The organism is Emticicia sp. TH156 (assembly GCF_002855535.1).
Taxonomy (GTDB): Bacteria; Bacteroidota; Bacteroidia; order Cytophagales; family Spirosomataceae; genus Emticicia; species Emticicia fluvialis.
Genome location: NZ_PKRS01000005.1, coordinates 283,496 through 372,091 on the forward strand (window position 1 = coordinate 283,496; position 88,596 = coordinate 372,091).

Genomic DNA, 88,596 nt, shown 5'->3' on the forward strand with positions numbered 1-88,596 from the left:
GGCCATCAGATAACCCAGTGGGCAACTCAGTAAAAATGCCACCAGCGATATCTGAAAATTGTAGGTTCTAAAGCCATGATGTGCAAACAGGTATTGTGAGCACACAGCCTGATAATGAAAACTTGTAAAACCCGAGCAAAATGAAATGAATAGTAATGACAGAGATTTTCCGTGATTGACTTTTTTAGCCGAGTTCATATTTTATAGTGTTATGTAGAATTTGGGTTTTGCAAGGCCGGGCCAAAAGCGTTTAATGACGCCTCTGACAACAAAGCACCCAGCCGTGAAAAATTATTTTAAAAAAGGTTTAGTACGCTTTCAAAATTAGTAGTAACATCTTAAAGGACAAGGCTCATTTGCGCACTTGCAGGAACAATAATGAACTTTTAAGAATATTTTTCCCGCAATGGTATTGCATTTGTGAATGTGGGTGAACCTGGTATATATACGAACCCCGATATCGGTAATGAAAGCCTGAAAAGGCAGGTAGGAAGTGTCTGTAAACAAGAAACCCTTTACCGGCAACGGGGCTGGTAAAGGGTTTCTGAAACACGGTTGGCTGGTTATTACCAGATTCTTTTTTCTCTCAGCGTGATAGGTTCACTTGATTGTTTTTCCGGAATATCGTACAGGAACAGGAACTGGTTGTCGCCCACTTCGTCGGCAATGGTTTCCCATGCGTCTCTCAGGTAAGCGCCAATTTTTTCGGTGCCGTAGTGGTTCAGCCCACCGATAATAAACACCGAGATGTCGTCTCCGAGGGTTAGTTTGGCAATAATACCGTAGTCGGCACAATCGTCGTTCACCCATTTTTCTTCATACTCAACCCATTTATCAGCAAACTTGGCGTAGAAAATGTTTCTTTCGCTTTCGTCTTTGTATTCAATTTTCTTAGGTCTGGTAGATTTCCGCACCAGCTCAAACGGCAAGGAGTTGTCGGAGTTGATGATGTACTCAGCAACGGTTGGCGGGTTCTGGTCGCTGCCAAAAATACCGATGGCTACATATACGCCCGGTTTTCTGGTTTTTATGAGTTCTTTTACGTTTTTGTATTTTTCGCCTACGCCAATATACACCGGCAGCGGTATAATACCCAGGGTTTCGTAAAAGGCTTCTCTGATAGCCACCGCCGTTTTAATATCGGTTTTGGGTACGCCAGGGTAGAAATCGTCGTTGTCGGTATCAATAAATTTGTATTTAAGTATAGTAGCAATGTTGTTTCTGTTAATGGTGTTGGCATTAAACAGGTTACTGAACTTGGCACGTCTTTCTTTAATGGCGCGGGCGTCGTTATCGCGAGACTCCTGGCTTTTGCTGTACGCATTAAAGATATTTACCAGATTAGCCAGGGTTTTAGGGTCGGTGGTTTCGTAGCTGAAAATACCGCCGTTTTTGCCCAGGGCATCTATATTGGTAAGGGTTATTAAGGCTTTAGAAGGCGTAGTGCCTGTGATAGACTTGGTGAGCACAAACTGAAACGGTATGCTGTCAAACTCATGTATGTTTTCACGCAGGTAGCCCCAGTCAACCAGTTTGTCTATCTGGCTCAGGTTATTGGCATATAAAAACTCTTTCAGTTCTTCACGTTTTTCTTCAATGGTTTCGCCAAAGCCCAGATTAATACCCTTGGCAAATGCATAATACACGTTGCCGTCTTCTACGTTCAGGCTTACACTTCCGGTGCTGAGCGCCTCTTCGCCAAACTGGTCGTAGTAAATAATATCGGCTCTTTCCAATCCTTTTTCAAGGTATTTTTCGTACTGGCTAAACTCAATGTCGTCTTTTTTGGTGTTCAGAATCGCCATGTGTATCGAGTCTGACTTCTGGCGGTAGCGTGTTACGAGTTTCTCAATCAGGTCGTTTATTTCAGTATTTTGCTTGTCTATTTTTCTGTAATACTTGTGGTAGTCAAGCTGGCTTAATTTGCTGATATCAGTATTACCCTGCCCAAACGAGTTCAGCACTACCTCCATGTTATGGCTGGTCATGTAGTTGAGGTCGGCAGAGTAGCTCATGATATACAATTCGCTTTCTTCTTCGTTTTCAAGGCTCAGGGCCAGAATGCTTTTCAGCGAGTCTAGTCTTTCTCTCAGCGTATATTTAGGCTGTACAGCCGTAAAGTTCTTTACTATTGCGTTTGTTTTTTCAAGCAGATTATGGCTTTTGTCGTAAATGGTAGCAAAACTTGCTTCTTTTTCTTTGCGGTTTTCGCCGTCAACCATCAGCGCAATAATAATACCGAAAAGAATACCCAAAAACCCGATAATGATACCGGCGAGGTCCATGTGCAGCAGCAACTCATATAAGGCACCCGGCACAAATTGCTGCACATTACCGCCTGTGGTAGTAATGGTAGAGCTGTCAATAAACAACTGTTTGAAGAAAATGAACATGATTTTTAGCACAAACGCCGAGAAAAACAGATACAGCAGCGTATAGGTAATAATCATGATTCCTTTGAAATCCTTGTTCTCGTCTGAAGAGTATTTATCAAGCAGTTTGTTGAAATTGGCATTGCTGATTCTTTTAATGGGCCACGATAGCACCCTCAGCATGGCGTTTTTCTTGGTGAAAAATAGCAGTAAATAGAGCAGGAATAGGATAAAGAAAATGGAAAAATAGAGAAATGATGCGGAAATGGTGATTTCGCGGAAAATAGGTTGCATAAAGACTAATTGTTTGGTTAAATAAGTTTCAGTTTGATCGCTTTTATTTTTGTATGTTGAAAAAACTCACGAAACACAGGTTTGCTTTTGCCCGGCAAATGGTAACACGGGCGGGTACTTGTTATTAAATATCAAACTGAGGGTTGCCTTTTGCGCCTGAAAATAAAAAAAGCCAAAGTGCAAAGCGTCAAATCCATAGGAGTTTCAATAATTAAAAAACACGTAATCGGGTGCAAATATCGCTTTACACGGCGCCCGGGCAGTATTGGGGAGCCTGCCGGCGGGTAGATAATAGATTAGTACGGCCTGAGGCCTGGTAGTCAGCGGGTTTGGTTTTTATAGGTTGAATACCGGCGGCCCAAAAGGCCTGTTTCTTTTTTAAGTCTTAACTGCTTCGTTTGTTTCAACCCACAAAAGTAATTATTAAAGCGAAAAAATATGAACGATAAATAAAGTATTTCTATCAACAAAATGCTTCTAATTGTGTACAGAGACGCATTAAAGGCCGATTATCAATCTTTTATGGCTGGTGGTAAGGCTGGCTGGCACAAAAAAAAACAGGTATCCGCAGTTTGGCTGGCACTTTTGGCCGGCCATAAACGGTGGGCTGTTTTGCTGTGTGGCAAAGTGGCAGACTGTTATAAATGCCTATCCAAAGTTAAAGTGTGGTATTTGAAAAAGCAAGTCATATTTCTACTATTTTTAGAATTTATTGTAAACATTTTAGAATATCCGATTAAAATTGTAATCAGCAGTGCTTTTTTTTTGATTCTACGGTGCTTTGGTAGTAAAAATGGCAGGTTTACACCTGTCAGCATAAGGCAGCAGGGCTAAAAGCTGTGTAAAACCCGGCCAGAGGCCGTACCAAAAAGTGAGCCGGGACCTTTGCCCGGCTCTGGGTTTACGCTTTAAAATTACAGCAAACGGGCGGGGGAACGGAACGGGGCTCTGCATCCTACCCATGCAGTATGCCGCCGTCCCAGAACCAGTTGCCCTGTGCTGTCTGATACCATACCGGGTTATTATTGATGGCCTCGCCTTTTTCTGTTCTGGCCGTATAAGCCAGCACGGTGCGTGCGGCTACGGTTTCTACCACCGCGGCTCTTCTGTTGGGCTGGGTGCGTATGTTTAGCCGCACTGCCGTGGTAAGTTGCCCGGTTTCGGTAGGGGTGGTGTCGGCCTCTGGCTGGGTTTCTCCGGTGCATTCGCGGTATTCTTCCACTACGTCTTTCAGCAGTTGCTCGTAGGTGCGCCTGCTGTGGGCAAGGCCCGTGAGGGGGTCTGTCTTGCGGCCGGGGTCCAGAAAAAAGTGTCCCACAATGTCTTTGGCCGGGTCTAGCTGAAACTCATAACATAGCTTTGCCAGCACCCACACAAATTTGTTGTAGGCTTTGTCGGCATCTATTTTGTCGCCGTAGCAATATTCTACGCCAATGGCGGCATCGTTGGCGTTTACGCCAAAGAGTTCGTTATCTTTGGGGCGGTCATACAGCACATGCCAGGCTTTTTCGGGCGGGGCGGTCAGGGCGGGTATGCACTCCAGTATCTGGCGGTCGTCTACAAAAATATGGGCCGAGGCCGTTTTTTTGGGCGGTACCGTATGGGCGGTATTGGTATAATAGCTGATGTTGCCAGCCGCGGTTGAGTCCGGGTTGCCGGTGTCATGCGCCACCAGGAATCTGACCTTGGCTATGGCCAGACCCGACCGCCTGCGCGACGGCTTGGGCAGGTAGCTGGCGCCAATGCTGAATTTTTCTGTAAATGCCATTTGGTTATTGGTTTAGCCTACGGGTTGTTCTTCCAGATTGGGTTGCGTACCGGCTGTGCCGGCGCCTGCGGCCGTGCCTTTGTTTTCGGTAACTTTCAATGCTACATAAGTAGCCGAACTCACACCCAGCAGAATCAGGTTGTTGGGTTCAATGTCGGGTATTATCAGGTTGATGTTGTTTTGTGGAGGCGTGGCCAGGTTGTTAACCACCTTCAGAATAAACCAGATACCAAATGCCAGGTTAAAAACCACTGTCTGGAAGCGGTGGATGCTGACGCCTGTCTGGTCTGACAGGATATCTACCACAAAGTTGGTTCCGTTGGTATCCTGATGCCGCTGGATGTTCGGGTCGCTTTCATCGGCTGCATCAATAACCCGGGCCGATGCAATGGTGGCTGCACTGATGCCCAGCAGAATAACCGTTGACTCCCACAATTCGGGGGCATTGTTGTGGGTAATCATGATGGATGTGAAGGCCGACATGATGATGACCGTCCACCAGGCCAGTTGCACCCTCGACCAGCTATACGGCTGCTTTTCGGCCGTGCTCTGGTCTTTCAGCATACAATATTTGTGATTGCAATAGGCTACGCAGCACGTAAGCACCACGAAAATGAGCCAATACCATAGAACAGGTTTCATTTTATGTATGTTTAGTTTTTTGCCCAGATGGGTGATGTATAGATGCGGTCGCCGTCTTGCTGCACAATTTCAACATAGTAATAAAAGGCATTGCCCGGCGCCAGTGTTACGGTTTTGCTCAGGGTGTCGGTGGCGCTTCTGGCAAGCACGGTGGGCATTTGCCCGGTACCCGGCTTGCCATACAGCACCTTTATGCTTTTAATGGCATCGGTTGAGTCGGGGTCTGTTACGGTTACTGTTAGTTGGAGTGTCCCCTTGTTTTTGCTGTAACTACCCAGTGGCATGCCATTCAGGGTGAAGTCAACCTTTACGTTCCAGTCTTCAGTAGCATAAAACCGGTTGGCCTTATAGGCGGCAATGATGCTGTCGCGGTGCAGGGTCTGAGCCAGCACGGCTGTTCGTGTGGCCGACATCCGCCCGAAGGTGGTATTGTGGTTGTCGTGGTCTATGGTGGGGCCTACAATATAGCCTTTAGACAGCAGCGTTTTATAGTAGCTGTAAAACCGGGGCGAGGGTTTGTCTGAATAATCTGTTTTTTTAGAAAACGCCGGGCCGCTGCTAATGGCCACCCCACAAATGGCCTGGTCGGCCGTCAGGTTATAGCCCTGCGCGGCCAGATCTGAAAAATGAGTGGGCTCCGGGTGTGCCAGTGTGGCAAAAACATGGGGGTTGGCGGCCAGGATTCGGAACAATGAGGTGTAGTCTGACTTGGCCGAGTAAACGTCATAATTGTTGCGCTCCCAGCCAATGAGCTTGTCTGAGCCATAAATAACAATATGCCCGCCTTTGCTGATAACGCCGTACTCCATGCCATAGAGGCACACAAAGCGGCCGTTTTCGTTCAGTGCGTCGGCATCGGCCAGGCCTTTGGCGTAGCTGGCAAGCTGCATACCTGCCTGGCTGTGGTTATGCTCTGAGATACCGAGGAAATCGAGATGGGCAGATTCCCGCGCAAAGCGGAACGCATCTGCCGGGGTCTTCACGCCGGTTTCGGCGCTGTCTTTGCAGCCGTCAGAATAAGAAGTATGCGCATGAATATTGCCATAATAAACGTTGTAGCGTTGCGCTACAAGTGTTTGCCAGCCCAGCACAAGGCTGCACAGATACAGAAGTGTCAGTCGGGTAAGCATGGTATATTTGCAGGTTAGTTTAAGGCATTGGGTATAGCGCAAGCGCAACACAGCACGCCACTACAACCAGTGGTTTATGCTGGCCTATGGCTGCACAAAATGATAAAGAATCTGGCGGTAAAGCAAGATGAATTTATTTAATGGCAGCTCATATTTAAACCCCCCGGCGTCTAAAATAGGCTCTGTATTTTTTGCTGGGTACAGAGCAGAACATCAGGTGGTAGCTGATGCGGTTTTGGCTACCACTGCGTATTTTTACGTATCTGTACTACCGTTCAAACGCCTCAGAATTATATGTATATACATGATTTGCTACCTTTTGATAACTTATTGTTTTTTTTGCGCCTCGCTACTTTCTGAATCTTTAATTTTGTACTAATTAACCCGGTGAAACACACCACCCGATTCTAGTGACTTTTTAAATTTACACTACCTTATGAAACGTAGTCTGTTTTTATTTCTGCTGCTGGGGCCCCCGGTATTAGGGGGGTATGTAATGGGTTTTTTGAATATTGGATTCTCAAAACCTGTTATCCTTGGATTCTTAATCTACATAACCGTAGTTATTTTATTGCGGATTTTGTACAAGAAAAGTTCGTATGTTCAGAAGCTTTTTATGTCTAAAGAAAAGCTTGAAAGATTGAAAGCCGGTATTGATGACCAGTACTACGATTACCGCTAGGTAATTGCCACCTGCAGTTCATTTTTTGCCTTGCCACTAAAAGCCGCCTGTATGTGCGGCTTTTGGCGTTTATCAGCAAGCAGCGGCGCGGCTTTAAGGTTGGTCTGTTTGTTCTTCGGCTGTTTGGTCTGTTTGTTCTTCTTCTTCCGGTGCTGCTTCTGCTACATCAGCGGCGGCGGCTGCCGTGCAAACCTGCAGATATTGGGTAAGCGAGGTTTGGCTGCTGCCCACTACCAGGGTGGCTGTAAACTGGTGTATCAGGCCATCTTTGGGGGCATCAAAATCTACATCTAATGGGGTTGCCGTAACAGAGGGTACAGGTTTTACCTGTTTTGCGCTATTGCCTCTTACCAGCGTAATGGTGCCAGGCTGGCCGCTATTGTCGGTGTCGGCCACGGTTACAATCACCTTGCATTGAGCCGCTGAAAAGTTTATGTCTATGGTAAGTGCCATTGTTTTAGAATTTTGAATTGGCCTGGGCCGTTTGAAATGCTTTGAGGATGTCGCCGAAATAGTTGATATTGATAGATAAACCCAGGGTGTTGTATTTATCTTTACTGTTTAAAGCTACCCCATAGGTAAACTTAAACAGCTGATTAAACCGGAGCGTGCCGCCTGCGTAAATAATGGGCGTTAGTTTTACGTCTTTATTTCCCATTATACCCACGCCCACAGTGGGTTGAATCAGATAGGCCACTGCCCTGTGGAAACGCTGGAAGCTTTTGGCAGGCGCGGCTGTAACGTAATCTTTCAGCGAAACATCGGGTGGTATTCTGGCAAACAAATAGGGGCTTATGGTAAAGAACATACCAAAGTTTCTTTTAACGGAGTCTGGCCTTGAGTTGCCGAGAAACGTCATGGCTGGGGTAATGTCAAAAGAGGCGTAGTACATTACCTCACTTACAATGACTGATACATCCAGAACATTTGCAGCTACAATATCCATTGACCGCAAATTTTCAAGTCCTTTACTAAATACTTCTTTTGCAAGACTTTCAATTTTATCTTTTAATGATTTATCATCTGGACTATTAATTAATCTTTGATACACATTTATTAGATCTCTACATTTAACGGGATCTGCTGTTGGAGCAAAAATTTGTGCAAAATCAGCTTTCAGTTTTTTATTACCTACATAATAGATGTTTAGGGAATTGGGTAATGCATTCTGAAATGCAGTTAACACTAAAGACTTAAAGTCCTCAGGTGAAATACCTGGGTTGTTTTTAGAAAAATATGCCTTTAATGAATCGGAAGGTGCGTTTAGCTTCGCAGTTATTTCTTTTATTAACTTATTTTTCTCATTAGCGCCTTGTAGTTTTTCAACATAAATCTCCAGCCCTACGGTTTCCTTTGGTAAAAATGGGCCTATCAAAGCGCGGTAGCCGGAAGTGGTGGGTACGCCCTTAATCTGCACCGCCTGAGGCTGAGATGAGGCAAATACCTGTATTGAGATTTTATCAGGATTTTGCAGGGGCTTTTTCAGTTCGCCCTCAAGTAGTATTTTCTGATTGGGCAGCATCTGGCTGTTTTCTTCTTTGCCGTTTTTATCAACGGTTTGTCCGTTCTGATTCAGCCGGATATGGTTCTTCTGTGCATACAACAGACTACCGGAAAGTAGAAAAATGAGGAGGAGAATTTTTTTCATGTGTACAGCTTTTATAAGGGTAATGTAAATGTACCTCTAATATATAGCTGATGCGTATAGGCTTTATAGTTATTTTATTTACAGGCAATTAATTCTATTTATCGGTTGCTTTGCCTACCTGCCTTGTGCTGTTTTTGGGTAAAAAATTATTAAGCGGTAGTAAATGCGTAAAAATACGGTACCGTAAAATAAGTAAGTGTTCCTGTCAATAAAACTAATTGAAATTGCATTTACATTGCACATGGTTTTTTTTAACAACCTAAATCGATAGTCAAGAAAATGAAAAAATTACTGCTATTTACCTGCCTGTTATTGGCTGTTATGGCCATGAGCTGCACCAACAAAGGTGAGGATGGAAAAGACTCTACCATTGCCGGGCCAGATACCAAGAAGTATATCCGGAAAAACGCGTATTCGCCTGATGCAGCCAAAGACCTTGAAGCCCTGGATAAAGCCCTGGCCATTATGAGAAAAGCCGACTGCTCAGACCCCACCAGCTGGTATTACCAGGGTGCCATGCACTGGGTACCCGATACCATTACGGGCCAGAACAAGTTGTGTAACAGTTATCAGAATGTGTCGCAACTCAAAGCAGGCTGGGACAACTGTACGCACCTGGACCAGGGTGAACTGATACATTTTCTGGTTTGGCACCGCATGTACATTTACTATTTTGAAAAAATTGTGCGCAAATTGTCGGGCTATCAGGATTTCGCCCTGCCATACTGGGGCTATACCGATACCACCAACATTACCCAAAACCGCACTATGCCGCCTATCTGGCGTAATACCAGCAACAGCCTGTATACCGTTGAGCGGCTGGACAGCCTCAATAACGGCGACCCGATATCGGGTAAAACCGTACGCCGCCTTGACCTGACCAAGCTGAACCAATACCGTACCTATGCACTCTACAACGAAAACATGAACGCCGCACCGCACGGCGCCATGCATAATTACATAGGCTTTGGTAACGACTTAAAGGGTAAAGAACAGTATTCGGTTATTTATCAGAATACGTCTTTCGGTATGATGTCTGACGTTGCAACGGCTGCTTTCGACCCGATTTTCTGGGCGCATCACTCTAATATTGACCGCCTGTGGCAGCAATGGACTAACTCGCCCAACGGGCAGGATGTAATGCTTGAAGAACTGCAAAAAGTAGCCTGGCCGTATGTTTTCTTTAATGAAAACGGCGAAAAAATTACGTATACCATTGAAGAGGTGGTGAAGATTATCTATAACCTGGATTATGACTATGATGATGCCATTGTGAAACCTAAAAATGCACCTAAAGAGAATCTGAAAATGCTGGCTACCCCCGTTAGCAAGGAAGATACAATCGGTAATTCTAACAAGGTCGTAAAACTGGTTAACCCAATGACCAAACTGGTGATTGAACGTGACCCTCAGCAAAGGCTGAACTGGCTGCAAAAGAACGTAAAACCCAAGGATGTGCTGGTGATGTCGGTGAAGGTATCATTTACCAAAGCGCCTAAGTCTGACTATGAGATTTACCTGAATCTGCCGCCTAAAGAGACGCCTACCCCGGGTAATAAGTATTATGTGGGTTCTATGACGTTCTTCGGGGCAGACCACAAGCACTCTAAAAGTGCGGTGCATGGCCATAAGGCAGGTAACAAGATATACAAAACCTTTAATTATGAAATCACCAATGAATCGGCTCATACAAAGGCGCTTGATAAGCAAACTTTTGATTTGTCGATTCTTAAATTTAACGGCTCAAAGGCTGAAGACCTGCAGGTGGAGAGCGTTTCGGTGGTAAAACAATAAGAGAGGAAGCCTGATATTACAGACACAGCCACGGCATAAAAGGGCTGTGCCTGTAATATACCCGGCAATGAATGGCCGGTGGTTTATGCTGTATCTGCCATGTATTTTGCATAGGGCAGAACCATTTAATTGGTGTTTCTATTTCGTCAGACTGCTGTTACTTAAAAAAATGCTGCTGCTGTGGCGCAATTCACTTTCAACAACCGCCAATTACCCGTTTGAAATCGGGTAGCTGATTTATTTCCTGATACTGCCATTGTTTCAGTAGTTCGCCCTGTAAACCAAAAACGGGGTCGGTTTCAGGAAGCGGCACGCGGCTGATGTTTTCAAGCGCCTGTGCGCGTTCGTCGTCATTGCCAATGAGCAGGTCCCACGCCATGCCGTCCGGATACCCACCCACCACTGTATAATTGAGGTGTTCTGAAACCGCCGAATGCCCGGTGCCGGCAGGCAGAATAACCACGTCGCCGGCTTCCAGAGCCAGCGACAAGCCATTGCGGCCACCTATGCGCAGGGTAAGGGAGCCATCGCCTATGCCGAGTACCTCATGCGTAATGCTATGGAAATGATCATAACCATAAACGGTGTCGCGCCAGTTGTTGGTCCAGCCGTTGGTTTTAAAGGTTTCTTCCAGCCATTCGGTTTTGTTGGCGGCCTGTGTTACCTGGCGATACACAATAACGGGCAGCTCGCTGTTGGGCATGGTGCCGTCGTCAAGGAAATAGTATTTTTCAAACAGATAGTTCATTTTTGCTCTATTTTGTTTCAGGGCAATCAGTAAAATAATCGTGCCAGTTGTAGCCGGAATGAAAAAATAACAGATGCCCAGGCAACAAAAAAACTCTGCCTGTGGCTCTTATCAACAAGAGCTACAAACAGAGTTTTGATGGCTGGCTTTGAAACGGAGTTTCAGGCCATGCTATGGGTTAAATCAACCTTGTCCTTGGTCGTGGCATTTTTGGAAACCTGCAGTCAGGATAGTATTCAAACTTGCAAGTTGGGTATTGTAATTGTTGGTAATACCGGCTAAGTCAGCATCTCTTGCTGCAGCTGCTTTGGCAATGCTTGAAGTTACTAAAGTAGCACAGGCATTTAGTTCAGCTGCCTGCAAATTAGCAAGTGAACTGATTGTATTGGCATAAGCAACATAGTATAACACAACAATTAAATTGTAATTGGTCTCACCCAAAACATCTTTTGCTGCAGCCAGGGCGGCAAGATCTGTTGTCAGCTGGGTAGTGGCATTAGTTCTAAGCGTTGTATATTTACCAGGAATGCTCGAAGAACAGCTTGCACCAGATGCGTTAGCTTCTGTAACCGCAGTATTATAGGCAGTTGTTACTGTAGAAACCTGAGTGGCTCTGGCAGCGTCAAGCGTGCCTTTGGCAGTATTGTAAGCCGCCTGGGCAGCATCAGTACAAGGGCTGGTGATAGCCGCTACTGAGTAGTTCGGGAAAGTAATGAGCGGTTGGTTTTTGTCGAACGTTGATTCTTTAACCGCACCTGTTACAGGTTTTCCGTCTACTGAAGGAAGCGTAACTTTTGGCAGGTAGGCTGCAAAAGCCGGGTTGCTGGCAATAGCGTTCACTTTAATGCTCAAATCGGCAGGAAGAGTTCCTGTGGTCTGAAGGTTACTTACCACTGTAGGCGTAAAAGCTGCAGCAATAGAAGCGGCTTCAGTAGTAGAAACGATTTTCTGCATGTCTGTAGTTGCTGTAACAACTGCCGGAGATGAAGGACCGGCAGAAACGCCTGAAGTAAGGCTGGAAACCGCCGCTGATGTTTGAATGGCAGCAGGGGTTACGGTAGTAGCCGCCGGTTTGGTTACGGTTACATCAGGCAGTTTTACGCCCTTAAAGTCTTCTTCAAACTTCGGGATTTCCGGTTCTGAAGGTGTAGGCTTACAGTTATACAAGCCGACAGCTAGTGTCAGAATCAGGCTCAGGCTTAAAAATTTGAAATGGTTTCTTGGTTTCATTTTTTTTTACTTTGGATGCGTAATAATTTAACTATATCTGAATTGGTTTTTTGCAAAAATTAATTTTCTAGTTGGTTTGGATTTGAGTGGGGAGGGCGGCATACGCACAAGTTTATCAATCAGAGGGTTTTTACCCTCCCGCCTTTACCCGTTATATATCTTAATAGAGCAACCCGGCCTTTAATTTTTTCGGTATGCAATACATTCTAAAACGCCCGGTGAAAGCTGAAAACCCGTTCAAGCAAAAGACATACCAATGATAAAACGAGGTTCAGAAAGAATGCAGTAAATATTAGAATCCTGACATTATGAAATCTTCTATCTGATTTCAGGCACTAAAATATTGCAAAAAAAACTAATTATCAAGCGGTAACAGATTTATTTATGTAAAAAAACGCAAAAAATAACACAACTAACCATAATACCCGTTTGTTGATTGCTAACGTTATATTTTTCCTTATTTCAGTCCAATAATTTATTGGGCGGTATCTTTATAGATAGGGAGTGGCCAATGCTTTGTCGCTATTTTTTGGCTGTTTGTCTATCAGGATTTTGTCTGAAGGCCACCCAATTCAGGTCTAAAAAATTATCAGACGGATACATTTGGCGCGAATTAAATTTTTAGCCGTCAATGAAAAAAAATTATATGTTTCAACAGGTATCAATGGCATGAAATGTGCATCTTAAAGTAAATAACTATTTTATAACTGCTTGCCGGATTTAAACTGCTCCGGTATTTTGACTTTTTAAAACACAAAAATCTATGCGACGCCGTCAGTACTTCTTTTTATTGCTTGCACCTGTGGTGGCAGGGGTTTACATGGTAGGCTATTTTAACATTCCTGTTTCTAAACGCCTGTTTATTGGCCTGGCTGCTTACATGGTGTTTGTAACAATTTTAAGGATTCTTTTCAGACGAAGTTCACCTGTCAGGAAGTTCTTCGGCTCAAAAGAAAGTGAGAACTTATTTAAATAAGCATTTCTGAAACCCGGCTTTCTTATGGCCGGTGTATATGCGATTTACCAGACTGAGACTCGCTGAGGCGTTTTCATAAACGCCCACAGAAGGCTTTGTTGGCGTAGCTTTGCCCAAAATTGCTTCTGTTTTCAGGTTAAGTACATGGTGGTATTGGTATGAACCCAAGCAGAACGAACCCTGGCAGGCCTGGTGCGCGTGTTTAATGCCACCGCCAGGCGTATGCTGGGCCGATTTTAAAATCTGGTCTATTACCGGGCTACTGCAGGTTGGTGCCGTCTGACGGATGCAGGCGTCTGAAAACCAGGCTGGCCAGTATGCTGATGAGGCCCATCACTACAAACGTGTAGCGGAAAGCGTTATGGGCGTTGTGGTGGGTAAGGGCGGTGCCAAACTGAAAATATTTCAGTACCACTAATCCGGTTGAAATACCAAAACCAATGGCCAGTTGCTGATTAACCGCCAATAGCGAGTTGCCACTGCTGGTGTGATGCTGGCGGAGGTCGGCAAGGGCTATGCTGTTCATAGAAGTAAACTGAATAGAGTTGAAGAACCCCAAAGAAAAAATAATGGGTACAAACCAGTAAAGATTGGTATGTATGCCCGGTATAGCCAGGGCGCCTATCAACAGGCCTATAATGGTGGTGTTTACTACCAGTGTGTTGCGGTAGCCGAACCGGGACAGGATATTGATAACGCGCGACTTGGCAAAAATTGCCATGAGCGCCATAGGCGCCAGCATCCAGCCTGATACAATGGCCGACTGCCCGTAGATGGTTTGTATCATGAGCGGAAGCAACAGCGGAACCGCGCTGATACCCAGCCGCGTGGCAAAGTTACCCAGTATGCCTACCCTGAATGTGCGTACCATAAACAGGTTGAGCGGAAAGAGCGGATTGGCCGACCGCCGGGCGTAGGCAAAGTATAGCACCATCAGCAGTATGCCTACAATAAAGATAGTAAGCACCAGGGTAAGATTCCGGATGTCGCCCAGGAGTTCTATCGACAGTGAGAGCAGGAGCGAAGCCAGCGAGAAATAGAGGAAGCCGTGTAAATCGAACGTCGGAGATTCGGAGCGGTAGTCGGGCATATAATTGAGCGCCAGCACTATGCCCAGCACACCAATGGGTATATTAATGAGGAATATCCAGTGCCATGAAAGGTACACCGACACATACCCGCCTACCAGCGGCCCCATTACCGGGCCTATCAGCGCAGGTACAATGGCAAAGTTCATGGCCTGCACCATTTCTTTGCTCTTGAAGGTCTTGATAAGCGCCAGCTTGCCCACAGGCGTAAGCAAACTGCCACCCGCCCCCTGAATAATACGCGCAATAATAAGGTGCGTAAGCGTTTGCGACAAGGCACAAAGCAAAGACCCCACACTAAAAACCACCAGCGCCAGCAGAAATATTTTTCTGGTACCGAACCTGTCGGCCAGAAAACCGCTCACGGGCATCAGCACGGCCAGCGTCAGTACATAGCTGACAATGGCATAATGCATATTAATGGCCGACTGATGCAGGTCTTGTGCAATGGCCGGCAGGGCAGTGTTGAGAATGGTGGAGTCTAGCATTTGCATAAAAATAGCAATGGCCAGGGTAATGGGTAATCTTTCTTTCATAAGGCTATGGTTTGCCATCATGCAGTGGTTTGGATGCCGGTATTAAAAATACAGGTATTTGTGGCGGCTCACAAATATTATTATAATCAAAAGATTATGCCATGAGGTTGGGGTGTAGTGTTTGGCTTCGGCAGGGGTTTAATTTTTCTCAAACAAATAAACCTTGCCGTTGGCAGGGTTGTTGAATTTCTGTCCGGTAAAGCCTCTGGAAGTAAGTTTTTTTTGCAGCAGCATCATAATGAAGCCGTGGCTTACTATTAAGATTTCTTTTTCGGTGTTTTGTTCGACGTTATCAAGAAAAGCGTCCAGTTTTTTTTCTACTTCGGCTGTAATAACGTTGGCAGAAAGGGTTTTTCTTTTAATAAGTAAAGCCCAGATGAGTATGGGTAAACGCAGCCTTTTATTCAGCAGGTTAATTACATTTATTTCTCGTAGTTCGTCGTGCAGCGTAATAGCGCCAGTATAAATATGGCTGGCGGTTTTGGAGGCACGGCTCATAGAACTGGCATAGCAAAGTTTCCAGTCGATGCCGCCCATGTCAACCGGATTAATAATGAGGTCGGCCTTGTCATAGCCTTCAAACCATTCAGCCAGGGCGCCATGCCCAATTAGAAAACCACCGGGGAGTTTATGCCTGACTTTAAAATGGCGTACGAGTCCTATTTTCAATGTTGAAAGTTTTTAATCTTGCAAAGATAGTGCTTTCAGTGCATTCTGGTACAGACTGCATTCAGAAAACGGCCGACCTGCCGTCTGACTGGATAATCAGCCGGGCAGGGGGTAGGGTTCAGAATTTTGACCCCAGGGCAAGGTAATTAAAATCTGAAACAGAGGGGGTGTTGACACACCCACCCGTTAAAAATACACAGGCATCAGCTTTAGATGTGCGGCTAATGTTTATTTTTGTGCCATGCACAAGCAACTGATTGACATAATTATGGCACAGGTGGGGCTTACAGACACCGACAGGCAATTGTGCCTGCAATACTTTGAGCCCGTGCCGTATGCCAGAAATACCGTTCTGGAAGAGCAGGGCAAAATACCGGGGCATCTGTATTTTGTGGTGTCGGGCTTTGTGCGTTTGTATCATTATAATGATAAGGGCGACGACGTAACTACGCACATCAACTGTCCGCCCGGATTTATTACTTCTTATGCCCATTTTATTAATCAGACCATTGCCAGCGATACCCTGGAATGCATAACAGCCTGCGAGCTGCTGCGCATAACCAAAAAAGGGCTGGACCACCTCATTGACCAGAGCCGTGCTTTCCGGGATTTCAGCATTCAGGTGTTTCAGCAGTCGCTGGCCTATAACGAAAACCGCGCCAGAGACCTGGCCACCCTTAGCGCCGAGCAGCGGTATCTGAAGCTGATGGCCGGGCAGCCGGAGGTTATCCGCCATGTGCCGGTGCAGTACATTGCCTCTTTTCTGGGTATGAACCCCAAAAGCCTCAGCCGTATCCGGAAGCAGATCATTAGGTAACATTTGTGAAGTGGTTTTACCCGGGCCGGGCATAATTTTGCCCCATCATTTAAAATCAATATTCATGAAAAATAAAAATCTGGTGCTGGTGTCTGGGGCTAACGGGCATCTGGGCAATAATCTGGTAAGGTTACTATTAAAAGAAGGATATGCGGTGCGGGCTACGGTGCGCAACATAAACAACCGCGAGAGCTTTAAGGGGCTGGACTGCGAGGTAGTGCAGGCCGATATTACCGACAAGGCATCATTCATAGCCGCCTTGCAGGGGGTAGATACCTTCTATGCCGTGGGTGCCGCCTTTAAACTATGGGCCAAAGACCCTAAAAAAGAAATTTATGACGTAAACATGGCGGGTACCCGCAACACCATTGAGGCCGCCGCCGTGGCCGGGGTAAAAAAGATAGTATATGTGAGCTCGATAGCCGCGCTGGATTACAGCCGGCTGCCTACCCGGGAGAGCAACGGCTACAACCCGGACCGGCGCGATATGTATTATAACTCAAAGAATGATGGTGAAAAACTGGCTTTTGAACTGGCCAAAAACCTGGGTGTGCCGCTGGTGGCCGTTATGCCCGGCGCCATGATTGGCAGCGAGGCTTTTCTGCCCCTGAATGTGTCTTACGGCATACTGAGGCTGATACTGAATCGGCAGATACCGGTAGACACAGGCATTACCCTGAACTGGGTAGATGTAAAAGATGTAGCCGAAGGCTGCCTGCTGGCTGCGCTACATGGCAAACCCGGCGAACGATACATACTGGCCAACGAAAAAAGCATGACCATTACCGATACCACCCGGCTGGCGCAAAGGCTGTATCCGGAACTGAAAATCAAGATTCCGGGGGCGGTTCCGAAAATAGGGTTGTTTGCCATTGCCGGACTGATGGAGCTGTCGGCCAGACTGAGTGGTAAACCGCCTGTACTGACACGGAAAGACATTGCGATGTTTTCTGGTCTGCAACAGGATTTTGATATATCGAAGTCGAGAAACGAACTGGGCTTTAATCCCAAAAGTCCTGAGCAGGCCGTAACCGAAGCGCTGGCGTATCTGATGTCACACCGCAATTTGCTGTAAGCAACCTGTATCTTTACTGTTGGGCGCTGCTGCTGAGCCGGAGGCGCCCTCAGGCGGGTTTCTGAAACAAATAAAGCTTGCCGATGGTGATTTACACTGCCGTTCAGAGAACGGCTGACACAGCAACTGACTGGATAATCTGGCGGGCATAGTATTTTAACTGTTTATAACATGGAAGGTATCTATAACTATTTTAAGGCGCTGGTGGGTATTACGGATGACGACTGGCAGGTGTTTGCCTCTAAACTGGTGAAGAAACACTATAAAAAGAAGTCGGTTATTTTACAGAGTGGTAAAACAGAACAGTATTTATCTTTTATTGAAAAGGGAATTGTGCGTTTTAATATCCCCCGGCCCGACTACGACTTTACCTTTGCTTTTGCCTTTGAGGGTACCTTTGTGAGCGCCTATGATTCTTTTCTGTCGCGCCAGCCTGCCACCTATAATATGGAGGCCGTGGCCGACTGCACCCTGTGGGTAATCAGCCATGAACACCTGCAGGAGGTGTACCGCTGCACCGATATTGGCGAAAGGATAGGCCGCCTGATTGCAGAGGGTATCTATCTGAAAAAAATGAAAAGAGAGTTGTCGCTGCTGGAAGATACCGCCACGAAGCGGTATCTGGATATGGTGGCCGAACAACCGCAGCTCATTCAGGCTATTCCGCTTAAGTATCTGGCTTCTTACATTGGCATCAGGCCGCAGTCATTGAGCCGCATCAGGCGCGATTTATTAACAAATGTTCATTGATACGCCACCTGAAAGCCGCTAATTTTGCCAAAAAAAAACATGAAGCCACTATTTGTTTTACTAGGCACGTTTGCCGTTTCTTTGCTTGTTACACGTCTCGGCAGGTCTACTTTTGATGTAACGCTGGCGGGTAGAATAGCCCTTGCCGTCATGCTTGTTTTTACTGCCACAGGGCATTTTATTTTTACCCGGGGCATGACAGCCATGCTGCCTGCCTTTGTGCCTTTCAGGGCTTTTATGGTTTATTTAACAGGTGTTTTAGAGATACTGGCAGCCGTTGGCCTGTTTGTGCCGGGGCTGTGGGTATTAACGGGGTATCTGCTCGTTCTGTTTTTTATACTTATTCTGCCTGCTAATATTTATGCCGCTGCTAACCACCTGAATTACGAAACCGGAGCCACCAACGGCAAAGGGCTGGCTTATTTGTGGTTCAGGGTGCCGTTTCAGCTATTGCTTATGGGCTGGGCCTGGTATTTTGCAATTCGGTGAGGAGGTGGATTGTCGTGGGAGCCGCTTTTTTTACAGTTGTAACCTGGTTAGTTGATGGAGCTGCAAAAATGTGGTTGGTATTTAGGTGAATGCAATTAAACGAAAGAACGGACAGGCTGCCGGTTGATGGCCTGTCCGTTTTTTGTAATGTATTTATAGTAACCGCAATTGAATATTGGGGTTTGTGTTAAAAACTATTCAGTACAGAACCTTAATCAGGCAGTATAATAGAAACGTTTATTCAGAATGTCTGTCAATCAACCCTGGCCCTGGTCGTGGCAGGTCTGGAAACTTTTGGTTAGCGTAGCTTGTAACGTTGCCAGGGCTGCATTATAGTTATTTTCTATGGTTGCAAAGTTGGTATCTCTTGCCGTTTCGGCAGCCTTTAATTTTTCTGCTTTTTCGGTATCACAGGCAGTATTTGACACAACCGATAGCGTATTTATAGTGTTTATCTGGGTAGTAAAGTTTACTATAAATAATGTTTTAATCAATTGCGTTACCGGGTTCGCCAGGGTGTTGGCAGGGCTTTTTATGCGCGATGATGGATTTCTAATTGAGTTGATGAAAACCAATCGGCTATTAAACACGTTTAAAGACGTGGCAAGGGTACTATTAAGAACAGTCTGTATTGAGGACAAACATTCGGTATTACTTATTGAAGCTACGTTCTGATTGTAACTGTTGGTTACATTGGCACGCTGTTGAAGTCTGGCGTTGTCTAAATTGGTTTTAGCACGGTTAAAAGCTGCCTGAGCCGAGTCTGTGCATGGGCTGTTGATGGCTGCAATGGCGTAATCAGGAATGGTAAACAGCGGCTGATTATTTTTAAATGGTAGCTCTTTCACTATTCCGGTTACTGGTTTTCCGTTTACGGTGGGTAGGGTTAATGAAGGCAAATAGGCTGCAAATGCCGGATTAGCCGCAATAGCATCTATAGAAGCCTTTAAACTGGCAGGTATTGGCTCGCCTTTGGCCAGTTTATTGATAACGTCGTCAGTAAAGGCGGCGTTAATTTCAGCAGCTTTATCAGCCGAAACAATTTTCTCCATGTCGGTTGCTGCGGCTGTAAGAGCCGGAGTAACGGTGCCGGTAGTGAGTTCGGCAGATAATGAGGTTACAGCCTTTGGTTCTTCTACCTTACCTGGTACCAAAACTACCTCGGCGGGCTTAACGATGGTTATTTCGGGTAGTTTAACGTTTTTGTATTCTTCTTCAAATTTCGGTATTTCGGGTTCCGATTCTTTAGGTTTGCAGTTGTATAAACCTGTTGCCAGCAGCAAACAGGCACTCAGGCTTACAAATTTCAGGGCGTTTGTAGTTTTCATTTTTATCAGTTTGGTAAATTTAGAAAATATGTAAAAAAGCTATAATTCAATAAGGCTCAGCCCATTTTTTATGTTTTAATAAGTCCAGAGGTACATCAATTAAACGGTCCCGGGGTTTTTCATCTCAGGTTTTCGTTTTAAAATGGGGGGTGAGTATTATTAAAAAGTATTTGTCATGTTTTGCTGCAGGCAGTTGTGTTGTTCGGACAAAGCATCATTTGCACTAGGGCACTAGGGCAGTAGAAGCAGCCAATTAATTGAATCCCGACAGGTAGAAACCTGTCTGAGATTTCGGGTACAAATTTAAAGTTTATAATTTTTATTATCAAGCGGTAGCAAATATTACTTATTGAATGGTAAACCCCAGGTAACGAATGCTTAATAAGGTATAGAGATATGAACCACCCGATTGCGGTACGATTGGCTTTGCCGGGCATGAAAATGCTTACAGTGAATAACCAACGCACCGGCTGAATATTGGCACTTAGCCTCTGCTCATTGTGTTTCTTATTCGCGGCGTTGGCGGGGCTTGCATGGTTGAGGGAGTGGGAGTACTGAGAATTGGGGAAATCAGTATATCATTTGTACATTTGTTGTTCATTAGAGTTTAATAGTAACTCATAGTGTATTTAAGAAGAATAGACCTCAAATTAGCACTAATCAAAGATGGTTGAATTTAATCAGTTAACCTTCTATTCAAACGGAATCCCATAGGGATTGTATATCAGTAGACGTAGTTTTGGCTTATAGCTGTGTATCCCGTCAGGGATAATATATTCATTGTTGAGTACTTAATATATCGTCCCGATGGGACTTTATACGTGTATCAGCCATATTTTCTATCGATATATCATCCCTACGGGATACCCAATCTTTCAAAAAACGCAGAATCAATCTAAAAGCAATCCAAAGCAAGTGCAGATTCATTTCTGCATCAAAAAACTTGAAGATGTTGAACTGAATGTTTCAATCAAACCCTTTAGAATATTTATTGGCAGCTTATATTCTCCGATTCAAAATGCACTACGGGTTAATTTTAGTATTTTTACTGCGTTTTTTTTAAGCTGCTGTGCTTCGTACTTTGATGGCATAATAAAACGGAACGTAATCATGAAAACAAGAGAAGAACTACAAAGTACATGGGAGAATTTAGTGGATAAAGGTTTTAAGAATTATGAATCGTTATCAAGGGAAGAGCGAATTTGGTTCAATTTGGAACCGATTACTGTAGATGGTATTTTCGACCAATACACAAACTATGGTGCCGAACATATTGAAGACATAATCGAAGATTTGATTTATCTTGGATTCAATGATATTGCTGGATTAGTACAGCGAATGAATATGCTTTTCCCAGGCGGAAAACCTTCACGAGATATTAATGAACGAAATAAGGTGATTCAGGAGTGGACAACAGATCAGTCGAAAATGATGGAGTCTATTAATGATGAGTTTTGGTTGAATTATAGCGATTTAGAAGACGCCCTATTAAATTTTATCAACAAATCAGGTTTGTAATACTCAGATAATTTATAATTACATCAGGCTTACAAAATTATTACTCACCAAATTATAATGCTTTTTAGGACGAGTTACAGTAAACTTGTAGGGGTTCAAAATTTTGAACCCCTACAAGCAAATAATAAATTTACCCCACAGCCCCTACCGATTGCAATACCTCTGCTTACCATCCCATGCCTCCTACCCATTCCTACCCTTTTCCTTAATTCAATGTCTTTATTTTAGACTTTTTCAAAATTTGCCACAAAGTGTTATCTTCACACAATCATTCAACCCTTCACATGAAAAAGATTTTTAAAATCGTTCTATGGTCGGTGCTGGGTATTGTGGTGGTGCTTGGCGGATTGCTGGGCGTTTTTATCTACAAGGTAAAATATGGCTTTCCGGTTTCGTATGAGACCGAAGCCCCTGCCATCAACTTCCCGACCGGCAAACCTGCCATTCTTTTGTTCTCTAAAACGACCGGCTTCCGTCACGGCGAATCCATCGAGGCATCAAAACCCGTTATGGCAGGTCTGGCGGCTAAAAACAACTGGTTTTTGTATGTAACTGAAGAGGGCGGCGTGTTTAATGAAGCACAGCTGACCAAATTTAGTGCGGTCATTTTCAATAACTCAACCGGTGAGGTTATCAACGACGACCAGAAACGCGCCCTTGAAAAATACGTTGAAAACGGCGGCACGCTGATTGGGATTCATGGCGCGGGCGACGACTCGCATCGCTGGGACTGGTACGAGCAGAACCTGCTGGGTTTTAAATTTTCGCACCATCCTATCAATCCGCAGTTTCAGGAAACTGCCGTGCTGCTTGATGCGCAGGCTGATAGCCTGCTGACGGCGGGTATCCCCCCAAGCTGGCCCCACTCTGACGAATGGTATGTGTTCTTTGGTAATCCTCGCAGCAAAGGTTTTCAGGTTGAGCTGAGCATCAATGGCCAAAGCATTAACCCCAGCGGCAATATTCTGTTTGTAACCGATAAAAACTTTGGCATGGGCAAAGACCACCCCGTCGCCTGGAGCAAACAAACCGGCCAGGGTAAAACCTTTTATACCTCTATGGGCCACAGCGATGCCTCCTGGAAAAACGAGCACTTCCTGAAACTCATCGAAAACGCCATTCGTTGGGCGCAGGTTAAGAAATAAAATAAAAACAACCCCGACTTTGAAGATAACTTCCCTCCCTTCAGTTGTGGAGGCCCAGGGTGGGGTTCAATCATTAAACACCCATGAAAAAACTTCTTTTCCCTATCTTATTGTTTACCGTCGGGGCAGCCCTGCTGGTAGCTTTCAAAACGCACCCGCCCAAGAAAAACAAGCGGCCCAATATTGTTTTTATTATGTCTGACGACCACGCCTATCAGGCCATTTCGGCTTATGATACGCGCCTCACCAGCACACCCAACATAGACCGCATTGCCAGAGAAGGTATGCTTTTCAGCAATGCCTGTGTAACTAATTCTATCTGTGCGCCGTCGCGGGCGGTTATTCTTACGGGTAAGCACAGCCACATCAACGGCAAAATAGACAACTATTTTCCGTTTGATACCACCAATGTAACCTTCCCGCAGATTCTGCAGGCCAATGGGTATCAGACAGCCATGTTTGGCAAGCTGCACTTTGGCAATAACCCGAAAGGCTTTGATGAATTTAAGATTCTGCCAGACCAGGGGCATTATTATAACCCCGATTTTATTACCAAAAAAGAGGGCAAAACACAGGTGAAAGGCTATGTGACCGACATTATTACCGACATGACCCTGAACTGGCTGAAAAACGAGCGCGACGATGACAAGCCGTTTTTTCTGGCGTATCTGCACAAAGCCCCCCACCGCGAGTGGCTGCCTGCCGAGCGGCATTACCGCCAGTTTACGAAGAAGACTTTCCCGGAGCCTGCCACGCTTTTTGATAATTATGAGGGACGCGGCCGCGCTGCCAAAGAGCAGGAAATGACCCTGATGCACCACATGACCTGGGGCGGAGACTCGAAGATAAAGCCCGAAAACATGGATAAACTGGGGCTAAAAGAAAACCACTGGACCGACAAGGCGCTTTATAAGTCGAATCTGGCAAGGATGGATGCCGCTCAGCTGAAATCATGGAACGAGACTTATGACAAAATCAATGATGATTTTGTAAGCCGTTACCCAACCATGACCGAAAAAGACCAACTAAAATGGCGCTACCAACGCTATATGCAAGACTACCTCGGTAGCATTGCCTCGGTAGACGAAGGCGTAGGTAAGGTGCTGGATTTTCTGAAAGCCAACGGCCTGGACGAAAACACCATTGTAGTTTATACGTCAGACCAGGGCTTTTATCTGGGCGAACATGGTTGGTTCGACAAACGCTTTGTTTATGACGAATCGTTCAAGACTCCGTTGCTCATCAAATGGCCTGCCGTTATTAAAGCAGGCAGTAAAAACGCGCAAATGGTGCAGAATCTCGACTTCGCTCAGACATTTCTGGAGGCGGCAGGCATTAAACCTCCGGCCGATATGCAGGGCGAAAGCATGCTGCCCATCTTCAAAGGGCAGGGCAGGAAATTCCGCGATGCAGCCTATTATCATTACTACGAGTACCCGAGCATCCACATGGTAAAACGCCACTACGCCATTGTAACCGAAGCATTTAAACTGGTGCATTTTTACCATGACATTGACGAATGGGAGCTGTACGACCGCCGAAAAGACAAAAACGAACTAAGGAATGTGTACAATGACCCGGCTTACGCGGAAATCAGGGCACAGCTTCATAAAAAACTGGCTGCCCTGCGCATAAAATACAAAGACTCTGAACAGTTGGATAAAATGTATATTGAAAAATATAAAGAACTGGAGGCCAGGAAGGTGATATTTAGGTAAGGTTGTATCAGTTTTGATAAATGTTCCTTTCATCAAATTGAATAATTATTAGTTGGTAAACCTTCATTTTGATTTATATTAAATACATTTGTTTAGTTTTAATTTTTAAAACTACGTTTTTTGTTGAAAATATTAAAGATAGCAAAACTCACTTAATCCAAGCGAATGCTTACATACATTAAAATTGATGGGTTCAAATCATTCAATAACTTTGAAATGGAGTTTACTCCTTTCACAGTTATTGCTGGAGCTAACGCATCAGGTAAAAGTAACTTATTTGATGCTTTAAAATTATTAAGTCGATTGGCCGAAGCCGATAATCTAAAAAAGGCTTTTAAAGAGCAGCGGGGAGAATTTTCAGAACTATTCACTCAATACTCAGAAAATGATTATGCAGATACCATGTCTTTTACGGTTGAAATGCTAGTCAGCAATAAAATAAAAGATGCATGGGGAAATGTAGGAAATATAAAATATACCCGATTGAGGTATGAACTTAAAATAAAACGTTATACTAATTCATCAGGTATTGAGGATTTGGTAGTTGCTGAAGAAAAATTAGAAAACTTAAAACATCAACAAGACAAATGGATTAAGTTGATTCCGAGACCATTTCTTGAAAACTGGCGGCCAAAGGTTGAAACTGGCAAAAGGGCTCTTCCTTATATTCAAACAATAACTGAAAATGGAATTTCAACGGTACAAGTTCATCAAGACGGAACAGCTGGCAATAAAAGAAGATTTCCTTTGAATAATGCATCAAGAACGGTTTTAAGTAGTTTTGATGCTGTTGATTTTCCACATGTATTAGCAGTTAAAGAAGAAATGCGGAACTGGAAATTTTTAGAATTAAATCCGGAAGATTTACGACAGCCTACTTCTAAAAATAGCGGAGAAGATATTTTAACCCAAAGTGGTAAAAATCTTGCTGCGGTTTTGTACAGAATAAAACAAGATGATGAATATTCAATAATGGAAATTTCAAGAAAACTACAAACTTTTTTACCTAGTTTTATTGAAGTTGATGTAGTTGACGATACCGAAAATAAGCAATATGTTATCAATATCAAAGATAAGGATAAAAAGAATTACACATCAAGAGTACTATCAGAAGGCACGCTAAGGATATTAGCTTTATGTATTCTAGAGTATGATAATAAACACACCAGTTTGCTTTGTTTTGAAGAACCTGAAAATGGCGTACATCCACTTAGAATTGGTTCTATGGCAAAACTTTTAAAAGACTTGAGTTTAGATTTTTCAGATAAAGATGCCCCCTTGCGCCAGGTTATCGTAAACACACATTCACCGGTTTTAGTGGACCAGATTTACAAATGGCAAGATGACAAAAATGTCAGTATATGGTATGCAGAGATGGTAAATAGAGTTGATGAAATAAACCATAAACGAATAGCCCTAAGCGTTACAAGTATACTGCCTGTGAAAAAAGAAAATTCGATACCGTTTCAACTTAATCTTTCTGAGCAGGATAAAAAATTGACATTATCGAATGTTACAAAATATTTAGAAACTGCACCAAATACGTATTAGTCAATTTATGCCTCAAGTTTTCACTGGTTTATTTACTGAAGGATCTACCGACATCTCTTTTTTGGAAGGCATTGTTCAAAAAGCTTTGCAAAGCATAGCATTTGAATGTTCTGGTCAAATTGATATTTATGTTTCTTCTATTAGTATAAATAGAAGTGAACTAAGTTTTGTTGAACAGGTCATTGAAGCCTCAAAAAAAGGAGTAGCCGATTTTGGTATCCAAATTATTTGTGTTCACACTGACGCTGATGCCCAGACCTCATCAAATGCTTACCAAAATAAAATAAATGTTGCACAAGAATCACTTAGTACATTAAATCCTGATGACTATTGCCTAGTAATGGCGGCTATTGTTCCAATTCAGGAAACCGAAGCCTGGATGCTAGCTGATAAAGAACTTTTAAAACGTGTAATAGGAACAACTAAATCAGATGAAGAACTTGAAATAAATAGGAATCCAGAACAAATAGCAAGACCAAAAGAAGTGATTGAAAATGCAATTAGAATTGCCAGAGTGGATTTAACTAGAAGACGTAGAGGGGAGCTTACTATCTCTGACCTCTACTCGCCTTTAGGACAAAGTATAGATATTGAGAAACTCAGGCAACTTGAATCTTTTAGAGATTTTGAAAATAATGTAAGGCAAGCTTTTCGAAGTTTGAATTTGCTTCATTAATTTTCGTTTTCTGTAAAATTTAATCTTTATTGACTATTTATTCAATTTATCAAGGTAAATACTAATTGCTCAAAAACAAATAAGTATCTGATACTCAATTAAGTCTAAGTGCAAATAATCCAAGCCATTTACGAAGTATAATTCTGGTAATCTACAGCTTTAACATACAGAAAGATACCAGTCACATTCAATATATAGCTGGTAAAACTCAACCTTAAAATACAAATAAGCCAATCCTTTATCAATGCGCGCTCCTGTTTCTTAATTTAGGTAATTAATGGCCACCTAAACCCGGGCAGGCTGTCAGCAGGCAGTTTGCCCGGGTTTTTTGTCAAAATACCACTTCATCATTAAAGCAGCTACCACAATGCCCCGCATGGCTAAAGGTTGTTTATCGCCTTGCCCACGCTACCAAAGCAGCCAATGCGGCAAAGAAAATGTTGAAGCCTATCTGCGATGACTCACCACGGCTGATGTGAAACGCACTGGCCGCCAGCATTAGCAGGATGGTGCCATAAGCGGCATAAAGGGTCAGTATGGGTTTAATGCGGAGCGCCGTTGGCAGAATAATGCCGAGGCCGCCCATTAAATCTACCAAGCCTGCCACCCTGGTTAGCGTGGGGTTGTCGCCTGTCCATGGCCACATTTGGGCCAGTTGGTCAATGGGTTGGAAAAGCTTCAAATATGCTGCCCAAAGAAAGCCCGCCGACAGGAGTATCTGGCACAGCCAGGCGGCCAAGTTGCGTATTTTTGATGTGTTTTGGTTGTTCATGCAATCATTATTTTCGTTTATGGTGCAAGTTTATGTACTTTTACTATCTGATTGATAGTACTATCCTGTTAGATAGCGCTATCCGGTTGGATAGTAACGTAAAATATAAACCGATGCTAAACGGAGAACACTGCCCCATTAATATGCTTTCTATTAAAGATGCCCTGGAAGCGCTGGAAGGTAAATGGAAATTACTGATTCTGTTTTCGTTGTACGATGGCCCGAAACGCTTTAAGCAAATAGCCAAAGAGGTGAGCGGTATTACAGATAAAACGTTATCAAAAGAGCTAAAAAGTTTGGAGACCAACGCTTTGATCAAGCGCGAGGTGTTTGACACCTTCCCACCGACGGTGCAGTATTCTATAACCGAACATGGCCTGTCGCTTAACAATCTGGTTGAACAATTGCACCTTTGGGGAATGCTGCATAGGAAGAAGATGATGGGAGGGGAGTGAATGAATTAGTGAATGAGTGAATGAGTGATTGAGTGAATGAGCGGGCGGCGTTCCGCTGAATTAGTGCGTAACGTTTTCCTGTTCCACCAGCATCTCCCGATAGCCTGAGCCTTTAGCCATGCGAGGGGGAGCTGGTGCTGAGGGTTTTTATAATAAAGATTTGTATTAATGGTTTATATGTTAGAAACCCCTTTCTTTGCTTTAGGCTTGTGCGAACGGGGACGCCCAGTCGGGAGACTCCTTTAGATTTGCGATGTATTAAAAGACAAAGAATGATTGAAGAAAAAGAGTAATTAGGATAGATTTACGACGGTAAATTTCCTAAGTTGGGGAGCAGATGAAACCTATGGGAGACTCCAGAAACGAAACCACTGGCAGATTAAGCCATCTACTTCCCTTACTCAAATCTTAAGCCATTTAGCTATTGCAGAAACAGGCAGCCACCTGTCAATCTATTAAAGGACTTTGCTGATTTGAGTTTACTTAGGCGATTATTTTGTCCAACGTAAAACTATCAAAATCATGGAAGAAGCTCAAATTTCTTATCTATTTTTTGTGGGTATTGATTTATCAAAATCTTATTTTGATGCAAGTATAGTAAATGATTCAGGCAAGAAACTGGCCTACAAGCGTTTTAAGAATCAGAAAGAGGCATACTTTATGTTCCTGAAATGGGTGGTTAAAACCACGAAAGGTCAGCGGGATATTTTATTCTGCATGGAGCATACAGGTATCTATGGACGCTTACTGCAACATTTCTTGCAAGACCATCAGTTGTCACTTTGGATAGAGTCAGGCTTACAGATTAAGCGTTCACAAGGGATTCAAAGAGGCAAGAATGATAAAGTGGATTCTTTTCGGATTGCTGTCTATGCTCAGGAGAAAGGTAATAAAGCTGAAATTACCCCTGATTATGATAGTAATCTGGAACAAATGCATGATTTATTAACGACTCGCAATCGGATACTAAGTGCATACAACGCTTTGAGAACAGCTCAGGAGGAACTAAAACCATTTACAAAAGTATCGTATCAGATAGTTAAAAAAGTTCAAAGACAGGCTCTTAATGGTTTAAAAGCTTCTTTAAAAGAGGTAGAGAAAGCGATGGATGAGTTGATTAATCAGAATCCAGCATGGCATAAAAATCTGAATTTAGCTACTTCTGTCAAAGGTATTGGTAAAATCACAGCGCTTTGGATATTAATTTACACCAGAAACTTTGATAAGCAATTCAATGCCAGAAAACTGGCAGCTTTTGTGGGTGTGGCTCCCTATCAGCACTCCTCCGGAAGTTCTGTTGACAGAGGTACACATATTTCTAATTTAGCTCATATAAGTTTAAAGTCATTATTACATATGGCTGCCATGTCAGCAATACGTTACAACCCAATGATTAAAAAATATTATAAACGTAAAAAAGCCGAAGGTAAAAAAGGATTATTAGTAATGAATAACATCAAAAATAAACTCATTCATACAATGATGGCAGTTATTCGTTCAAATAATCCTTTTGACCCTCATTTTCAGCATCAATTGATAGCAGCTTAAAAAAAACACTTTTTTTATTGCTTTTATCTTAGCTATCTGGCAGGCCATTAAGAGTTAATACTTTAAACGCCAAAGACCCTGCTTTGCCTTTGGCTTTTGCGCACAGCGGCGCCCGGTGTAGAGACGCTGGAGGGATATTAGAATCCTCCTCAACCCTTCCACGCTAACAACTCCCCCTCTCTCCACAATTTTGTAGAAATAATTCCCCAATATTGCTTTGTCTGGTGCGTTATAAATCAGGCACGGAAATTTTATGGTTTCTTCTAATTGAAGTTAATTAATAAATCACGCAGTACAACTTTTCAACAATTATCTAAAATTACAGTCATGAAGAAATTAGTAGCAATTGCAGCAGTAGTGAGCCTTTTTACCATTAAAAGTTTTGGCCAGAGTGGCAGTACCGATGCTCGTGAGAACCTGGTTTTCGGTTTAAAAGCAGGTACCAACTTCTCGAACATCTACGATTCAAACAATGATGATTACACGGCCGACGGCAAGTTTGGTTTTGCAGGTGGGGCTTTTCTGGCTATTCCGTTGGGTAAGTATCTGGGTCTGCAACCCGAAGTGTTGTATTCGCAGCGGGGGTTCCGTCAGAGTGGCACTTTCTTTGGCAGTAATTATGAGCTGACACGCACTACGCATTCGGTTGATATTCCGCTATTGGTGTCTATCAAGCCCAGCAGTTTAATTACCATTCAGGTGGGGCCGCAGTATTCGTACCTGATGCGCCAGAACGATGTTTTCAAGAATTTTCTGGGTACATCGGCACAGGAGCAGGAGTTTACGAACGACAACATCCGCAAAAACACCCTGAGCGCCGTAGGTGGTATTGATTTCAACTTCGATAAATTTGTGATTGGCACCCGTGCGGGCTGGGATGTGCAGAATAACAACGGCGACGGCACGTCTACTAATCCGCGCTATAAAAATGCCTGGGTGCAGGCTACCATTGGTTTCAGATTCTGGTAAATAAAATGTTGGGGTGCGGTTGCATCCTGATAGCCGGAAGTTACGTCTTAACAGGGATTATTAGTACAAACAGCAAACACCAGAGTTATGTATTACGAATTTGAAATACTTTTGATTGTAGCCATGCTGATAGTCGGTTTTTTTGATGGCTCAGACCTGGCGGCGATTCGCAAATGGCTCACAGGGAAAGAGGTTAGCCTTAAAAAAAACAACCTGATTGAGGTAAAAGCTGAAGACAACAGCGATTGGAAGGCAGACCGGCCATAGCCATAAAATAATAGTAAAAACAGACGCCCGTTTTCGGTTTGGAAACGGGCGTCTGTTTTTTTGTTAGTCCCGCAGCCGTTCGGTGCGCGAAAGGTGGGCGGGTTTAAAAATAACGATAGTAGCTACACCCCAGACGGTAATGAGCATACCCATATAATTGATGATGTTTTTATCGGCAAAGTCGGCCAGAAAAGCGATGTCGACCGTTGCATGAAAAATAGCACAGGCCAGCAGGCTGCCCTTTGAACTGTTGTATAACCAGCTTAGCAGGATACTGCCCGTAAGGAGGCTGAACACCCAGCCGAAGATACCGGCGGCATCCATGCCGGTATAACCCGGCCTGTAAAAAAACAGCGGCAGGTGCCAGGCTGCCCACAGAACGGTGAGTATCAGGCTTGCCGAAAGGGCATTGAAGCGGCTCTGCAGGCGCGGCAGGGCAAAGCCTCGCCAGCCTACCTCTTCGCCAAAGCCAAAAAACAGCAGGTTGTAGAAGAAGAAACCGGCAAAACCCAATTCGGGGTACTCTTTGGCTACAAACAATCCGGCAAGTTGAAGCGGGGTGCCCGCTGCCCAATAATTAATAACTGCCGCTGCCACCGCCAGCACAAAAGGGCTGAACAGCGCAATAAGCATATACACCACAGGTTTGGTTTGAAGCATCTGTGCCACCAGCAGTTTTATGCCGTTGCGCTTGCCGAAAATGGCAGTGGTAATGAAAGAGGCTGCCAAAGGCCCCAGGCCACCCAAGGCATGATGATAGGGCAGAACGGGCAAGCCGGTAATGCCCCATACGTGGCTGTAAAGCGGAAACCATATCAACCAGCTGATAAGGTAAGCCAAAGTAAAATAAGCAAGAAGGAGTTTCATGGGGGGGATTGATTTGAATGAGTGTTTTCTAAAGATGCTAACTGGTAGCTGGTGCTTCTTCCGCCTCCTTCTTCTTTTTGCAAAATTTGTTGCTGCTCCAGATTCTGGATATCCCGAAGGGCGGTGTCTGATGAAACTTTTGTGATTTTAGCCCATTTTGAAGTGTTGAGTTTGCCCTCAAAGCCGTCGAGCAATTTATTGAGCATCATTTTCTGGCGGTCGTTCAGGGTTTTTTCTGCAAAAAATGCCCAATAGCGTGCTTTATTCAATACACTGCTCAGTACTTCATCTGCACCTGATAAGGCTTTGTCGAGACAGGTTAAAAACCAGACCAGCCATTCAGTAATGTCAAGATTACCCTTTTGCGTTTTTTCCAGCATGATGTAATAAGCTTTGCGTTCTTTCTGTATCTGCGCCGACATACTGTAAAAACGTTGTTCGTTCTTGTCGGCTCTGGCCAGTTGCAGGTCGGTTATGGCACGGGCAATGCGTCCGTTGCCATCATCAAAAGGGTGAATGGTAACAAACCACAAGTGGGCAATGGCCGCTTTAAGAACCGGGTCTTGCGAAGGTGCCTCATTGAACCAGTCTAAAAACGTACGCATTTCTGTGGGTACTCTTTCTGCCGATGGAGCCTCAAAGTGAACGGTTTCACGGCCCATCGCTCCTGAAACAACCTGCATGGGGCCTGCCTGTGGATTGCGCCAGTTGCCAACAGTTATTTTATACATGCCGCTGTAACCGGTAGGAAACATGGCCGCATGCCAACCAAAAAGGCGCGCTGCGGTGAGTGGCTGGGTGTAGTGACGGGTGGCGTCAAACAGCATCTCCACTACTCCGTCCACATGGCGGTCGGATGGGATAGTGGAACCTATATCCATGCCCAGTTTACGGGCAATTGATGACCGGACCTGCTCGTGGTTCAGTACTTCACCTTCTATTTCACTGGTTTTCAGTACATCTTGTGTAAGGGTTAGTAACTGGGCTTCTTCCTGAAGCCTAAAACCCAAAGCGCCCATCCGGCCGGAAAGCCTGCCCTGTTTATGGCTCACGGCAGCCAGGAGCGGCGTTATCTTTTCGATGTTCCACCCAAATGCAGGCCATTTATAATGCTGATAGATATACATATATTAGCCTTTATTTATGCGGTTATGCGGTGAATATAAGTCTTATTTACCGTATATGCAAATTATTCGCCGCATTTTATGCGGTGAATAGGGGGTGCATTCGCCGCAAACCATCTCCGGGTACGTAAATACTGTATGCGGTGCCTGGCCTTGAAACCGATTAACACGCCAGCATCCACCGTCTTTTGGGCTGTGCGTGGGGGGCTTTGGCAGGGGGTGTAAGGGGGGAATGCGTTGAGGCGTCAGCAATGCTGGGTGCCGGTAAAACAGCGAAAAGACGATAAATTAATTGAAAACCTGATTTAAAAAAGAACCTGCAAAATCAAATAAACACCGAAATATAAGTAACATCGGGGAAGGTGTTGGTGTTGCATTTGAGCTCCTGCTCCTGGATTAGCTTTACGAAGTTGCTCAACTGTGCCGGCTGAACTTCGGTATTGATTAAGACCGCAATACTGCTGAGGTCTTGATTATCAATGATTTCTTCTGAGTGGATGTTGCTTTTAAGTAATGCTTCTTCGACAGTCTGCCGCAGTGCATCTCTTTGTATAGCTATTTTCATAATGTATCTACCAAATAATAGGTTAGTGAGACAAATATAGAAATTGTTTAGATTTTTTCTGCATTAAAATTTAATAAATTGTTTAGACAACCGCCCGGCAATAAAGTTTAACGGGCATGAAATTTTTTTCTTCCGCAACGGTGCCTATATACGTAAATAAAGTTGTGTGAAAATAGTATTAAGTGTGTCTTTAAATTTAAACAAACTAATACCTTGTGTGGCATCGGTTTCGTTAAGGCTTACTTTGTTGCCTGCAAAAAGTTACAAACCCGGCTGGCTATTGCGTAGTTTTTTTTAATCTGCACTTAAAAAGGGGTGTGCCTAAAAATACTATTTAGACACACCCCACTAATGGTAATAAATGCCACAGTTAACGGTTAAATTCTTTGTTGGGCGCAATGTCGCCCGGACTGACGTGCTGGTCGGAGTCGCGGTTTGATTCCATATCCTTCTCATGGGCTTCTTCTTCGGCCGACTCCGTTTCGGGTGTTACCGTTTCAATTTCCGGCGCATCAGCCTGGCCGCTATAATCGGCTTGTTTGTTCACGGCATCGTCTGCGTCAACGTCGTACTCCTGCCCGCCTTGCCCGCGGTAGGTATTGGCCTGGTCTGGCTGCGGAGGCACGGCGCTTTCGCCGCCCTGCTGGTTACGGGTTTGGCTGGTAAGGCCTTGCGAGGCATCGTTCGGCTGGCCGTTTCCCTGGTCTGTTGCGGCAAGAGGTTGTCTGTTCTGGTTTTCCATTGTGTGAATATTTTGGTTTATATACAAGCAAAAAACTCTGTGCCAGCAGGGTGTCAGAATCTGATACCTTGTTTACGTATAGGTGTCAGCGTTTGATACCTAAGCTGACACCAAGTGCCAGGCAGCACGTGTGTTGGTGTCGGCCATTGACACCTAAACCATACCCTAAGCCGCACCCTAAACCATCACCTAAGCTGCTACCATTAAATAAACTAAACAAAACGAAACTAAACTTTTTAATATAGTTATATAATAATGGGTGGCAGGGCTTCTGGTTTTGATTTAAAAAAATGAAGCCGAAGGGCATGAAAGACGTGCAACAGGAATTTAAAAAACAAGGTTTTGTGCCGGAAATATTTTTCGCCAATGTGCTTACATTATAAGTATGAAATGGTTATATTTGTTGATATAAAAAATCCAACACAACAATTTCTGCAAGATGGCAAATCTACAATTTACGGCGTCAATTGATGCCGCCCAGTTTAATAAGACATTAGATGACATAGAGAAAAAGATTAAGGGTTTGAACAGCGGTGGGTCGGTTTTATCAAGCATTGTAGAAACCCACGATGCCATACAAGCCTTAACCGCAGTGGCTGATGCTATTGTGAAAGTAAGAGGTGAGTTCAGATCCTGGGAGGGCCAAATGGCTGGTGTTTTAAATAGCAGGGTAGAAGCCAATGCGCTAATGGCCGAGGTGATGACGATGGCCGGTCAGTCTCCGCTTAATGTTGAAGAAATAGCTCAAGGCGCGAACGCATTAATTGCGTTTGGCGCGGATGCCAAAACTGCCATGGCTGATTTACAAATGCTTGGCGATGTGTCGTTGAGTGTGGGTGTGCCACTTAATGAGCTTGCAGAATTATACGGAAAAATGCGGGAGAGTGGTGCTGCGTCATCAGATGAATTGACGAAAATGGCAGGGAAGAATATTCCGGTATATGAAGAATTAGCCAGGGTGTTGCATACCAATACCGATGGGGTGAAGACCTTTGCCAATGAAGGAAAGATTAGTTTTGGTCAGGTTCAGCAGGCTTTTATGAATATGACCAATGTTGGCGGCATTTTTCATGGGGTTATGCAAAAAGAGGCTGAGACGGTGGCGGGGCAGATTAACGCTTTGAAGAACGCTTTTGAAAGTATGTTGAATGAAATCGGGCAAAGCCAGAGCGGCTTGTTAAGTATGTCGGTAGATGGACTTTCTTTACTTGTAGAAAATTATGATAAAGTTGAAAAGATTTTAACAGTATTAATAGCAACTTATGGAACTTATAGAGCTGCTGTAATAACTATCGACATTGCTCATAAATTGATTAATTCAAGTAAGGTTGCTACGTTATATATTGAAATGGCAAGAGGTTTGGGAACACTTACAACTGCCACAAAATTACAAGCTGTAGCATTGGGGATACAAACTAAAGCACAAGCAGCATTAAATGCAGTTATGAATGTGAATCCTTATGTAGCTGCTGCAACGGCTATTGCTGCATTGGCTGCGACTATATGGGTCTTACACGATAACACTAATTCCGCAGTAAGAGCGCAAGAATTGTTGAATAAGCAGCAAGATGAGATACAGAAGAAACGTGAAGAATTGGTGTCTAAGACACAGTCTTTGATGAGTGTTATTAACAGCGAAACAAGTAGTAAATATCAACAAATTCAAGCCTATTTGGAGTTACAAGCACTATATCCCAATTTATTAGGAAATATAACACTTGAAACTTTTAAAAAGAAGGAAGCTACCAAGGCTCAGCTTGAATTAAATAAGGCAATTGACCAATTTGAAATTTCAAATTTGGAAGAGAACTATAAAAGCGCCAGTAAGAATGTATCTACTTTGCAGGATAGAATAAAAAACTTTAATGTGAAAGACCAAGCGTCGGCTGAAACCTTTAAAGTGCTTGAGAAAGAATTAGAGACGTTGCAAATTTTTGCTGAAAAATCATTGAAAGATTTAAATCATGCTAAGGAACTTCAGTACGAAGCGACAGTGCCTTTAAAAAAGCAGAAAGAAGATCAGGAAGCTATTAGACATAGTATTGTCGGAAGAATTAAACAAACGAAGGAAGTAATTGAATCAGAAGAAAAATTGGGGGTAAAAGGTAATTTCATTAAGTCAATAATGGAAAAGATTACTCTTCAAAACCTTATAGTTAGTTTAGAAAAAGCCGATGGCAAAATAAAAAATCTAACCGACAGAATTAATGATATTGACATAGATTTTGGCAAAAGTTTAGATACAGCTGTAACTGAGAAGAATGTACAGAAAATTTTAGATTTAAGCAAAAAGGCAAAAACTGAAAATCAAATTTCTGCACTTGCAAATGCTGCAAGGGAATTGAAAGGAAGCCTTGAATTAACTTCAAATGAATATAAAAAGCTTGATACTCTTTATAAGAGTTTAACTTCGAAAGGAAAAACTGAATTGCCCGTACAAAAAGGTTCAATAAATTACTGGCAAGAAGAGTCAAGAAAAGCTTCTAGTGCTAGAGATAGCTTAAATCCAGATATTTCTCCCAATGAATATGAAAAGTATACTAAGAGAAAACTTGAGGCGGATATAAAAATTGAGGAACTAAAAAAGAAATATGAGGTAAAAACGTTCGAACAAACTCTTGAAGAAAAGAAAAAGCAATATAGTGAATATAACCAGTGGGTAAATGAAATTGGCAAAGCTTCTGCCGATAAGCAATTTGAAGAGTTGCTTAAATCAGGAGAGAGCTATAAAGATTATCTCGATAAACAGATTGCTGCTTTAGAGACAAAGGTTAATAGTAAGGATGCCACTGAAGAAGATAAAGATAACCTCAAAAAAGCAAAAAGTGAATCACTAAAAGCTTATAAAAGCGAGCTTGATATTAAGAAAACCCAGTATGAATTATATAATAAATGGGTAGAAGCTTATGGCAAGGAAAGTGCAGATAGGCAATTTAAGACTCTTAAAGATGCAGGTAAAGGCTTCCAGAATTATCTAAAGAATGAAATAGCAATTCTTGAGGCCAGAATTAATAATAATACCGCCACTGCAGATGAAAGAGATAACCTGATAACTCTTAAAGCCAGAATTGAACCGGATACTTCGGCTTTAGATGAATTCAAGGAGCAAATTTCAAAGATGCTTCAGGATGTAGAGAATGAGACAGAGAAAATTTCTCGTCTCAATGATGAAAAGTTTGTAGTTAGCAGTACAGTTACAGATGATAAAGAGAAGGAAGCCAAGTTGAAAGAGCTTGATAAGCAGATTGTTGATGCAGAGAAACGGAGGATTGAATTGTTTAAAAATTTTAATGCTGAAAATAATGCTCAGGAAAGCAACCGACTAAGGATTCAGAAAAAGTATGCAGATTTACGAATTGCAGCAGAAAAGGAGTATCAGGATAAAACATCTGAGATTTATTTAGAGACCATTAAAAAGATAAATGAGAAAGAAAGAGAAGAAATTGCAGCTACTGATACAAAGCTGCAGTCGTTTGTTCAAAAAGTACAAAAAGAAATACAATCTATTGTTGAATCAGGTAAAAGAGAATCAATAGAGTCTTACATTTCAAAAGTAACACCTAAACTATCGGAGCTGGAGAATAAGTCTTCGGAAGGGAAGACGTTAGCTACTCCTGAATTGGAAGCGTACCAATCACTTCTCAAATCTATCACGGATGCAAAGGTAGCGTTGGTAGAATTAGACTTCAAAAATTATCAGACACTTGCCGGCCTTTTGGGACAAATCGGAACTTCATTTCAGGGGTTAAATGGAGATGTAGGAGAATTTGCAGGTGCTTTGCTTAAAGTCTCTTCTAAAAGTAAAGAGTTTTTTGAATACATTAAAGCAGCAAAAATCAGCAAAGAATTTGCAGCCGCTGCTAAGGCTGCCCAGAAAATGGCTGAACAGCAAAAGACCGAGAAGGCAGCATCAGCAGCAGAGGAGGCAGTAAACGGTGCACAAAAAGCCGCTAAAGCAGCACAATCTGGATTGATTGGTTTAGGAACTATGCTGGTCACCGAAGCAATTACTTCCTTTGTTGCGCAAAAGAAAATTAATGAAGAACTCGCCAAGAATACCATTAAACTACAGAAGGAATATAACCGGCTTTTAGCAGAAGAAATAAGATTAAATGCCTTTAGAAGTAGCAATAAATATGTTAAAGACTATAGAAATATTTTTACTGAAGCATCGAAGGGTTTACATGATAATCTAGGATTAATGAATAAGTTCTTCTATGATTTGGAAAACTCGCTTGGACTTATTGTGAAAAAATATAATGGTATTTTGGGTATAGGTAAGTTCAATATTGAAATACCAGTGTTGTTTAAATATCCGGAGATGATAAAAACGTTAGAGGATGGTACTCGAGTTTTGAATATTGAAATAGCACAGGCTGCTATTAATAGTGGGCTTTTAAGTGATAGTATGGTAGATCTCTTACAAGATGGTATAAACTTACAGAAGAGCATCAACGATTATGTTGCCGGAATTAATGATATGATAGATGAGCTGATAGGTGATTTAGGAAGCAACCTCAGGAACGCTTTAGTGCAGGCATTTAGAGATGGTACGGATGCCGCTCAGGCGTTTAACAAAGTGTTAGGTGATGTGATAGCTGATGTATCTTCGAAACTTTTGTTTTCTGCAATATTTAATTCCGCATTTGATGAATTGAGCAAAAGATTCAAAGATTCATTTGACATTGCAAATGGAGGAGACTTTAGTATTCAAGATGATTTAGATGAATGGAATAAAAAATATAAAGACTTAACTAAGCAATTTGAAGAAAGACAAAAGGAACTTGACAATTGGCTGATTGCAAGCGGATATGATAGTAATTTAAAAAACGATTCTTCCAACTCCCTATCAGGCTCAATAAAATCAATTTCTGAAGAGACCGCCGGGGTGTTGGCGGGGCAGATGAACGCCATTCGGATGACACAGGCCACTAATCTGGACGTAAACCGAAACCAACTGCTGGCACTGACCGAGATTGCCACCAACAGCCGATTCCTGAAACACCTGGAACGTTTGGAGTCCATAGAAAAGAAAATCAGCAATAATAACGGCGATATCCGTGCGGGTGGGGGGTATTAACCCATCAGTTGCAGCCTTCATTTTTAACCGTGAGGCCTGGTGTTTTCTTATATCCGGCGGCAAGTTTTTGGCCGCCGGGTACACAAAATACGCTTTGGTTCACGGTTTTTGGTTTGGTTTATATCTGTTTTTATAAAATGTGTGGCATTATCCATTAGTTTGTCTTAAAAATGTCGATATTCATACCAAAAAACAGCAAACATGGTTCAGAAACACTTGGTTACTATTTTTCTGGCGTTGGCTCTGGTCTTTCTGGGTGTAGCCGTATCGCTTTATCCGGGCGGCTCGCAGGCCAGTGCAACCTCTGTTGGTTATAGTTTTGCTGACAATTACCTGTGCAGCCTTTTTGGCGATACCGGTATCAATGGCATGGCTAATCCGGGTCAGCGCTGGGCCTTTGCCGGTATGTTTTGTATGTGTGTGGGGTTTGGGGCGTTTTATTATAGGGTAGCAGCCAAAATACCTCACCGGGGGGCGTCATTCATTATCCGTTATGGTGGTGTGGCTTCTTTTGTTTTTGCTTTCGGAGCCATTACGCAATACCACGACATCGCCGTTAGCATTGCCTGTGTGTTTGGTATGCTGGCCATGTTTTACCTCTTTGTTTTTGTGCTCAGGTCGCGCCTGCGGCTGCTAAAGCTCAATGCCATTATCTGTCTGTTTTTCCTATATCTGAATGCTTTTCTTTATTACGCCAGTATATGGCTGGTGGCGCTGCCCATAGCACAAAAGATAAGCTACGTTTTTCTGTTAACCTGGGTGCTGGGGCTTGAATATGTGGCCACACCGGAAGATTTTGAACCACCCAGGAAAGCCAGGAACTGACAGATGACACTACAATTGCTGAGGCCGGAGAACACACTCAATCCGGTTGAGCTGCTATGTTTGATTGGCGCATGGGCATGGGTGCGCTTGAAGTTGAGCCGTCTACCTTGCCTGCCAAAGCTCAATCCGTAATCCGGCCGGGGTGGTTTATGCCTTGCAGGTGCTTTTAACACGCTGGCCAGACTACCTTGCTTTGAAAGGCATTTCTGTTTCATTTCCAGCTTTTTTTACTGATTGTTGTTTCAAAACTATAATTTGGCAGGTTATTTGAGTGAGTATTGCTGACAAGTAACCTGATTGTCAAACAGCACCGTTTAATTGTATTTTAAGCGCTGAATAGCCATTTGAATCCCAAAAAAATTACTCCGGCCGTCGGCGCACGTATATTTTTATTAATTTTGAACCTACCCTAACCAGAAAAAACGCGCCTGATGTTGAGATTTTTTTATTTTATTTTGTTTTTCCTAGTTACTACTGTTGTTATTGGCCAGAACGATTTATCAAGCCTGCAAAGTCAGCTTAAAAAGAGCAGTTCCGACACCGACAGAGTGCGGCTGTATATGTCAATCAGCAGATATTTTGAAAACAAGCGGTCAGACTCCGCCATACATTATGCCATCAAGGGTCTGAAACTGTCCACCCACCTGCACAACAAGCCGGCTCAGGGTATGTTCCTTTATCAATTGGGGGTTATCAATATTCTTTACAACAAGTTGTCGGTAGCGCACCAGGATCTGGCGCTAGCGCTTGCGATTTTTACGAAGCTGAAAGACCGCAAAAACATGACGCTCACCTACGCCGAACTGGGCATTGCTGAAAGCAAAGGAGGCAACGGAGCCAAAGCAGAAGAGTATCTGCAAAAGGCCTTAGACCTGAGCATCAGTGCAAAAGACACCGCAGATATGATTCATAGCTACCTGAAGCTGGGTTCGGTTGAAGAAATGAACAATAACCCCGCCAAAGCCCTGGGGTATTACCGGCAGGCCGAGGCGCTGAACAAAGCGCTGCCTGTTGGCAGGCTGAATCCGGCTATTCTGGAACATATAGGCCGGGTGCATCTGAACGAAGGAGACCATGCCAATGCCATTGAACATTTTAAAAAGGGAATAGAGCAGAACAGTCATCCGGAGGGTGTAAGCAGCCATATTACGTACCTGACCCGCACCGGCGACGCCTTTAGCCGGCAAGGCAACGACGACAGCGCCCTGGCGTATCATAAAACCGCTCTTGATAAAGCTGAGGCGTTTTCAATGCCGGAAGAACAGGTGATGGCACTGCTAAAAATTGCCGAGATAGTTAAGAAATCTGATGCAGACAAGAGCCTTGGGCACCTGAACTATGCACTTGGAATAGCCAGAACGATGTCGCACCAGCGGTTGCAGGCCGAGGTCTATAAAGCAATGGCCGCAATATACAGGCAGGAGAAACGCTATAACGAAGCCCTGCATGCCCTTGAGCAACAACACGCCTTGCTAGACAGCCTGTTTATTATTAATAAAGAGCAGGAGTTGTCTGGTATGCATGCCAGAAATTTATTGATAACCACCACAGCAAGGCTGGAAAAGGAAGAGCATGAACTGATGCTGTGGTTTGGTGCCAGTAGCCTGGTGTTGCTGGCCCTGCTGGGTGTAACCGTTGTGGTTTGGCGTAATGCACGCGCAACCAAGGCAATGAATGCCCGCCTGGCAGAGTCTAATCTGGTAAAAGACCGTTTGTTTTCTATCATCGGGCATGACCTCCGCGGGCCCATCGGCAATATGACCCAACTGCTGACCATTATGGAACTGGACGACCTGGACCCCGCCGAACGCAAAGAGATTGTAGGCATTATGAAACAACAATGCGATGCGTCTTATGAAGTGCTTACGTCGTTGCTCAACTGGGGTAAAATACAGCTGCAGGGTGCTGCCGTAAGCATGACAAAGTTTAAGCCCGAAGCCATTGTAAGCAAAAACATCAATGTGCTTATGAACCAGGCAAGAGCCAAGGCTTTAAACCTGAGCAACCATGTGCCTGCCGGCCTGCAGGTGTATGCCGATGCCTCTCAGTTCGACTTCATCATCCGCAATTTGTTATCCAACGCCGTTAAGTTCAGCCACAAAGAGGGTAGCATTGAAGTTAACGCCGCCCCAGACGCCGATGAAGACTTCATGGTTTTTTCGGTCAAAGATAATGGTGTGGGTATAAGCGCCGAGCAGCAGCAGCAGTTTTTGCGCAGCAATATCAATGTGGCTTATGGCACCGATGGCGAAAAAGGTACCGGGCTGGGGCTATTGCTTATTAAAGAGTTTGTGCAGGCTAACGGCGGGAAAATCTGGCTGGAAAGCGAAGAAGGCAAAGGCAGTACGTTCTCATTTACGCTTAAAAAGGCGTAGGGCGCAGGGCATATTACTTATAAAGTAAAGGGCATCTGTAACGGCATTACAGAATAATGGTTTGTTTTACCCTCTGCTCTGATCCCTTCGCCCTCTGCCTTTTAGTAGCTGTAAACCGAAATGTTCATGACGCCTTTTCTGGCTGAGAAAGACGACACATACCGCAGGCGTTCTTTTTCAAGAAAATTCTTGAACTTCTTTAACGATACCATCGTCGATTCTCCATCAACCCTGATGCGTATCATTACAAAAAAATCGTTCCCTAATGTGTTTTGCGCAATCAGCCTGCTGAGCTGAAGGGCCTCTGACACCTTGTTACGGAGGTTAAATGCTGCTGCCATTTGTGTGTAGACGGACTTGTTTAATGAGGTTACTCGCAAAGTAAGAGCAGAAACTGCCACATAGAAGCACAGTTTCAAAAAACTGAAATGGCGGGAAGAATCCCGCCAAAACTAAAGCAGTCGGTCAGTAAGACAGAAGGCTTTTCATGGCTATAGGTATATCAAATTAAAATTAAAACTTCTCAATAACAATTCAAAACTTTTTTGTAGAAATTTTATTAATAATATGATTTTTTTTAGAAGCAATTGTCGGTATAGTTTTCAATAAACTTACGCCACAACTGATTAAATGGTTGCGTGGGTTTTTGATTTTTTTTTCGGCGAGCCTGTTTTCTTTTTAGCAGGCAGGCAAAAAGTAGAAAAAACAGGCAGGGCAAGATTATTTTTCGCCTAAAAACTTATATTTGTTTTCTGCAAACAAACCATTACCCAAATACTAACTGAATGAAAAAAAATCTGCTTTTTGTTCTGCTGGCGCTGGCTGCCTGTAAAAATCAACCCAAACCAACACAGGAAATAAAGGGTTTTAGCGAATACGCGGTTGATGTGCCGGGTGTGAAGACCTTCTACGACAAAAAAGGCGTACTGGCCGACAACGGCATGGTAGCTTCGGCGCATCCGGTTGCCTCGCAGGTTGGGGTAGATATACTGAAAGCCGGGGGCAATGCCATAGATGCGGCCGTGGCCACGCACTTTGCGCTGGCGGTGGTGTATCCGTGGGCGGGCAATCTGGGCGGAGGGGGTTTTCTGGTGTACCGCGATAAAAAAGGTGGCACTTTTACGCTCGATTTCCGCGAGAAAGCCCCTGCCAAAGCACACCGCGATATGTATCTGGATGCGAACGGGAACCCTGTTGCGGGGCTGAGTATTCTGGGACACCTGGCCAGTGGTGTGCCGGGCTCGGTTGATGGCATGGTAACCATGCACGAGCGGTTTGGCAAACTACCCTGGGATAAAGTGGTGGCTCCGGCCATTGCGCTGGCAAAAAGCGGTATTGTGCTAACCGAACGCGAAGCCGTAGGGCTGAATCGCGTGCGGGGCGAGGTGCTGAAAGTAAACGCGGCAGGGTCGGCGTATTATATAAGACCAGACAAACAAGACTGGAAAAAGGGCGACACCCTGGTGCAGGCTGACCTGGGCCGGATGCTGGGGCTTATACAGACACGTAAACGCGCCGGTTTTTATGAAGGCGAATGTGCCGACTTACTGGTGAAAGAAATGGAACGCGGCAAGGGCATAATAACGCACGACGACCTGAAAAACTACCACTCGGTATGGCGCGATGCCATTGTTGACAAATACAAAGACTTTAAGATAATTACCATGCCACCTACGTCGAGCGGGGGAGTAGCGCTGATGCAGCTGATGAAATTTGTGGAGCCATACCCCATTAAACGCTGGGGCTGGAACAGCGACTCGACCGTGCAGGTAATTATAGAGGCCGAACGCCGGGTGTATGCCGACCGCGCCAAATGGCTGGGCGACCCCGACTTTGTAAAGGTGCCGGTGAAACAACTGACCGACAAAGCCTATCTGAAAAACCGCATGGCTGATTTCTCTTTCGACAAAGCCACCGACAGCAAGGCCGTAAGCGGCGGCACGGTGCCGGGCTATGAAAGCAGCGAAACCACGCACTACTCGGTGGTTGATAAAGACGGTAATGCGGTGTCTATCACCACTACGCTCAACGGCGGTTTTGGCAGTAAGGTGGTTGTGCAGGGCGGTGGTTTTCTGATGAATAACGAAATGGACGACTTCAGCATTAAAGCCGGTGTGCCCAATATGTTTGGCCTGATTGGCAACAAAGCCAACGAAATAGCCCCGGGCAAACGGATGCTGTCTTCTATGACACCCACCATTGTTGAGAAAGACAATAAGCTGTTTATGGTAGTGGGTACGCCGGGTGGGTCTACTATTATCACGTCGGTTTTTCAGACCATCATCAACGTAATTGAACACGGTATGACCATGCAACAGGCCGTAAACGCCCTGAAATACCATCACCAATGGTTGCCGGATAACACCACTTACGAGAAAAACGCTTTCAGTGAGGCCACCCTCAACAACCTGAAAGCCAAAGGCTACAAAATGGTGCCAATGGTGGGTTCTCTCGGACGTATGGACTGCATCATGCTGCGCCCGGATGGCAGGCTGGAGGGCGGCTCAGACCCCCGGGGCGATAACACCAGTATAGGTTATTAATACTTCTGTTTAAAGATTTTACCAAGCACTTCTGCCTGCGGGTGGCGGTGCTTGGTGTTAATTTTGCCAGAATATTACCCCTGAGTTGTGAACTAAAAAATAAACTTATAAGTTGATTTTATGAAAATTGGTAGTATATTTGCTGTTGATAAATCAAAAAAACTCTACTCAGTTGCTTATGAAGACCAACCAAATGAATTTCAACGGCTGTTAAATTTGTGGATTCAGGATATTGAATTTCTAGCGCAGTTTTTTGAAACGCATGAAAGTGATTTATTGAGCGGTTTTTTTGGGAACATGAGCATGGAACAAGCCATAGAATTGACTCGCAGAGAAGCCGTAAAATTGAGAGATCAGTTTTACAGAATTCTAAACAGTAGCGATGCCGGTGCAGAGAACCTTCAACAAATTTTTAAGCCCTTAAGCAACACCGACTACCAACTGAAACCACTGGCTAAGGAGAAATCAAAAAGAGGGTGGCTCAGAATTTACGCTATCCGCATTAGTGCCGATGTATATGTGGTTTCAGGGGGAGCCATTAAGTTAACAGCCACCATGAATACCCGGCCTCATCTTTTGCTTGAACTTCAAAAGCTGGAGGCAACCAGACAGTTTTTAAAGGAAAACGGATTAATTGATGAATCTAATTTTGATTTTGTTGAGTTTGAAATTTAAGCAATATGGAAAAAGAAATACTGATTGAAAAACTTGATAAAATTGCCAATGTGGATACCTCATGGCAGGATGAACACCTTTACTATCAGGAGAATAAATCATGGCTTGACCGTTCGGCTAAAATAGCTATTCAGGTTTTAAGTGTTCTGCGGAAGAATCGTAAAGAAAGTAAACCTCCGGCCACGCAAAAAGAGCTGGCTGAGTTGTTGGGTATCAGCCCGCAGCAGGTAAACAAAATTGTGAAAGGCAATGAAAACCTGACGCTCGAGACCATCAGCAGGCTTGAAAACGCCTTGTCTGTGCAGTTGATAACGGTTGCCACACCTGCTGTTGCCGCAATTGATGCGCCTGTGGCTTGGGTTGCCGAGGATGAGGTTGGGTACACTGCTGGTTTGGATGCTGATACCATAGTGGGCGCTAAGGGAGCGCCGTCAAAAGAATAGTATTGCTACGGCTATGAGTATTTGTTTCACTAACCCCCAGAGAATCGAGAACGGCAGCAATTGTTTTGCCCTTCGTGTTTATTTTCTTACCATTAGGAAGATAAAATTGTCCAGAAGTAGTAACGGTTGCCAGCGCAAAAGACAGTATGAGTAGTATTTTTTTCACAGTCTGATTGTTAATTTTTTTAATGATTGTTGTTTCATTGCCAAAATAAGTAAAATCCTGGAAATTGATTATTATTTTTTTGTTTCCAATAAAGAATTTTAGAACTATCAATTTACTCAATGTAAAGGCTTAATTTTGCAGATACCTGGTGTGTTCTTTCATTCAGTAATATCCTCAAAATGAAAATCTTTCTTAACCTGCTTAAATGGGTATTGGTGCTGGCTTTGGTGCTGCAGTTTACGCTTACAATTGCTTTGTTTGGCAGTGGCTATGAGATTGCTACCAAGAGATTATGGCCCGACATCCGCAATATTGTGGTGCTGCTGGCTTTGCTGGGCGGGGTTATTTACTTGAAAAAGAAAAAGGCCTGATGGGCACCTGCTTTGGGCATCCTACACATTTATCTGCATATAATGTTTTTTTTATGGTGTCAGCCTGGCTGCCCTTGCCGGTACGCCCTCGCCGGTACGCCCTCGCCGGTACTCCCTTGCCGGTATGCCATTACGGCCTAAAACCTGCTTACAGGGGGCGCCAGGGCCGATTTCTGCTTGTCATGGGGCGGTAAATTCTGTTTTCTCATACCAAAAATGTATCCGCCTGAAAATTATATTTTCCGTTTAATAAATTTCTGATACAATAAAATAGAAATATTTCTACATTTATCTGTACAAAATCAATTTATTGTTAGGTATAAAATGCGTTTGTCTTTTCTACCAACCAATTGATTTTGGCTGAAAAACCCTGTATAGGTTTTTTTATAACGCCTTTTGCTAAACTTTTGCTATGATAACCCCCATTAGTTTTAAAAACGACCTCTCTTATGGGGTTAGTATCTATTTATCGACTGACGACACCAACGCAGGTCAGCCCAATTACATTGCCAGGCTCAGCTTTGTGGGGCATATTGAACCCGCAGCTACGCTGGCTATCAGTCAACAGTCAGACCTCACCTCGGTTTATATCTGCTACGACAACCAGAACAAACCCGTAAAGCGCATGGTATATGAGGGCGGCAGCAGCCAGCAGGGTTTTACCATTACTCAGGCCGATGCCGACGTAATAGCCAGTAATTATAGCTTCTTTGCTTTTATTGCCGCTAATCCTAACGACGCACTGTCGGTCAGCTTTGCAAAACTGACCGAAGGAGGCAACGCCACCCCCGACCAGATAGATGCTTTTTATGAAGGTACGGCCAATTATCAGGCCTGCACGTATGTATCGTACATACTGGTGCTGGCGGCTTTATCGGCCGATACAGGTACGTCTCCGGCCGATACCGCTTACAGCCTGAAAAGCCTGGTTGGTTATCTGGGTGTTAACTGGCCCGGTCTGGTGCCTGATTTCCCCGTCAGGAGTTTTACCTGCACCACCCTGAATGGCAACGGCAACCTGGTAAGCCTGAGCTGTGATGTAAACATGGAAGATATTTATTTTGGCAGCCAGATAGCCGCCAATATCTTTACCATTACGCCTTTTAACAGCGTAAAGGTGGTGCATGTCAATATCAGTTTCAGCTATACCTTAACGCCGGATCTGGTAACGGTTGACCTCACTTTCAGCCTTGATGCCATCAGGATACCCGTTGCGGCCAATACAGATATAACGCTCAGTAATCCGGCCATTACTTTTTCGTTGTCGCCGCAAAGTGGCGAGGTTAGCTTTATGGCACAGGCCACCATCCCCTTTAAGCTCTGGAGCAACCCGACTTTCTATGCCGATTTATCGATGGTAATCGGTGCAGATCAGGCCAATATCGGTGTGGTTATCAGAGGTGATAATTCTGTGCTGTTTACGCCGCCTATTATTCAGGGGGTTCATTTTACCTCATTCGGCGTGGGCATGGGTGTGTTTTTCCAGCCGATTATCGGGTATTCGCTGGGCGTGCAGGGGTCGTTTACCATTGGTAAGCCGGAAGACAACGTACTGGTAGAAGACAACAGCTTTGCGGTGGTTTGTGCGTTAATCGGCGATATCCCGAACCCGCTCTATATATCGTTTTATGTATCACAAATAAGCCTGAACGAACTGGTAACCATTTTTACCGATGTCGATTTCAATATTGATTTTCCGGTATCGGTAAAAAACCTGTCATTCGTATGGCAGGAGAACCCCACCCAGCCGGTGGTATTGCCAGACGGCTCTACTTCTAAATATGAGTTTGGTTTCAGCGGGTATCTTGATTTCTTCGGGCTCGGTTTCTATGGCGACCTCGACATCAACCCTGTTTCGGGTGTCAACGGCATCATCACCATGTCGCCGTACGAACTTGGGCCACTAAGCCTGAAAGGCAACGGGCAGGCCATCAGCATAAAAGTAAATGAAGCCGGAGACCCCATCAGCAACAATGTGGTGCCAGAAACTTCAGCCGAAGAATTGGCTATTGAAAACGCCGGCACCCAAGTAATTATACAAGCAGGTGGGCCGGTTATGGAGGTAAGCACGTTTGAATCGCCCTACTTTGTAGCCAGTATTGCCATTGCGTTTCTGGACTGCCGGCAATCGGTTGAGGCCTCGGTTACCAATAATGGGTTTAGTTTTGAGCTCGACTTTGAAGCAACGCTCACCTCAAGCATGGCTTGTGTGCTAAAAAACTACCAGTATTTTTCAGGCTCGTTTACTTATGGTGCCGATTTGATGATCCGGATTCCCGATTCGGTTGATGTGTTTAATCTGGGCAGCATTCATTTTGTATCAACCATTAGCAGCGAACTCACGATTGATACCAGCGCCGATGTCATACGCTTTACCTACGCAGGCAGTTTTGATTTCGCCGGGTACCATTACCATATCCCTGAACTGTCGCTGGATATCAACACCCAAAGCCTGCAAGACATCATCAATACGGCCAATCAATGGATTATCGATAACGTTTCTACGCTTTTCAAAAATCTGTATGCCGATGCCACCGCCTGGATAAACGCCATAACGCAGGGGGTAATTGTGCTGGCCACCAATACCGCCCAATATGTAATAGAAGGCTTTAAGGTAGTGTATGGTGTAAGTGCGGAAGCCGTTGGCGACCTGCTGAAAGGCACCAACTATGCCCTGAACGACGTAGCCAAAGGCATGAAAGACGTTTACAACGCTACGTCGACCCTCACAACCCAGACCCTCGTAACAGCCTACAATGCCGCAGAAGACAGCGCCGCCGCTGCCCTTCAATATGCGGGCTACACGGCCGACGAAATAGCCGATGCCCTTGTCAATGTATATGGCAGCACCATGGAGGTAGTGGGCGAGATACTGCTGGCCCTGGGCTACAGTGCCGATGTGGTGGCTCAGGCGCTTACTGATGCATTTAATGCCACAGAAGCAGAAGTAGCCGCTGTAATGGCAGAACTGGGCTACGCCATTGACACTGCTGGTAACTGGGTAGAAAAAACTGCCAAAGATGCCGCCGACGCCACCAAAAATGCCGCCGATGATGCCCTGAAACAAGCCACCGACAGCACCAAAGATGCCACCGACAGTGCAATAAAAGAAACCGAAGATGCCGCCAAAGATGCGGCAGACGAGGCAGAAAAGGCCGCCAAAGACGCAGCAGATGCTGCCAAAGATGCGGCAGACAGCGCATTGAAGGCATCGGAAGATGCGGCCAAAGATGCAGCCGATGCGGCCAAAGATGCTGCCGACGAAGCCGCGAAGGCAGCTAAAGATGCAGCCGATGCGGCCAAAAACGCTACCGACAGCGCCAAAAATGCCACCGACTCGGCATTGAAGTCGGCGGCGGATGCTATTATTCCGTAGTAATTTGATTTTTAAATTGCTAACAATAAAAACTTATATGAAAGCAACCGACAATGCCACCAATGCAGCCATGGAGGCAATAAATAATCTTGAGAAGGAAGCCAGAGATGTAGTAAAAACCGACCAGGACGAACCCCATACTGCGAACATGATCTCCATATCCGCCTTGAAAAGTACCCTAAGTGAAGAATTTAATGCCGGCATAAAAAGTTTAAGGGAAGAGGATAAAGCGAACATAAAAGCGGTTGCCAATGCCGATAATGCCACGAAAAAAGCAATGGCCGAAGCCGAAAATGCTGTTAAATTAATACCCGTTGGAGACAGTAAACCGGGTGAAGCAATGCATCCAAACAAAAATGCGACGGATGAAGCCGAAAATAGCCTGAGAACAGCCGAACAAGAGGCGGGCATACCTATGTCTATACCAGCGAATCTCAATAAAAACGCTACCGACGAAGCCCAAAAAGCAATGAATGATGCAAACGAATATTTAGAGACGGGCTTGAAAGAAGCACAAGATACGGTCAAAAATCTGGGGAAATAAGCCAGAAATGCTATTGGTGCAGCCATGGAGGCGGTAAACGCCCCTATTGTAGCATACCCGACAAAGAAACAAACGGTGGCGGATGCCCTTATTCTGTAATAACCCGGCCTGCCTGGCTTTATACAGGCAGGCGAATGACCAGCTGTGCAACAATACCCAAAAAACTAATATGAAAACAATTTTTGCTCTTGTCAATTGCTTTGCTGTGCCTTTAAATGGATCCCGTGAACCGAACAGTTCCTGAGGTTATCGTTCAAACACTGCTGTTAAATTTATTTCTGTTCAATTATTAAAATCTAAACATTACCCATTATGGCAATTGTTATTCAAGCTGCTTCTTTTTTTCCGACAAGCATCAGGGACTTCGCAGTAACCGATGCTGAGGTCTATTATCCGGGGCCATTGTTGATGGTTTCCTTTGGCCATGCTCAGGTTTATGTCAACGGCGAGGCCATTATTAAACCCACGTTTACCAGTGTTTATGATACTGCCGACTTAGTCTGGATTTCTGTAAGCTGGCAAGCTGCCGATGGCAACGGTTCGTCGGCTGCGCTGGAGTTTTATTTTATGGAAGGCTTGTCGGTTGTGGGCGGTAAATACGCTATAGGAGCCGCGTCATTGCCGGAAAAAGATAATATTTCGGGCGTAATTGCCAATCCTGAAACACCCTCTGGCCTGTGGGACGGCACCTACAATACTTTTATTGGCGCCGACTACAAGGCAGATGATGTGCTGGTGATAGAAGGCCAGGGCCTTGGATACAAGTCTAAGACCATCCATAATCATGTTTATCTGGTGCAGGTCATTACAGATGAAGTGGGCGTTACCACCACCACCTATCATACCTGGTGGTTTCAGTCGGGCGATAACAAGCAGAACGCCTATCTTTATTACGTGAGCTCTGAATACGGTAATTCATTTGTCGGGCAGACCTGGACAGGCCAGGTACAACCGCTGGAATACAACTTTTCGGGTTCAATTGCACTGGAACTTCCTTCCAACTGGATGAGCGACCTTATTCTTGAGGCTGAAAACGCCGCAAAAGAGGTAACAGACACCGCTGTTGATGCCTACAAAGATGCCAGGAATGCAGCCAAAGTGGCCACCGATACCGCCAAAAATGCGGCTGATGAAGCCGCCAAAGCCACCACCGATAGTGCCAAAGATGCCACCGATGCTGCCAAAGATGCTACTGACGCAGCCATAAAGGCAACGACAGATGCAGCTAAAGATTCTGTTGATGCAGCTGAAAAAGCAGCCAAAGATGCCGCCGATGCTGCCAAAAATGCTACTGACGATGCCAAGAACGCATCTGATAACGCCAAAAACGCAGCAGACAGCGCCGCAAAAAATTCGATAGACAGTATTCCGCCGCCGCCACCCATGCCTAAAGTACCCAAAATACCAAAAATTTAATTAGATAAAGGCCGATGCGCTGAAACGGGTATCGGCCTGATACCTCTTTAAAACCCATGAAAACAGCTGCCATTACAGGCAACAACCTGTGGTTTGAAAAGCCTGGCCGGTTATACCCAGCCAGTTTTGATTTAACAACCGAAAGCCCTGCGTACAAACATTATCAATTATTATAAACAATTAAACATTTAAAGCCATGGCAATTAATACCTCAATCAAAGCCAATTTTATTACTTATTTACAGAACCTGGAAACCGAGGTGTACTACGGTGGCCCTTACCTGATGGTTGATTTTGCCGCTTACAGCGTAGATGTAAACGGCGAAGCCATTAAAAATCCGGTGTTTACTACGGTGCTGTCTTATGACACTATCGTTCAGATTTCTGTAAGCTGGCAGGCCGCAGACGGCAACGCCTCTTCTGCTGCTCTTCAGTTTTATTTTCAGCCAGACAGCCTTATCAGCACCGGAAAATACATGGCCGGCACTGATGCCCTTACACCTGAAGACAATTTTACAGGCTTAGCCGCCGAGCAAAGTGCCGACCTTACGGCCTGGAACGGCAAGTATAACACCTATGTAGGCACCGACTACAAGGAAGATGACACCCTGACCATCAGCAGCCCATCTATTACCTATAAATCTAAAGCCATAAACAATTATGTGTATCTGGTGCAGACAACCACCCTTGAAGACGGCACCGTTACCCAGAACTGTCAGGTGTCGTGGTTTGAGTCGGGCGGGAACGACCAGAACGCCATTATTGGTTTCAGTATTTCTGAAGGCTACCTGATATTTATCGGCGACAAATGGAACGGAAGTACGCAGCCAACCGAATACAATTTTATGGGTACAACTGCGCCAACGCCGCCATCTAACTGGATGACAGACGCCATTATTGCCACCGAAGAGGCAGCCAAAGATGTGGCAGACACCGCTGTGGATATTTATAACGACGCCATGAATGCCGCCAAAGATGCCACCGATGCCAGCAAGGATGCCGCAGACGAAGCCATAAAGGCAACTACCGACACGGCCAAAGATGCCACCGACGATGCCAAAGATGTAACCGACGAAGCCGTTAAAGCCACAGAAGATGCGGCCAAAGATGCTACTGATGGCGCAAAAGACGCCGCCGATGAAGCAGAAAAAGCAGCCAAAGATGCGGCTGATGCAGCCAAAGACGCCACTGATGACGCCAAGAACTCGGCAGATAACGCGGCCAAAGATGCGGCTGATGCCTCAAAAAATGCCATAGACAGCATTTTTAAAATTTAATGTATTGCCGGTCGGTACTCAGCTTGGGTACCGGCCGGTTTTTTACCGCCAACCCATACAACATTAGGTGGCAATAACCCATCAAACCACAGTTAATAAAGATGAATGTATTGTTAATAAGGCGCAATGCCACCGATGGCATAGAGGTGAAGCAGGCTTTTGAGCAACTGGGGCTTAACTTTTATGATGTGCACCGGCACGAGCATATCAGTATTGTTGAACTGAACAGCCATGGTAAAACCGACATCCGGTTTTTCAACTGGAACATCAGCCGGTTCGACAGGATTTTTTTTATCAACACACCCGCGGTGCCGGAAATCGGCAATGCCGTAGCCAGCAACAAAACCCATACGTTTGAGTATTGCGAGATGGATGCCTCGGTGATATCTGCCCTGCAAAACTACCCCGATAAACTGATTAACGCCGGGGTGCTGAACATGAGCCTGAGCATTACCAACAGGTATTTTCTGGTGTTTCTGTTCAGAAGCCTGGGCTGGCCGTTGCACCCGTCGCTTTTTAATCTGCCGCAGGCCCTGCCAGATAAAAGCCTGTATCAGATTCACCTGCTGCTTACACGTACAGGGTACAGGGTTTATCCGGACAATGATGTTTTTAGCCCGGTTATCAGCCAAGCCGAGGAGCTTATTTTAAAAACCCGCAGAGCCATGTGGCAACGCGGGCTTGACATACTGACGGTAAGCTGTGTGGTAACAGACGGCAACCTGTGTGTATTGAATATCAGTGAAAGTTTTGAGCAGGTCGGCTCCGGAATATTGGCCGGGGCATTAAAGGAAATAATCTGATTATGTTTTTAATAATAGGGTATCATAACGAAAAAGCGATTGAGCATTTTGTAAAAGTGCTGGCCGAACAAAAACAGGCAGATGCAGATAAGTATCATTTTCTGAACTTGTCAGACGTTGAAACCGCCGCAGATGTGCAGGTGTCTTATGACGCCGATGACCTGCTGGTGAAAATTGACGACCGCCAATTTGACTTTACCAACTACCACGCCATTTATGCGCGGTGTTTGTACCAGGCGCCTGCCGACAAAGCTCATGTGCTGAAGATGGTCAATTTTATTTTTCTGATGCACAACTATCTTGAATTTTGCGACAAGGTGGTGGTTAACCGCCCTTGCGCGGGTAATTCAAACTATACCAAGCTGCACCATGTAACCAAGCTGCAGGCCTACGGTTTCTCTGTGCCTGAAACGTACATTTTCGGGTCTGGTACCCGGGCAAAGCAGGTAATGCAACCCAACGGCGACTGGATTTCGAAGGGTACGTCGTCTATCAGAACCAGAGCAGTAGAACTGGACGAAAAACTCTATGCAGAATTGTATCAGCTAACCCACGTGCCGTCGCTGTTTCAGCGGCACATCAGGGGGTATGATGTACGCCTGCATCTGCTGGGCAGCCAGCCACTGGCGCTTAAGATAGAGTCGCCCAATGTAGACTACCGTTACAATACCACGGGCAATCAATACCAAAGGGTAGATATTCCACCAGATTTACTGAAAAAATGTATTGATTACTGCCGCGAAGAAGAACTGCTCTTTGCAGGCATTGATTTTAAGGTAACACCCACCGGCGAATGGGTGATGCTGGAAATTAACAACACCCCCGGCTACAATTTTTTTGACACCAGGATGAACTACGCCATTTCAATGGCTTTGTTTGATTTCCTGAGCCAGACTCACGACCAGCTCGCGCCTTTCCGCCGCGAACCGGCCGCCACCAAAACCTTTATTCCGCCAGAAAGAAGAACCATGTCTTAACCCGGCGGGTCAATGGCAGCGAGGTTTTACTACGCCTGTAAAGCTGCAAACTGAAAGTTTGCGCCACAAGTTTCAATACCAAACTCGGTTTTCAGGCATTGAAGCAGGTCGTCGGTATTGTCGAAAGTTTCCATTTTGCGTTCGTTTCCGGCACGCTGCAAAAACCGATGGTTGAAGAGCGTTTTACGGCCTTGGGGCAGGGGCAGGGTGCAAATCAGGTTTTTTACAAAATGAGAGTCGGGCGAGGTCTGTTTCCGGAAGTTCTGCGCTTCAAATTCTTCCAGCCGCGCCGCTTGCAGGCTGAACCTGTATTTTTCTTCATAACTGATACCCGTGGCCGACATCCAGAGGCTGAATTCTCCATCCTCAACCCGGCGAATCATAAAATAACTGCTGCCGTCGGTCTGCACCACGTCTGGTTTTAGCTCCAGCGGTTCCAGAAACAAATCGCCATAGCCTACATCCAGCAGCCACCGGGTACCCAGATTGGCTACAAGGGCCATGTGGTCAAATGGCGGGCCGGGCTGCTTGTTATGCAAGATGCGCGCCGATATAAGCTGCGTGTCAAAGCCCAGTTTTTGCAGCAATTCGTTAAAGAGGGCGTTCAGCTCGTAGCAGTAGCCGCCGCGGAGGCCTGTTACTACTTTGTGGTAGATAGCCGGAAGGTCCAGGCGGATGGGTACACCCAGTTGCACGTCGAGGTTCTCGAAAGGAACATGAAACACGTGCGCCCGGTGCAGTTGCCTGAGCACGGATAGGCTGGCCGCAGGGGCCGCCCGGTAGTTGATGCGTTTCAGATAAGATTGTACGTTCATGTGTGCGATTTTTCAGCAATAGCGGCACGGGGCATCTGCCTGTTTGTTTGTAAAAAGCAAAGCAAAAATAAGCGTGCCATTATATGACCATAACGGAAACACAGCCGCAGATGCTGTATTAAAATGCTATGAAGACCTGCCGGTTATAAGCCGGCAGGCTGAGGAGATGTGCAGAGAAATACACGCGATTTGACCTGTTTAACCCTTATTTATGTCTGTTTTGCACCCCTGTTTTGGCTTAAAAGGGTATTAACTTTGTAGCATACTAACAAAATTGGCTATGATTGAAAACAATAACATGGCGTTCAGGCTGGTGGTAAACAAGCCGCCGCAGGAAACCTTCCGGGCTATTAATGAGGTGCGCAAGTGGTGGTCTGACGATTTCAGCGGAAGCTCGTCTCAGTTGGGTGATGAGTTCGAGGTGCGGTTTGTAGACGTGCATTATTCAAAACAAAAACTGGCAGAGCTGCTGCCGGGCCAAAAAATAGAATGGCTGATTACCGACAGCCACCTGAGTTTTCTGGAACAAAAAAATGAATGGACAGGCACAAAGGTAGTGTTCAGCCTTTCGGCCGAGGGCGACCATACCGTTATCAGCTTTACGCATGAGGGGCTAACGCCGCAAAGCGAGTGCTACACCGATTGCTACGGCGGCTGGCGGCAATACCTGCTGCATAGCCTGGTGCCTTACATCAACACCGGCAAAGGCAACCCGAATGTGCCTGAGAGCGCCATTGAAGAAAAAACAGCCAGACCCTGAACCCGCCGGGTGTTACACCTCCTGTTGGTTAGGTTTCATTTTCTACCTACCAGAAACCACGGCCATGCACCTGCGCCGGGTTTCTGGTTTTTTGCTATACAGCCTGCCGCCTAATGCTGCCGGGCGGGTCTGCCGGGCAGTTTTTGCAGGTTTTATCATAAAAAACGAAGCGTTTGAAGAAAAAACGCATCGGCTGCTTTTCAATGTGGCTATTTCTGCTTATTATTACGGTTAATTACAAAAAGTAAAGAATAACTGCTTTAGATTAAATCAAAAACTTTGTGTCTGACCTACTGAGAGAATATATTACCAGCCTCTCAATTACTGTTTCAATTAACAGTATTTTTTATTAGCCAACCTGAAAGGTGCGTTTGAAATTACCTTGTTTTCTTTGTTCAGATGCATTGGTCTTTCAGAAAAAACTTTGTATGCCCGGCATAATATCTTGTCTGATGTTTGCTGTATGCGGGGCATTATAAGATTAAAATTTTTCATTCTAAATAATAATGGAGAAACCTCGCGAGAATTACTATCTGGAGGCCAGAAAAATATGGAGCACCGTTGTAGACCAGGATTCAACTGATTTCAACGATTTAAGGGTACAGGTGGCCTTTCATAAGCAATTGCTGAATATCTTTCAGCCGGGCAATTACCACTATTTTGTGTTCAATATTTTTAAGGTTGAGGTAGAATTGTGGAGCGAGGGCATTATTGATGTGCTGGGCTATACGCCCGACGAAATGAGCCTGGAGTTTTATATGAGTATCATTCACCCGGATGATATGCCGTATTTCCTGAAGTTTGAAAAGCGTATAACCGAGTTTTTTCTGACACTGCCTTACGACAAAATCAAGAATTATAAAGTGCAGTATGACATCAGGCTGCGTGCCAAAGATAACCGCTACGTGCGGGTGTTGCATCAGGCCATACAGATAGATTATGACACGAGTAATTTCTACCGGACACTGGATGTGCAGTCGGACATTACGCATATCAAAAACGAGGGTGTGCCGTGTTTTTCGCTGATTGGGATGGACGGAGAGCCGTCTTATTATAATATCCAGAGCGATGCCCTGATACCGGGGTGCAATAATCCGTTTTCAGAGCGCGAACAGGAGATTCTGAAAATGATAGTGGAGGGTAAAAGCAGTAAAGAAATAGCCAGGGTGTTGTTTTTGAGTTTACATACCGTAAACACCCACCGCAAGAATATACTGAACAAAGCCCGCGTAAAAACACCTGTTGAACTGGTTACCAAGGTAATTAACCAGGGTTGGATATAGCGTTTCAGAATACCTGTGTACAGGTATTTTTTGCCTTCGGGCAATTATTTATGTTTGCTGAATTTGAACTGTTGCATTGAGTTAATTAAATCAAAAGCCGGGTGTTTGCTGACGCCCGCAATCAGGAAAAACTACTCCGAATTTCCCCATGAAGAAAAGTACTATTATTTTGCTGTTGGCAATGGCAGGCGCGCCGTTGCTACTCACCGCCCAGGACCTCATCATTAAAAAGAACAAAACCGAAACCAAAGCAAAAGTGATTGAGATAACCGACGATTACGTGAAGTATCGCGACTGGGACAACCTCTCCGGCCCTATTTATAACCTTGCGCGCAACAAGGTTTTTATGATTGTGTATCAGAACGGTAAAAGAGATTTTATTAATGCCAGAACTGAGGTAAAGGCCAGGGGCAGTATAAAAGACGAAACCCCCGCCCGGATGCCCGAAAAAAGCGAAGTGCAGGAAAAAACCGAAGCGGCAGAAAGCCCCTGGCTGCGCGGAAAAACCGAGGTGATGATTATCAAATCGGCCGATTCGGCGCAAGCAGACAAAGAACAGGAAGCCGACCACACCGCAAATGACCAGACAGCCGAGCCAGACACCAGCCGGGCGGGGGCATCAAGCCCTGAGGCCTCAAAGTATGCCTTTGCACCTGTTGAAGTAAGCAAACAAAAAGGATTTACCCAATTTGCCGACAACAGCCTGTATCTGGGGGTATCTGCCAATGCTATCAACCAGATGACCTTCCCGACGGTAATGATTATCAACGACTGGTTTTTGTCGCCGTCTATTGCCATTACCTATGGCGCAGGCGCTAACTACAATACCGCCGACGACATGGGCTATCAAATTAAAACCTGGGGTTTTCAGGGTATTCTTGGCGGGGCATATTATCTCAACAAAGCCTTTAGAATTAACAAAAAGCGGGCGGCTGTTTACGTAGGCGCCGCTGTAAAATATAGTTACGACTACACCACTTCTGACCTCTCAGACCGCCCCACGTCGGCATCAAGCCTGAGTGTTTTTGGCCGGGGTGGCGTAAAAATCAATATTACCAGACGGCTGGGTTTGTTTGCCGAAGCCCACATAACCAATGGCGACCCCGACATGTTAGGCGGGTTGTCGTTCAGCTTTGTAAAATAAGCGGCCTGCTGCCTGTTTCTAAGCTGCCAAGGCCTTAAAACTGGCAGTAAATACCTAGTGCTAGGTATTTACTGCCAGTAAGTAAATAATTAAGTTTGCCAGTATAATTCAATTGCCCGAAGGGGCTTGCTGCACACCTGTGCCATGCAACCTTACCAAATGTCCGCAAACCTTTAATCACATAAAACCAATCCCTTAAAACAGATAACGTATCCCTTATGAAAAGAAATCTACTAACACTTGCTTTTGCGCTTACCTTTTTGCCCTCGCTATTATTTGCCCAGGATATTATCATTAAAAACGACAAGTCTGAAATTAAAGCCAAAGTGGTTGAAATAACCGTTGATTTTATTAAATATAATGACTGGGACAACCTAACCGGCCCCATTTACAATATTGCTAAAAAAGATGTGTTTATGATAACCTACCAGAACGGCAAAAGAGAGTTTATTACTGCTGAAACCTCTGCTACGCCAACCAAAGCCAGGGCAACCGCCCAAACAAAGAAAGAAGCCCCGGCCGATGTGCAGGAAATTGATTTAACAGGCGGCACCCCGGCAGAGGGCTCACCGTTTGAGTACACCCCACGAGACAAAACCCAACCCAAAAGCGTTACCAACTATGCCGACAGGGTATCTTACACAGGTGTGGCGCTGAACTCAATCGGCAAGGCAACTATACCTACCATTCAGGCTTTGAACGACTGGTTTCTGGCCAATAATATAGCCTTGTCTTATGGGGTGCAAATAGGTTATAACAGCTTCAAGGAGTCGGGTATTGAATTGAAAACTTCTGCTTTTACGGGTATTCTGGGTGGCGCGTATTACCTGAACAAAGCCATGAAAATAGATAAAAGCAAAGCAGCGGCTTATGTGGGCGTGGCATTCTATTATGCTTATGCTTCAACCACGTCTAACTACAAAGAGTTTGAGGTTTCGGGTGGTAACTTTGGTGTTTTGGCGCGTGCCGGTGGCAAATACAACTTTGCCAAACGTTTGGGCGGCTTTGCCGAAGTGCAGGTAAGCAAAGGAGACCCGGCTATTATAGCTGGTTTATCAATCAGTATCAACAAATAAAATAGCTATGATACCATCTTTACTCAGGTCGGGTTTTATAATAATGGTTATGTGCCTGGCATTGGCCGGATGCACCACCAAAAAAGACGTGGCACCCGAAACCAAAGGCGAATTTGTTTTTAACAACATCAAGTATTCGGGCGCGTGCCAGGGCATAGCTTCCAAAACCTGTAAGGGTGGTTATGACGTGGCCGTTATGTCTACAGCCAATATTGTTATTTACAATATGCCTACTGCCGCAACCGGTACTTTTAACATAGCCAACGGATGGGCCACTAACCCGGGTTGCAATACCTATGTGCTGGTGCTGAAAGAAAACGGAAACCAGATTGCCAGCATTAACGGTACCCTGACCAAAACCGGAGACAACTCATTTATTTTACTGGTTAATGTAACCGAGTTTGCAACGGCTTCATCGGCTGCTACTATATCTGGCAGCGGTACGTACACTATTCTGAAATAAAACCTTTCATGAAGCGCTGTTTTCAGAAACATTAAACGGGCCAGCCACTTGTTATGCAACCAGCTAAAACGGTTACCTATGGCCGTTTTAGCTGGTTGAACCAAACGCCAGGCCATTGTTTTTACCCCTTTTACAGGTTCTTTCCACACCCAACACAGGCTTTGTTTTTTTTGCCTGTTTCTAAAATAAGTTTCCCGGCTATTCTGTACAGAAAGCCCGGCGAAATATATCAGAGCAACCACTTTTGCTACCTACCGTTACATCTGCTGAAAATTGACAATGAACGATTAAAAACTGAACTTTTACTTTATATCCCTTTTCAAAAAACATGAAAAAAAGTGGTTTTTTATTCCTCTTCGTGCTAGGCTTTTGTTATGAGCTATTGGCTCAGGGTACTGTTTATAGTAATAAAGGAGTTACGGTATCGTGGACATACGCGCTTATTAGTGGGTCCAATACTCCTTGTTCGGATTTAGACAGCTATCAGATCATTTTTAAAGCTGTAAACACCAATAACAGGCATATACGTTTCCGCATTACAGATGTCAGTTTTTATGATCACTCATGCAATGAAACCAAAAATGGTTTTAGTCTCATCAGAAGCCCTAAAAATGCTTGGATTGGTGTTGTGTGGAGTAACGGTGGAGCAGCTAAATCTTTAACGGCGGCCAGGCCTTATGATGTACCGGCAAATGATGAAAGTACGTCTAACGGAAACGTAATTACGGTAAAGCGCGGCCAGAAACCTGAGCTGGCGCAGGTAGTATTTCAAGGGTTTGACTTTGTCGATGATGATGCCCCTGAAGCTCCTTCCACAACTACTACCACCAGGGTATCGCCGCAGTGGTCAGACTGGAAGGGGTTCAGCAGTTGTGCCACCGGGCTGGAGTACCGCACCCTGAAAGACCAGGGTTATGCACTGAACTATCAGGTGCATTTGTATTTTCAGGTGAGGTCTTCTTATAACAGCCCTGTACGGTTTGAGTTTAACCTGCTTGATAAAAACGGAAAAGTGCATTTTGGTAACACGCACGACATAGCGGCAGGCGGTACGGTAGAGTTTAATCATAAGATGGATGCCGACAAGATTAAATCGATACAGGTAAAAAATGCGGTGTATATAAATAGCGGTCGGTCGGTTTGTGATGCCAATGCAAACACCCAACAGGCTGCCACCAGCCAAAGTAGCCCGGCTATAACCAAACAGCAGCAGGAGCAGATGAAAGCCGCCGATGCCCATAATAACTACATTAATGCCAAGATGCGTGAAACGGAAGCAGAAGAAAAGCGGCAGCTACAACAGCAGGAGGCATTGCGTAAGCAGCAGGAGGAAGAAAGAAAGCGCTATGAGGCCGAGCAGGAGCGCATCAGAAAAGAGAAAGAAGCCCGCTATGCCCGTTACAGCGCGGCTATTGAGAATGGCGATAATGCCCTGAAAAGCGGTAACTATGAAAACGCCATGACTTATTATAACCAGGCCAAAAGCCTGGCACAAGACCCCGACCAGGCCCGCATAGCCAACGAACGCTATACACAGGCTTTTGAAGCCAAAAAAACCGCCGAACGCAAAGTGCGGGTAGAAAAACAACAGAAAAAAGACAAAGAAGAAAACGCGCAGTTTGCAGGCATGGCAGCCGGAACGGCAGGCCTGATGGCTACGATGAAAGACCGCTATATTGAGCGGTTTTTTGCGGCCAAAGTGCAACTGGGGCTGGGCATTGAAAACCTGCCCATGTACACCAACAATACCAGCGCGTATGTAATGAACAAAACTTATATACAAAAGTTTGCCATGCCTACTTTTCATGTGGGGTTGAAGGCCACGCTGTTTAACAACAAGGGCGTATCATGGCATATTAATCCGCTGTTTAATCTGGCTTTTCCGGCTTTGTCGCCCGGGAAGAGTGGTGCGTACAGCGACTACGGCGGCACGAGTTCGTTAATGATAGGCCTGAAACATGATAGCAAATGGAAGCTGTTTGCCGAAGGTGGCTGGCTGCACAAAGACGGCTCGTTTACGTATGATGCCGACGCCGCCAACGGCGGTACTACCGCCACCGACGATGTTCGCAAAGGCACCCTGAAGTACGATGTGCTGAAATATGGCGGCGGCATAGCCTTTTACTCATTACTTGATGATGCCGAGACCGTCATCAGGCCAGCGGTGTATTTTGAGCGGCCGTCGTTCTTTGCGGCAGACCAAAAACCGGTAATGAGTTTTAACCTCTTTATGAACATTTTTAGCGCTTTTATGCTTGACATCAGTTATTCGCCCGATTATTTCATTGGCGGGCAGGTGAATTTTCCGGGTACGGTAACACCCGAAAAAACCAGCTATTTCAGTATTAAGGTAATCAGGCAGGGCCGGTTATATTAAGCGCAGGCAGATAAGTAAAAATTGCGAGATTTTGCGAGAATCTCGCAATTTTTAGTTTTTGAGGGTGTGTAGTTTATAATTGATAGCTTTTCAGTGTTTCATCAAATCGGGCTGACCTGATGAAATTCTGTTTCCTTTTGTTTACCTGTATGGTATCAACGAAGCCTAATTCAACCAGGGTTTTCAGGTCTGTTCTTGCCGTGAAATTAGAAATATTGAACCTTGATTCTATTTCTTTGGTGGTTAATATGCGTTCGCCGTCGTCATGCAGGATTTTCATAATCTGAGCCATGCGGTCGTTCACGCCCGGAATCTTCATGAACCTGGCTGCCTGATAAACTTCTTTCTGCTTTTTGTTGATATATTCTTTCAGGGCCTCAAAGGCTTTTTCCATGGTTTTAATGTGGTAGGTAATAAAGTACCCCAAATCGTTATCGTCGGCTTCGGTATACAAATACGCCTTTTCGTACTGCGTTTTTGAATCTTTTATGATTCTTGAAATCGACAGGTACTCGGTTAGCCAATAGCCTTTCTTTAGCATATACCAATAGAACAAAGCCCTGGCCGTGCGGCCGTTTCCGTCTACAAAGGGGTGAATCCAGCCAATCATGAAATGAATGATACAGCCCTTGATGATTGGATGGATGAAGTCTTGGGTGTCATGATTAAAGAAATGGCATAAATCATTCATTAAGCCTTCAATTTCTTCGGTAGGTGGAGGGCTATGAACAATTTCACTGTTTACATGGTCGATAACATACACCTCATCATTATCTCTGAAACGGCCAACATCATCCGGATTATCCAATGTCTTATCTGCTATCAGCCGATGTATGTTTAATATCTGCCCGGGGCTGATGTCTTCATTTTTATGCTGAACAATATGTTTCATGGTTACATAATTGTTCAGAATCATCTGGTCTGATTTGTTTCTGGGTTTTTTTTCCTGCTGAATCATTTCCTTAGCCTGCTTACGGGTAGTAATGGCTCCTTCCATCTGGCTGCTGGATATGGCTTCTTCCATGATAGAATTAATGATGAATTTGTTTTTATCGCTTTCTGCTATGCCGGTGTTGCTGCTTAGGTTTCCGCCAATGTGTAAATCAAATTGATGCAAGGCGCGCTGCACGTAGTCGGTTAGAAAGAAGGAAAATTCATATTTGCCGAAGTTCAGTTCTTTTTTATTAAACCATCTTTTAAACTTAACTGCCTGCCATAATTCTTCAGGCGTACAGCCTTTTGCCTTGTACTTTACTTTGTCCCAATACAAGTAATCGTCTTGGATTTTTTGGAAAGCTTTAAAATCATCTTCTTTTTCAAATAAGATAAAGTTAAGTGCATTAGTGGAGAATGCCGGAGCTGGTTCAAGCATAATTTTATAATTTGATACAATAAAGATAAGTAAAAATTGCGAGATTTTGCGAGAATCTCGCAATTTTTGGTTTTGGACTATCTTCTTTTATTGTGAAACATTGTGAACACCTGGTGTACATAGTGGCTTACAAAGCTATCAGACAGGATGCGGCGCACCGGCCACAATTAGAACTTGAACCAACTTGATACGCACTTGAACAAGGCCAAAACAATGGGTTTTTCTTTATTTGTGAAAATTAAAACCCGAACAAATCAATTATGAAAAAGCTAGTTTTGTTGCTGTTGGGCCTGTGTACAATGGCAGTTGCCCAAAAGAAAAAAAATGTTAGTCAGCCTGCGGCTCCTGCGGTGCCAGACTTTCACATCAGCATGAGTGCCGATAAATGGCAGTTCAAAGAAGGCAAGGTAACCTTTGTTGAGAAAAACGGAGCCATGGCCATGCGCATTGTGCAGGGTAACCAGGGGGCGGTGGTGCTAAAAGATGTGGTTTTTACAAACGGCACCATTGAGTTTGATTTTGAACCCGAAGCACCCATGTCGCTGGGGTCGTCGCCGACGGTTTATTTTCATGGCGATGCGCAGAGCAACGATGTAGAGATTCTGTACATCAGGGCAAGGCCGAAAACACCCACGGCCAACGATGGCGTGCAGTATTGCCCCATACTGAAGGGGGTAAATATGTGGGATATGTACCCCGATTATCAGGCACCGGCCATGTTTGAGGCAGGCAAGGCCAATCACCTGAAAATGGTGGTGTCTGGTAAGCAGATGAAGGTATATGTAAATGACATGAACCGCCCGACTCTTTATATACCCAAACTGGAAGGCAATGCCACTACCGGTATGCTTGCGCTTGACGGCGGCATGACGGTATGGAACATGCAGGTAAAGCCCGATATAACCGGGAACCTGCCACCAATGGAAGGCCACGACCTGACCGACCACGATGCGCAGTACATCAGAAACTGGGCTATGACTGCACCAGGTAATTTACCCGACAGGCAGGAGGTTACGATGGCTGATATTCCGAAGCCGGAAGCCTTTACAGCGTCTGTTTCAGCAGAAAGGCAGGGGCTTATTAACCTGACACGGAAATTGGGTGGCAACACAGCCCGCCGGGTGGTATGGTTGAAAGCTATTATTAAAACTACCGAGGCGCAGAAGAATATGCTGCAGCTGGGTTTCAGCGATGAGGTGTGGGTGTTTCTGAACGGGTCTTTGGCTTATGTAGACAAAAACCTGTATTTGCAGCCATCGATGCGGAAATATCCGGCAGGAAGGATATCGGTACAAAATGCACGTGCGGACCTGAACCTGAAAGCCGGAGCAAATGAACTGCTGATAGCGGTGGCTAATGATTTTTACGGCTGGGGAATTATAGCCCGGCTGGAAAACATGGAAGGAGTGGAGTTTGTGAAGTGAGAATCGGCTATTGAAGACAGCTCGCTACATTGATTGTGAAGTTTATAGATATGCTGTTCTAAAGGTATTTTTCTGCCTCGAAAAAGAGGTAGAAAAATACTGGTTTTAAAAATCAGGTGCCATTAAATAAATAGTTTACTGGTTTAACCTATTTATTTCTAATTTTGCCTGATTTTAAACCCAAAAAAACTACCCTCTATGTATTTAATAAACAAGGAAACCAACAAAATTGAGGAACTAAAAAAAGTGACATTTAATGAGCTTGGATTTAATGAGAGACAACATTTACAAGAGTGGCTTGAAAATACTCCAACGGCGTTAGGTGAGGATTTATTAATTATTCAGAAAGAATTTAGTGAATTTGCTCATACCAATGAAAGATTGGATTTGTTGGCGCTTGATAAATCGGGAAATCTGGTTTTAATAGAAAACAAACTGGATGATTCTGGCAGAGATGTAACCTGGCAGGCACTTAAATATGCCTCTTATTGTTCTACGCTTACCAGTGATGAGATAGAACAAATTTACCAGAAATATCTTAATTCCAAAGGTAACGGCGAAAATGCACAGAATAAATTAACTGAGTTTTACGGGCAAAGTGAATACAAAGCCAGCCTAAATACTTTGCAATCGCAAAGGATTATTTTGGTGGCACGGAAATTCAGAAAAGAAGTAACATCAACAGTTTTATGGTTATTGAATTTTCAGGTAAAGATTCAATGCTTCAAGGTTACTCCATACCCCTTAGGTGAACAGGTTATTCTGGATTTGGAGCAAATTATTCCACCCAAAGATGTGGAAGATTATACCATTAAAATGGCGGCTAAAGTGTACGATACTTTTACCGCTCAGGAAAAAGCAAAAGACAGAACCAGTTTAAATCTGGAGTTCTGGGCGAAGCTTCTTGCAAAAATTAAAGGGAAATCGGGTTTTTTCCAGACAATTAGCCCTAGCAAAGATCATTGGATTAATTCTGGGAGAACAGGTATTAGTGGAGTTGCTTACTGTTTTGCCATAACATCAGATAAAATCACCGTTGAATTATCAATCAATAATCGGAATAAGGAGGTCAATAAGCAAATTTTCGATGAATTAAAAAGCTCTTATGAAAACCAAATTAATGAAAGTTTTGGTGAAGTATTAAGCTGGGAGAGATTGGATAACAAATTAATGAGTAGAATTGCTTATTCGAAGTATGGTTCCGGAATACACGAAAAAGAACAATGGGATGAAATGATTGACTGGTTAATTGAACACTTAATAAAATTAGAAGGGGCGTTAAATGTGCCTTTACAAAAATTGAAAACTACAATTAACTAAAAATTTTTCATCCAAAAATGGTTTAATTCCTTGACTATCAGCGAGGTATTAAACCATTTTTTTTTGGCGCGGTAAGCTGTAAGTTCGTGCCACATTGAATTTTATCAGGCATGAAACCGGAGTGTGAAGGTGGTGCCTACGCCTTCGGCGCTTGCTACGCTGATGGTGCCTTGCAGGCTTTCCATCTGCGACTTGATCAGATACAGCCCCAGGCCTTTGCTATTGGGGCGGTCATGAAACCGCTGGTACAGGCCAAATATCTTGGCTTTGTGCCGTTCTACGTCAAAGCCAATGCCGTTGTCGGCAAAGGTCAGTTCAATGCCGTCGTCGGTTTTGCGGGTGGCAACTTCAATTTTCAGGGGGCGGTCATAAGACCTGTACTTGATGGCATTGGTGAGCAGGTTCATGAAGATGCTCTCCAGGTAAGTCTCGTTAAATATAACCGTCGGAGCATTTTGAAACTTCAGTTCTATTTGGGCGTTGGCCTCTTCCACCTGTGGGGCCAGTTGGCTGGCCACCTGCCTGAAAATATGCTCAAAGCCGATTTCTTTCTGCTCAATGTCTGAGGTGTCGCGGATTACCAGAATTTTCACCAGGTCGTTGACGGTATTGTTGAGCTGAATGGTTGAGGTCTTGAAACCATCCAGAATAGTGCTGAGGGTGGGGTCTTCGACAGGCATATCTGAAAGCAGGTCGAGGAAGCCCATCAGGTTTGAAAGTGGCGCTTTCAGGTTATGCGATGTAATGTAAGAGAAATTGCGGAGGTCTTTGTTGTTCTGGTTCAGGGTTTTAATGAGCTGTTCGCGCTCAATTTCCTGATTCTTGCGGTCGGTTATGTCGCGGTAGTTAACCACTACAGCACCCACGGCAGGTTCGTTCAGCAGATTCTGGAAGCTGGCTTCCAGCCATTTGTAATTTCCGCTTTTGGTCAGGCTGCGGTATTCAGCCCTTTTGGTAAGCGAGGGGTCTTCCAGAATACCCAAAAAAGCCTGCGACACCGTCTCCAGGTCTTCGGGGTGTATCAGGCTGGTCAGGTTGATGCCCAGTATTTCGTATTCCTCAAACTCGGTGATGCGCTTGCCTGCCGGGCTGATTTCTATCATAATGCCATCGGCTGTTACCAGGCTCAATCCGTCGCTACTGTTTTGCATCAGGCTTCTGAACCGTTTCTCGCTGTTGCGTATCAGTATTTCAGACTTCTTTCTGTCTGAAATATCGCGGGCTATTTTTGAGGCGCCGGTAATATTGCCGTTGAGGTCTTTAATGGGCGAAACCGTGAGCGATATTTCCAGCAGTTCTCCGGTTTTGCGCCTGCGCAGGGTTTCGTAGTGTTTGAGCGGGTAGCCGTTTTTGATGCGTTCCAGAATTTCCAGTTCTTCGTGCAGGCGGTCGTCAGGAATGATAACCGACGTGCTTTTTCCTATTACCTCTTCGGCAGTGAAGCCAAACATTTTTTCGGCGCTTTGGTTCCAGGTAAGGATGGTTCGGTTGAGGTCCATACTCATGATGGAGTCTTCAGACGAATTAACGATTGACACAAAGAGCGCCTGTTGTTCTTTAAAAAGGTGCTGCTCGGTTATGTCTTTAAAATTGGCCACAATTACCTTTACCTCGGGTTTATGCAGCATATTGGTAAAAGTGCCATCAATAATGATATAGCTGCCGTCTGCCGTTTGTTTGCGCAGGGTTACATCAATGGGTTGCTCGGGGTTGGCAAGGGCTTTGTCCAGGGTATCCTGGGCAGTCTGGCGGTCGTCCGGGTGCAGGTATTCTTGTATCAGTTCAATGTTGTCATGTTTTTTCAGAAACCCGAAGGCTTTCTGAAAAGACGGGCTCATAAATTCAATTTTGCCTTCGGCGTCAAAGAGCAGCAGCAGGTCATGGCTGTTTTCAAACACCGACCTGAACAGCGCTTCACGTTTCGTGATTTCTTCTTCGGCTTTTTTGCGGTCGGTAATTTCGCGGGCGGTCATGCAACTGCCAATAATCTGGCCGTCGGCATAAACCGGGTTCAGGGTATATTCAAACCAGCGGGTGTTGTTATCAGGAAACTCAAACGCACGGTCATACTTGATGGTTTCGCCTTTCATTGAGCGGGCAATCATTTCGGCGGCCAGTTGGGTATCCAGATTCACGGCCAATTCAAGCAGGTCAACGCCTACTTGCAATGGTTTATCGTCGTTCAGTTCAGCCACCTTCTGGGCGTTATGGTTAAAGGCCTTTACAATACGGCGGGTGTCCATCAGCAAAAAGGCCTCGGTGGTGTTTTCAAAGATGGTTTTCAGGTCTCGCTCCGAGTTCCGCAGGCGTTCTTCGGCTTCCAGCCTGGCCGTTATGTCCTGAAAATTAGCTACCAGCGCCTGAACGTTCTGGTCGTGCAGCAGATTGGTAACGTAGCCTTCTACCCAGATGTAGTGTCCGTCTTTGCATTTCAGGCGGTTGGTACGCCTGATAGTGCTGCCGGGGGTGGCCAGCAGGCCCTCAATAAGCGCCGGGCTTTCGGCGGCCTGTACAGGGTGCATAAACTCATGGTTGTAGCGGCCTGTTACCTCTTCGGCCTTAAAGCCCGTGTGTTTCTCAAACGCCGGGCTTACGTAGGTAATAAGCCCGTCTGGCTGTACCAGTATAATAATATCTTCGCCGGTTTCAACCAGCGCTTTAAACCTGCCTTCGGTGCGGGCCAGTTTTTCTTCTGTTTCTTTACGGATGGTGATGTCGCGGTAGTTGGCTACTATGGCGCCCACGTTGGGGTCATGCAGCAGGTTTACCATTACGCCCTTTAGCCAGATATAATGTCCGGTTTTATGTTTGAATCTGTATTGAACCGGTTTAGCAACGCCAGGATTAGCCATGATGTAATAAAAGGCTGCGGTAATCATCTCGAAGTCGTCCGGATGAATGGTGGCTTCCACCAGTTTGGGGTTGCTGTTTATTTCTTCGGGGGTATAGCCGGTTACGCGTTCAAAAGAAGGGCTTGAGTACACCACCTGTCCGTTATCGGTGGTGAGCATCACTATTTCTCCGGCGTTTTCAACCAGCGCTCTGAAACGGCGTTCGCTTTGTTCCAATAGTTTTTCGGCATTTTTACGGGCCGAAATATCATTTACAAAAGTGCTTGTTTTGATTTCGCCGTTAATGTCTTTATAAATAACTGTCGAGAACTCAATCGGAAACTGTTCGCCGTTTTTTCTCAGGCCGGTGGCAGTACCTTTCAGTTTGCCTTTTTTTAAGCCGCCCTGGCTGAACTGAGCGGCAAACTGGTCGAAGTCAACCAGCAGGTCGGCACTGTTCATGGCCAGAAGTTCGGGGCGGGAGTAGCCTAGCAGCTCTGTAGCGGCCTGATTAACCTCCAGTATTTGGCCTTCCAGGTTACTCAGAAAGAAAGCATCAATAGAGTTGTCAATCATGTGCTGGTAAACAATCTCGTTATGATGCTTCTCCAGCTCGGCTTTTTTCTGGCGGCTAAGATTGATTGATGAAACGTATGCGGCAATGATTTTCCTGTTGGCGTTATAAACAGGAATATAGCGCATAACAACGCAGAAAAACTGGTTTTTGTTTTGGGGCAGGTTCAGTTCTATATTCAGGTGTTCGCCATTAAAAACGCGGTTATAGTATTCTTTTACCATTTCTACCCGGCCACTCAGCACATAGTCCAGAATGTTTTCTCCGACATTTATTTCTATACCCAGTAAGTTCAGACACAAATCTTTGAAACCCCTGCTAAAGCCTGCAACTTTTAATTGTTTGTCTACAATAAGGTAGCTTTCAACCACGTTGTTTTCAAACAGATTTCTGTAATCTATGGTGTCAAAAAGCAACTCCGGCACCTCACTGCTGCTGGTGTTCTGGGTTTCGGGTAAGTTGCTTTCAGATGTAGAAGTTTTGTTGTTCATGAAAATCAGTTAATGATTCTACGGATTACGCCCGTCTGCATCACTGTATCTGCAAAATGTCACACAAAAGATTAAAGTATTTTCTTCTTTTTATAATATAAACGGCAGCAGCAGGTATGGTTATTGGTTTTAAAAAACCTGAATATCATTGCGTGGCTAAACATGAAGATTAGATAACGCAGCCATGGTAAGGGGCTTGGTTACATAATCAATTATCATGGGGTATTTACGTGCTCTGTCTCTTTCTGCCTGTTCGGTTGATGAAGACAGAATAACAACCCTGGTGTTTGGAAATATGTGGTAATAGCGGTTCGAAAACTCATCCAGAAAATCCCAGCCATTCATAATGGGCATATTCAGATCCAGGAAAATCAGCTCGGGTGCCTGGTCTGCTGCGTTATTTTGCAGCAAATCATGATAGAACTCTAACGCCTCTTTGCCGTTCATGCGGGTGGATATTTCCTTTGCAAAAAACGTCTTCTCTACTACCAGCTTTATCAGTGTCAATGTTATTTTATCATCATCTACACAAAGCAGCCTTTTGATCTTCATTCTTTAATTATTAGGTTTGGCAAATTTACTAACAACCCTGGCGCCGGCCTTCATCAAGCTTTTACCTTTATAAATTTTCAATCAATAGCATTTATTGCATGGTCTCTGTGAAAGAAAGGCTGCAAAAGTATAAACAAAAGCAAAGATTGTGCCTTTTCTGTACAATCCACACATAAAAGTTTACAAGCTGACGTATTTCAGGCTATTCCCGCCTGAATATCAGCTAATGTATAGCCATGCCCACGTATAAAGAGCAAAGCATTTCATAAAAAGTTTTATGGCTTAAAGAATAATTGTATCAGTCAACAGGCTTTTCAATAAAACAAACGGGTGTTGAATTATTGATTTCTTTGATAATGAAGCTTCTTATGTATCAATCGCAAAACCGGCCAAGGCAGCCGTTTGTATTATTTGCATTATAGGCCTCCGACTGATGCCGGTAAATTTGTTTAGTTTTCGTCTTTAATCAGGGTACTTAATGGGTAGTCTTTTATACTTTTTACGTTGGCAAAAGTTTATGAAAAAGACTACCTTATTTGTATTTCTATGATTAGAAACACAAATAAGTGTCTAAAATTAGAGTTATACCAATTAGTTATCAAATTTTAGGGGTTAATCTTATCAGACGGGTACATACTACCACACCGCCGATAGTTGGCCACCCTGTTTATGATTTTCAGGAATGATATACCGCAATATGAACGGTGTTGTTTTGTGCCGGTAATAATACCGTTGACCTGAACCTGATTTTTTCGGCCTCAAAGTAGTCGCTCAGCTTTTTCAGGCGCTCTGCGTTGTGGGCCGGGTTTTCAATAGATATTGTAATGACGGTTTCCTGCTCAGTGATTCTTGCAGGAACAATATCGCTGCTCTCAATGGCATTTAATACTTTTTTCCTGAATTCTTCAAAGTTTTTCATACGTTACAAAAGGGATTAAACACGGCTTAAAATTTATTCTGCCAACTGAAATACCTGCGTGTACGGATGACTGTTTAATTATGTGGCTTTAAATTTGCTGTAAACTTAAACAAAATTAATAGTTTATTATTGGAAACAATAAAAACTAAATTTTTTTTATTGGGGATTTGTAACCGCTGGCTCAGGATGGGCTTGCAGTATGATACCGTTAAATTTAATTTTACGGAATTATTTTCTGCTTTTTGGCATTATGCCATTGAATGCCGTATTTTTGTTGCCGAAAAACGTTGGCTACCGGAGTAATAAGCCGGATTGACGCCATATTTAACCTATGAACAAAACGATTGATAACCTCAGAGCCGAACTGGTGGTGGTGCTTGAGAAATATGACCTGCTCTATGAAGACATTACTGTTAATGCCGGCAGGGGAGAGGTTGCCATTACGTTTATCCGTAAGTTTAATACGCGTCTGCTTCAACATTTTTTCAGATTCCTGAACGAAGAAAACATCAATTACAGCAGCTATTTCTGCACCAGAGCAAAACGCATCAAGGTGCTGGTAAATATGCCCTGAGTTATGTACTACCCGGGTAGGGGCCAGGTATATGCCGCCCCTGTTACTCAAAATACTTTAACCAAACTGCTATGTGTGGCCCTTACCAGGCGGGCCGTACATGAAAACCGCTATGGATTATTTCTTAAGTGTTGTGGAAGACAGAATAGCCGCGCTTTCTTTTAAGCAACAGGTTTTATTTACGGCTCTTATTTGTGAAAAACTATTGCCCAACTACATTGAGTTTTACAGGCGAACCAACCGCGGAGACCTGGAGGTGTTTGAAGAGGCTATGGTTATTCTGTATCAGTATCTGCAGGATATGCCGCTTGGTGAAAACGAGCTGGAAAATACCTATAACCGGATAGTGGAAGCCATACCCGAGCCCGCCCATTTTAAAACAGCGCTAACACCGTATGCCGTAGACACCGCCACCGCCTTTGCCGATGCCATTGAGTATCTGCTGAGCCAGGATATAGGCTATGTGGCAGGGTCTTCTTACCGCGCGCTGCAAACGGTTACCAGGTTTACCAGCTTTTTGTTACAGAAAAATGGAGATAATGAACAAGATAGCGCCGTTGCGTTTACCCGCAGGGAAATTGAACGCCAGACCATAATACTGACCCACCTGCAGGATGCAGAAATGAGCCTGCCGTTTATTGCTTTGATGCGCGAAATGAACAAGGCAGACGGGCCGGTTATTGACTGGAGTCTGTTGGGTATGTAAGGTTTTTTTTACCTGGCTTATGTAGCTGCTGAGCAGCGTTTCAGGCCGCTGGCATGGCTTGCTTGTGTGCAAAATATTTTTTCGGTAATTATGCTTATATTATAAGTATAAATGTTATATTTGTAACAGATAATTATAACACACAACCGGACATGCCAATACATGAGCCGGGCACTGAATCCACAGGAATAACTTATACAATTGACGGGCTGGAGTTTCTCTCAGACTACGGCGTGTATGTAACTGCCTCTAAAGGTATGCAGGATATGCCGCCCCTGAAAGAACCACAGATTGTTGATTGGCCCGACTCGCACGGAACGGTTGTTGATTTAGCTGCCCCCCGATACACCAATCGCATAATTGAACTGGAGTGCTTTATGAAAGCATCCGGCAAACTTGATTTTTTCAGAAAAATCAACACTTTTCTCAATGCCTTTCAGAAGCCCGGTTTGCGCAGGTTAGACATCCGCATTACCGACAAGCCGCTGATTTACATGGTATATATTGCCGACGGCGTGAATATAGACAAGCGCTGGTACCAGCACGAAATGTTTGGCACTTTTACGCTGAAACTCGTTGAGCCGTCGCCGGTAAAGCGATTGTACGTACGTACAGGTATTACCGTTAGTATGACAATTACTACCAAAAACCCCATTGACATCTATTGGGGAGACGACAAAAAAACACTGAATGTTTTTGGTAGCCAGGTAAATGTAACGCATGATTATACTGATGGCCCCGGCCCGCATTTTATACTGCTGTGCGGTGTGATTGAAGAAATTGAACCCATTATAACCAATGCCGAAGAAGTATGGAACAAATACTGATCTATCACCCCAACGGAACATCAGAACCCATCAACGACCACGGCTCGGTGAGTGTGATAAAAAAGGCCGAACACAAGAAAGTACTGCTGGGAGAAGACATCATTACCATGACGGTAGAAAGCGCCACGGTGCGTAATTTCGGCATCGGTGATTACATTCAACCACCGGGGATGTCGAAATACCGCATCAATCAGTTGCCAACGGTGGCCAGAAACGCCAACCGGAAATATCAGTACGATATTAACTTTGAAGGCCCCCAGTATGACCTGATGCGGGTGATGTACCGGAACTCTGACCAAACCATGGTGAACAGCGCCGCCGATTTTTTTCTGATGGGTAATCTGGAGGCTTTTCTGAACGTGATTATCAACAACCTGAACCGGGTTTTTGACGCAGGCACATGGGCCCTGGGCGATTTTCCGGCAGATACCGAAACCCGGAACCTGTCTTTTGCCGGCGAAAACTGCCTGACCGTGCTGCAAAGGCTGTGCGACGAGTACAAGCAGCAGTTTGTGTTTGCAGAAACAGACACCCAGACCGTGCTGCACGTGCGCACCCTTGGCACGGCGCTTAACTACAATTTTAAATACGGCCAGGGCAAAGGCCTTTATAAGCTGACACGCGAAAACGTAGATGCCAAAAACATGATAAACACCCTGTGGGCGTATGGCAGCTCTAAGAATATCCCCAGCAATTATAAGGGGTATTCGCCGCGCCTGCGCCTGGGCGATGAGGAAGACGAACCCGCACTGGAGGCCAATTCAATTGCGGCTTTCGGGAAGTTTGAAGGCAGCGTAATTTTTGAAGAGATTTATCCGCATCGCACAGGCTCGGTAACAGGTATTAATGAAACCAACGTGTATATGTTCAGCGATGATACGATGGATTTTGACCTGAACGCCAAAGATGACAAAGGTAACTGGTTGTATGTAACCGGTAGTGTGAAGCCGAAAGTGATTTTTCAGACCGGCGATCTGGCCGGGTATCAGTTTGATGTAATCAAGTATAACAGTAAGCTGTTTACGATTAGCAAATATACCGACGAACGCGGAATGGAGTTTCCGACACCGTTGCCTGAACCTGAAAACCCCGATGGCGGCCCCGGTGGCAGCACGGGCGACGGTGAGGGCAACGACCCGGGTGACGGGTCTGGGGGTGGTGGTGGCAGCACAACCTGGCGTGTAAGTGCTACCGCAGCAGCGGAGGAGAGCAGCACACCAGCGTTCAGGATAAAACCGGGCGATAAGTATATTCTGGTTGACATTACCATGCCGGAGTCTTACATTTTGGTTGCTGAAAACAAACTGGCCGACAAAGTAAGAGAATACCTGGATATGTACTCTTACCCGACGTTGAAGTACTCGCTGGAGCTGGACGAGGTTTATCTGAAAAGCCTGAGCCCAACGCCCAATATTTTTGAAGTGGGCGACACCGTGAATATTGAAGACGAGGTGCTGTCGGTCAATAATCGCATCAAAATCGGAGAATATACCCGCGACCTGCTGCGCCCTTACAAGTATCAGCTGGTAATTCAGGACGTGCAGAATACCAGCATTATCAAGCGAATTATAATTAATGGAAGAACTACAAAGGAGTTAGAAAAAGACGCGGGTAAGAACTTTCCGAGTCGACCTAAAAATGACAAGATTCAAAGGGACCCAACTCCAAAGATAGTCGATACATTAAATTATTCACCGACTGTAAGTCTGGGACAATACTCTGATACAATTGATCTGGGTAACTATACCACTTTGCTAAAAAATCATGGTTCAATTTTCTTTTTTAATCAGAACCAGTTGTCGGCGCATCTGGATGTTTCTTATCTAAAGGCTAACAGAACCGTAAAAGTACCCGACAAAAACATTACCATTAACGACTGGCAAGACCTCATTAACGTACCCACTGCCCTGAATGCCCTCATAACAGAAGATGAAGTGCTGGTGTTGGGCAAAAACAATGCCCGCATTGAGCTGGGCGGCAATGCGTCTGAGATCAGAGTCAATGGCCTGCTTGATTTTGGCGGCGGAAGTATTTTCAGAAATTATCTGCCCGGCGAAAGCGATATTGACGGCCTGGTGCTGAAAACAAAGTCTTTGCTGATGCCCGACGGCCCGCTGATTGCCAAAGCCATAAATGTGTGGGATAAATTCAGGATTGATATAGAACCCGACAACAGCCGCACGAATCTGGCAGCCGCCAACCGGTTGTCGCTGCAAGGAGAGGGGGTTGACGTGCGGTCGACGGATGAAGAAAAAGACATCAGCTTTTATCTGGGCAACACCAGAAGTGTAATACTGAATGCCGACGGGCTGGGTATTGGCGTAGAAGCGCCGGAATATACCCTGGATGTGGCCGGTGATATTAACACAAGCACTTATTATAGCATCAACGGGGTGCGCGTAGGCGAATGGGGGCAGTTTCAGGAACATGCGCAGTATGCCTCTTTGGCCGATATTGACAACTGGGGTGTAACTTTTACCAGCGGCATGGCTGACGATATGCCCGGGACAGCTGCCCAGTGGCACGTATTTAAGCTGGGAATAGGCGAGGAGTATCCCGAACAGGCTACTTATCTGGCCTTTGGCCGCCCTTTTGATGGTCAGTTTGATGGCCGCCTGTATCTGCGCGGCAGGTATGGCGAGGCCGATTCCGGCTGGTTGAGCTTTGGCGCCGACTGGGGCCAGTGGCAGGGGCATGAGCAGTATGCCTTGCTGGAAGATATTGATAACTGGGGGGCTGCATTTCTGAACGGCACAGATCCAGATATGCCCTACGAGGCCACCCAATGGCATGTATTGAAGCTCGGAATTGGTAAAGAATACCCCGACCAGGCTACTTATCTGGCTTTTGGCAGGCCATTTGCCGACCACTTTGACGGCAAACTGTATGTGCGTGGTTTGTATGGCGGCACCGATTCGGGCTGGATAGGCATTGGCGGCGACGTAAAAGAATATGTGTTTGACAGAGGCGAATATGAAGCCAGGTATAAAGGCCTGCTGATAGAGGAGATAGACGGTGACGAAGGCGTTTTTATTGGCAAAGACGTGGTAAACGGGGGAATTGTGCTGGAAATGAACGTGGTGTCGATAGATTCTCCCGCTGTTACCACTTACCAGAACTGGATAAACCCCGCAGACGGCAGGCTGTATTATATAGACCCTGCATACCCTAACACCCGTTACAAATATGTGCTGGAAGGCGAAGACGCCGAAGGCGGGCTATATACAGGCGCATTGCCCATTTCGGTGTCTGGCAACGTGATATCCATCTCCATGGCTGGCAGTGGCACGTCGGGTGCTTTATCAGCCTACGACTGGAACAACTTCAACAGTAAGTTCAGCCTGCCGGCAGGTGGCGCCAACGGTCAGGTGCTAATGAAAAGCGGCAGCACGGCCGTATGGGGTACGGTGGGTTCAGGCGGTAGTTATTCAGGCGCAGGGCCCATTAGTATCAGTGGGTCGGTTATATCAATCGCCACGGCCGGGGCAAGCCAGGCAGGTGCATTAAGCGCAGCAGACTGGCTTAGCTTTAACAATAAATTTACCCTGCCCGCCGGAGGCTCTGAAGGCCAGGTACTTACCAGAACAGGCAGCGGTACAGCCTGGGCAAGCGTGAGCGAAGGAGGGCTTTATACCGGAGCCGGGCCCATTGCTGTAAGTGGCGCTGAAATCTCTATTGCTGTGGCTTCGGCCTCACAGGCCGGCGCACTGAGCGCAGCAGACTGGGCGGCGTTTAACAACAAACTAAACAAACCCGCAGGCGGCAGCAACGGGCAGGTGCTGATGAAAGACGGCAGCAATGTTGTTTGGGGCGATGTAGCCGGTGGAGGCACCTATGCAGGTAATGCCCCTATTTTTATCAGTGCCGGGTTTATTTCTATCTCAACTGCCAGCAGCACGGTTACGGGTGCTTTAAGCGCCGACGACTGGAATACCTTCAACAACAAAATGCCCATGCCTGATAACGAAGGTGTAAGCGGGCAGGTGCTTACCAAATATGGCAGCAGCACCCGATGGGAAAACGCCGGAGCCGCTTACACAGGCAACCTGCCCATAACGGTTTCGGGCAATTATATTTCTATTCAGCAGGCCACAGCGGCGCAATCGGGCTACCTGACTTTTGGCGACTGGAATACCTTCAACAGCAAGTTCAGCCTGCCGACAGGTGGCAGCAACGGGCAGGTATTAATGAAAAGCGGTGGCTCGGTGGTATGGGGGTCGGTGAGTTCGGAGGGTGTATATACAGGTACATCGCCCATATCAGTTAGTGGCGGCAGTATATCCATTCAGCAGGCATCGGGTTCACAGCCGGGCTATCTGAGCACCTCAGACTGGAATGTCTTTCATAGCAAGCTCGCCAGTCCGGTCATGAGCGGTTCTGACGGACAAATGCTGATGCTGAGTGGCGGCTTGCCCGTTTGGGCAGATGCGCCCGCTGGCGGCACCGGTTATGTGGGTAATTCGCCCATTTTTGTATCGGGCAATCATATTTCAATAAGCATGGCGGGTAGTACGTCGCCGGGCGCATTGAGCGCCGACGACTGGAATACCTTCAACAATAAAATGCCTATGCCCGAAACGGGTACAACCGGGCAGATACTGTACAAACTGGGCAGCGGTGTGCAGTGGGCCGATGCACCATTGTACACAGGTACATCGCCCATATCCGTTACAGGCTCGGTAATATCGGTTGCCACAGCCGGGGGTAGTCAGAAAGGTGTTTTGTCGGCCGAAGACTGGAATACCTTCAATAATAAATTCAGCCTGCCGTCAGGTGGCAGCAACGGGCAGGTACTAACCAAAAGCGGCAGCTCGGTGGTGTGGCAAGACAACAGCTATACGGCGTCAGGCCCTTTGTCAATCAGCGGCAACAATATTCAGATTCAATACGCCAGCGCCGCCAATGCAGGGGCTCTGAGCGCATCTGACTGGACGACGTTCAACAACAAATTATCGCCGGGATTCACCACTACCGAGATAAGTACGTTCAGGAATCAGCTGAAACTGGACAAAGAAGAAGTAGGAGGCTACCCCGTTGGCTTGCAATTTAACAGGCTGTCGGGCGGCACAGCCACGCAACTGGGCGGCGTTTATCTGGACACCGACGGCAGCGGAACCCTGTGCATGACGGCTTATAACAACGCTATGATAGCTATTGTAACCGAGCATGGCGACATGGAATTATCAGCCGGAGGTAAAGTCATTATTCAGGGCATTGAGTTAGACATGACCGGCTTTGCCGTAGGAAAAGTGCTGATGGCCACAGCCACCGGCAAAGCAACCTGGGTAACCCCTTCATAAGTAAAAAATAAAGCTACAAATATGACCAACAACGAAGCGCTGACCATAGCAGCAAACTATGACGTGATTCTGGAAATGACCGGAATTGATTTTGGATACTCACTTGAATTGCTGGAAGAAAGCAAAAAAGTAAAGCCCGTGCAGGATTCGCTCGAAAACGTTCAGAGCCTGCTGACTAAAAAGCTGAAGCCTCTGCACGAAAAGAAAAAAAACGCAGATACAGCCCCGGAAGAACAGGCCGCTCTGGATGCCGAAATAAAAGCAGAAACCGAAAAAGCCCATGCCGAATGGAACAGAATAACAGAGGCAGCATTTGCGGGGAGTTTCAGGCCGGTTGAATTAAGCAAAATACCCACCGACACCGAAAGGCTGGACAAACGCCTGAACAAAGACGGTATAAGTATGGTAAGGGCGGCGCTGCTGCTGCTGTCAAGAAAAGGGTTGGTAAAAAAATAAGCACAAGTTTAAACAAAAAGGATATGGCAATCGGTGTTAGTCCGCTGGTAGATGCAGAGGGTGAAGTATTAGTAAAAAAAGAGGGAGCAGACCACTTTGCGAAGGTATTTAAGCGAAAAGTGGGCAACCAGATGCAATACCTCTGGTTTACGACCGACGCCACCGGAAAGCCGCTGAACAGAGGCGGGCAGGTAAAGGGTACGTCGCTGGAGGAGTCGCTCACAGAAGCAAAATTAAATATGCCGGTGGTGTACAGAGCAGTGCCTGTGCTGGAGAACCCCAATCTTAACTGGGAACAAACGGTATTGCCCGGCCTGATTTCCGGCTTAACGGATATTCCGAACATGAACTCGCTGGGTTTGTCAGTTTTTCCATCCGCTCCGGTGTCGCCATCTGGCAATATCAGGGCCGAATTATGGTGGGGCGATGCGCCGCTTTTCAGAGGAAATGCCGAGGGCATCAGAGCATTAGGGCTGGCTACCGCCTTTGACCATAACCGGGCGTTTGATACAACGGCCATGCCGGTTTCAGAACGCTACACCTGGAACATTCCGCCTGAGCGTTACGCTTTTGATTCTGTTGAGCAAAATGAAATCAACGGAGCCGGAGAGTACAACATCAACATGTTTGGAGCCGGAGGTACGCGCCGCGACAAAAACAACAACGTTATTAAGATTCCGCGTGTGCACTGGGATATTGAGCTGGGTAGCTGGACTGAGGCCAAAGCAGCCGCTTTTTACAAGGGGTTTCATAATGCTGCTTTAGCCGACAACCCCGATTTTGTGAGTATCGTATATGGTAAACCGGCAGTCAGGCAATACAGGGCATTCTGGCGGCAAAGTAGCTTTTATTATGATGGCGATGCAGTGCCAGACAGGCAGAAGCTGTATCCTTTCATGAAGGCCGGAGTTAACTATCAGGAGCCGTCTGGCGCGATTGATGCGTACTTTCAGCATAAGAATATTTACTTTAATATTCTTTATTCTTATCCGTCGGCGCCATTACCGCTCAGCACAGCCATGTATAAGAAGTCGGGCGGGGCGATAGTGAACGACGGAAGCGGAGAGCGCGATTTTGTAGACCACGGTTTTGATGAAGTTCAGCGTGGCCTGAACATGCACTGGTCGCCGAATGAAGGCCACGAAAACGACCCTGTTAATGATGATCAGGGCCCTTACAAACACTGGATACATGAGGCATTTCTGGCAGTTTACGGCGGCTATGCCCATTATGCCAACGCGGTGTTTAACCTGAGAGCCTTTGCCGGAAGCAATGACATCAGCCATGTTATTAACGGACCTTACAAAACCTGCTGGATGCTGCGCACAACCAACGAAAGCAACAGTTGGACAAACGCTTACCGGCCGCTGGACCGATACACGACCAAGCTATATGTGGTAATGGGTTTTATGTTTACCGACAAGGTGCTTTGGTGGGCAGGGTGGACAGGCACGCTGGGCTTTACTGACGACGGAAGTGGTTTATACCCTTTGACAAACGAAGGAAGCGCTTTAACGCAAGCGGGTATTGAAGGATTAGACCCATACCCAAAAAATGTGCATCTGGGCGCTGAGCGGCAGTCGCTGGCCATTAGTTATGCCATACGGATGAAAAACCGTGACTTCGGCCTTTACGGTAGTAATGACCAACTTTGTGTTTTTACAGACCCGATGCAAATACAGCCACGTGCAGAGTTAATCGGGCTGGGTCGTCTGAGAGCCAATCATCTGGATATACTGCTGGCAGAGCCGCGGCTGGAAGCTGGCGAAACCCTGTCCGTAACGATTGGTAACACGGTGAATGGCGTAACTTTTACCCGTGTGCTGAACGAAGGAGGCATAAAGGACCCATTGTGGGAGACATTCACGTTTCCGGGTGCAGGAAATCTGACACCAGGCCAGGTTTGGATCCAGTACACTTCAATCAAGGGTGTAGCAGTAAAGAAGAACGGGTTGCACGGGGATGTCTGAATCGGTGCATAAGATTAATTAGTGTCCAGAAAATTTAAAGACGGTTTTTATGAGTAGCACAAAATTGGCATTAGGGTATGTTAGTACCGACGAGACCCGTCCGGACGTAGGCGGGCTGTATAGAGTTATAGTGGTTGAAGAAGGATTGAAGTTGTTAGCGAGCCAGGAGGAAGACGACATTACTCTGAAGATACTTCCGCAGGAACTAGGGCCTGAGGCAGCGCCCACCTTTAGTGGATTAACCATAACCGGAAACGCGGTAACAGGGCTAAACAAAGGCCAGGTAGGTTTAAGTAACGTAGACAACACCTCAGACGCCGCAAAGCCTATAAGCGTAGCTCAACAGGCGGCATTGAGTGGTAAATTAAGTTCTGTAACCGTGAGCACCTACGCTGAAATGCTTGCCCTTACAGTTGAAGTTGATACTTTGGTGCGGGTGGAAAACGATGAGAGGAAAGGAATAAAGAGTGCAATTTATATTATCTATCCTAATGAAACATTGTTATGGATTGCTGCGACTGAAGAAATGTAGCCAACTTTTTAAAAATTTTGAAAGTATTTTTTTATTCAATTTTTGAGTCTATCAATGTCATTTATTCAAGTGCTAATTATTTAAAATTAATAATCTAAATGTACTGTAAGATTTATGAATTTGAACCGGTAATTTGATTTGAAGAACTTACATTTTTTTAAATGTAATAATCGATTATATCACTATCAATTTTATAAATTTCATGGGTAGTTAAACAGAAAGAAAAATGTTTTTTTTCCAATTTAATTAAAAAAAGTATCAACATTGGATTTACCTAAAAGACAGGAAGGAAATTCATTAGGATCAGAATTAGTTTTTTTTCATTTTAAACAATTTATCTATGTTTCCGGTTTCTCAACAGTATAATAAAGAATATATAAGTAGACTAATGCAAGAGGGGGATGGTGTTGGTAATAATGGAAGCATATTAATGTCGTATTCCGCCAATAACGGAATATTTCCATCATCAACAATTGGAGCTGGAGAAGTAATTGGGGGTATTTCAGTTTCTCACTTAAAGGCTTTATACATTGACAGCATTATAGTCCATTCTAATAAAAAAGCATTATTTTTTGTGCAGACCGGGGGCAATTTAGGGTCTGGACTAGGGCTTTCCGGCGTTGGAACTTGGACAGCAAATGCAAATGTTTTCGCGACTACGCCTGATGGAGGGGGTTCTGTTGTAATTCCTGTCCATTTAATAGCTAATGGAGGCTATCAAGGTCAAACTTTAGGTGCCGCGATGACTTGCTTTGTTAGAAAAGTTTATGATTCCGACAAAACAAATTGCGACTTTGGTGTAACCTACATTGGCAAATACTTGACAGATGATTTTAATATAGGTGCTAGCAAGATAATTTTATGGAAGGGCGATTCAATTTCAGATGGCTATGGCGTTACAAATAAGTTAAACATGTTAAATTGGAAAATAAGGAATAGGTTATTTGATAGAACTCCTAATGGGGTAAGGTTAATCGCAAAAACTTGGGGAGGAACAACTTCAAAATGGTTTGACTACTTAAGGAGAAATTCATATTTTGATTATGAACAAGTTGATTATATTTTTTATCAGTTGGGAGTAAACGATGCTGTTCAAGGCACCAGTGAAGCAGAATATTACGTTAACATAAAATCTGAGATTGCCTACAATAGTATTAAATATCCAAATGCAAAGCAAATTTATTTAGGGGCTTCACCGCGAAATAACGGTACTGAAGAAACAATCCTTGAAAATTTAAGAAGAAAAATGCAATTAGCAGTTTATGAAGCAGCAAATCAAAATGTGTTTTATTGCGACCTTGCTAATTCCTTTGATAGGACTGTCCTCTCCAATTATTACCTTAACGATGGAGTTCATCCAAATAATTCTGGCCACCAAGCAATGTTTAATGTTCTTGACTCATTCTTAACAATGAACATGCTTTAGCCCTAACTCACCCCATGCAACTAATAATAACCGCCGGGCATAACCGGAAAGACCCGGGTGCTGTGTATGCCGGGAGAAATGAGGCGGAGGAAACAATCTGGCTCCGCAATGCTGTTACTCAATCGTTGAGGGAAAGGGGGGCGCAGGTCTGGAATGATAACGACGCCTGGGATTTAAGCCAGACCATTACTGAAATCAGGAAAATCTCTCAACCTGGCGATATCATCTGCGATTTCCATTTTAATGCCGGTGGCCCCACAGCCACCGGATGTGAGGTCTTCGTGGCCGATGACGCCAATGCCACCGAGCTTGCGTTGGCTAAATCATTGGTTGATACCATCGCCTCAACGCTTATTATCAGAAACAGGGGCGTAAAACGCGAGCGCGACAGCCAGCATAAAAAGCTCGGCATGATGAGGCCTCCGGGTTTAAATGTACTGGTTGAGGTCTGCTTTATATCAAACAAATATGATATGCAGCAGTATGATACTTTTTTCGACTTATTGGTTGAGGAAATGACAAACGTACTGGCCAGCAAGTTTTAGATTACCAATTAATTTCCACACAACAATGAAAACAATGATGCTTAATTTCAAACAGCAAATCATAGACCATCCTTACATGGTGTCATTTTTTGCTTTACTGTCTACGCTGCTCAAATTTGTGGTGCAGTCGTGGCAGGTAGACGGTGTGCTGTTTATCTTCCTTTTTTTTATGATTTCAATTGATACGTATATTGGTGTACGGTTGGCTAAAAAAACCGGTACTTACGACTATAAATTGTTGAAAGAAAAAGGTGTTAAAAAGGTGCTGGGTTATGTTATTTTTCTGATGGCCCTCTGGACCTTCACGATGATGCTCTTCCTCATGAACATCAAAGACGGTGCGCCTTTTGTTGACAGCTATTACCTCAATATCCCGATGATGACCTCCATGCTGTTTTTTGCAGGTATCGAATTTCTGTCGATTAAAGATAATCTGAGCCGGATTTTCGGCATCAGAATGCCAACCGCCGTGATAGACAAAGTTGAAACTTTCATTAGCTCTGGCGGAGATGCTGACCAGATACCTAACCCATCCAACCAAGCCAGACAATGAACCGTATCAGACAAATCATATTGGGGGTATCCGTTCTGGCAACCATCGGAGGCACCATCTGGGCGCAGGGAGCATTCAGAAAACTGAAAGATTACAAGGTGGTTACCAAAGAAAACAAAACGTTGGTGGCCGAGAAAAAGGCACTGCAGGACTCCCTGCGGATTCATAAAGAATGGCTGGCCAAAAGCCTGATAGACACCCGCAACGCCACCGAACTTTACAGCCTTAGCAAAGGCATGACGGCCTCGTTTCAGTCGGTCATTGCCATAATGCGCGACAGCGTTATCAAAATCAACCGCGACCGCTCCAAACTGGAAGCCCGCGTGCTTGAACTCCAGAAAGACCTCGAAAAAGCCAGACAGAAAAAGAAGCTGTTTTGATTTTTTACAAATAATGGGCTTTATAAACAGCCAATCCGTTTGGGTTGGTTGTTTTTTTTGTATATATACAGATTTGCATATATACAAAATTGTATATTTCCTCTTTTATAGAATTAAAATTATGCCAAATTATTTTCGTAAATTTACTTCAAGGTATAATAGTTTCAATCTTACTGGTTGAATACTAAATAGAATTTAAAATTTGAAGGTTTTTAGAACAAAGATGACACCACCAGTTAATCCTACACATGCAACCCTACATTATCATGAACTTTCATGGCAAAACTTTGAGCGGCTAAGTAGAGATTTAGTAGAGAAAGAATTTCCGAGACTTTTAAACGTAAGATTATATCTTAGCCAAGGGCATAGACAAGAAGGTATTGATATTAGAGGTTTTAATCCTGAAGATAATAGATTGGTGTGCATACAATGTAAGCAAGTAAAGGATTTTACGCATAATGACTTGAAAGAAGTAATAAATAAATTTTTAAGGGGAAAACTTGTATCAGAAACAAAGAGATTTATTTTAGTAACGAAAGTATGTGTTAATGAAAAATTTGAAGAAGAATTAAGGAATTGTGAGAAACGATTGAATGAAAAAGATATTCTTTTTGAACTTTGGGATGAGCAGAGGTTGAATGTTTTACTTAAAAGATACCCCCAAATCGTGCTCGATTTATTTGGACTTGAATGGGTAAGGGAGTTTAATGGTGAACATGCTTTAGCTGGGCTGATTTTCAAGCCTAAAAGAATAGAATACGCATGTCCAAAGTATTATCAACAAAGAGTTTTGCACTGGATTAAAAATGAAGGTAATGAAACTGTTCAAACTTCATCAATAGATATTTTCAATAATAGTCTTGAAAAAATCCCAAATTTAGTTTTAATCAAAAGCGAGGCGACAATTGGTAAGTCAACCGAACTAAAGTTTATAGCTCATTACTATTCTTCTGTTGAAAAGGATGTCTATTTCCCAGTTTTTATTTCTCTTAAAAACTATTTAAATCAGGAAATTCCAGATTTAATTACCAAATACATTTCTAAGTGGGAAAGTATTCCAAAGAGAGAACTTCTGTTGCTTTTAGACGGCCTTGATGAAGTAAAGACAGAAGAAAGAGAGAATTTTCTGAAAAGATTAGGTCAGTTTATTGAGGCTAATCCTGATGTTACTATCGTTTTATCTTCACGTACCAATTTTGTGATTCAATCTAGTCAATTAAAGGAATTTGAAGTATTTACCTTAGCTGAATTTAGTGACTTTAATATACAAGAATATGCTTCGTTACTTTTATCTAAAAACGAAGTCGGAAACTTTTTGGATTTAGTTAATTACAAGAATATTAAGCATTGGTTAAGAAACCCTTTTTGCTTACATCATTTTATTGAGTTTTATAAGAAGGATTTAAATAATATACCAACAACGAGAGTTCAATTGATTGAGAGAATTTTTGACCTTAAAATCAACGAGGATTTTACTAGGTATGGGATTGATTATTTTGAGCAAAATTCTTACTTGAAATTATTAGAGAGGCTTGCATTTGCAATGAATCTTCTTGGTCGGAATAGTTTAACTTTCATTGAATTATATGAAGTTTTTATAGGTCAGGAGTTCGAGAAATTAAAAAGGATGAGCGTTATAGAGGTTCCAGATAAAGATATTTCTTTTGAGCATAATATTTTACAGGAATACTTGGCTGCTAAAGTTCTTTCTTATTTGTCCTGGACTGATTTGTTACAAGCAATTACTTTTCCTCCCGATTTTCAAAAGATTAAGCCTAAGTGGTTTAATACAGTTGGAATCTTGCTTGAAATAATACCAGCTTCAAATTTATTATTTGAACGTCTTCTTAATTTAATAGTTGAAAAGGAACCAAATATTCTTGTGAGCATTGAATACAGGTTTTTTCCATATAAATTAAGATTTGAGGCATTCAAGAAAATTATTTCTGCACCAGAAAGAAAATATAGAAAATGGGAGATTTACGGTGATAACCTAATAGGATTTGCAGGTTTAAATGAAAATCCTGATGTATTAGAGTATTTACTTGACACATTAAAAGGCAAAGAATCTTTTATAAAAAAGGAGGCACTACATTGTCTATATGGAAAAGAAAAGCAAAAACTATGGCATCTAAAGAGTGAAATGATTGCTACTTTTTGCGAACTTCTTCAAACTAATGAGAAAGGTATTATTGAAGCAACAATTGGAATAATCATTAATCTTGAACTTGTAGATAAAAAGATTACCAAAATATTAGTAACTAAGGCAAAGACTAAGGATGAGTATTGGTTAATTGAAGATGTGGTCGGTTACTTAAATATATCCGGAGAGTTGGAAGAATATTTGGATGTTTATATAAATGCAATCAGGTTATTTGAGGAAACATTGCAAACAGGAAACGGATCTTATCATTTTACAGGAGATAGTTTATATCAAGGTTTGGCGAAAATTAAAAGTTCAGATTCTCTAAGGATTATCTTAGATTTTTTATTAGAGATTAGTGTTGATTTAGATGCAAGACAATCTTTTCTAAATTGGGGGCATTATTATAAAGAAGAACTTTTTAACGTTCTTTTTGATAATATGTTCTCAGCTTTTAACCAAAATGAAGAAATTTATAAAAAGGTATTAATGCTTTTTTTAAATTCTAGCACATATCAAGAAAATAAAATATCTAAATGTTTTTTAGCCTTTTTAATTAAGTCAAAATCAAAAAGAGAGGTATTTGACGTGGTTCATTTTTAGTTTACACTTTTTGCGAATTATTAAAAGACAAATATTTACTTTTTGAACCTATTTTTTGGTAGTACAATTCTTCAAAAGCAATGGGGTTGGAATAATTTATTCCAGAATGCAATCTTGTGTTGTTATAGTACCCATCAATATATTCGAATATAGTACTCCTTAAATTTTCAATGTTTTCATAGCCTGCTTTTGGTATGACTAATTCTGCTTTAAGCCTACTCCACAGAGATTCAGCGGCGGCATTGTCGTAAGGGTCATCTGTACGGGACATACTTTGTTTTAATTGGAAAGTTTTCACTATCGTCTTCATTTGATTGGATAAGTATTGCCCCCCTCTATCAGAGTGGATGATTAATC

At 44.4% G+C, this 88,596-nt stretch carries 75 protein-coding genes (1 of these 75 running past the window's edge); 51 read left to right on the forward strand and 24 right to left on the reverse strand.

Features of this window, described 5'->3' with window-relative positions; translation table 11 throughout:
- The 5 genes from C0V77_RS11635 to C0V77_RS11660 all read right to left on the reverse strand — a co-directional run.
- Window positions 1-198 carry the beginning of a hypothetical protein gene (locus C0V77_RS11635; protein ID WP_101726526.1) on the reverse strand. It extends 444 nt beyond the left edge of the window, so only the first 198 of its 642 coding nucleotides appear in the window; its start codon is at window positions 196-198; the stop codon falls past the left edge of the window.
- A 368-nt stretch (window positions 199-566) separates the two neighbouring features.
- The gene (locus C0V77_RS11640; protein ID WP_101726527.1) at window positions 567-2,666 is read right to left on the reverse strand and encodes a hypothetical protein; all 2,100 of its coding nucleotides are present in this window, start codon (window positions 2,664-2,666) and stop codon (window positions 567-569) included.
- A 955-nt stretch (window positions 2,667-3,621) separates the two neighbouring features.
- Window positions 3,622-4,434 carry an N-acetylmuramoyl-L-alanine amidase family protein gene (locus C0V77_RS11650; RefSeq protein ID WP_101726529.1) on the reverse strand — a complete coding sequence of 271 codons (813 nt, stop codon included), beginning with the start codon at window positions 4,432-4,434 and terminating at the stop codon, window positions 3,622-3,624.
- A 12-nt stretch (window positions 4,435-4,446) separates the two neighbouring features.
- Window positions 4,447-5,076, reverse strand: a complete 630-nt coding sequence (locus C0V77_RS11655; protein ID WP_143706074.1) for a hypothetical protein — start codon at window positions 5,074-5,076, stop codon at window positions 4,447-4,449.
- A gap of 11 nt (window positions 5,077-5,087) precedes the next feature.
- On the reverse strand, window positions 5,088-6,206 hold the full coding sequence (locus C0V77_RS11660; protein ID WP_101726531.1) for a hypothetical protein: 1,119 nt from the start codon (window positions 6,204-6,206) through the stop codon (window positions 5,088-5,090).
- Between the two features lie 436 nt (window positions 6,207-6,642).
- Between C0V77_RS11660 and C0V77_RS11670 the strand changes: the two genes are divergently transcribed.
- Entirely contained in the window at window positions 6,643-6,888 is a 246-nt protein-coding gene (locus tag C0V77_RS11670; protein WP_101726533.1) for a hypothetical protein, read from the forward strand.
- Window positions 6,889-6,981: 93 nt separating this feature from the next.
- On the opposite strand, the gene C0V77_RS11675 is transcribed toward C0V77_RS11670, so the two are convergent.
- Complete coding sequence (locus tag C0V77_RS11675) at window positions 6,982-7,341, reverse strand: hypothetical protein (RefSeq protein ID WP_101726534.1); 360 nt, start codon at window positions 7,339-7,341, stop codon at window positions 6,982-6,984.
- A 4-nt stretch (window positions 7,342-7,345) separates the two neighbouring features.
- Window positions 7,346-8,536, reverse strand: coding sequence for a hypothetical protein (locus C0V77_RS11680; RefSeq protein WP_101726535.1), 1,191 nt, complete (start codon window positions 8,534-8,536; stop codon window positions 7,346-7,348).
- Window positions 8,537-8,815: 279 nt separating this feature from the next.
- Here C0V77_RS11680 and C0V77_RS11685 point away from each other — a divergent pair, with 279 nt between their 5' ends.
- Window positions 8,816-10,330, forward strand: coding sequence for a tyrosinase family protein (locus tag C0V77_RS11685; protein ID WP_101726536.1), 1,515 nt, complete (start codon window positions 8,816-8,818; stop codon window positions 10,328-10,330).
- Between the two features lie 196 nt (window positions 10,331-10,526).
- Here the strand turns inward: C0V77_RS11685 and C0V77_RS11690 are convergent, their stop codons facing one another.
- Complete coding sequence (locus tag C0V77_RS11690; protein ID WP_101726537.1) at window positions 10,527-11,078, reverse strand: cupin; 552 nt, start codon at window positions 11,076-11,078, stop codon at window positions 10,527-10,529.
- A gap of 183 nt (window positions 11,079-11,261) precedes the next feature.
- Complete coding sequence (locus tag C0V77_RS11695) at window positions 11,262-12,308, reverse strand: hypothetical protein (protein WP_101726538.1); 1,047 nt, start codon at window positions 12,306-12,308, stop codon at window positions 11,262-11,264.
- 763 nt (window positions 12,309-13,071) lie between these two features.
- Between C0V77_RS11695 and C0V77_RS11700 the strand changes: the two genes are divergently transcribed.
- Window positions 13,072-13,284, forward strand: a complete 213-nt coding sequence (locus C0V77_RS11700; protein WP_101726539.1) for a hypothetical protein — start codon at window positions 13,072-13,074, stop codon at window positions 13,282-13,284.
- Window positions 13,285-13,543: 259 nt separating this feature from the next.
- On the opposite strand, the gene C0V77_RS11710 is transcribed toward C0V77_RS11700, so the two are convergent.
- Window positions 13,544-14,908 carry a DHA2 family efflux MFS transporter permease subunit gene (locus tag C0V77_RS11710; protein WP_229236270.1) on the reverse strand — a complete coding sequence of 455 codons (1,365 nt, stop codon included), beginning with the start codon at window positions 14,906-14,908 and terminating at the stop codon, window positions 13,544-13,546.
- Between the two features lie 138 nt (window positions 14,909-15,046).
- Window positions 15,047-15,577 (reverse strand): histidine phosphatase family protein, encoded by a 531-nt coding sequence (locus C0V77_RS11715; RefSeq protein WP_101726542.1) that lies wholly within the window; start codon window positions 15,575-15,577, stop codon window positions 15,047-15,049.
- Between C0V77_RS11715 and C0V77_RS23165 the strand changes: the two genes are divergently transcribed.
- From C0V77_RS23165 to C0V77_RS11735, 5 genes are all read left to right on the forward strand, one after another.
- Window positions 15,577-15,723, forward strand: a complete 147-nt coding sequence (locus C0V77_RS23165) for a hypothetical protein (protein WP_158237949.1) — start codon at window positions 15,577-15,579, stop codon at window positions 15,721-15,723. The two genes, C0V77_RS11715 and C0V77_RS23165, sit on opposite strands and share 1 nt — an antisense overlap.
- A gap of 95 nt (window positions 15,724-15,818) precedes the next feature.
- Window positions 15,819-16,394 carry a Crp/Fnr family transcriptional regulator gene (locus tag C0V77_RS11720; protein WP_101726543.1) on the forward strand — a complete coding sequence of 192 codons (576 nt, stop codon included), beginning with the start codon at window positions 15,819-15,821 and terminating at the stop codon, window positions 16,392-16,394.
- 64 nt (window positions 16,395-16,458) lie between these two features.
- Window positions 16,459-17,469, forward strand: coding sequence for an NAD-dependent epimerase/dehydratase family protein (locus tag C0V77_RS11725; RefSeq protein ID WP_101726544.1), 1,011 nt, complete (start codon window positions 16,459-16,461; stop codon window positions 17,467-17,469).
- Window positions 17,470-17,640: 171 nt separating this feature from the next.
- Window positions 17,641-18,219, forward strand: a complete 579-nt coding sequence (locus C0V77_RS11730; RefSeq protein WP_101726545.1) for a Crp/Fnr family transcriptional regulator — start codon at window positions 17,641-17,643, stop codon at window positions 18,217-18,219.
- Window positions 18,220-18,258: 39 nt separating this feature from the next.
- On the forward strand, window positions 18,259-18,708 hold the full coding sequence (locus C0V77_RS11735; protein WP_101726546.1) for a hypothetical protein: 450 nt from the start codon (window positions 18,259-18,261) through the stop codon (window positions 18,706-18,708).
- 257 nt (window positions 18,709-18,965) lie between these two features.
- Here the strand turns inward: C0V77_RS11735 and C0V77_RS11740 are convergent, their stop codons facing one another.
- The gene (locus C0V77_RS11740) at window positions 18,966-20,036 is read right to left on the reverse strand and encodes a hypothetical protein (RefSeq protein ID WP_101726547.1); all 1,071 of its coding nucleotides are present in this window, start codon (window positions 20,034-20,036) and stop codon (window positions 18,966-18,968) included.
- 1,110 nt (window positions 20,037-21,146) lie between these two features.
- Between C0V77_RS11740 and C0V77_RS23170 the strand changes: the two genes are divergently transcribed.
- The 5 genes from C0V77_RS23170 to C0V77_RS11765 all read left to right on the forward strand — a co-directional run bounded on the left by C0V77_RS23170 (window position 21,147) and on the right by C0V77_RS11765 (window position 26,644).
- Window positions 21,147-21,554, forward strand: a complete 408-nt coding sequence (locus C0V77_RS23170) for a DUF4375 domain-containing protein (RefSeq protein WP_158237950.1) — start codon at window positions 21,147-21,149, stop codon at window positions 21,552-21,554.
- A 284-nt stretch (window positions 21,555-21,838) separates the two neighbouring features.
- Window positions 21,839-22,699, forward strand: a complete 861-nt coding sequence (locus C0V77_RS11750; RefSeq protein WP_101726549.1) for a ThuA domain-containing protein — start codon at window positions 21,839-21,841, stop codon at window positions 22,697-22,699.
- 83 nt (window positions 22,700-22,782) lie between these two features.
- On the forward strand, window positions 22,783-24,417 hold the full coding sequence (locus C0V77_RS11755) for a sulfatase (RefSeq protein ID WP_101726550.1): 1,635 nt from the start codon (window positions 22,783-22,785) through the stop codon (window positions 24,415-24,417).
- 165 nt (window positions 24,418-24,582) lie between these two features.
- The gene (locus C0V77_RS11760; protein WP_101726551.1) at window positions 24,583-25,968 is read left to right on the forward strand and encodes an AAA family ATPase; all 1,386 of its coding nucleotides are present in this window, start codon (window positions 24,583-24,585) and stop codon (window positions 25,966-25,968) included.
- Window positions 25,969-25,975: 7 nt separating this feature from the next.
- On the forward strand, window positions 25,976-26,644 hold the full coding sequence (locus tag C0V77_RS11765) for a DUF4276 family protein (protein WP_101726552.1): 669 nt from the start codon (window positions 25,976-25,978) through the stop codon (window positions 26,642-26,644).
- A gap of 391 nt (window positions 26,645-27,035) precedes the next feature.
- Here C0V77_RS11765 and C0V77_RS11770 read toward each other — a convergent pair whose 3' ends face one another.
- A complete protein-coding gene (locus tag C0V77_RS11770; RefSeq protein WP_101726553.1) occupies window positions 27,036-27,416 on the reverse strand; it encodes a DoxX family protein in 381 nt (126 codons plus the stop codon).
- Window positions 27,417-27,448: 32 nt separating this feature from the next.
- Between C0V77_RS11770 and C0V77_RS11775 the strand changes: the two genes are divergently transcribed.
- The 4 genes from C0V77_RS11775 to C0V77_RS11790 all read left to right on the forward strand — a co-directional run bounded on the left by C0V77_RS11775 (window position 27,449) and on the right by C0V77_RS11790 (window position 30,655).
- Complete coding sequence (locus C0V77_RS11775) at window positions 27,449-27,871, forward strand: helix-turn-helix domain-containing protein (protein ID WP_310587035.1); 423 nt, start codon at window positions 27,449-27,451, stop codon at window positions 27,869-27,871.
- Window positions 27,872-28,393: 522 nt separating this feature from the next.
- Window positions 28,394-29,419, forward strand: coding sequence for an IS110 family transposase (locus C0V77_RS11780; protein WP_101726554.1), 1,026 nt, complete (start codon window positions 28,394-28,396; stop codon window positions 29,417-29,419).
- Window positions 29,420-29,746: 327 nt separating this feature from the next.
- Window positions 29,747-30,388: a porin family protein gene (locus C0V77_RS11785; RefSeq protein ID WP_101726555.1), complete on the forward strand. Its 642-nt coding sequence runs from the start codon at window positions 29,747-29,749 to the stop codon at window positions 30,386-30,388.
- Between the two features lie 87 nt (window positions 30,389-30,475).
- Window positions 30,476-30,655, forward strand: coding sequence for a hypothetical protein (locus tag C0V77_RS11790; protein WP_101726556.1), 180 nt, complete (start codon window positions 30,476-30,478; stop codon window positions 30,653-30,655).
- A 63-nt stretch (window positions 30,656-30,718) separates the two neighbouring features.
- Here the strand turns inward: C0V77_RS11790 and C0V77_RS11795 are convergent, their stop codons facing one another.
- The 4 genes from C0V77_RS11795 to C0V77_RS11810 form a co-directional block, all read right to left on the reverse strand.
- Entirely contained in the window at window positions 30,719-31,522 is an 804-nt protein-coding gene (locus C0V77_RS11795; RefSeq protein ID WP_101726557.1) for a CPBP family intramembrane glutamic endopeptidase, read from the reverse strand.
- Complete coding sequence (locus C0V77_RS11800) at window positions 31,519-32,649, reverse strand: Fic family protein (protein ID WP_101726558.1); 1,131 nt, start codon at window positions 32,647-32,649, stop codon at window positions 31,519-31,521. The genes C0V77_RS11795 and C0V77_RS11800 overlap by 4 nt, the downstream gene beginning before the upstream one ends.
- Before the next feature lie 322 nt (window positions 32,650-32,971).
- Window positions 32,972-33,211, reverse strand: coding sequence for a hypothetical protein (locus tag C0V77_RS11805; protein WP_101726559.1), 240 nt, complete (start codon window positions 33,209-33,211; stop codon window positions 32,972-32,974).
- 370 nt (window positions 33,212-33,581) lie between these two features.
- Complete coding sequence (locus C0V77_RS11810) at window positions 33,582-33,953, reverse strand: hypothetical protein (RefSeq protein WP_101726560.1); 372 nt, start codon at window positions 33,951-33,953, stop codon at window positions 33,582-33,584.
- Between the two features lie 439 nt (window positions 33,954-34,392).
- On the opposite strand from C0V77_RS11810, the gene C0V77_RS11820 reads away from it, so the two are divergent.
- The 3 genes from C0V77_RS11820 (at window position 34,393) to C0V77_RS11830 (ending at window position 42,233) form a co-directional block, all read left to right on the forward strand.
- Complete coding sequence (locus tag C0V77_RS11820; protein WP_101726562.1) at window positions 34,393-39,033, forward strand: tape measure protein; 4,641 nt, start codon at window positions 34,393-34,395, stop codon at window positions 39,031-39,033.
- A 201-nt stretch (window positions 39,034-39,234) separates the two neighbouring features.
- A complete protein-coding gene (locus tag C0V77_RS11825; RefSeq protein WP_101726563.1) occupies window positions 39,235-39,858 on the forward strand; it encodes a hypothetical protein in 624 nt (207 codons plus the stop codon).
- A gap of 431 nt (window positions 39,859-40,289) precedes the next feature.
- The gene (locus tag C0V77_RS11830) at window positions 40,290-42,233 is read left to right on the forward strand and encodes an ATP-binding protein (protein WP_101726564.1); all 1,944 of its coding nucleotides are present in this window, start codon (window positions 40,290-40,292) and stop codon (window positions 42,231-42,233) included.
- A gap of 101 nt (window positions 42,234-42,334) precedes the next feature.
- Here C0V77_RS11830 and C0V77_RS11835 read toward each other — a convergent pair whose 3' ends face one another.
- Window positions 42,335-42,574, reverse strand: coding sequence for a hypothetical protein (locus tag C0V77_RS11835; RefSeq protein WP_101726565.1), 240 nt, complete (start codon window positions 42,572-42,574; stop codon window positions 42,335-42,337).
- Between the two features lie 444 nt (window positions 42,575-43,018).
- Between C0V77_RS11835 and ggt the strand changes: the two genes are divergently transcribed.
- From ggt to C0V77_RS11895, 10 genes are all read left to right on the forward strand, one after another.
- Window positions 43,019-44,776, forward strand: coding sequence for a gamma-glutamyltransferase (gene ggt, locus C0V77_RS11840; RefSeq protein ID WP_101726566.1), 1,758 nt, complete (start codon window positions 43,019-43,021; stop codon window positions 44,774-44,776).
- A gap of 120 nt (window positions 44,777-44,896) precedes the next feature.
- Window positions 44,897-45,451, forward strand: a complete 555-nt coding sequence (locus C0V77_RS11845) for a hypothetical protein (RefSeq protein ID WP_101726567.1) — start codon at window positions 44,897-44,899, stop codon at window positions 45,449-45,451.
- Between the two features lie 5 nt (window positions 45,452-45,456).
- Window positions 45,457-45,894 (forward strand): helix-turn-helix transcriptional regulator, encoded by a 438-nt coding sequence (locus C0V77_RS11850; protein ID WP_101726568.1) that lies wholly within the window; start codon window positions 45,457-45,459, stop codon window positions 45,892-45,894.
- A 345-nt stretch (window positions 45,895-46,239) separates the two neighbouring features.
- The gene (locus tag C0V77_RS11860) at window positions 46,240-46,431 is read left to right on the forward strand and encodes a hypothetical protein (RefSeq protein WP_101726570.1); all 192 of its coding nucleotides are present in this window, start codon (window positions 46,240-46,242) and stop codon (window positions 46,429-46,431) included.
- Between the two features lie 412 nt (window positions 46,432-46,843).
- The gene (locus tag C0V77_RS11870; RefSeq protein WP_101726572.1) at window positions 46,844-49,807 is read left to right on the forward strand and encodes a hypothetical protein; all 2,964 of its coding nucleotides are present in this window, start codon (window positions 46,844-46,846) and stop codon (window positions 49,805-49,807) included.
- Window positions 49,808-49,844: 37 nt separating this feature from the next.
- Window positions 49,845-50,351 (forward strand): hypothetical protein, encoded by a 507-nt coding sequence (locus tag C0V77_RS11875; RefSeq protein WP_101726573.1) that lies wholly within the window; start codon window positions 49,845-49,847, stop codon window positions 50,349-50,351.
- A 312-nt stretch (window positions 50,352-50,663) separates the two neighbouring features.
- Window positions 50,664-51,767, forward strand: coding sequence for a hypothetical protein (locus tag C0V77_RS11880; protein WP_101726574.1), 1,104 nt, complete (start codon window positions 50,664-50,666; stop codon window positions 51,765-51,767).
- Between the two features lie 196 nt (window positions 51,768-51,963).
- Window positions 51,964-53,043: a DUF1542 domain-containing protein gene (locus C0V77_RS11885; protein WP_101726575.1), complete on the forward strand. Its 1,080-nt coding sequence runs from the start codon at window positions 51,964-51,966 to the stop codon at window positions 53,041-53,043.
- A 101-nt stretch (window positions 53,044-53,144) separates the two neighbouring features.
- Complete coding sequence (locus C0V77_RS11890; RefSeq protein WP_101726576.1) at window positions 53,145-53,846, forward strand: hypothetical protein; 702 nt, start codon at window positions 53,145-53,147, stop codon at window positions 53,844-53,846.
- Between the two features lie 2 nt (window positions 53,847-53,848).
- Window positions 53,849-54,823: a RimK family alpha-L-glutamate ligase gene (locus tag C0V77_RS11895; protein WP_101726577.1), complete on the forward strand. Its 975-nt coding sequence runs from the start codon at window positions 53,849-53,851 to the stop codon at window positions 54,821-54,823.
- Window positions 54,824-54,852: 29 nt separating this feature from the next.
- Here C0V77_RS11895 and C0V77_RS11900 read toward each other — a convergent pair whose 3' ends face one another.
- Window positions 54,853-55,638 (reverse strand): arylamine N-acetyltransferase, encoded by a 786-nt coding sequence (locus C0V77_RS11900; protein ID WP_101726578.1) that lies wholly within the window; start codon window positions 55,636-55,638, stop codon window positions 54,853-54,855.
- A gap of 280 nt (window positions 55,639-55,918) precedes the next feature.
- Here C0V77_RS11900 and C0V77_RS11905 point away from each other — a divergent pair, with 280 nt between their 5' ends.
- The 7 genes from C0V77_RS11905 to C0V77_RS11935 all read left to right on the forward strand — a co-directional run bounded on the left by C0V77_RS11905 (window position 55,919) and on the right by C0V77_RS11935 (window position 62,741).
- The gene (locus tag C0V77_RS11905; protein ID WP_216824433.1) at window positions 55,919-56,398 is read left to right on the forward strand and encodes an SRPBCC domain-containing protein; all 480 of its coding nucleotides are present in this window, start codon (window positions 55,919-55,921) and stop codon (window positions 56,396-56,398) included.
- Window positions 56,373-56,633 (forward strand): hypothetical protein, encoded by a 261-nt coding sequence (locus tag C0V77_RS22945; protein ID WP_143706075.1) that lies wholly within the window; start codon window positions 56,373-56,375, stop codon window positions 56,631-56,633. Before C0V77_RS11905 ends, C0V77_RS22945 begins: the two co-directional genes overlap by 26 nt.
- Window positions 56,634-56,904: 271 nt before the next feature.
- Window positions 56,905-57,681 (forward strand): LuxR C-terminal-related transcriptional regulator, encoded by a 777-nt coding sequence (locus C0V77_RS11910; protein WP_143706076.1) that lies wholly within the window; start codon window positions 56,905-56,907, stop codon window positions 57,679-57,681.
- A gap of 148 nt (window positions 57,682-57,829) precedes the next feature.
- Window positions 57,830-58,825 carry a hypothetical protein gene (locus tag C0V77_RS11915; RefSeq protein WP_101726579.1) on the forward strand — a complete coding sequence of 332 codons (996 nt, stop codon included), beginning with the start codon at window positions 57,830-57,832 and terminating at the stop codon, window positions 58,823-58,825.
- Window positions 58,826-59,043: 218 nt separating this feature from the next.
- Window positions 59,044-59,901 (forward strand): hypothetical protein, encoded by an 858-nt coding sequence (locus C0V77_RS11920; protein ID WP_101726580.1) that lies wholly within the window; start codon window positions 59,044-59,046, stop codon window positions 59,899-59,901.
- 7 nt (window positions 59,902-59,908) lie between these two features.
- Window positions 59,909-60,364, forward strand: coding sequence for a hypothetical protein (locus C0V77_RS11925; RefSeq protein WP_143706077.1), 456 nt, complete (start codon window positions 59,909-59,911; stop codon window positions 60,362-60,364).
- Between the two features lie 328 nt (window positions 60,365-60,692).
- Window positions 60,693-62,741, forward strand: a complete 2,049-nt coding sequence (locus C0V77_RS11935) for a cell envelope integrity protein TolA (protein ID WP_101726583.1) — start codon at window positions 60,693-60,695, stop codon at window positions 62,739-62,741.
- Window positions 62,742-62,814: 73 nt separating this feature from the next.
- Here the strand turns inward: C0V77_RS11935 and C0V77_RS11940 are convergent, their stop codons facing one another.
- Window positions 62,815-64,113: a Fic family protein gene (locus C0V77_RS11940; protein ID WP_101726584.1), complete on the reverse strand. Its 1,299-nt coding sequence runs from the start codon at window positions 64,111-64,113 to the stop codon at window positions 62,815-62,817.
- Window positions 64,114-64,373: 260 nt separating this feature from the next.
- Between C0V77_RS11940 and C0V77_RS11945 the strand changes: the two genes are divergently transcribed.
- Window positions 64,374-65,537 (forward strand): hypothetical protein, encoded by a 1,164-nt coding sequence (locus C0V77_RS11945; protein WP_101726585.1) that lies wholly within the window; start codon window positions 64,374-64,376, stop codon window positions 65,535-65,537.
- Window positions 65,538-65,735: 198 nt separating this feature from the next.
- Window positions 65,736-66,857, forward strand: a complete 1,122-nt coding sequence (locus C0V77_RS11950) for a DUF4268 domain-containing protein (RefSeq protein WP_101726586.1) — start codon at window positions 65,736-65,738, stop codon at window positions 66,855-66,857.
- A 104-nt stretch (window positions 66,858-66,961) separates the two neighbouring features.
- Here the strand turns inward: C0V77_RS11950 and C0V77_RS11955 are convergent, their stop codons facing one another.
- From C0V77_RS11955 to C0V77_RS11965, 3 genes are all read right to left on the reverse strand, one after another.
- Window positions 66,962-70,753 carry a PAS domain S-box protein gene (locus C0V77_RS11955; protein ID WP_101726587.1) on the reverse strand — a complete coding sequence of 1,264 codons (3,792 nt, stop codon included), beginning with the start codon at window positions 70,751-70,753 and terminating at the stop codon, window positions 66,962-66,964.
- A gap of 156 nt (window positions 70,754-70,909) precedes the next feature.
- Window positions 70,910-71,305, reverse strand: coding sequence for a response regulator (locus C0V77_RS11960; protein WP_101726588.1), 396 nt, complete (start codon window positions 71,303-71,305; stop codon window positions 70,910-70,912).
- Window positions 71,306-71,981: 676 nt separating this feature from the next.
- Window positions 71,982-72,224: a hypothetical protein gene (locus C0V77_RS11965; protein ID WP_101726589.1), complete on the reverse strand. Its 243-nt coding sequence runs from the start codon at window positions 72,222-72,224 to the stop codon at window positions 71,982-71,984.
- 331 nt (window positions 72,225-72,555) lie between these two features.
- On the opposite strand from C0V77_RS11965, the gene C0V77_RS11970 reads away from it, so the two are divergent.
- The 12 genes from C0V77_RS11970 (at window position 72,556) to C0V77_RS12025 (ending at window position 88,239) form a co-directional block, all read left to right on the forward strand.
- On the forward strand, window positions 72,556-72,798 hold the full coding sequence (locus C0V77_RS11970) for a hypothetical protein (RefSeq protein WP_101726590.1): 243 nt from the start codon (window positions 72,556-72,558) through the stop codon (window positions 72,796-72,798).
- A gap of 100 nt (window positions 72,799-72,898) precedes the next feature.
- Complete coding sequence (locus C0V77_RS11975) at window positions 72,899-73,504, forward strand: DUF416 family protein (RefSeq protein ID WP_101726591.1); 606 nt, start codon at window positions 72,899-72,901, stop codon at window positions 73,502-73,504.
- A gap of 152 nt (window positions 73,505-73,656) precedes the next feature.
- Window positions 73,657-74,331, forward strand: a complete 675-nt coding sequence (locus C0V77_RS11980) for a hypothetical protein (protein WP_143706078.1) — start codon at window positions 73,657-73,659, stop codon at window positions 74,329-74,331.
- Window positions 74,316-79,631, forward strand: coding sequence for a phage tail protein (locus C0V77_RS11985; protein WP_101726593.1), 5,316 nt, complete (start codon window positions 74,316-74,318; stop codon window positions 79,629-79,631). Before C0V77_RS11980 ends, C0V77_RS11985 begins: the two co-directional genes overlap by 16 nt.
- A 21-nt stretch (window positions 79,632-79,652) precedes the next feature.
- Entirely contained in the window at window positions 79,653-80,087 is a 435-nt protein-coding gene (locus C0V77_RS11990; protein WP_101726594.1) for a hypothetical protein, read from the forward strand.
- 23 nt (window positions 80,088-80,110) lie between these two features.
- A complete protein-coding gene (locus tag C0V77_RS11995; RefSeq protein WP_101726595.1) occupies window positions 80,111-82,057 on the forward strand; it encodes a hypothetical protein in 1,947 nt (648 codons plus the stop codon).
- A gap of 49 nt (window positions 82,058-82,106) precedes the next feature.
- A complete protein-coding gene (locus C0V77_RS12000; RefSeq protein ID WP_101726596.1) occupies window positions 82,107-82,589 on the forward strand; it encodes a hypothetical protein in 483 nt (160 codons plus the stop codon).
- A 340-nt stretch (window positions 82,590-82,929) separates the two neighbouring features.
- Complete coding sequence (locus tag C0V77_RS12005; protein ID WP_101726597.1) at window positions 82,930-84,015, forward strand: SGNH/GDSL hydrolase family protein; 1,086 nt, start codon at window positions 82,930-82,932, stop codon at window positions 84,013-84,015.
- Between the two features lie 14 nt (window positions 84,016-84,029).
- Window positions 84,030-84,560 (forward strand): N-acetylmuramoyl-L-alanine amidase, encoded by a 531-nt coding sequence (locus C0V77_RS12010; RefSeq protein ID WP_101726598.1) that lies wholly within the window; start codon window positions 84,030-84,032, stop codon window positions 84,558-84,560.
- Between the two features lie 34 nt (window positions 84,561-84,594).
- The gene (locus C0V77_RS12015) at window positions 84,595-85,113 is read left to right on the forward strand and encodes a phage holin family protein (protein WP_158237951.1); all 519 of its coding nucleotides are present in this window, start codon (window positions 84,595-84,597) and stop codon (window positions 85,111-85,113) included.
- The gene (locus tag C0V77_RS12020; protein ID WP_101726600.1) at window positions 85,110-85,493 is read left to right on the forward strand and encodes a hypothetical protein; all 384 of its coding nucleotides are present in this window, start codon (window positions 85,110-85,112) and stop codon (window positions 85,491-85,493) included. Before C0V77_RS12015 ends, C0V77_RS12020 begins: the two co-directional genes overlap by 4 nt.
- Window positions 85,494-85,716: 223 nt before the next feature.
- Complete coding sequence (locus C0V77_RS12025) at window positions 85,717-88,239, forward strand: NACHT domain-containing protein (protein WP_101726601.1); 2,523 nt, start codon at window positions 85,717-85,719, stop codon at window positions 88,237-88,239.
- 1 nt (window position 88,240) lies between these two features.
- Here C0V77_RS12025 and C0V77_RS12030 read toward each other — a convergent pair.
- The coding region (locus C0V77_RS12030; RefSeq protein ID WP_143706079.1) for an integrase core domain-containing protein at window positions 88,241-88,596 on the reverse strand (356 nt) is incomplete at its 5' end.

Excerpts from the sequence above, each read along its gene's own strand:
- C0V77_RS11640 (WP_101726527.1), bottom strand. The coding sequence starts at position 2,666 with ATGCAACCTATTTTCCGCGAAATCACCATTTCCGCATCATTTCTCTAT.
- C0V77_RS11650 (WP_101726529.1), bottom strand. The coding sequence starts at position 4,434 with ATGGCATTTACAGAAAAATTCAGCATTGGCGCCAGCTACCTGCCCAAG.
- C0V77_RS11655 (WP_143706074.1), bottom strand. The coding sequence starts at position 5,076 with ATGAAACCTGTTCTATGGTATTGGCTCATTTTCGTGGTGCTTACGTGC.
- C0V77_RS11660 (WP_101726531.1), bottom strand. The coding sequence starts at position 6,206 with ATGCTTACCCGACTGACACTTCTGTATCTGTGCAGCCTTGTGCTGGGC.
- C0V77_RS11670 (WP_101726533.1), top strand. The coding sequence starts at position 6,643 with ATGAAACGTAGTCTGTTTTTATTTCTGCTGCTGGGGCCCCCGGTATTA.
- C0V77_RS11675 (WP_101726534.1), bottom strand. The coding sequence starts at position 7,341 with ATGGCACTTACCATAGACATAAACTTTTCAGCGGCTCAATGCAAGGTG.
- C0V77_RS11680 (WP_101726535.1), bottom strand. The coding sequence starts at position 8,536 with ATGAAAAAAATTCTCCTCCTCATTTTTCTACTTTCCGGTAGTCTGTTG.
- C0V77_RS11685 (WP_101726536.1), top strand. The coding sequence starts at position 8,816 with ATGAAAAAATTACTGCTATTTACCTGCCTGTTATTGGCTGTTATGGCC.
- C0V77_RS11690 (WP_101726537.1), bottom strand. The coding sequence starts at position 11,078 with ATGAACTATCTGTTTGAAAAATACTATTTCCTTGACGACGGCACCATG.
- C0V77_RS11695 (WP_101726538.1), bottom strand. The coding sequence starts at position 12,308 with ATGAAACCAAGAAACCATTTCAAATTTTTAAGCCTGAGCCTGATTCTG.
- C0V77_RS11700 (WP_101726539.1), top strand. The coding sequence starts at position 13,072 with ATGCGACGCCGTCAGTACTTCTTTTTATTGCTTGCACCTGTGGTGGCA.
- C0V77_RS11710 (WP_229236270.1), bottom strand. The coding sequence starts at position 14,908 with ATGAAAGAAAGATTACCCATTACCCTGGCCATTGCTATTTTTATGCAA.
- C0V77_RS23165 (WP_158237949.1), top strand. The coding sequence starts at position 15,577 with ATGTTGAAAGTTTTTAATCTTGCAAAGATAGTGCTTTCAGTGCATTCT.
- C0V77_RS11720 (WP_101726543.1), top strand. The coding sequence starts at position 15,819 with ATGCACAAGCAACTGATTGACATAATTATGGCACAGGTGGGGCTTACA.
- C0V77_RS11725 (WP_101726544.1), top strand. The coding sequence starts at position 16,459 with ATGAAAAATAAAAATCTGGTGCTGGTGTCTGGGGCTAACGGGCATCTG.
- C0V77_RS11730 (WP_101726545.1), top strand. The coding sequence starts at position 17,641 with ATGGAAGGTATCTATAACTATTTTAAGGCGCTGGTGGGTATTACGGAT.
- C0V77_RS11735 (WP_101726546.1), top strand. The coding sequence starts at position 18,259 with ATGAAGCCACTATTTGTTTTACTAGGCACGTTTGCCGTTTCTTTGCTT.
- C0V77_RS11740 (WP_101726547.1), bottom strand. The coding sequence starts at position 20,036 with ATGAAAACTACAAACGCCCTGAAATTTGTAAGCCTGAGTGCCTGTTTG.
- C0V77_RS23170 (WP_158237950.1), top strand. The coding sequence starts at position 21,147 with ATGAAAACAAGAGAAGAACTACAAAGTACATGGGAGAATTTAGTGGAT.
- C0V77_RS11750 (WP_101726549.1), top strand. The coding sequence starts at position 21,839 with ATGAAAAAGATTTTTAAAATCGTTCTATGGTCGGTGCTGGGTATTGTG.
- C0V77_RS11755 (WP_101726550.1), top strand. The coding sequence starts at position 22,783 with ATGAAAAAACTTCTTTTCCCTATCTTATTGTTTACCGTCGGGGCAGCC.
- C0V77_RS11760 (WP_101726551.1), top strand. The coding sequence starts at position 24,583 with ATGCTTACATACATTAAAATTGATGGGTTCAAATCATTCAATAACTTT.
- C0V77_RS11765 (WP_101726552.1), top strand. The coding sequence starts at position 25,976 with ATGCCTCAAGTTTTCACTGGTTTATTTACTGAAGGATCTACCGACATC.
- C0V77_RS11770 (WP_101726553.1), bottom strand. The coding sequence starts at position 27,416 with ATGAACAACCAAAACACATCAAAAATACGCAACTTGGCCGCCTGGCTG.
- C0V77_RS11775 (WP_310587035.1), top strand. The coding sequence starts at position 27,449 with ATGTACTTTTACTATCTGATTGATAGTACTATCCTGTTAGATAGCGCT.
- C0V77_RS11780 (WP_101726554.1), top strand. The coding sequence starts at position 28,394 with ATGGAAGAAGCTCAAATTTCTTATCTATTTTTTGTGGGTATTGATTTA.
- C0V77_RS11785 (WP_101726555.1), top strand. The coding sequence starts at position 29,747 with ATGAAGAAATTAGTAGCAATTGCAGCAGTAGTGAGCCTTTTTACCATT.
- C0V77_RS11790 (WP_101726556.1), top strand. The coding sequence starts at position 30,476 with ATGTATTACGAATTTGAAATACTTTTGATTGTAGCCATGCTGATAGTC.
- C0V77_RS11795 (WP_101726557.1), bottom strand. The coding sequence starts at position 31,522 with ATGAAACTCCTTCTTGCTTATTTTACTTTGGCTTACCTTATCAGCTGG.
- C0V77_RS11800 (WP_101726558.1), bottom strand. The coding sequence starts at position 32,649 with ATGTATATCTATCAGCATTATAAATGGCCTGCATTTGGGTGGAACATC.
- C0V77_RS11805 (WP_101726559.1), bottom strand. The coding sequence starts at position 33,211 with ATGAAAATAGCTATACAAAGAGATGCACTGCGGCAGACTGTCGAAGAA.
- C0V77_RS11810 (WP_101726560.1), bottom strand. The coding sequence starts at position 33,953 with ATGGAAAACCAGAACAGACAACCTCTTGCCGCAACAGACCAGGGAAAC.
- C0V77_RS11820 (WP_101726562.1), top strand. The coding sequence starts at position 34,393 with ATGGCAAATCTACAATTTACGGCGTCAATTGATGCCGCCCAGTTTAAT.
- C0V77_RS11825 (WP_101726563.1), top strand. The coding sequence starts at position 39,235 with ATGGTTCAGAAACACTTGGTTACTATTTTTCTGGCGTTGGCTCTGGTC.
- C0V77_RS11830 (WP_101726564.1), top strand. The coding sequence starts at position 40,290 with ATGTTGAGATTTTTTTATTTTATTTTGTTTTTCCTAGTTACTACTGTT.
- C0V77_RS11835 (WP_101726565.1), bottom strand. The coding sequence starts at position 42,574 with ATGGCAGCAGCATTTAACCTCCGTAACAAGGTGTCAGAGGCCCTTCAG.
- ggt (WP_101726566.1), top strand. The coding sequence starts at position 43,019 with ATGAAAAAAAATCTGCTTTTTGTTCTGCTGGCGCTGGCTGCCTGTAAA.
- C0V77_RS11845 (WP_101726567.1), top strand. The coding sequence starts at position 44,897 with ATGAAAATTGGTAGTATATTTGCTGTTGATAAATCAAAAAAACTCTAC.
- C0V77_RS11850 (WP_101726568.1), top strand. The coding sequence starts at position 45,457 with ATGGAAAAAGAAATACTGATTGAAAAACTTGATAAAATTGCCAATGTG.
- C0V77_RS11860 (WP_101726570.1), top strand. The coding sequence starts at position 46,240 with ATGAAAATCTTTCTTAACCTGCTTAAATGGGTATTGGTGCTGGCTTTG.
- C0V77_RS11870 (WP_101726572.1), top strand. The coding sequence starts at position 46,844 with ATGATAACCCCCATTAGTTTTAAAAACGACCTCTCTTATGGGGTTAGT.
- C0V77_RS11875 (WP_101726573.1), top strand. The coding sequence starts at position 49,845 with ATGAAAGCAACCGACAATGCCACCAATGCAGCCATGGAGGCAATAAAT.
- C0V77_RS11880 (WP_101726574.1), top strand. The coding sequence starts at position 50,664 with ATGGCAATTGTTATTCAAGCTGCTTCTTTTTTTCCGACAAGCATCAGG.
- C0V77_RS11885 (WP_101726575.1), top strand. The coding sequence starts at position 51,964 with ATGGCAATTAATACCTCAATCAAAGCCAATTTTATTACTTATTTACAG.
- C0V77_RS11890 (WP_101726576.1), top strand. The coding sequence starts at position 53,145 with ATGAATGTATTGTTAATAAGGCGCAATGCCACCGATGGCATAGAGGTG.
- C0V77_RS11895 (WP_101726577.1), top strand. The coding sequence starts at position 53,849 with ATGTTTTTAATAATAGGGTATCATAACGAAAAAGCGATTGAGCATTTT.
- C0V77_RS11900 (WP_101726578.1), bottom strand. The coding sequence starts at position 55,638 with ATGAACGTACAATCTTATCTGAAACGCATCAACTACCGGGCGGCCCCT.
- C0V77_RS11905 (WP_216824433.1), top strand. The coding sequence starts at position 55,919 with ATGATTGAAAACAATAACATGGCGTTCAGGCTGGTGGTAAACAAGCCG.
- C0V77_RS11910 (WP_143706076.1), top strand. The coding sequence starts at position 56,905 with ATGGAGAAACCTCGCGAGAATTACTATCTGGAGGCCAGAAAAATATGG.
- C0V77_RS11915 (WP_101726579.1), top strand. The coding sequence starts at position 57,830 with ATGAAGAAAAGTACTATTATTTTGCTGTTGGCAATGGCAGGCGCGCCG.
- C0V77_RS11920 (WP_101726580.1), top strand. The coding sequence starts at position 59,044 with ATGAAAAGAAATCTACTAACACTTGCTTTTGCGCTTACCTTTTTGCCC.
- C0V77_RS11925 (WP_143706077.1), top strand. The coding sequence starts at position 59,909 with ATGATACCATCTTTACTCAGGTCGGGTTTTATAATAATGGTTATGTGC.
- C0V77_RS11935 (WP_101726583.1), top strand. The coding sequence starts at position 60,693 with ATGAAAAAAAGTGGTTTTTTATTCCTCTTCGTGCTAGGCTTTTGTTAT.
- C0V77_RS11940 (WP_101726584.1), bottom strand. The coding sequence starts at position 64,113 with ATGCTTGAACCAGCTCCGGCATTCTCCACTAATGCACTTAACTTTATC.
- C0V77_RS11945 (WP_101726585.1), top strand. The coding sequence starts at position 64,374 with ATGAAAAAGCTAGTTTTGTTGCTGTTGGGCCTGTGTACAATGGCAGTT.
- C0V77_RS11950 (WP_101726586.1), top strand. The coding sequence starts at position 65,736 with ATGTATTTAATAAACAAGGAAACCAACAAAATTGAGGAACTAAAAAAA.
- C0V77_RS11955 (WP_101726587.1), bottom strand. The coding sequence starts at position 70,753 with ATGAACAACAAAACTTCTACATCTGAAAGCAACTTACCCGAAACCCAG.
- C0V77_RS11960 (WP_101726588.1), bottom strand. The coding sequence starts at position 71,305 with ATGAAGATCAAAAGGCTGCTTTGTGTAGATGATGATAAAATAACATTG.
- C0V77_RS11965 (WP_101726589.1), bottom strand. The coding sequence starts at position 72,224 with ATGAAAAACTTTGAAGAATTCAGGAAAAAAGTATTAAATGCCATTGAG.
- C0V77_RS11970 (WP_101726590.1), top strand. The coding sequence starts at position 72,556 with ATGAACAAAACGATTGATAACCTCAGAGCCGAACTGGTGGTGGTGCTT.
- C0V77_RS11975 (WP_101726591.1), top strand. The coding sequence starts at position 72,899 with ATGAAAACCGCTATGGATTATTTCTTAAGTGTTGTGGAAGACAGAATA.
- C0V77_RS11980 (WP_143706078.1), top strand. The coding sequence starts at position 73,657 with ATGCCAATACATGAGCCGGGCACTGAATCCACAGGAATAACTTATACA.
- C0V77_RS11985 (WP_101726593.1), top strand. The coding sequence starts at position 74,316 with ATGGAACAAATACTGATCTATCACCCCAACGGAACATCAGAACCCATC.
- C0V77_RS11990 (WP_101726594.1), top strand. The coding sequence starts at position 79,653 with ATGACCAACAACGAAGCGCTGACCATAGCAGCAAACTATGACGTGATT.
- C0V77_RS11995 (WP_101726595.1), top strand. The coding sequence starts at position 80,111 with ATGGCAATCGGTGTTAGTCCGCTGGTAGATGCAGAGGGTGAAGTATTA.
- C0V77_RS12000 (WP_101726596.1), top strand. The coding sequence starts at position 82,107 with ATGAGTAGCACAAAATTGGCATTAGGGTATGTTAGTACCGACGAGACC.
- C0V77_RS12005 (WP_101726597.1), top strand. The coding sequence starts at position 82,930 with ATGTTTCCGGTTTCTCAACAGTATAATAAAGAATATATAAGTAGACTA.
- C0V77_RS12010 (WP_101726598.1), top strand. The coding sequence starts at position 84,030 with ATGCAACTAATAATAACCGCCGGGCATAACCGGAAAGACCCGGGTGCT.
- C0V77_RS12015 (WP_158237951.1), top strand. The coding sequence starts at position 84,595 with ATGATGCTTAATTTCAAACAGCAAATCATAGACCATCCTTACATGGTG.
- C0V77_RS12020 (WP_101726600.1), top strand. The coding sequence starts at position 85,110 with ATGAACCGTATCAGACAAATCATATTGGGGGTATCCGTTCTGGCAACC.
- C0V77_RS12025 (WP_101726601.1), top strand. The coding sequence starts at position 85,717 with ATGACACCACCAGTTAATCCTACACATGCAACCCTACATTATCATGAA.